This window comes from Pseudomonas sp. GW822-FHT07A10 (assembly GCF_058798795.1).
Genome location: NZ_JBXAKV010000018.1, coordinates 1 through 112,263, shown reverse-complemented (window position 1 = coordinate 112,263; position 112,263 = coordinate 1). Strand labels below are relative to the sequence as shown.

The 112,263-nt window shown below is 59.5% G+C and carries 113 protein-coding genes and 1 riboswitch; of the genes, 28 read left to right on the top strand and 85 right to left on the bottom strand.

Going from position 1 to position 112,263, the window contains the following annotated elements; all coding sequences use genetic code 11:
• Window positions 1-202: 202 nt before the first annotated feature.
• Both AC1RL4_RS25420 and AC1RL4_RS25415 read left to right on the top strand, forming a co-directional pair.
• A complete protein-coding gene (locus AC1RL4_RS25420) occupies window positions 203-685 on the top strand; it encodes a hypothetical protein (RefSeq protein ID WP_007936111.1) in 483 nt (160 codons plus the stop codon).
• Window positions 686-831: 146 nt separating this feature from the next.
• On the top strand, window positions 832-2,100 hold the full coding sequence (locus tag AC1RL4_RS25415; RefSeq protein WP_028940029.1) for an OmpP1/FadL family transporter: 1,269 nt from the start codon (window positions 832-834) through the stop codon (window positions 2,098-2,100).
• 89 nt (window positions 2,101-2,189) lie between these two features.
• Here AC1RL4_RS25415 and AC1RL4_RS25410 read toward each other — a convergent pair whose 3' ends face one another.
• The 14 genes from AC1RL4_RS25410 to cobO form a co-directional block, all read right to left on the bottom strand.
• Window positions 2,190-2,741, bottom strand: a complete 552-nt coding sequence (locus tag AC1RL4_RS25410) for a glutathione peroxidase (RefSeq protein WP_096479743.1) — start codon at window positions 2,739-2,741, stop codon at window positions 2,190-2,192.
• 71 nt (window positions 2,742-2,812) lie between these two features.
• Window positions 2,813-2,935 (bottom strand): hypothetical protein, encoded by a 123-nt coding sequence (locus tag AC1RL4_RS25405; protein WP_019579648.1) that lies wholly within the window; start codon window positions 2,933-2,935, stop codon window positions 2,813-2,815.
• Window positions 2,932-4,140 (bottom strand): MFS transporter, encoded by a 1,209-nt coding sequence (locus AC1RL4_RS25400; RefSeq protein WP_019579647.1) that lies wholly within the window; start codon window positions 4,138-4,140, stop codon window positions 2,932-2,934. The genes AC1RL4_RS25405 and AC1RL4_RS25400 overlap by 4 nt, the downstream gene beginning before the upstream one ends.
• A gap of 52 nt (window positions 4,141-4,192) precedes the next feature.
• Window positions 4,193-4,597: a MarR family winged helix-turn-helix transcriptional regulator gene (locus AC1RL4_RS25395; RefSeq protein WP_007898923.1), complete on the bottom strand. Its 405-nt coding sequence runs from the start codon at window positions 4,595-4,597 to the stop codon at window positions 4,193-4,195.
• Window positions 4,598-4,825: 228 nt separating this feature from the next.
• On the bottom strand, window positions 4,826-5,557 hold the full coding sequence (locus AC1RL4_RS25390) for an adenosylcobinamide-GDP ribazoletransferase (protein WP_019579646.1): 732 nt from the start codon (window positions 5,555-5,557) through the stop codon (window positions 4,826-4,828).
• Window positions 5,558-5,559: 2 nt separating this feature from the next.
• The gene (cobC, locus tag AC1RL4_RS25385; protein ID WP_019579645.1) at window positions 5,560-6,135 is read right to left on the bottom strand and encodes an alpha-ribazole phosphatase family protein; all 576 of its coding nucleotides are present in this window, start codon (window positions 6,133-6,135) and stop codon (window positions 5,560-5,562) included.
• Window positions 6,132-7,187, bottom strand: a complete 1,056-nt coding sequence (gene cobT, locus AC1RL4_RS25380) for a nicotinate-nucleotide--dimethylbenzimidazole phosphoribosyltransferase (protein WP_230174782.1) — start codon at window positions 7,185-7,187, stop codon at window positions 6,132-6,134. The genes cobC and cobT overlap by 4 nt, the downstream gene beginning before the upstream one ends.
• A complete protein-coding gene (gene cobU / locus AC1RL4_RS25375; RefSeq protein ID WP_096479742.1) occupies window positions 7,184-7,705 on the bottom strand; it encodes a bifunctional adenosylcobinamide kinase/adenosylcobinamide-phosphate guanylyltransferase in 522 nt (173 codons plus the stop codon). The genes cobT and cobU overlap by 4 nt, the downstream gene beginning before the upstream one ends.
• A 42-nt stretch (window positions 7,706-7,747) precedes the next feature.
• Window positions 7,748-9,199 (bottom strand): cobyric acid synthase, encoded by a 1,452-nt coding sequence (locus AC1RL4_RS25370; protein ID WP_230174784.1) that lies wholly within the window; start codon window positions 9,197-9,199, stop codon window positions 7,748-7,750.
• Complete coding sequence (cobD, locus tag AC1RL4_RS25365; protein WP_019579641.1) at window positions 9,196-10,188, bottom strand: threonine-phosphate decarboxylase CobD; 993 nt, start codon at window positions 10,186-10,188, stop codon at window positions 9,196-9,198. The genes AC1RL4_RS25370 and cobD overlap by 4 nt, the downstream gene beginning before the upstream one ends.
• Complete coding sequence (gene cbiB / locus AC1RL4_RS25360; RefSeq protein ID WP_018925130.1) at window positions 10,181-11,089, bottom strand: adenosylcobinamide-phosphate synthase CbiB; 909 nt, start codon at window positions 11,087-11,089, stop codon at window positions 10,181-10,183. Before cbiB ends, cobD begins: the two co-directional genes overlap by 8 nt.
• On the bottom strand, window positions 11,086-11,736 hold the full coding sequence (gene bluB, locus AC1RL4_RS25355; RefSeq protein ID WP_019579639.1) for a 5,6-dimethylbenzimidazole synthase: 651 nt from the start codon (window positions 11,734-11,736) through the stop codon (window positions 11,086-11,088). The genes cbiB and bluB overlap by 4 nt, the downstream gene beginning before the upstream one ends.
• Window positions 11,733-13,058, bottom strand: a complete 1,326-nt coding sequence (locus tag AC1RL4_RS25350) for a cobyrinic acid a,c-diamide synthase CobB (RefSeq protein WP_230174786.1) — start codon at window positions 13,056-13,058, stop codon at window positions 11,733-11,735. The genes bluB and AC1RL4_RS25350 overlap by 4 nt, the downstream gene beginning before the upstream one ends.
• Entirely contained in the window at window positions 13,055-13,666 is a 612-nt protein-coding gene (gene cobO, locus AC1RL4_RS25345) for a cob(I)yrinic acid a,c-diamide adenosyltransferase (RefSeq protein ID WP_007936078.1), read from the bottom strand. Before cobO ends, AC1RL4_RS25350 begins: the two co-directional genes overlap by 4 nt.
• An 81-nt stretch (window positions 13,667-13,747) precedes the next feature.
• A riboswitch (cobalamin riboswitch) is annotated at window positions 13,748-13,981 on the bottom strand.
• A 154-nt stretch (window positions 13,982-14,135) separates the two neighbouring features.
• On the opposite strand from cobO, the gene AC1RL4_RS25340 reads away from it, so the two are divergent.
• Together AC1RL4_RS25340 and AC1RL4_RS25335 are read left to right on the top strand one after the other, a co-directional pair.
• Complete coding sequence (locus tag AC1RL4_RS25340) at window positions 14,136-14,720, top strand: hypothetical protein (RefSeq protein ID WP_019579637.1); 585 nt, start codon at window positions 14,136-14,138, stop codon at window positions 14,718-14,720.
• A 68-nt stretch (window positions 14,721-14,788) separates the two neighbouring features.
• On the top strand, window positions 14,789-16,102 hold the full coding sequence (locus tag AC1RL4_RS25335; RefSeq protein WP_028940024.1) for a PQQ-dependent sugar dehydrogenase: 1,314 nt from the start codon (window positions 14,789-14,791) through the stop codon (window positions 16,100-16,102).
• 128 nt (window positions 16,103-16,230) lie between these two features.
• Here AC1RL4_RS25335 and AC1RL4_RS25330 read toward each other — a convergent pair whose 3' ends face one another.
• From AC1RL4_RS25330 to AC1RL4_RS25310, 5 genes are all read right to left on the bottom strand, one after another.
• On the bottom strand, window positions 16,231-16,767 hold the full coding sequence (locus AC1RL4_RS25330) for a C40 family peptidase (RefSeq protein WP_019579635.1): 537 nt from the start codon (window positions 16,765-16,767) through the stop codon (window positions 16,231-16,233).
• Between the two features lie 166 nt (window positions 16,768-16,933).
• Window positions 16,934-17,569, bottom strand: coding sequence for a C40 family peptidase (locus AC1RL4_RS25325; protein WP_019579634.1), 636 nt, complete (start codon window positions 17,567-17,569; stop codon window positions 16,934-16,936).
• A gap of 214 nt (window positions 17,570-17,783) precedes the next feature.
• A complete protein-coding gene (gene hda / locus AC1RL4_RS25320; RefSeq protein WP_007936072.1) occupies window positions 17,784-18,488 on the bottom strand; it encodes a DnaA regulatory inactivator Hda in 705 nt (234 codons plus the stop codon).
• A gap of 230 nt (window positions 18,489-18,718) precedes the next feature.
• The gene (locus tag AC1RL4_RS25315) at window positions 18,719-19,792 is read right to left on the bottom strand and encodes an AI-2E family transporter (RefSeq protein ID WP_019579633.1); all 1,074 of its coding nucleotides are present in this window, start codon (window positions 19,790-19,792) and stop codon (window positions 18,719-18,721) included.
• A 32-nt stretch (window positions 19,793-19,824) separates the two neighbouring features.
• Window positions 19,825-20,874, bottom strand: coding sequence for a DUF2066 domain-containing protein (locus AC1RL4_RS25310; RefSeq protein WP_230174788.1), 1,050 nt, complete (start codon window positions 20,872-20,874; stop codon window positions 19,825-19,827).
• A 384-nt stretch (window positions 20,875-21,258) separates the two neighbouring features.
• Between AC1RL4_RS25310 and purM the strand changes: the two genes are divergently transcribed.
• The 5 genes from purM to AC1RL4_RS25285 all read left to right on the top strand — a co-directional run bounded on the left by purM (window position 21,259) and on the right by AC1RL4_RS25285 (window position 25,224).
• Window positions 21,259-22,317, top strand: coding sequence for a phosphoribosylformylglycinamidine cyclo-ligase (gene purM, locus AC1RL4_RS25305; RefSeq protein WP_019579631.1), 1,059 nt, complete (start codon window positions 21,259-21,261; stop codon window positions 22,315-22,317).
• Window positions 22,317-22,967, top strand: a complete 651-nt coding sequence (purN, locus tag AC1RL4_RS25300) for a phosphoribosylglycinamide formyltransferase (RefSeq protein ID WP_018925121.1) — start codon at window positions 22,317-22,319, stop codon at window positions 22,965-22,967. The genes purM and purN overlap by 1 nt, the downstream gene beginning before the upstream one ends.
• 8 nt (window positions 22,968-22,975) lie before the next feature.
• Window positions 22,976-23,689 carry a DUF3108 domain-containing protein gene (locus AC1RL4_RS25295; RefSeq protein ID WP_019579630.1) on the top strand — a complete coding sequence of 238 codons (714 nt, stop codon included), beginning with the start codon at window positions 22,976-22,978 and terminating at the stop codon, window positions 23,687-23,689.
• A 196-nt stretch (window positions 23,690-23,885) separates the two neighbouring features.
• Window positions 23,886-24,302 (top strand): OsmC family protein, encoded by a 417-nt coding sequence (locus AC1RL4_RS25290; protein ID WP_007936063.1) that lies wholly within the window; start codon window positions 23,886-23,888, stop codon window positions 24,300-24,302.
• A 61-nt stretch (window positions 24,303-24,363) separates the two neighbouring features.
• Window positions 24,364-25,224, top strand: a complete 861-nt coding sequence (locus tag AC1RL4_RS25285; RefSeq protein WP_019579629.1) for a pirin family protein — start codon at window positions 24,364-24,366, stop codon at window positions 25,222-25,224.
• Window positions 25,225-25,333: 109 nt separating this feature from the next.
• Here AC1RL4_RS25285 and AC1RL4_RS25280 read toward each other — a convergent pair whose 3' ends face one another.
• From AC1RL4_RS25280 to AC1RL4_RS25265, 4 genes are all read right to left on the bottom strand, one after another.
• Window positions 25,334-26,062 (bottom strand): dienelactone hydrolase family protein, encoded by a 729-nt coding sequence (locus AC1RL4_RS25280; RefSeq protein WP_230174789.1) that lies wholly within the window; start codon window positions 26,060-26,062, stop codon window positions 25,334-25,336.
• Between the two features lie 67 nt (window positions 26,063-26,129).
• Window positions 26,130-28,034: a molecular chaperone HtpG gene (htpG, locus tag AC1RL4_RS25275; protein ID WP_026331729.1), complete on the bottom strand. Its 1,905-nt coding sequence runs from the start codon at window positions 28,032-28,034 to the stop codon at window positions 26,130-26,132.
• 81 nt (window positions 28,035-28,115) lie between these two features.
• A complete protein-coding gene (locus tag AC1RL4_RS25270) occupies window positions 28,116-28,568 on the bottom strand; it encodes a PaaI family thioesterase (RefSeq protein WP_019579626.1) in 453 nt (150 codons plus the stop codon).
• Window positions 28,565-29,053 (bottom strand): PaaI family thioesterase, encoded by a 489-nt coding sequence (locus AC1RL4_RS25265; RefSeq protein ID WP_028940021.1) that lies wholly within the window; start codon window positions 29,051-29,053, stop codon window positions 28,565-28,567. The genes AC1RL4_RS25270 and AC1RL4_RS25265 overlap by 4 nt, the downstream gene beginning before the upstream one ends.
• Before the next feature lie 157 nt (window positions 29,054-29,210).
• Between AC1RL4_RS25265 and AC1RL4_RS25260 the strand changes: the two genes are divergently transcribed.
• Window positions 29,211-29,453: a hypothetical protein gene (locus AC1RL4_RS25260; protein ID WP_018925114.1), complete on the top strand. Its 243-nt coding sequence runs from the start codon at window positions 29,211-29,213 to the stop codon at window positions 29,451-29,453.
• Between the two features lie 78 nt (window positions 29,454-29,531).
• On the opposite strand, the gene AC1RL4_RS25255 is transcribed toward AC1RL4_RS25260, so the two are convergent.
• The 12 genes from AC1RL4_RS25255 to sdhC form a co-directional block, all read right to left on the bottom strand.
• The gene (locus AC1RL4_RS25255; protein WP_018925113.1) at window positions 29,532-29,933 is read right to left on the bottom strand and encodes an MAPEG family protein; all 402 of its coding nucleotides are present in this window, start codon (window positions 29,931-29,933) and stop codon (window positions 29,532-29,534) included.
• A complete protein-coding gene (locus AC1RL4_RS25250) occupies window positions 29,933-30,670 on the bottom strand; it encodes a DUF599 domain-containing protein (protein WP_096479735.1) in 738 nt (245 codons plus the stop codon). Before AC1RL4_RS25250 ends, AC1RL4_RS25255 begins: the two co-directional genes overlap by 1 nt.
• Before the next feature lie 166 nt (window positions 30,671-30,836).
• On the bottom strand, window positions 30,837-32,150 hold the full coding sequence (brnQ, locus tag AC1RL4_RS25245; RefSeq protein ID WP_230174793.1) for a branched-chain amino acid transport system II carrier protein: 1,314 nt from the start codon (window positions 32,148-32,150) through the stop codon (window positions 30,837-30,839).
• Between the two features lie 475 nt (window positions 32,151-32,625).
• Complete coding sequence (gene sucD, locus AC1RL4_RS25240) at window positions 32,626-33,507, bottom strand: succinate--CoA ligase subunit alpha (protein WP_007919877.1); 882 nt, start codon at window positions 33,505-33,507, stop codon at window positions 32,626-32,628.
• A complete protein-coding gene (sucC, locus tag AC1RL4_RS25235; RefSeq protein WP_007919879.1) occupies window positions 33,507-34,673 on the bottom strand; it encodes an ADP-forming succinate--CoA ligase subunit beta in 1,167 nt (388 codons plus the stop codon). The genes sucD and sucC overlap by 1 nt, the downstream gene beginning before the upstream one ends.
• Window positions 34,674-34,872: 199 nt before the next feature.
• Window positions 34,873-36,309 carry a dihydrolipoyl dehydrogenase gene (lpdA, locus tag AC1RL4_RS25230; protein ID WP_018925110.1) on the bottom strand — a complete coding sequence of 479 codons (1,437 nt, stop codon included), beginning with the start codon at window positions 36,307-36,309 and terminating at the stop codon, window positions 34,873-34,875.
• A 110-nt stretch (window positions 36,310-36,419) separates the two neighbouring features.
• Window positions 36,420-37,634 carry a 2-oxoglutarate dehydrogenase complex dihydrolipoyllysine-residue succinyltransferase gene (gene odhB, locus AC1RL4_RS25225; RefSeq protein WP_018925109.1) on the bottom strand — a complete coding sequence of 405 codons (1,215 nt, stop codon included), beginning with the start codon at window positions 37,632-37,634 and terminating at the stop codon, window positions 36,420-36,422.
• Between the two features lie 42 nt (window positions 37,635-37,676).
• Complete coding sequence (locus AC1RL4_RS25220; RefSeq protein WP_018925108.1) at window positions 37,677-40,508, bottom strand: 2-oxoglutarate dehydrogenase E1 component; 2,832 nt, start codon at window positions 40,506-40,508, stop codon at window positions 37,677-37,679.
• 262 nt (window positions 40,509-40,770) lie between these two features.
• Window positions 40,771-41,475, bottom strand: a complete 705-nt coding sequence (locus AC1RL4_RS25215; protein ID WP_007936040.1) for a succinate dehydrogenase iron-sulfur subunit — start codon at window positions 41,473-41,475, stop codon at window positions 40,771-40,773.
• An 11-nt stretch (window positions 41,476-41,486) separates the two neighbouring features.
• On the bottom strand, window positions 41,487-43,259 hold the full coding sequence (gene sdhA, locus AC1RL4_RS25210; RefSeq protein ID WP_019579623.1) for a succinate dehydrogenase flavoprotein subunit: 1,773 nt from the start codon (window positions 43,257-43,259) through the stop codon (window positions 41,487-41,489).
• A gap of 3 nt (window positions 43,260-43,262) precedes the next feature.
• Complete coding sequence (sdhD, locus tag AC1RL4_RS25205; protein ID WP_003210573.1) at window positions 43,263-43,631, bottom strand: succinate dehydrogenase, hydrophobic membrane anchor protein; 369 nt, start codon at window positions 43,629-43,631, stop codon at window positions 43,263-43,265.
• Window positions 43,625-43,999 (bottom strand): succinate dehydrogenase, cytochrome b556 subunit, encoded by a 375-nt coding sequence (gene sdhC / locus AC1RL4_RS25200; protein WP_015096190.1) that lies wholly within the window; start codon window positions 43,997-43,999, stop codon window positions 43,625-43,627. Before sdhC ends, sdhD begins: the two co-directional genes overlap by 7 nt.
• A gap of 363 nt (window positions 44,000-44,362) precedes the next feature.
• Between sdhC and gltA the strand changes: the two genes are divergently transcribed.
• The gene (gltA, locus tag AC1RL4_RS25195) at window positions 44,363-45,652 is read left to right on the top strand and encodes a citrate synthase (RefSeq protein WP_018925105.1); all 1,290 of its coding nucleotides are present in this window, start codon (window positions 44,363-44,365) and stop codon (window positions 45,650-45,652) included.
• A 625-nt stretch (window positions 45,653-46,277) separates the two neighbouring features.
• On the opposite strand, the gene AC1RL4_RS25190 is transcribed toward gltA, so the two are convergent.
• The 3 genes from AC1RL4_RS25190 to AC1RL4_RS25180 form a co-directional block, all read right to left on the bottom strand.
• Window positions 46,278-47,936 (bottom strand): cation acetate symporter, encoded by a 1,659-nt coding sequence (locus AC1RL4_RS25190; RefSeq protein ID WP_096479732.1) that lies wholly within the window; start codon window positions 47,934-47,936, stop codon window positions 46,278-46,280.
• Window positions 47,933-48,244 (bottom strand): DUF485 domain-containing protein, encoded by a 312-nt coding sequence (locus AC1RL4_RS25185; RefSeq protein WP_007939152.1) that lies wholly within the window; start codon window positions 48,242-48,244, stop codon window positions 47,933-47,935. Before AC1RL4_RS25185 ends, AC1RL4_RS25190 begins: the two co-directional genes overlap by 4 nt.
• Before the next feature lie 196 nt (window positions 48,245-48,440).
• Entirely contained in the window at window positions 48,441-49,292 is an 852-nt protein-coding gene (locus AC1RL4_RS25180) for a glycine betaine ABC transporter substrate-binding protein (protein ID WP_018925103.1), read from the bottom strand.
• Window positions 49,293-49,577: 285 nt separating this feature from the next.
• On the opposite strand from AC1RL4_RS25180, the gene AC1RL4_RS25175 reads away from it, so the two are divergent.
• Complete coding sequence (locus AC1RL4_RS25175) at window positions 49,578-51,173, top strand: glycoside hydrolase family 17 protein (RefSeq protein WP_096479731.1); 1,596 nt, start codon at window positions 49,578-49,580, stop codon at window positions 51,171-51,173.
• Between the two features lie 94 nt (window positions 51,174-51,267).
• Here AC1RL4_RS25175 and AC1RL4_RS25170 read toward each other — a convergent pair whose 3' ends face one another.
• Window positions 51,268-51,624, bottom strand: coding sequence for a hypothetical protein (locus tag AC1RL4_RS25170; RefSeq protein WP_019579618.1), 357 nt, complete (start codon window positions 51,622-51,624; stop codon window positions 51,268-51,270).
• 221 nt (window positions 51,625-51,845) lie between these two features.
• Here AC1RL4_RS25170 and AC1RL4_RS25165 point away from each other — a divergent pair, with 221 nt between their 5' ends.
• Window positions 51,846-53,144: a serine protein kinase PrkA gene (locus AC1RL4_RS25165; RefSeq protein ID WP_019579617.1), complete on the top strand. Its 1,299-nt coding sequence runs from the start codon at window positions 51,846-51,848 to the stop codon at window positions 53,142-53,144.
• Window positions 53,137-53,925, top strand: coding sequence for an MlaA family lipoprotein (locus AC1RL4_RS25160; RefSeq protein WP_018925098.1), 789 nt, complete (start codon window positions 53,137-53,139; stop codon window positions 53,923-53,925). Before AC1RL4_RS25165 ends, AC1RL4_RS25160 begins: the two co-directional genes overlap by 8 nt.
• Window positions 53,926-54,010: 85 nt before the next feature.
• Here the strand turns inward: AC1RL4_RS25160 and AC1RL4_RS25155 are convergent, their stop codons facing one another.
• The gene (locus tag AC1RL4_RS25155) at window positions 54,011-54,925 is read right to left on the bottom strand and encodes a DUF808 domain-containing protein (RefSeq protein ID WP_230174795.1); all 915 of its coding nucleotides are present in this window, start codon (window positions 54,923-54,925) and stop codon (window positions 54,011-54,013) included.
• Between the two features lie 134 nt (window positions 54,926-55,059).
• Between AC1RL4_RS25155 and AC1RL4_RS25150 the strand changes: the two genes are divergently transcribed.
• Window positions 55,060-55,665 (top strand): TetR/AcrR family transcriptional regulator, encoded by a 606-nt coding sequence (locus tag AC1RL4_RS25150; protein ID WP_007939160.1) that lies wholly within the window; start codon window positions 55,060-55,062, stop codon window positions 55,663-55,665.
• Between the two features lie 71 nt (window positions 55,666-55,736).
• Here the strand turns inward: AC1RL4_RS25150 and AC1RL4_RS25145 are convergent, their stop codons facing one another.
• The 3 genes from AC1RL4_RS25145 to kynU form a co-directional block, all read right to left on the bottom strand.
• The gene (locus AC1RL4_RS25145; RefSeq protein ID WP_019579615.1) at window positions 55,737-57,146 is read right to left on the bottom strand and encodes an amino acid permease; all 1,410 of its coding nucleotides are present in this window, start codon (window positions 57,144-57,146) and stop codon (window positions 55,737-55,739) included.
• Window positions 57,147-57,220: 74 nt separating this feature from the next.
• Window positions 57,221-58,534, bottom strand: coding sequence for an OprD family porin (locus AC1RL4_RS25140; RefSeq protein ID WP_230174797.1), 1,314 nt, complete (start codon window positions 58,532-58,534; stop codon window positions 57,221-57,223).
• A 106-nt stretch (window positions 58,535-58,640) separates the two neighbouring features.
• Window positions 58,641-59,891, bottom strand: coding sequence for a kynureninase (gene kynU, locus AC1RL4_RS25135; protein WP_230174799.1), 1,251 nt, complete (start codon window positions 59,889-59,891; stop codon window positions 58,641-58,643).
• Between the two features lie 210 nt (window positions 59,892-60,101).
• Here kynU and AC1RL4_RS25130 point away from each other — a divergent pair, with 210 nt between their 5' ends.
• Window positions 60,102-60,575, top strand: a complete 474-nt coding sequence (locus AC1RL4_RS25130; protein ID WP_007939165.1) for an Lrp/AsnC family transcriptional regulator — start codon at window positions 60,102-60,104, stop codon at window positions 60,573-60,575.
• Between the two features lie 13 nt (window positions 60,576-60,588).
• Here the strand turns inward: AC1RL4_RS25130 and AC1RL4_RS25125 are convergent, their stop codons facing one another.
• From AC1RL4_RS25125 to AC1RL4_RS25105, 5 genes are all read right to left on the bottom strand, one after another.
• A complete protein-coding gene (locus AC1RL4_RS25125) occupies window positions 60,589-61,602 on the bottom strand; it encodes an AraC family transcriptional regulator (RefSeq protein WP_230174800.1) in 1,014 nt (337 codons plus the stop codon).
• Between the two features lie 22 nt (window positions 61,603-61,624).
• On the bottom strand, window positions 61,625-63,028 hold the full coding sequence (locus AC1RL4_RS25120; protein WP_019579611.1) for an amino acid permease: 1,404 nt from the start codon (window positions 63,026-63,028) through the stop codon (window positions 61,625-61,627).
• Window positions 63,029-63,126: 98 nt separating this feature from the next.
• The gene (gene kynA, locus AC1RL4_RS25115; RefSeq protein ID WP_230174802.1) at window positions 63,127-63,981 is read right to left on the bottom strand and encodes a tryptophan 2,3-dioxygenase; all 855 of its coding nucleotides are present in this window, start codon (window positions 63,979-63,981) and stop codon (window positions 63,127-63,129) included.
• Window positions 63,978-64,643, bottom strand: coding sequence for an arylformamidase (gene kynB, locus AC1RL4_RS25110; RefSeq protein WP_096479728.1), 666 nt, complete (start codon window positions 64,641-64,643; stop codon window positions 63,978-63,980). Before kynB ends, kynA begins: the two co-directional genes overlap by 4 nt.
• A gap of 223 nt (window positions 64,644-64,866) precedes the next feature.
• The gene (locus AC1RL4_RS25105; protein WP_007939170.1) at window positions 64,867-65,307 is read right to left on the bottom strand and encodes a GlcG/HbpS family heme-binding protein; all 441 of its coding nucleotides are present in this window, start codon (window positions 65,305-65,307) and stop codon (window positions 64,867-64,869) included.
• Window positions 65,308-65,573: 266 nt separating this feature from the next.
• Here AC1RL4_RS25105 and gcl point away from each other — a divergent pair, with 266 nt between their 5' ends.
• The 6 genes from gcl (at window position 65,574) to AC1RL4_RS25075 (ending at window position 73,366) form a co-directional block, all read left to right on the top strand.
• Window positions 65,574-67,349, top strand: a complete 1,776-nt coding sequence (gene gcl / locus AC1RL4_RS25100) for a glyoxylate carboligase (protein ID WP_230174804.1) — start codon at window positions 65,574-65,576, stop codon at window positions 67,347-67,349.
• 135 nt (window positions 67,350-67,484) lie between these two features.
• Window positions 67,485-68,267 (top strand): hydroxypyruvate isomerase, encoded by a 783-nt coding sequence (gene hyi, locus AC1RL4_RS25095; RefSeq protein WP_019579607.1) that lies wholly within the window; start codon window positions 67,485-67,487, stop codon window positions 68,265-68,267.
• 203 nt (window positions 68,268-68,470) lie between these two features.
• Complete coding sequence (locus AC1RL4_RS25090) at window positions 68,471-69,361, top strand: 2-hydroxy-3-oxopropionate reductase (RefSeq protein ID WP_019579606.1); 891 nt, start codon at window positions 68,471-68,473, stop codon at window positions 69,359-69,361.
• A 216-nt stretch (window positions 69,362-69,577) separates the two neighbouring features.
• Complete coding sequence (locus tag AC1RL4_RS25085; RefSeq protein WP_230174806.1) at window positions 69,578-70,858, top strand: glycerate kinase type-2 family protein; 1,281 nt, start codon at window positions 69,578-69,580, stop codon at window positions 70,856-70,858.
• The gene (gene pyk, locus AC1RL4_RS25080) at window positions 70,848-72,263 is read left to right on the top strand and encodes a pyruvate kinase (protein WP_230174808.1); all 1,416 of its coding nucleotides are present in this window, start codon (window positions 70,848-70,850) and stop codon (window positions 72,261-72,263) included. The genes AC1RL4_RS25085 and pyk overlap by 11 nt, the downstream gene beginning before the upstream one ends.
• A 218-nt stretch (window positions 72,264-72,481) precedes the next feature.
• The gene (locus tag AC1RL4_RS25075) at window positions 72,482-73,366 is read left to right on the top strand and encodes an urea transporter (protein ID WP_230174810.1); all 885 of its coding nucleotides are present in this window, start codon (window positions 72,482-72,484) and stop codon (window positions 73,364-73,366) included.
• Window positions 73,367-73,408: 42 nt separating this feature from the next.
• Here the strand turns inward: AC1RL4_RS25075 and AC1RL4_RS25070 are convergent, their stop codons facing one another.
• The gene (locus AC1RL4_RS25070; protein ID WP_096479726.1) at window positions 73,409-74,224 is read right to left on the bottom strand and encodes an alpha/beta hydrolase; all 816 of its coding nucleotides are present in this window, start codon (window positions 74,222-74,224) and stop codon (window positions 73,409-73,411) included.
• 61 nt (window positions 74,225-74,285) lie between these two features.
• Window positions 74,286-76,859 carry an autotransporter family protein gene (locus tag AC1RL4_RS25065; RefSeq protein WP_230174812.1) on the bottom strand — a complete coding sequence of 858 codons (2,574 nt, stop codon included), beginning with the start codon at window positions 76,857-76,859 and terminating at the stop codon, window positions 74,286-74,288.
• Between the two features lie 217 nt (window positions 76,860-77,076).
• Here AC1RL4_RS25065 and AC1RL4_RS25060 point away from each other — a divergent pair, with 217 nt between their 5' ends.
• Window positions 77,077-77,901, top strand: a complete 825-nt coding sequence (locus AC1RL4_RS25060; protein WP_230174814.1) for an ion transporter — start codon at window positions 77,077-77,079, stop codon at window positions 77,899-77,901.
• A 106-nt stretch (window positions 77,902-78,007) separates the two neighbouring features.
• A complete protein-coding gene (locus AC1RL4_RS25055) occupies window positions 78,008-79,006 on the top strand; it encodes a sulfate ABC transporter substrate-binding protein (protein ID WP_493120389.1) in 999 nt (332 codons plus the stop codon).
• Between the two features lie 57 nt (window positions 79,007-79,063).
• Here the strand turns inward: AC1RL4_RS25055 and AC1RL4_RS25050 are convergent, their stop codons facing one another.
• The gene (locus tag AC1RL4_RS25050) at window positions 79,064-79,696 is read right to left on the bottom strand and encodes a hypothetical protein (protein ID WP_019579598.1); all 633 of its coding nucleotides are present in this window, start codon (window positions 79,694-79,696) and stop codon (window positions 79,064-79,066) included.
• Between the two features lie 235 nt (window positions 79,697-79,931).
• Here AC1RL4_RS25050 and AC1RL4_RS25045 point away from each other — a divergent pair, with 235 nt between their 5' ends.
• Window positions 79,932-81,137, top strand: a complete 1,206-nt coding sequence (locus AC1RL4_RS25045; RefSeq protein ID WP_026331725.1) for an MFS transporter — start codon at window positions 79,932-79,934, stop codon at window positions 81,135-81,137.
• A gap of 60 nt (window positions 81,138-81,197) precedes the next feature.
• On the opposite strand, the gene AC1RL4_RS25040 is transcribed toward AC1RL4_RS25045, so the two are convergent.
• The 12 genes from AC1RL4_RS25040 to ccmA form a co-directional block, all read right to left on the bottom strand.
• Window positions 81,198-81,602 carry a type II toxin-antitoxin system HicB family antitoxin gene (locus AC1RL4_RS25040; protein WP_008014960.1) on the bottom strand — a complete coding sequence of 135 codons (405 nt, stop codon included), beginning with the start codon at window positions 81,600-81,602 and terminating at the stop codon, window positions 81,198-81,200.
• A complete protein-coding gene (locus AC1RL4_RS25035; RefSeq protein WP_019579596.1) occupies window positions 81,602-81,814 on the bottom strand; it encodes a type II toxin-antitoxin system HicA family toxin in 213 nt (70 codons plus the stop codon). The genes AC1RL4_RS25040 and AC1RL4_RS25035 overlap by 1 nt, the downstream gene beginning before the upstream one ends.
• 354 nt (window positions 81,815-82,168) lie before the next feature.
• Window positions 82,169-82,567, bottom strand: a complete 399-nt coding sequence (locus tag AC1RL4_RS25030; RefSeq protein WP_019579595.1) for a hypothetical protein — start codon at window positions 82,565-82,567, stop codon at window positions 82,169-82,171.
• Between the two features lie 14 nt (window positions 82,568-82,581).
• Complete coding sequence (gene ccmI / locus AC1RL4_RS25025) at window positions 82,582-83,790, bottom strand: c-type cytochrome biogenesis protein CcmI (RefSeq protein ID WP_019579594.1); 1,209 nt, start codon at window positions 83,788-83,790, stop codon at window positions 82,582-82,584.
• Window positions 83,783-84,256 (bottom strand): cytochrome c-type biogenesis protein, encoded by a 474-nt coding sequence (locus AC1RL4_RS25020; protein ID WP_018925074.1) that lies wholly within the window; start codon window positions 84,254-84,256, stop codon window positions 83,783-83,785. Before AC1RL4_RS25020 ends, ccmI begins: the two co-directional genes overlap by 8 nt.
• Complete coding sequence (locus AC1RL4_RS25015; RefSeq protein WP_096479723.1) at window positions 84,253-84,789, bottom strand: DsbE family thiol:disulfide interchange protein; 537 nt, start codon at window positions 84,787-84,789, stop codon at window positions 84,253-84,255. Before AC1RL4_RS25015 ends, AC1RL4_RS25020 begins: the two co-directional genes overlap by 4 nt.
• The gene (locus tag AC1RL4_RS25010) at window positions 84,786-86,789 is read right to left on the bottom strand and encodes a heme lyase CcmF/NrfE family subunit (protein ID WP_019579592.1); all 2,004 of its coding nucleotides are present in this window, start codon (window positions 86,787-86,789) and stop codon (window positions 84,786-84,788) included. Before AC1RL4_RS25010 ends, AC1RL4_RS25015 begins: the two co-directional genes overlap by 4 nt.
• A gap of 3 nt (window positions 86,790-86,792) precedes the next feature.
• On the bottom strand, window positions 86,793-87,248 hold the full coding sequence (ccmE, locus tag AC1RL4_RS25005; protein ID WP_008026817.1) for a cytochrome c maturation protein CcmE: 456 nt from the start codon (window positions 87,246-87,248) through the stop codon (window positions 86,793-86,795).
• Window positions 87,245-87,421, bottom strand: a complete 177-nt coding sequence (ccmD, locus tag AC1RL4_RS25000) for a heme exporter protein CcmD (RefSeq protein ID WP_007939192.1) — start codon at window positions 87,419-87,421, stop codon at window positions 87,245-87,247. Before ccmD ends, ccmE begins: the two co-directional genes overlap by 4 nt.
• The gene (locus AC1RL4_RS24995; RefSeq protein ID WP_028940003.1) at window positions 87,418-88,173 is read right to left on the bottom strand and encodes a heme ABC transporter permease; all 756 of its coding nucleotides are present in this window, start codon (window positions 88,171-88,173) and stop codon (window positions 87,418-87,420) included. The genes ccmD and AC1RL4_RS24995 overlap by 4 nt, the downstream gene beginning before the upstream one ends.
• A gap of 80 nt (window positions 88,174-88,253) precedes the next feature.
• Window positions 88,254-88,922 carry a heme exporter protein CcmB gene (gene ccmB, locus AC1RL4_RS24990; protein ID WP_007939195.1) on the bottom strand — a complete coding sequence of 223 codons (669 nt, stop codon included), beginning with the start codon at window positions 88,920-88,922 and terminating at the stop codon, window positions 88,254-88,256.
• Window positions 88,919-89,554, bottom strand: coding sequence for a cytochrome c biogenesis heme-transporting ATPase CcmA (ccmA, locus tag AC1RL4_RS24985; RefSeq protein ID WP_230174818.1), 636 nt, complete (start codon window positions 89,552-89,554; stop codon window positions 88,919-88,921). Before ccmA ends, ccmB begins: the two co-directional genes overlap by 4 nt.
• A gap of 197 nt (window positions 89,555-89,751) precedes the next feature.
• On the opposite strand from ccmA, the gene fliK reads away from it, so the two are divergent.
• Together fliK and AC1RL4_RS24975 are read left to right on the top strand one after the other, a co-directional pair.
• The gene (gene fliK, locus AC1RL4_RS24980) at window positions 89,752-91,326 is read left to right on the top strand and encodes a flagellar hook-length control protein FliK (RefSeq protein ID WP_230174820.1); all 1,575 of its coding nucleotides are present in this window, start codon (window positions 89,752-89,754) and stop codon (window positions 91,324-91,326) included.
• The gene (locus tag AC1RL4_RS24975) at window positions 91,323-91,652 is read left to right on the top strand and encodes an EscU/YscU/HrcU family type III secretion system export apparatus switch protein (protein WP_018925069.1); all 330 of its coding nucleotides are present in this window, start codon (window positions 91,323-91,325) and stop codon (window positions 91,650-91,652) included. The genes fliK and AC1RL4_RS24975 overlap by 4 nt, the downstream gene beginning before the upstream one ends.
• Window positions 91,653-91,769: 117 nt before the next feature.
• On the opposite strand, the gene AC1RL4_RS24970 is transcribed toward AC1RL4_RS24975, so the two are convergent.
• From AC1RL4_RS24970 to flhA, 14 genes are all read right to left on the bottom strand, one after another.
• A complete protein-coding gene (locus AC1RL4_RS24970) occupies window positions 91,770-92,162 on the bottom strand; it encodes a DUF2802 domain-containing protein (RefSeq protein ID WP_019579590.1) in 393 nt (130 codons plus the stop codon).
• The gene (locus tag AC1RL4_RS24965; protein ID WP_007938663.1) at window positions 92,163-92,648 is read right to left on the bottom strand and encodes a chemotaxis protein CheW; all 486 of its coding nucleotides are present in this window, start codon (window positions 92,646-92,648) and stop codon (window positions 92,163-92,165) included.
• Window positions 92,649-92,722: 74 nt separating this feature from the next.
• Window positions 92,723-93,589: a CheW domain-containing protein gene (locus AC1RL4_RS24960; protein WP_019579589.1), complete on the bottom strand. Its 867-nt coding sequence runs from the start codon at window positions 93,587-93,589 to the stop codon at window positions 92,723-92,725.
• 30 nt (window positions 93,590-93,619) lie between these two features.
• The gene (locus tag AC1RL4_RS24955) at window positions 93,620-94,408 is read right to left on the bottom strand and encodes a ParA family protein (protein WP_018925066.1); all 789 of its coding nucleotides are present in this window, start codon (window positions 94,406-94,408) and stop codon (window positions 93,620-93,622) included.
• A 43-nt stretch (window positions 94,409-94,451) separates the two neighbouring features.
• Window positions 94,452-95,348 carry a flagellar motor protein MotD gene (gene motD / locus AC1RL4_RS24950; RefSeq protein ID WP_370695253.1) on the bottom strand — a complete coding sequence of 299 codons (897 nt, stop codon included), beginning with the start codon at window positions 95,346-95,348 and terminating at the stop codon, window positions 94,452-94,454.
• Between the two features lie 12 nt (window positions 95,349-95,360).
• On the bottom strand, window positions 95,361-96,101 hold the full coding sequence (locus AC1RL4_RS24945) for a flagellar motor protein (protein WP_007938659.1): 741 nt from the start codon (window positions 96,099-96,101) through the stop codon (window positions 95,361-95,363).
• Window positions 96,101-97,237: a protein-glutamate methylesterase/protein-glutamine glutaminase gene (locus AC1RL4_RS24940; RefSeq protein WP_230174822.1), complete on the bottom strand. Its 1,137-nt coding sequence runs from the start codon at window positions 97,235-97,237 to the stop codon at window positions 96,101-96,103. The genes AC1RL4_RS24945 and AC1RL4_RS24940 overlap by 1 nt, the downstream gene beginning before the upstream one ends.
• A 49-nt stretch (window positions 97,238-97,286) precedes the next feature.
• On the bottom strand, window positions 97,287-99,560 hold the full coding sequence (locus AC1RL4_RS24935; RefSeq protein WP_028939997.1) for a chemotaxis protein CheW: 2,274 nt from the start codon (window positions 99,558-99,560) through the stop codon (window positions 97,287-97,289).
• Window positions 99,561-99,597: 37 nt separating this feature from the next.
• Window positions 99,598-100,386, bottom strand: a complete 789-nt coding sequence (locus tag AC1RL4_RS24930) for a protein phosphatase CheZ (protein ID WP_028939996.1) — start codon at window positions 100,384-100,386, stop codon at window positions 99,598-99,600.
• Between the two features lie 21 nt (window positions 100,387-100,407).
• Window positions 100,408-100,779, bottom strand: coding sequence for a chemotaxis response regulator CheY (locus AC1RL4_RS24925; protein WP_003183998.1), 372 nt, complete (start codon window positions 100,777-100,779; stop codon window positions 100,408-100,410).
• A gap of 167 nt (window positions 100,780-100,946) precedes the next feature.
• Window positions 100,947-101,687 carry an RNA polymerase sigma factor FliA gene (fliA, locus tag AC1RL4_RS24920; RefSeq protein ID WP_007894214.1) on the bottom strand — a complete coding sequence of 247 codons (741 nt, stop codon included), beginning with the start codon at window positions 101,685-101,687 and terminating at the stop codon, window positions 100,947-100,949.
• Entirely contained in the window at window positions 101,684-102,514 is an 831-nt protein-coding gene (fleN, locus tag AC1RL4_RS24915; RefSeq protein WP_003222917.1) for a flagellar synthesis regulator FleN, read from the bottom strand. The genes fliA and fleN overlap by 4 nt, the downstream gene beginning before the upstream one ends.
• Window positions 102,515-102,630: 116 nt before the next feature.
• Complete coding sequence (flhF, locus tag AC1RL4_RS24910; protein WP_019579585.1) at window positions 102,631-103,956, bottom strand: flagellar biosynthesis GTPase FlhF; 1,326 nt, start codon at window positions 103,954-103,956, stop codon at window positions 102,631-102,633.
• An 11-nt stretch (window positions 103,957-103,967) separates the two neighbouring features.
• Window positions 103,968-106,097, bottom strand: coding sequence for a flagellar biosynthesis protein FlhA (gene flhA, locus AC1RL4_RS24905; protein ID WP_007938653.1), 2,130 nt, complete (start codon window positions 106,095-106,097; stop codon window positions 103,968-103,970).
• A gap of 234 nt (window positions 106,098-106,331) precedes the next feature.
• Here flhA and AC1RL4_RS24900 point away from each other — a divergent pair, with 234 nt between their 5' ends.
• On the top strand, window positions 106,332-106,628 hold the full coding sequence (locus AC1RL4_RS24900) for a hypothetical protein (protein ID WP_157755460.1): 297 nt from the start codon (window positions 106,332-106,334) through the stop codon (window positions 106,626-106,628).
• A gap of 47 nt (window positions 106,629-106,675) precedes the next feature.
• Here the strand turns inward: AC1RL4_RS24900 and flhB are convergent, their stop codons facing one another.
• Genes flhB through fliL form a run of 8 tightly spaced genes read right to left on the bottom strand, consistent with a single transcriptional unit; the run spans window position 106,676 to window position 112,073 of the window.
• Entirely contained in the window at window positions 106,676-107,815 is a 1,140-nt protein-coding gene (gene flhB, locus AC1RL4_RS24895; RefSeq protein WP_019579583.1) for a flagellar biosynthesis protein FlhB, read from the bottom strand.
• A 3-nt stretch (window positions 107,816-107,818) separates the two neighbouring features.
• Window positions 107,819-108,601, bottom strand: a complete 783-nt coding sequence (gene fliR, locus AC1RL4_RS24890) for a flagellar biosynthetic protein FliR (protein WP_019579582.1) — start codon at window positions 108,599-108,601, stop codon at window positions 107,819-107,821.
• 3 nt (window positions 108,602-108,604) lie between these two features.
• Complete coding sequence (fliQ, locus tag AC1RL4_RS24885; protein ID WP_007938648.1) at window positions 108,605-108,874, bottom strand: flagellar biosynthesis protein FliQ; 270 nt, start codon at window positions 108,872-108,874, stop codon at window positions 108,605-108,607.
• Window positions 108,871-109,629, bottom strand: coding sequence for a flagellar type III secretion system pore protein FliP (gene fliP, locus AC1RL4_RS24880; protein WP_007938646.1), 759 nt, complete (start codon window positions 109,627-109,629; stop codon window positions 108,871-108,873). The genes fliQ and fliP overlap by 4 nt, the downstream gene beginning before the upstream one ends.
• On the bottom strand, window positions 109,629-110,078 hold the full coding sequence (gene fliO / locus AC1RL4_RS24875) for a flagellar biosynthetic protein FliO (protein WP_019579581.1): 450 nt from the start codon (window positions 110,076-110,078) through the stop codon (window positions 109,629-109,631). The genes fliP and fliO overlap by 1 nt, the downstream gene beginning before the upstream one ends.
• A complete protein-coding gene (fliN, locus tag AC1RL4_RS24870) occupies window positions 110,079-110,537 on the bottom strand; it encodes a flagellar motor switch protein FliN (RefSeq protein ID WP_096479716.1) in 459 nt (152 codons plus the stop codon).
• 57 nt (window positions 110,538-110,594) lie between these two features.
• Window positions 110,595-111,563 carry a flagellar motor switch protein FliM gene (fliM, locus tag AC1RL4_RS24865; protein WP_007938639.1) on the bottom strand — a complete coding sequence of 323 codons (969 nt, stop codon included), beginning with the start codon at window positions 111,561-111,563 and terminating at the stop codon, window positions 110,595-110,597.
• A 9-nt stretch (window positions 111,564-111,572) separates the two neighbouring features.
• Window positions 111,573-112,073 carry a flagellar basal body-associated protein FliL gene (gene fliL, locus AC1RL4_RS24860; protein WP_019579579.1) on the bottom strand — a complete coding sequence of 167 codons (501 nt, stop codon included), beginning with the start codon at window positions 112,071-112,073 and terminating at the stop codon, window positions 111,573-111,575.
• Window positions 112,074-112,263 lie beyond the last annotated feature (190 nt).

Genomic DNA, 112,263 nt, shown 5'->3' with positions numbered 1-112,263 from the left:
TAGTCCCTATTGCCTAAGCACCAACCGATATAACGGTTATAACTCGAAGCCGGAAATATTTTAAAAACAGTCCTTTACAGCAAAATAATGACACTACACTTCAACTCAAGCGGCTTGATCCGCTTCCGGCGAGCCTGATTCGATCCACAGCTGCCAAGGCCCCCTTCAGGTATCGCCGACCACTTGATGTTTCGAGGGCGTTATGGGTATCGCTGCCAGCGAACTGTGCCGTTATGTGATCCGTCCGACATTAATCTACCTCGGACGCCATAGCGCGACTGCCGAATCCCTGCTGCTGGGCATCGCCGCCAGTCAGTCAGCCCTTGGTTCAGCCCTGCATGACCGCCGTGGACACGGCTTGTACCGAATCGCCGAACCCCGCCACCAGGCCCTCTGGGATCACTACCTGGCCCTGGACCCGGAGCGGGCGAGCCTGGTTCGCGGCCTGGCCAGCCAGCATGCTTTTCTCAGCGGACCGCACCTGGAATTGACCGTCAACCTGCGTTACGCCACAGCCATCGCCTGGCTGCTGGTAGAAGAACAGAACACTCCCCTCCCCGCCTCCGATGACCTGCTGGGAATGGCCCGAATTTGGCGCCAGACCTTCCAGCCCCAAGGTCGTTTGCGAGACTTCACCTACGCCTGGCAAACCTGTGTTTCATCGTTGAATCAGGTCGCCTGCTGATCCACCCATTTCCGAAGATCGCCCAACATGTCGCGATTTTGGTCGGATTGTCCTACAAAACCGCTCTAAATCAAGCGATACAGGCTATGGCGCCCGGACGAAAATGTTGGTAATTTTCGCTCCGGTGATCACCAGGAGTTCTAATAATGAAAAAAGTAATGCTCAAAACCACCCTTAGCCTCGCCGTTGCCTTGGCATCCACCCAGATCTTCGCCAGTGGCTTTGCCCTCAACGAACAAAGCATCAGCGGGATGGGGACAGGTTTTGCCGGGCGATCTTCTTCTGCCGACGACGCATCCACTGTTTTTGGTAACCCTGCCGGCATGTCTCGCCTCAAGCGCGAACAAGTGACCGGTGGTGTTGCATTTATCGACGCGCACGCTGACATCAGTGATGCCAGCTCCCGCCCGAATGGTGGTACCAACAAAGGTGACATGGTCCCTTTCATGGGCGTGCCCATGGGCTACTACGTAAAGCCACTCGATGACCAGTGGGCAGTCGGTTTCGGCGTCTATGCTCCATTCGGTCTGGTGACCGACTACGAGAACGGCTTCGCCGGCCGTTACTTCGGCAGTAAAAGCGAAGTCAAAATCGTGACTCTCCAGCCAACCATCAGCTACGCCTTCAACGACAAGGTGTCGATCGGTTTCGGTCCGACCATCAACCGCATTGACGGCACCCTGGAATCGAACCTGTCGCTAAACCCGCGCGCAGCGGACGGTAACGTCAAGATCAAAGGTGACGACACCGCGCTGGGGTATAACATCGGCATCTTGGTACAAGCGACCGACAGCACTCGCGTTGGCCTGACCTACCACTCGAAAGTGAAGTACAAGCTCGAAGGTGACACCAAGGTCAACTACAGCCTCCTCGGGGCTCTGGGTCAGAACCCTAACCAGAAGTACGATGCATCCCTGGACATAACGACTCCTGAATCGGTTGATATCTCGCTCACTCATCAACTGGATGACAAGTGGACCCTCTACGCGGGCAGCACCTGGACTCGCTGGAGCCGCCTGAAAGAAATCTCCGTTGAGAACAGTGGCGTTCCTGCTGCCCTGAACGGCCGTTTTGGTACCATCACCGAAGAACAGAACTGGCATGACACCTGGGCTCACGCCATCGGTGCTTCGTACCAGTTGAACAAACAATGGGTTCTGCGTACCGGTCTGTCCGTCGACCAGGCACCAACCAACAACGAAAACCGCTCCCCGCGCATTCCAACTGGTGATCGCAAGATTTTCAGCATTGGTGCAGGCTGGAGCCCGACCGACGATCTGACCATCGATGTAGCGTACTCGTACCTGCGCGAAGAGTCGGTCAAGGTCAACAACAGCAACGGCCGCCAGAGCTACAACGCCAAGTATGAAAACTGGGCGAACGGTTTCGGTGTAGGCGCGACCTACCGTTTCTGATCATTCACGGCGAACCTGAACCCCTCGCCGCCTGAATTGAAAAAGCCCCGCACTCTTGTACAGAGGCGGGGCTTTTTAGTGCGCGTCGATCAGGGCTTCGAGGCCAGGGCTTTCTCCACCGCCTCGATGAACTCGGGATTGTCGGGCTTGGTCAGGCTGGAGAAATTGGCGATCACGTTGCCTTGGCGATCGACCACGTATTTGTAGAAATTCCACTTCGGCGAACTGCTTTGCTCGGCAAGGACCTTGAACAAATGCGTGGCGTCATCGCCGCGGACTTTCTGCGGTTCGGTCATGGTGAAGGTCACGCCGTAGTTCACGTAACAGACCTTGGCAGTCTCTGCGCCATCCTTGGCCTCTTGCCTGAAGTCATTGGATGGAACACCGACCACCTCAAGCCCTTGATCCTTGTAGCGCTGATACAGCGCCTCAAGACCTTTGAACTGCGGGGCGAAGCCACAGAAGCTTGCGGTATTGACCACCACCAACGGTTTGCCGGCGAAGCGCTGGCACAAATCGATGGATTCCTTGGCGCGCAGCTTCGGCAATGAGCCTTGCAACAGCTCCGGGCATTCTGCTGCCTGAGCCAGCCCGGAAAAAACCATCATCAACGCAGGAACTGCAAGCCAGCGCATCGGCATGTCGGTGCATCCTTGAACAATCGTCAGAACGCGAAACTACTCGCCTTCGCCGCTCGCTAGCAAGCAGCTCGCTAGCAAGCCCCCATGCCCAGCTGCATCAATGCCAGCCCACCCCGATGCCAGCCCCACCAAACCAGGGCCAGCAGCAATACGCCGACGGCGATGGCTGCCATCCGCGGCCAAAGACTGTTCATGCGGCACTCACTTGGGTTTGCAGGCGCGCCACCGGCTGCTCGCGCACTGGCCAGTTCAGGGCTGCGGCCATCAGACTCAAGAGAATCGCCACCTGCCAGATCAAGTCGTAGCTCCCGGTTCGGTCATACACCACCCCACCCAACCAGCCGCCGAGGAACGAGCCCAGCTGGTGGAACAGGAAAACAATCCCACCCAGCATGGACAGATTTCGGACACCGAACAAGGTTGCCACCGTGCCGTTGGTCAAGGGCACCGTCGACAACCAGAGAAAGCCCATGGCCATGCCGAACAAATAGGCCGTGACCTGAGTGACCGGCGCCCAGAGGAACAGCGCAATCACCACCGCCCGCAACAGATACAAACCGGTGAGCAAACGCGGCTTGGACATCCGCCCTCCAAGCCAGCCGGCGGTATAGGTACCGAAGATATTGAACAGCCCGATCAGCGCCAATACCGTGGTGCCGACGGAGGCTGGCAGGTGTTGATCCACCAGGTACGCTGGCAGGTGCACACCGATGAACACCACTTGAAAACCGCAGACAAAAAAGCCGAACGCCAACAACCAGAACCCTGAATGGGAGCAGGCTTCGTGTAGCGCTTCAGAGAGGGTTTGCTCATGCCCGAGCACCGGCAACGGCTTGTCTTTAAGCATGCTCACCAGCGGCACGATCAGCGCCACCAGCAGCCCCAGCACCAGCAATGCCGCAGACCAGCCCAGCCAGCCGATCAGCCCCAGTGTGCCGGGCAACATGGCGAATTGACCAAAGGAACCGGCAGCACTGGCGATCCCCATGCCCATGCTGCGTTTTTCCGGTGGTACGGCACGGCCGACCACGCCGAGGATCACCGAGAACGAGGTGCCGGACAGGCCGATACCGATCAACAACCCGGCGCTCAAGGACAAAGTCACCGCCGAATCGGACAACCCCATGAACATCAGGCCCAGGGCGTACAGAACACCACCGATCAACACCACCTTTGCGGCGCCAAAGCGGTCGGCCAATGCGCCGGTGAATGGCTGCGCCAGGCCCCAGATCAGGTTCTGCAGGGCAATGGCGAAGGCAAACACTTCGCGGCCCCAGCCGAATTCGGCACTCATCGGCGCCAGAAACAACCCGAAGCCGTGTCGCACCCCCAGAGACAACGCCAGAATCAGCGCACTGCCCAACAGCACCCAACCGCACGTACGCCACATCGATGTCATTGTTGTTCTCCGGTAGCGGGTATATACCCGCTTAAGATCGAAAAAACTGGCCTCAAGCCAGTTCGTCCAGCAGTTTCAGCAAGGTTTCACGCTTCTCGGCACCCAGACGGTCGATCAACCGCTGTTGCGCCGCTTCCCAGGCCGGCAAGGCCGCTGCCAGACGTTCGCGCCCTGTCTCGGTGAGCAGGACGATGCGATTGCGCATGTCTTCGCCCTCGACCAGCGTCACCAGACCTTCACCTTCCAGCACCCGTAGATTGCGCCCCAGGGTGCTGCGATCCAGGCCCATGGCCTCGGCCAGTGTCGAGATGCTCGGCTGATCCAGACGCTGCAGGTTGCACAGCAGAGAATACTGGGCAACGTTGATCCCGAAGCCGTCGAGCGCGCCGTCGTAATGCCTGCTGACGCCACGAGCGGCGCGACGCAGGTTAGTGCACAAACATTGAGAAGGAAGCATGGTGCGTGTATATACCCGCGGTTAAATGAAAGCAAATATTTCGACGCATTTCACCTGTAGCAGCTGGCGAAGCCTGCGTTCGGCTGCGCAGCAGTCGTAAAATCAGAACTTGCGGTGCATCAGGCAGACCGCCTCAGCCGAACTCGCGACTGCTTCGCAGCCGAACGCAGCCTCGCGAGCTCGGCAGCTGCTACAAAGAGTGTGCTAAAGCCTCGCCTCTACGAAAATTCAGAGCAGTGCCAATCCCACCAGCAACGCCACTTCCAGCAACTCCAGCAACGCTCCGGCAGTGTCGCCAGTCGTCCCGCCCAATCGCCGCATCATGACTTGCCGCAACCAGACAAACACCACCGCTGCCAGCGCAAGCGCCCACACACCGCTGAGGCCCGCGATCAACACACAGGCCACCGCACCGATCACCAACACCTGTTTCCCGGCCAAACGCGGCAGATGATCGGCCAGCGCCTGCCCCAATCCACCGCGACGCACGTAAGGTGTGGTCAGGAATAATCCCAACAGCGCGCTGCGAGCAATCAGTGGAACGATGATCAACACCACGCTGTGCTGCTGCTCGATCAACGCCAGCAACGCAGCGAACTTGAGCAGCAACACCAGCACCAGCGTCACCACCGCGATCGGCCCACTGCGCGGGTCTTTCATGATCGTGAGAGTGCGCTCACGGTCGCCATAACCGCCGAGCCACGCATCGGCGCTATCGGCCAGGCCATCCAAGTGCAACGCGCCACTGAGCAACACCCACACGGTCAGCAGCAACGCCGCGTGAAGCAACACTGGCGCACCCTGCAACAGCCCGTTCAACGCCCACAGAATGGCACCGAACAGCACGCCGACCAGCGGATAAAACAGCAGCGACCGGCCCAACTCCTCGGGCGTCGGCATGCCCGGCAGGCGAATCGGCAGGCTGCTCAGAAATTGCAGGGCGATCCAGAACGGCAACATGATCAGATCGCTTCCCTTAACAAGGCGCCGGATTCAACCGTCAACGAGAACAACGCGCCATGGCCAACCTCAACGTTGAGCAGCTGCTCACGCGGCAATCCGCGCGCTTGCGCCAGCAACAATCGCATGACGCCGCCATGGCTGACCAGCAGGACCCGCTCACCCGCATAGGCCGCGTGCAACCGCTCAATGGCCGCCAACACCCGCGTCGAAAAGTCGGCAACCGGCTCACCATCAGGCGGCGTAAACGAATAGGGATCGGCCCAGAACAAGCCCAATGCCTCGGCACTGGTTTCCATCAGTGCCGCGGCGCTCTGCCCTTCCCAGGCGCCGAAGTGCAGCTCTTGCAGATCCTTTTCCAGCTGCACCGGCAACCCCAGTTGCGCCCCAAGCTCTTCAGCAAAGCGTGCGCAACGCTGCAACGGCGAGCTGACCAAGCGATCCCAAGGGCCCTGCTCGACCACCGCAGCGCGCATCTGCTCCCAGCCCTTGCCGGTCAGCGCGTCATCGAGACTGCCGCGCAGGCCGCCACCGAGTTCGGTTTCGCCATGACGCAACAGGTCCAGGTGCAAGGTCATGCCGGGCGATCCGCCACTGCGGCTTCGGCGAATGTTGCCATCTGCCCGTGCAGGTCGCAGGCCAGGCGCAGCAATGGCACGGCCAACGCTGCACCACTGCCCTCGCCCAACCGCAGACCGAGGTCCAGCAACGGTTCGGCGTTCAGGGTTTCCAGCACGTGGCGATGACCTGGCTCGGCACCACGATGACCGAACAGCAACCACTCACGACAGGCCGGATTCAGACGCACCGCCACCAGCGCGGCGACGCTGCAAATAAACCCGTCGACCAACACCGCGACACCTTCCTGAGCACAAGCCAGGTACGCGCCGACCAGCGCAGCGATTTCGAAACCGCCGAGGTTGAACAAGGTTTGCAGCGCATCGTCACGCTGAGCACCATGCAACGCCAAGGCGCGCTCGATAACCAGGGCTTTGTGGCTGACACCCGCCGCGTTCAATCCGGTGCCCGGCCCGACCAGGTGCACCACCGGGCAATCGAGCAAAGCACAAGCCAAGGCGCTGGCCGCCGTGGTGTTGCCGATGCCCATTTCGCCACCGATGAACAACTGCGCGCCTGCTGCGATGGCGCGCTGCACACTGTCGCGACCGGCCTGCAAAGCCAGTTCACCCTGGGCCTGAGTCATCGCCGGGCCCTGGACGAAATTCGCCGTGCCCGGGCCGATGTTCAGGTGACGCACACCCGGCAGATTCAACGACGGCGTAACGGTGCCGAGGTCGACCACTTCAAGGGACGCCCCCAACTGCCGCGCCAACACGCTGATCGCCGCACCGCCGCTGACGAAGTTGTGCAGCATCTGCCCGGTGACTTCCTGCGGAAACGCCGACACCCCTTCGGCGACCACGCCATGGTCACCGGCGAAAATCGCGATCCACAGCTGATCGAGGGTCGGCTTGACCTGCCCCTGCAACCCGGCCAGTTGCACCGCCACCGCTTCGAGCTGGCCGAGGGAACCGGCGGGCTTGGTCAATTGCTGCTGACGTGCCTGCGCCAGTTCGACCACTTGCGTATCGATTGGCTTGCACGGGTTCAGCCACCAGGTGTGAGTCATAACGCAGTTCCTTTCAAAGTCAGGGGCAGGCCGGCGACGGTCAGGACGACACGTTGGCAGCGCTCGGCCAAGGCTTGATGCAGCCAACCGGCTTCATCGACATAGCGGCGAGTCAATTCGCCCAGCGGGACGACACCCATTCCGGTCTCGTTGCTGACAAAAATGATTTCACCCGGCAACGACGCCAGGCAGTCCAGCAGGGCTTCGCGCTCGGCCGACAGTCGCTCGGCGTCGTCGAGCATCAGCAGATTGGTCAGCCACAGCGTCAGGCAATCCACCAGCAGGCAACGATCGGCATTGGCGCTTTCGCGCAGTACGCGGGCCAGCTCCAGCGGTTCCTCGATCAACGCCCATTCGGCCGGACGACGGGCACGGTGATGGGCCACCCGCTCGTTCATTTCACCGTCCAGGGGTTGGCTGGTGGCGATGTAAGTGACGTGGAGCTGACTGTCAGTCGCCAGCTTTTCAGCCAGACGACTTTTGCCGGAGCGGGCGCCGCCGAGGATCAGTTGCAGCATGGTTCATTCCTTAAAATCTTCGATGAGGCCAGTGCAGCCACCTCAAAAACCGCAGAGCTCACGCAACAGCGAGGTATCCAGATGCTTCTCCACCAGATCCGCCAACCGCTCGATATCGCGCTCGCGCAACCCGTGGTAATCCACCTCCTGCACCTCCTGCAAACCAGCCCAGCGCAATAGTGCACTGCACGCCGCCGGTGATTCGAACAGGCCATGCAGGTACGTACCGAAAATCTGCCCATCGGCACTTTGCGCACCATCGCAGCGACCATCGTCCAGCTGCACGGCAGCGTTTTCCAGCGCCGACCCGGTGGTCACGCCGGCATGAATTTCATAGCCGCTGACCTGCGCATCTTCCAGAGCCAGACGCCCACGCACGTTGCGCAACTGCTTCTCTGCTTCGAGCTGCGTTTCGAACGCCAGCAAACCCAAACCGGCACTGGAACCCGGCGCGCCTTCAAGGCCCAGCGGGTCATGCACCTGCTCGCCGAGCATTTGCAGGCCGCCGCAGATTCCCAGCACTTTGCCGCCGTAGCGCAAGTGCCGCGCGATCGCCGAGTCCCAGCCATTGCTCCGCAGGTACGCGAGGTCGCTGCGCACGCTTTTCGAGCCAGGGAGAATTATCAGGTCGGCCGATGGAATCGCCTGGCCGGGGCCGATGAATTGCAGGTCCACTTGCGGATGCAGGCGCAGTGGATCGAAATCGGTGTGGTTGCTGATGCGCGGCAGTACCGGCACCACCACGTTGAGCACTTGATCGGCCTTGTCGGCTTGACGCTGATCGAGGCCGTCCTCGGCCTCAAGGTGCAGGTCCATCACATAAGGCAACACGCCGATCACTGGTTTGCCGGTGCGCGCTTCCAGCCAGTCCAGCCCCGGTTGCAGCAAGGCGATGTCGCCGCGAAACCGGTTGATGATGAAGCCTTTGACCCGCGCCTGTTCGCTCGGCGACAGCAGCTCCAGCGTACCGACCAAATGCGCGAAAACTCCGCCGCGATTGATGTCGGCAATCAGCACCACCGGGCAGTCCACCGCCTCGGCAAACCCCATGTTGGCGATGTCGCCGGCGCGCAGGTTGATCTCGGCCGGCGAGCCCGCCCCTTCAACCATCACCAGCGAATACGCCGCGCTCAGCCGTTCATGGGAGGCCAGCACCGCCTGCATGGCGATGGCTTTGTAGTCGTGATAGGCCACGGCATTCATGGTGGTGACGGCGCGACCATGGATGATCACTTGGGCGCCGGTATCACTGTTGGGTTTAAGCAGCACCGGGTTCATGTCGGTGTGCGGTTCAAGGTTTGAAGCCTGGGCCTGCACCGCCTGAGCGCGACCGATCTCGCCACCGTCGGCGGTCACCGCACTGTTGAGGGCCATGTTCTGCGGCTTGAACGGCACCACCCTCACGCCTTGGCGCGTGACCCAGCGACACAGTGCCGTCACCAGTGTGCTTTTACCGGCGTCGGATGTGGTGCCTTGCACCATCAACGTTGTCATGGGTTTTCCTTGGCATAGATTTGCAGGGCTTGTTCGAGGCGCGACCAGTCCGCTTCATCCGCAGGTAAACCAAAACGCAGGCTGCTGTTGTGGGTGAACAACCGCAGCAGAATGCCGCGCCGGGCCATGAATTCATGCAGCGCTTCGGCGCGCTCGGTGATCAACCACTGGAACAACGCGCAACCGCCCTGTGGCTTGAAACCATACTGCTCAAGCAGCAACGCCAGACGCTCGCCAGCTTCGTCAGTGCGAATGCGCTGTCGGGTGTGCCCGTGCGTATCCGTCAGGCAAGCCTGGCCCAGTACGCGGGTCGGCCCACTGACCGCCCAGGGCCCGACCTGCTCGGCCAACAGTTTGAGCAACTTGCGCTCGGCCAGCACAAACCCTAGCCGCACACCGGCCAGGCCGAAAAACTTGCCGAAGGAACGCAGCACGATCAAGCCGATCTGGTTGGTGAACGGTGCCAGACTCAAATGCGGTGTGTTGTCCATGAACGCCTCGTCCACCACCAGCCAGCCACCGCGCTGGGCCAGCCGCGCATGCCAATCCAGCAGGCGGGCCGGGGTCAGGCTCAGGCCTGTGGGATTGTTCGGATTGACCACCACCAGCACGTCGAGGTTGTCGAGAAAGAAATCGACTTCCGACTCCAGGACTTCACGCACGACATAACCGTTGCGACGCCAGGCTTCGGCGTGCTCGGCGTAACACGGTGACAGCACACCGACCTTGCCGGCCCGGCGCAAACGCGGCAGCAACTGAATCGCCATTTGCGAACCGGCCACTGGCAACACCTGGGCCGCACCGTAATAGTCACAGGCGGCTTGCTCCAGACCGTCATCGGTTTCCGGCAGACGTGCCCAGGCCCGCAGCGGGATGTCCGGGACCGGGAATGGCCAGGGCGCAAGTCCACTGGACAGGTCGAGCCAATCGGCTTCGGCGATACCGTATTCAAGTGCTGCCTTGCGCAACCGGCCACCGTGTTCAAGCATAGAATTCAGCCCCCACGCAGAGAATCAGCAGCCATAACCATACCCCGCGCTGGACCAATTGCCAGCCACGGTCGATGGAATCGGCATCCGCCGGCACGCCTTCGCCCAACTGCGGACGCTGATGCAGTTCGCCGTGATAAATCGCCGCTCCGCCCAACTCGACACCCAACGCACCGGCACCAGCCGCCATCACCGGCCCGGCATTCGGGCTATCCCAGGTCGGCCCCTGGGTGCGCCAGCATTTCAGCGCCAGTCGGGTTTTGCCCAACAGTGCGTAGGTCAACGCCACCAGGCGTGCAGGAATGTAGTTGAGGACATCGTCGATCTTTGCTGCAGCCCAGCCGAAACGCTCGAAGCGCTCATTGCGATAACCCCACATCGCATCCAGGGTGTTGCTCAGACGATAGAGCACCACACCGGGCGCACCCGCCACAGCAAACCAGAACAGCGCGGCGAACACTGCATCGCTGCCGTTCTCCAACACCGATTCGGTGGCGGCGCGGGCGACTTCGGTTTTGTCCAGTTCGCTGGTCTGGCGGCTGACCAGATAACCGACACGTGTGCGCGCCTCAACCAGATCATCGCTGCGCAGGGCCTTGGCCACCGGCTCGACATGCTCGCCGAGGCTGCGCATGCCAAGCGCGCAATAGAGCGCGAGAATCTCGACGATCCAGCCAACGTAAGGTGCCCAGGACAGCGCGGTGACCAGCAAGGTCAGCGGCACGACCGCCATCACCCAAGCCGTCACCCCGTGACTGCGCCAGCCGCGGCCAGCGGAGTTGAAACGTTGTTCGATGCGATCGGCAAAACGACCGAACGCCACCAGCGGATGCCAGCGCTTGGGTTCACCCAGCAGCGCATCCAGCGCGACCGCGGCGACACTCAACAACGCCACACTCATTGACTCACTCCCCAATAATTTTCATACAGCAACTCGTTGAGCGGACGCGCTTGCGCCCAGCCTTCGAGTACCAGCATCGGCGCTGGATAGAATTCCTTGACCGGCCCCAGGCAAAGAACAGCCAAGGGCTTGGCCCCGACCGGTAAACCCAGTAAGTCTGCCAGGGCTTGCGGATCGAACAGCGACACCCAGCCCATGCCCAGGCCTTCGGCGCGGGACGCCAGCCAAAGGTTCTGGATGGCACAGGACAGCGAGGCCATGTCCATTTCCGGCAACGTACGACGGCCGAAGATATACCGCTCGCGATCGTCCATCAGCGCGGCGACCAGCACTTCGGCGCAGTCTTGGATGCCTTCGACCTTGAGCTTCATGAATTCGTCGGAGCGCTCGCCGAGGGCTTCGGCGGTGCGGACGCGTTCTTCCTCCACCAGTTGCTGGATCTTGCCGCGCAGCGCTCGGTCGCTGATGCGGATGAACCGCCAGGGCTGCATCAGGCCGACGCTCGGCGCCTGGTGCGCGGCTTCGAGCAGGCGCCTCAGTAACTCGGGCTCGACTGTACCGCCACTGAAGTGGCGCATGTCACGGCGTTCGCCGATGGCTCGGTAGACCGCATCGCGCTCGGCTTCGGAAAAGGCGTTTTCTGTCATGGCCTGCTCGCGATGGCGGCTTCACGATCGGGCGCCAACAACGCAGCAATCGCCGCCGGGTTGGACGGAAAATAAAAGTGCACATAAGAGGCCGTCATCCGCCCCTCACGATAAACCGCCTCCGCCCCTCGCCCGCCATTGGGGCTCAGGCCACGCGCAATCGGCTCAAGCTCGGTGCTGGTCAGCGAGTGGTGATAAGTGTGTCCACGCAGCAAACCTTCAGGCAGTTCCACCGCCTGCAAAGCCAACGCCGCCAAACGCTTCTGCATCACCGCATCACCGGCCAGCAAGCCAACCAGTTCAGCGCGAGTACCCTCGACATCGGTCAACGAGTCCAGCAGGTACAACATGCCGCCACACTCGGCCAGCAACGGTTTGCCCGCCGCGTGGTGATCGCGAATGGCGGTCAGCATTGGCGTGTTTTGTGACAACGCCACATGGTGCAATTCAGGGTAACCGCCCGGCAGATAAAGGCTGTCTGCCGCCGGCAACTCGCGGTCGCGGATCGGCGAGAAGAAAGACAACTCGGCGCCCATGGCCCGCAGCAGATCCAGGCTCGCGCCGTAGGTAAACGCGAAGGCTTCGTCCCGGGCCACGGCAATCCGCACACCGGCCAGCAACGGTTCGGCGGCGATCACTTCAGGTGCGGCGAATTCCACGGCCGGCGGCAACGCCACATCGCAACTGCTGGCCAGCGAGGCGGCGGCTGCATCGAGGCGCAGATCGAGATCATTCAATTCGCTGGCCTGTACCAGACCGAGGTGCCGACTCGGCAATTCGATGCCGGTCTCCCGGGACAACGCGCCGTACCAACGCAAGCCTTCTGTCAGACTGCCTTCGAGCAATTGCGCATGACGCAGGGTGCCAACCCGGTTGGCCAACACACCGGCAAACGGCAAATCCGGCTGATAGCGCGCAAGCCCCAGGGCCAGTGCGCCAAAGGTCTGCGCCATCGCGGTGCCGTCAATCACGCCGAGCACCGGCACACCAAAATGCCGCGCCAGGTCGGCACTGGACGGTGTACCGTCGAACAGCCCCATGACGCCTTCGATGAGGATCAGATCGGCTTCGCCAGCGGCTTCCCACAACAGGCGACGACTTTCCTGCTCGCCGACCATCCACATGTCCAGTTGATAAACCGGCGCACCGCTGGCGCGCTCGAGAATCATCGGGTCGAGAAAGTCCGGGCCGCATTTGAACACGCGCACCTTGCGCCCCTGATTGCGATGCAAACGGGCGAGCGCGGCGGTGACGGTGGTCTTGCCCTGACCGGAGGCCGGCGCGGCAATCAGTACCGCCGGGCATTGACGTGGTTGATTCACAACTCGACGCCTTTTTGCGCTTTGATCCCGGCCTGGAAAGCGTGCTTGATCATGCCCATTTCGGTGACGGTGTCAGCCAGTTCGATCATCTCCGGTTTGGCGCCACGGCCAGTGACCACCACATGCTGCATCGGCGGACGGGCCTGCAAGTCGCTGAGCACCTGATCGAGATCGAGGTAGCCGTGCTTGAGGGCGATGTTCAATTCATCGAGTACCACCAGGCCAATCGACGGATCGCTCAACAGTTCGCGGGACACCGCCCACGCAGCTTCGGCGGCGGCGATGTCACGCTGGCGGTCCTGGGTTTCCCAGGTGAAGCCCTCGCCCATCACATGAAAACGCACCTGCTCCGGAAAGCGCCGGAAGAACAATTCCTCGCCGGTGCTGCTGCGCCCCTTGATGAACTGCACCACGCCGCATTGCATGCCGTGGCCCATGGAGCGCGCCAGCATGCCGAACGCCGAACTGCTTTTGCCTTTACCGTTGCCGCTCAGCACCAGCAGCAGGCCGCATTCATTCGGCGAATTGGCGATGCGTTCGTCGATCACGGCTTTTTTGCGCAGCATGCGCGCCAGATGGCGTTCGTCACGATCAGGGGTATCAGTCATGGGGGAGCTCTCCGTTGAGGCTGGATAACGGCGGGCAGGCACAAGAATAGACGGCAAGAAGCCTGGCATCGCCCACCGTGATGCCGCTGAATGGATCAGGCCGGTCTCCGGGCTCATGAGCGGCGCGGGGCCAACTGCGCGCCTTCCCATGTCGACAGTCGACACAGTGGCTCAAGGCACAGTCTTCACTCATTTACCGTTGCGGGGGCAGCGCCGGGATCGTGATCATTCTTCGCTGGAAGAAATCCACTCACCGGCTTCCCTGTTTCACTCTGTCGACCAAGGCCACAGAGCACCTGAAACAAGCCGCGAAGGTTAGAGGGTTGGGGGTGGAGCGTCAATTAAAGACGGGACGCCTTCCGGCGAATAACTGCCGCCGATCAATTATCTGACGCCAATCTTGTGCCACACTGCCAGCAGTGATATCAAAGAGCCACAACCTCATAACACAATAACAAGGGTGAGCCACATGCAAGGCATGATCATCAGCAATCCGAAGCTGGAATTCCTGCGCCCGGTGCTGGAACGCTGGTTTGACTGTATCGACCGCTACAACGCCGTGCGCGGAGATAACGATACGCCTTACTGGTACGACGAAAACGCCAACCTCGGCCTGCTCTCTGCCGCAGCCTGGATGGCGGAAATGGTCACGCTGCAGCAAACACCGTCGCGCAAACAGACCGAAGAAGGCGAACGCAACGCCCGCGCCGATCTGTTTATCGCTACCAGCGAAGAACGCGCTTACCTGCAGGCCACCCAGCGCTGGCCACGGGTCAATAGCTTGAACCTGACCCAGGCACTGGCGGACATCACCAGCGACGCGAAGCGCATCAGCTACGCCAGCGACCTGAAACTCGGCTGCCTGTTTGTCGCCCCACAAAAAGCCCAGCACAGCGCTACCCCAGAAGAACTCCAGGACATGCTCGACGACCTGCAAAAGGAACACACCTGCGCCGTGGCCTGGTATTTCCCTTACGCCTACCGCAAATTGCGCAATGAAGCCGGAAACTACCATCCGGGGATCGCCGTGCTGTTCAAGGAGGCCCGCGGCTGACCGGTTGAACCATCGGGTGTTTACGCTTCTCTATGATTACGTCAATGCATTCATAGGGAAGATCAGTAATGCGCAAACCCCAGCTCATTTTCATCATCGCGCTCGCCGGGGGGCTCGCCGCCTGTGGTGAAACCTCCAGCCTGCAAGTCTCGGACGGCACCGGACCGTCGCCCAAGCTGCCGGAACCGAACAAAACCCTGATCCCGACGGTGAACATCGCCCCGGCGATCGGCTGGCCTCAGGGTAAAAAACCCGTCGCCGCCGCAGGCACTCAAGTAGTAGCGTTTGCCGAAGGCCTCGAACACCCACGCTGGCTCTACGTGCTGCCCAACGGCGACGTACTGGTGGCCGAAACCAACGCGCCGTCCAAATCCGATGACAGCAATGGCATTCGCGGCTGGATCATGGGCAAAGTCATGGGCCGCGCCGGAGCCGGCGTCCCCAGCCCGAACCGCATCACTCTGCTGCGGGACAAGGACCACGACGGCGTCGCCGAAACCCGCACGGTGTTCCTGGAAAACCTCAACTCGCCTTTCGGCATGACCCTGGTTGGCAAAGACCTGTATGTCGCCGACACCGACCGCTTGCTGCGTTTTCACTATGAAAACGGCGAGACAGCAATCAAGTCACAGCCAATCAAAGTGGTCGATTTGCCGGGCGGAACGCGAAATCACCACTGGACCAAAAATGTCATCGCCAGCAAGGACGGCAGCAAGCTGTACGTCACCGTGGGTTCGAACAGCAACGTCGGCGAAAACGGCATGGATCAGGAGGAAGGTCGCGCGGCGATCTGGGAAGTGGATCGCGCCACCGGCAACCATCGAATCTTCGCCTCGGGGATTCGTAACCCGAACGGCCTGGCCTGGGAGCCGCAAAGCGGTGCTCTGTGGACCGCAGTCAACGAGCGTGACGAAATCGGCAGCGACCTGGTGCCGGACTACATCACGTCAGTGAAGGACGGCGGGTTCTATGGCTGGCCTTACAGCTATTACGGGCAACATGTCGATGTTCGCGTCGAGCCACAAAACCCTGATCTGGTCGCCAAGGCCATTGCACCGGACTACGCAGTGGGGCCCCATACCGCATCGCTGGGCCTGACATTCGCCGAAGGCAGCAAGTTGCCCGCTCCGTTCACCCAAGGCGCCTTCATCGGCCAGCATGGCTCGTGGAACCGCAAACCGCACAGCGGCTACAAAGTGATTTTCGTGCCGTTCAGCGCCGGCAAACCGAGCGGGCAGCCGCTGGATGTGCTTACCGGCTTCCTCAACGACGAGGGAAAAGCCATGGGTCGGCCGGTGGGCGTGGTGATCGATCAGCAGGGCGGCTTGCTGGTGGCGGATGATGTGGGGAACAAGGTGTGGCGCGTTTCCGCGGCCAAGTAAAGTCTGTCCGTAGGAGCGAGGCTTGCCCGCGAAAGCGGTGTGTCAGTCGACATCAATGTTGACTGTGCTGCCGCCTTCGCGGGCAAGCCTCGCTCCTACAACTCCGCCAGAGCGATCATGACAAACCCCTAGGGATTATGTGCCAAGTGTTCAGGTTGCAAGACGCGCTTGGCGCTCAGATAAGCCTTCTGCCAATAAGCCTTGGACAAGCTGTCCAGTTTCACCGTGCCGCCCGTGGCCGGTGCATGGACGAAGCGCCCTTCGCCGACATAGATCCCGGCATGGCTGACCTGAGAGCCACCATTGGTGGCGAAGAAAATCAGGTCGCCGGTTTGCAGGCCTTCCTTGCCGACGTTCGGAGCCTGCATGCCGATCATTTCGCGTGTGGACCGCGGCAAGGAAATGCCTGCGACATCACGATAGACGTAACCGATCAAACCGCTGCAATCGAACCCGGAATCCGGCGTGTTGCCACCCCAACGATAAGGCGTCCCCACCAGACCGAGCGCGCGAAACAGCACGTCTTCTGCCGCAGGGGAAAAGGCTTGGGGAGAACCGAAAACAATCGGTGCGCGAACCACCGGCGCAGGAGGCGGTGTGCGGCTGGCGCAGGCGCTGAGCAGCGCTGCGAAGAACATGAGTGCGAGGCGGGCCGACATCGTCATAAACAGAACATCCTGATCTGGCTGCGGCTTTTTTCTGCCACAAAGACAGAAAAGAAAACCGCCTGCGCAGAACGCAGGCGGTTTGCCATCAATAATAGATCAGGATTCTAGCGGCTACGCGGCAAACTTCAAGTAAGACTTTAAGTTCGCCTTGTAAACTGTCCGCTTATTTGCGCGCAGTGACGATAGGCGCTGCAGCCGGCGCCATTGCGAGTGCACGCTTGGCTTCGATGAAGGTCTTGCTCCAGTAGCTGTCGCCCAGGCTATCGACCCGGACACCACCGCTTTTGCGGCTGCTGGAGTGGATGAACTGGTTGTCACCCACATAGATCCCGGCGTGACTGACACGACCGCGACGGCCATTGGTGGCGAAGAACAGCAGATCACCCGGCTTGAGGGCGCTGCGAGCCACCAGCGGAGCGTCAACGTTGATCATTTCGCGAGTGGAGCGCGGCAGGTTCATGCCAGCCTCTTCACGAAACAGATAACCGATGAAACCGCTGCAGTCGAAGCCTGCCTCGGAGGTGCCGCCGAAACGGTAACGGGTACCGATCAGGGACATGCCACGCTCGAGGATGCTGTCAGCCAGAACCGGAAGCTGGTACGACTTGCCGCCGGCGAAGTCTGCCAGTTCTTTATTGGTTGCCAGCTCTTCCTGGAAAAGAACGGAAGAAGACTGTGCGGTAACTGAATTTGAAACCTGATGCTGTGGCTCTTGCTGGGACACTGGAGAGTGAGCAGCGCAACCGAACAACAGGGTGACGAGTGCGAGAGGCACGAGGGGTGCGAAGCGATTTAGCATGGGCACGACCGTGGCTGATAGTTGTAAAGAAGCCGAGACTATGCCCGCTATCGATCTCATTTGCAAATTCAATCGATCTTTATGTGACTTATCGGTTTCTCGTTTCCATCTAAGCGCTTAAGCCCGTTCTAGACGTTAGCGCAGCCTGCGACCCTGCAGGAAAGCGGATTTTCTGGCGCCTTAAATATGCCGAAACCCCCGAAAAACCTGGCTTTTACCAGCCCAACGTCTCTTTCAGGAACGGGATTGTCAGCTTGCGCTGAGCTTGAAGGGAGGCCTGATCGAGGCGTTCAAGCAGCTCGAAAAGCGCACTCATGCTGCGAGTACCGCGAGTCAAAATAAAATGCCCGACTTCGTCAGTCAGGTGCAGGCCACGACGGGAAGCGCGCAACTGCAAGGCACGCAACTTGTCTTCGTCAGAGAGTGGACGCATCTGGAAGATGAGTGCCAGTGTCAGCCGCGACTTGAGGTCCGCCAGCTTCACCGGTAGTTCGCGCGGGGATGTCGAGGCAGCGATCAGCAGACGTCGACCGCTGTCACGCAGACGATTGAACAGATGGAACAACGCCTCTTCCCAATCCGCCTTGCCGGCGACCGCCTGCAAATCGTCCAGGCAAACCAGTTCGTATTGTTCGAGGTTGTCGAGGATTTCGATGCCACGGTCCATCAACTCGGCCAGCGGCAGATACACCGCCGGTTCACCCATCTGCTCGAAACGCAGGCAAGCCGCCTGCAACAAATGCGTGCGCCCTACCCCGTGCTTGCCCCAGAGGTAAATCAGGCTTTCCGTCCAGCCGGCGTCGGCTTCGCACAGCCGCTCGACATAGCCGAGTGCAGCGGCATTGGCGCCTGGGTAGTAATTGATAAAGGTGGCGTCATCACGCAGACGCACACCTAGGGGCAGCTGAATCGGTTTCATGCTGACTGAACAGTTCCAAAGGAACCGTTAGTGGCCTCTGTGTAAAGTTTGCGAAGTTTATACCCGTGAAGCTGACGGCACAATGCGACAGACCACAAGCAAAATCAAAGGTTTGCGTTAACATGCTGGTTTTATGACAGTTTCTTTGGCGGTGCATGTGACAGCCGCGCGAGGGATACGGGCAAACCCGGCGTGAAACCGGGCTGCCCGCGACGAGCGATCAAGAAGCCTTACAGCTCAGGGTCATCGACGCCGCCATATATATCCGAATCTTTATACAAATCATGCACATGGCGCACCAGGACCATGATCACCGCCGCCACCGGCAATGCCAGCAGCACACCGGTAAAACCGAACAGCTCGCCGCCGGCCAGAATCGCAAAGATCACCGCCACCGGGTGCAGGCCGATCCGGTCACCCACCAGCAACGGCGTCAGAACCATGCCTTCCAGCGCCTGGCCGACCATGAACACCGCAACGATACCGATCATGGGATACAGATCGCCACCGAACTGGAACAGGCCGGCAATCAACGCCGCGCCAATTCCGATGACAAACCCCATGTACGGCACGATCGCCGCCAGGCCGGCAATCAGACCGATCAACAACCCCAGTTCCAGCCCGACGATCATCAAGCCAGCGGCGTAGATCACACCCAGCGCCAGCATCACCAGCAACTGCCCGCGCACAAACGCCCCAAGCACTTCATGGCATTCCCCAGCCAGGGACATGACACGCTCTTCACGATCACGCGGCAGCAAACTGCGGATCTTGGCCATCATCAGGTCCCAGTCGCGCAGAAGATAAAAACTCACCACCGGGATCAGCACCAGATTGGCCAGCCAGCCGATCAGCGCAAGGCCTGAAGCCGTCGCCTGACTCAGCACCACGCCGACAATGTCGGTGGTCTGGCCCATGTGCTCGCTGATCGCCGCCTTGAGCTTATCGAACTTCCAGAAGCCCTCTGACAAACCCAACTTCGATTGCGCCCACGGCAACGCGGTGTGCTGCAACCAGTCGAGCATCTGCGGCGCCAGTTCATACAAGCGAAACAGCTGCTTGGCGAGCATCGGCACCAACACCAACAACAGCGTGGTGAGGATCAACGTGAACAACGCAAACACTGCCACCACGCCCCAGGTCCGCGACAGACCGAACGTCTCCAGCCGATCCACCAGCGGATCGAACAGATAGGCCAGCAACAGCGCCACCAGAAACGGCGTCAGGATCGGATGCAACAGGTAAACAAACGCGCAAAGCAGGGCCACCCCACCGAGCCAGAACCAACGCCGCGTATCGGCCATGTACCACTCCTGCTTCTATATAAAGAAAAAACTCACCAACGGAAATGCAACTGCGGCGTCGGGGCAGGCGCTGGCGCTGCGGCCGGCGCCGAACCCGCAGTCACGGGTTGAACAGGTGCCGGCGCCTGACTGGCCGGAACTTCCTGCAATTGCGCCAGGGACAACTGAGCTCGCAGCTGATCGGCGCTGCCGTTGACGCGATAAAGCACGCGGTCGCCATCGACACTTTGCAGACGCGCGCCAAAAGGCTCCAACAAACGCCCAAGCGTCGCATAACGCTCCAGATTCATGCCCTGCACTTCCAACAATTGCTCGCCCGATGCACCTGGCTTGGCGACGAAACGCGACGCCAGACGCTCGCTGACCGCCAGCATCACCGCATCGGCCACGGCGGCGGTATCGGCGCCCTGCACGCTACCGGCCTCTTTCTGATCGCCCAGCCACAGTCGCCACTTGGCTTGCCATTGTCCCCCTTCTTCACGGGCATGCACCGCCAGCAAGGCATCGGCATTGTAACGATCGGAGGCACTGCGCAGTGGCGCAGGGTCGGCACCTTCCAGATTCGGTGCCGTGGCGACGATCTGTTCATTCAGGTCAGCCAGCGGCAAACGTAGCGGCAGGCCACGGTGCTGAGCCGCCCGACGCAAAGGCGCAGCACTGGCCTGACCATCGCCGACCAGGCTCGAACCTTCGGTGGAATCGTTCAACCACCAGCCGAGGATCGACGGCCGATTGGCCCCCCACACGGCCAGCCCGGCACGACGCAAGGCCTGCTCGGTGGTGGCCGGATCGAAATCGACTTTCAGCACTTGCGGCGGCCCGGCGTCGTAGCCGAACTGACTGATGATCTGCTGAGGGTCTTTGCGCACGGCCGCAAGGCCTGGGCTTTGCGCCGCCTTGGGATCGCCGGTCAAGCGCAACACCAGCGTTTCCAGCGCCTGCTGAGTCGCCTGGTCGCGCTCCTCCGGTGTCTGGCCGGTGACCGGTTGGCGCACTTGATAGAGGCCTTTGACGGTTTCGGCATGGCTGGCCAGGCTGACCACGGATAAACAGCCCACGAACAAGAATTTAAGAAAACGCATGAAAGATTCCTGACGACAAGAGCGGCTGGAACAGACCGCATGAAGACGATTGAGCCAGGGCTGTGACCACAGGCCCAAGCAAAACATTCACACGATCACGGTAAGTTTTCGCACTGTCATAACGATAGACGGTTAACGTCGTACCTTATACAGCCATGTGGGACGCCGCCAACACGGGCAATATCAGTTTTTTTAACGCGATATGCCCCTGCCCGTCGGCACGAGGATGGCCGCTGCCCCTCAAGCCTGATAAAATCGCGCGCCTTCGCAGACCGGCTACAGCCGGGTGGTGTCGAAATAGCGCGTGAGGCAATTGCCTCATCAATTTCGACAGGCCCGCTGAACTCGGTCGTTACCCCTGAATCCCCCCTAAAGGCCTGGATCATGAGCAAGCAACCCTCCCTGAGCTACAAGGACGCCGGTGTAGACATCGACGCCGGTGAAGCATTGGTCGAACGCATCAAGAGCGTCGCCAAGCGCACTGCGCGCCCGGAAGTCATGGGCGGCCTGGGCGGTTTCGGCGCCCTCTGCGAAATCCCGGCCGGTTACAAACAACCGGTGCTGGTATCGGGCACTGACGGCGTCGGCACCAAGCTGCGCCTGGCGCTGAACCTGAACAAGCACGACAGCATCGGCATCGACCTGGTGGCCATGTGCGTGAACGACCTGGTGGTCTGCGGCGCTGAGCCGCTGTTCTTCCTCGACTACTACGCCACTGGCAAACTGAACGTCGACACCGCTGCTCAGGTTGTAACCGGCATCGGCGCCGGCTGTGAACTGTCCGGCTGCTCCCTGGTCGGCGGCGAAACCGCTGAAATGCCTGGCATGTATGAAGGTGAAGACTACGACCTGGCCGGCTTCTGCGTCGGCGTCGTGGAAAAATCCGAAATCATCGACGGTTCGAAAGTCGCTGCCGGCGATGCCCTGCTCGCCCTGCCGTCTTCCGGCCCGCACTCCAACGGCTACTCGCTGATCCGCAAGATCATCGAAGTGTCGGGTTCCGACATCGAGAATATCCAGCTCGACGGCAAACCGCTGACCGACCTGCTGATGGCTCCGACCCGTATCTACGTGAAGCCGCTGCTCAAGCTGATCAAGGACACCGGCGCCGTCAAAGCCATGGCCCACATCACCGGTGGCGGCCTGCTGGACAACATCCCGCGCGTGCTGCCAAAAGGCGCTCAAGCGGTGGTTGACGTCGCGAGCTGGACCCGCCCGGCGGTGTTCGACTGGCTGCAAGAGAAAGGCAACGTCGACGAAACAGAAATGCACCGCGTGCTGAACTGCGGCGTCGGCATGGTCATCTGCGTTAGCCAGGAGCACGTTGAAACCGCGCTGAACGTCCTGCGTGAAGCTGGCGAGCAGCCATGGGTCATCGGTCAGATCGCCACCGCTGCCGAAGGCGCGGCTCAGGTCGAACTGAAGAACCTCAAGGCTCATTAATGTCCCAGACCTGTGATGTGGTGGTGCTGCTGTCCGGCACCGGCAGTAACTTGCAGGCCTTGATCGACAGCACGCGGACCGGCGACAGCCCGGCCCGCATTGCTGCGGTGATTTCCAACCGCGCCGACGCCTACGGCCTGCAACGCGCCAGGGACGCGGGTATCGACACCCGCACCCTGGATCACAAGGCTTTCGAGGGCCGCGAGGCCTTCGATGCCGCGCTGATCGAACTGATCGACGCCTTCAACCCCAAACTCGTGGTACTGGCCGGCTTCATGCGCATTCTCAGCGCTGACTTCGTGCGCCATTACCAGGGTCGCCTGCTCAATATCCATCCCTCGCTGCTGCCCAAATACAAAGGGTTACACACTCATCAGCGCGCGCTGGAGGCCGGCGATACGGAACACGGCTGCTCCGTGCACTTCGTCACCGAGGAACTCGATGGCGGACCACTGGTCGTACAGGCAGTAATACCGGTAGAGTTGCACGATTCGCCGCAGAGTCTGGCGCAGCGAGTCCACACCCAGGAACACCTGATCTACCCGATGGCCGTACGCTGGTTTGCCGAAGGCCGTTTATCACTCGGCGAACAAGGTGCTTTACTGGACGGACAGTTACTCGCGGCCAGCGGCCACTTGATTCGAACCTAGGAGATTTTATGCGTCGTGCCCTGCTCTTCGCTTGCGCTCTGCTCGCCCTGCCGTTTGCGCAGGCCGCAGACCTTCAACCCTTCTCCGCCAGCTACACCGCCGATTGGAAACAGCTGCCCATGAGCGGTACCGCCGAGCGCAGCCTGACCAAGCAAGCCAATGGCGCCTGGAAGCTCAGCTTCAAGGCCTCGATGATGATCGCCAGCCTGACTGAAGAAAGCACCCTGACCCTGGACAAGGACACGCTGCTGCCGCAGTCCTACCACTTCGAACGCGGTGGCCTGGGCAAAGCCAAGAAGGCTGATCTGGATTTCGACTGGACCAACAAGATGGTCACCGGCACCGATCGCGGTGACGCCGTCAAGCTCCCGCTCAACCGCGGCATGGTCGACAAGTCCACCTATCAACTGGCGCTGCAGCATGACGTGGCCGCCGGCAAGAAAAGCATGAGCTATCAGGTCGTCGATGCCGGCGAAGTCGATACCTATGACTTCCGCGTGCTGGGTTCGGAGAAAGTCGACACCAAGGCTGGCCAGATCGATGCGATCAAGGTCGAGCGCGTGCGCGATCCGACACAAAGCAAGCGCATCACCGTGCTGTGGTTCGCCAAGGATTGGGATTACCTGCTGGTCCGTCTGCAACAGGTCGAAACCGACGGCAAGGAGTACAACATCATGCTCCTCGACGGTACGGTCAACGGCAAGACGGTCAAAGGCAGCTGATCCGGACCGACATGAAAGCCCCGCAAACGCGGGGCTTTTTTTCGTCTGGCGTTAAGCGGGGGGACAGGACAATGACAACTTTGAGCTGTGGCCAAATCGTCCGGCAAGAAATAGGAACGCGAACGTGAAGGAATGCTCTATAAATTCAGGGTCTTTTTTGATCGAATGACTTTTCCTGATCCCTGCGAGGTTTCCCATGACTGTTACCGTCAATACTGTCTCCGCCGAAGGTTTTCGTCACAGCGTCCAGATCGATGACCATGAACTGTTTGCCGATGTCCCCAAGTCCAGTGGTGGTGAAGGCACCGCACCTGAGCCCCATGACTATTTCGACGCGGCCCTCGGCGCCTGCAAGGCCCTGACCCTGAAACTGTATGCGAAGAAGAAGGGCATTCCACTGACCGGCGTCGGGGTCGAGGTCAAGCGCGACAACAGTGAAGAGCAGAAAGGCAAATATGCCCTGCACGTCAAACTCACGCTCAAGGGCGTACTCACCGATGCCCAGCGCGACGAGCTGCACCGCGTGGCCGACCGCTGCCCGGTACACAAGCTGATGACCACCTCTGAAGTCAGTATCGAGACTCATCTGTCCGAAGGCGCCTTTAGCCAATAGCGGCAACGGCTGCGCAAGCGGGTTATGCTCCCTGCGTCACCCGCTCAGCCTGGAATGCACCATGAACACTCCGCTCGTGATCCGCCCCCGCGCCGAAGATGTCGAGGGCCAGCCGATCCTTCGCCCTTTGCCGTCAGCCAAATGCCGCAACGTCGGGCCCTTCGTGTTTTTCGACCACATGCTCGAAACCCGTTATCCACCGGGCAAAGGCATGAACATCCGTCAGCATCCGCACATCGGGCTGTCCACCCTCACCTACCTGTTTGAAGGGCAAATCCAGCACAAGGACAGCCTCGGTTCCGATCAGGTGGTGAATGCCGGCGATGTCAGCTGGATGACCGCCGGCAGTGCGATTGCCCACGTCGAACGCACGCCCGAAGCATTGAAGAACAGTGGCGGTACGATGCACGGCTTACAGATCTGGCTGGCTTCGCCCAAGGACCGTGAGCACGGTCCAGGACACTACAGCCACCATCCAGCAGCCACGCTGCCCGTCAGCGAAAACCTTGGCGTGAAGATACGAATGATCGCCGGGAAGGGCTTTTGCCTTGAATCACCGGTCCCGGTGCTTTCGCCTACGCTGTATGCCGAATTGAACCTGCAAACGGCGACCACGCTGCTGATTCCCACCGAGCATGAAGAACGGGCGTTGTATGTGTTAAGTGGCGAGGCGCAGCTTGATGGCGAGTTGCTGGAGCCCTACACGCTAGTGGTGCTGCCGGCCGGGGAAGAGATGACGCTGTTCGCCGAGAGTGACTGCCATGCCGTGCTGTTTGGCGGAGCGCCACTGGACGGGCCACGACGGATCAACTGGAACTTCGTGGCCAGTGACCCGGCATTGATTGATGAAGCACGTCGGCGCTGGGCGGCCGGGGATTGGCCGACGGTGCCGGGGGAAAGTGAGCGGATTGAGTTGCCGTAGCGCGTAAACATCAAAAGATCGCAGCCTTCGGCAGCTCCTACAGAGGTACGCGCCCCCTGTAGGAGCTGTCGAGTGAAACGAGGCTGCGATCTTTTGATCTGAGGGGCAATCAGCCCTTGAACACTTCATCCAGCAAGTTATGCATCGACGTGAACGCGCGAGCCGCTGTTTTCGCGTCATACATCATCATACCCGGCACGTTGGCGTGCGGGTCGGTGAACGAATGCACCGCGCCGCCATAGCTTAGCAATTGCCAATCCACACCGGCGGCATTCATCTCAGCTTCAAACGCTGGCAGCTGCTCTTTCGGCACCAATGGATCGGCAGCGCCATGCAGCACCAGCACCGAACCCTTGATGTTTTTCGCATCGTTCACGTTCGGCGTATCCAGCGTGCCGTGGAATGACACCGCAGCCTTCACCGGAGCACCACTACGCGCCAGTTCCAGCGCGCAGCAACCACCGAAGCAGAAACCAAAAGTCGCCAGTTTCGAGGTATCAACCGCCGCCTCGCCCTGCCCTTGCAGTTGTTCGAAAGCTGCCTGCATGCGTTTGCGCAGCAAGGCGCGATCATTCTTCAGCGGCATCATCGCCGCTCCTGCCTCGTCGCCGTTCTGCGGACGAACCGATTGCCCGTACAGATCCGCGATCAGCACCACATAACCCTTGGATGCCACCGATTTGGCAATCTCCTCGGCGCCAAAGCTGACGCCCATCCAGTTCGGCGCCATCAACAGACCCGGACGCGGGCCTTTATGGTCGGCATCGAAGGCCAGACGGCTTTCATACGATTGGCCGTCGATCTGATAGGCGACGGATCGAACAGTGATTTGGCTCATGACTGACTCCCAGTAAAAAAGCACCAGAATGAAAAAACCCGCCGAAGCGGGTTTTTATACAACGTGGTTAAACCGACAGTTCAACCAGCAGCTTGTTCAGACGACGCACATAAGCGGCCGGGTCTTTCAAGCTGTCGCCGGCCGCCAGGGCCGCCTGATCGAACAGAATGTGCGACAGGTCGCCGAAGCGTTCGTCGCTCTGCTCGTTGTCGAGTTTCTCGATCAACGGGTGAGCCGGGTTGAATTCGAAGATCGGTTTCGAATCCGGAACCTTCTGACCGCTGGCTTCCAGGATCTGACGCATTTGCAGGCCCAGGTCCTGCTCGCCGATGGCCAGAATCGCCGGGGAATCGGTCAGGCGATGGGAAACCCGCACTTCAGCAACGGACTCACCCAAAGCGGTCTTGAGACGCTCAACCAGGCCTTCTTTGGACTTGGCGACTTCTTCCGCGGCTTTCTTGTCTTCTTCCGAATCCAGGTTGCCGAGGTCCAGGTCACCGCGTGCCACGTCGACAAAGCTCTTGCCGTCGAAGTCGCTGAGGTAGCTCATCAGCCACTCGTCGATACGGTCGGTCAGCAGCAGCACTTCGATGCCTTTCTTGCGGAAGACTTCCAGGTGCGGGCTGTTTTTGACTTGCGCGTAGGTTTCGCCGGTCAGGTAGTAGATCTTGTCCTGACCTTCCTTGGCACGGGCCAGGTAGTCGGCCAGACCTACAACCTGCTCGCCGTCGTCGCCCTGAGTGGACGCGAAACGCAGTAGACCGGCAATTTTTTCTTTATTGGCGAAGTCTTCTGCCGGGCCTTCTTTCATGACCTGACCGAAGTTCTTCCAGAAACCTTTGTATTGCTCAGGCTCGTTCTTCGCCAGTTTTTCCAGCATGTCCAGAACGCGCTTGGTCAGCGCCGACTTCATGGAGTCGATGATCGGGTCTTTCTGCAGGATTTCCCGCGACACGTTCAGCGACAGGTCGTTGGAATCGACCACGCCTTTGATGAAGCGCAGGTACAGCGGCAGGAACGACTCGGCCTGATCCATGACGAACACGCGCTGCACGTACAGCTTCAGGCCTTTCGGCGCTTCACGCTGGTACAGGTCGAACGGAGCACGGGTCGGCACATAAAGCAGCGAGGTGTACTCGAGCTTGCCTTCGACCTTGTTGTGGCTCCAGCTCAGCGGATTCTCGAAATCGTGAGCAACGTGCTTGTAGAACTCCTGGTATTCCTCGTCCTTCACTTCAGTGCGAGGGCGAGTCCACAGGGCGCTGGCGCGGTTGACGGTTTCCCACTCAACGGCAGGCTTCTCTTCGCCTTCGGCGGCTGCCACTTCTTTCGGCAACTCGATCGGCAGAGCGATGTGGTCGGAGTACTTCTTGATGATGTTGCGCAGACGCCAGCCATCGGCGAACTCGTCTTCACCGGATTTCAGGTGCAGAACGATACGGGTGCCGCGATCAGCTTTCTCGACGGTGGCGATTTCAAATTCGCCTTCGCCCTTGGACGACCAGTGCACACCTTCGCTGGCAGCGAGGCCGGCACGGCGGCTGAATACGTCAACTTTATCGGCGACGATGAACGCCGAGTAGAAACCGACACCGAACTGACCGATCAGGTGCGAGTCTTTTTTCTGATCGCCAGACAGGTGCTTCATGAAATCGGCGGTGCCGGACTTGGCGATGGTGCCCAGGTGAGTGACCGCATCTTCACGGCTCATGCCGATGCCGTTGTCTTCGAGGGTGACGGTTTTAGCGTCCTTGTCGAAGCTCACACGGATTTTCAGTTCAGCGCCGCCTTCCAGCAATTCAGGCTTGGCCAGCGCTTCAAAACGTAATTTATCGACAGCGTCAGAGGCGTTCGAGATCAATTCGCGAAGGAAGATTTCCTTGTTGGAATACAGCGAATGGATCATGAGGTGCAGCAGCTGCTTCACCTCGGTCTGGAAGCCCAGGGTTTCCTTTTGAGTTTCCACACTCATGGTCATCAAACTCCAATCAGATGGCAGTGGCCGCGACCTTGAGGGTCGGCGGCGGGTTGTCCTCAGAGTTGGGGGCTGAGATCAGGATTTCAAGGGCTCTTCGATTTTGAAGTGGGCCCGGGCCGTGGCAATGGGCTCGGCTTCAGTGCTTTGCCAGGCGGTAATCGCCACGTTTGCGACCCGCCGCCCCTGGCGACAAACCTGGCATCGGGCCCAGGTATCGCGAAACTGCCCCGCGCGCAGGTAGTCGAGGGAGAAGTCGATAATCTTCGGCACACCGGGCGAGCCGGTGAAAATCAACAAATGCAGCGCCGCCGAGAGTTCCATGAACCCGGCAATCACCCCACCATGAATCGCTGGCAGTAAAGGGTTACCAATGTTGTCCTTGTTGGCCGGCAGACGAAACAGCAGCTCATCTCCTACCCGCGAACATTCGACGCCGATCAGCTCGGCGTAAGGAATCAGCTGCAGCAGCGCGGCGTAGTCCCCCTGAGCATGGGCCTGTTGAAGCTGTTCCTTGAACGTGTCGGTCATTTCGCAACTCCAACAATGGCACCAGCAATGACACCGCCAAAGTTTTTGGTACCTTTGATGCCCTTACCCATGCGCATGAAGGTGCCCACCACGTGGGCGATGGGCTGTTCGGGGTCGTCCTGATAGGCAAAACCGCGCGCAAAAATCACATCGGTAGTCACTCGGTAGCATTGGGCGAAGCCGTAAACGTCCTTGTGTGGCTCGGCGGCATGCATGTAGTCGATGCGCAGATCGAGCGTCGGGCAGACTTCGAACTCAGGCAGCACGCAGAGGGTGGCCATGCCGCAGGCGGTGTCCATCAGCGAGGTCAGCGCACCGCCATGAATCACCCCCGTTTGCGGGTTGCCGACGATCTGCGGGCTATACGGCAGAATCACCGTCAGCCCTTCGCTGCTGGCGCTGTGAAGGCGCATGCCGAGTACCTGACAATGGCGCAACGCCGACAGGAATCGCGTCGCACGCTCAAAAACGGGGTTTTCGGCCATTTGATAAAACTCTTCTTAGTGTCCGGACAAAGTAGCAGGCTAGCGGGCAAAAGTTCCGTTGCAAAACAAACATATATATCTGTGTGAATTGAGGAACTTAACCCTGATAACGGTGCTCGAAAGGCCAGTAGATATTTTCCATCAGGAGAAACACCCCATGCGTAAGACTTTAGCTATTGCCTTGATGTTGACCGCTTCCCTCGGTCTCGCCGCCTGCGGTAAAAAACCCGAGGACAAAGCTCAAGATGCCACCAAACAAACCGAGCAAGTTCAGGAAAAAATGAGCGAAGCTCAGGATAAAGTGAACGAAGCAGCAAAAGAAAACGCTGAAGCTGCCAAAGCTCAGACCGAATCGAACGCAGCCGCTCCGGCAGCGCCTACAGAAGCACCTAAAAACTAAAACAGTTTTTAGCGTGATAAAAGAAAACCCGCCATGTGCGGGTTTTCTTTTATCTGAAATTTTGCTCGAAACGCGTCCTTAGAGCAAAACAGTCCTAAAAGTCGGACTAATCATCAGCAACAACGAACACACTAATCCGACGAACCACACCAGACTTCGCTGCCAGGCCAGATCAGCCCAATAACACAGTAGATAGATAACGCGCGCGATCACGAAGGCGATCGCCAGCGCATCGATCAGCCATCCCGCCGTTTGCGTGGTGTGCGCCATCAACACCCCGACCGCAAACAAAATGAACGCCTCGAAACTGTTCTGGTGGGCCGCCAATGCGCGGGCGCCGAAACCTGTGAGTTGCGCCTGTTGTTGACGCGGCAAGTGATTGTTGTAACCGCCCTGCTCTTTCATCGCCTTGGCCACCGGCATGCGCGCCACGAAAATCAACAAGGCACTGATAAACACACACCAGAATGGAATACTCATCAAGCCGCCTCTTTGTTCAGCTCAGACAATGGTGCCTCTGTAGGTGTATAGACCATCACGTCAAGAACGTCGGAGTGAAACTCGCGGCGATACAATACCAACACGACACCGGCGCTCATCAACATGAACAACCAGGGGCTGACAAACCACGCCAGCATGCTCATGCCGAAGTAATAGGAACGCAGACCGAAGTTGAACTGGTTGGCCGCCAGGGAGATGACACGGGCGGCTCGGGAAGCAAAGGCGTTACGCTCTTGTTCGGACACATGCCGCTCACCGATCATCGGTGCCGAACCCACGAGAATGGCCGCAAAGTTGTACTGACGCATGCACCAGCTGAACGTAAAGAACGCATAGACGAACACCAGCGCCAGGCACAACAACTTGATCTCCGACATGCCTTGGGAAGCCTGTTGCACCATCGGGATATCCGCCAGCAAAGACACGGCTCTTTCGGACGCCCCCAACACCGTGAGAATACCGGCCAGGATAATCAACGTGCTGGAAGCGAAGAATGAGGCGTTGCGCTCCAGGTTACCGATCACGCTGGCATCGGCGATGCGGTTGTCGCGTAACAGCATGCGGCGCATCCAGTCTTCGCGGTACAGGTGCAGAACACTGGCCAGGCATGCGGTGTCGCGGCCCTTCCATGTGGCGTAACGGGTGTAGCCCCCCCAGCAGACGACAAACCAGAGCGCGGCGAGGATGTGGATCAGATTGGCGTGGATGAACGACATGCAGTTCCTTGTGATGTGTAGACGATGATGAAACCTGCGGATAGTGCTTCGACGTTAACCCAAGGAAAAAGACACTGCATCACGCGCATAAAAATGCCCCGTATCGATTGATACGGGGCATTTCCATTTGTAGCTCAAGCCCGCTTGTGGCGGGCCATGAAGCGACTTAAGCCAGCGCTTCTTCGCGCTTGCCCAACAGACGGTCGCAAACCACGGCAACCGCCAGGGTCATGACCGACGGCACCAGCCAAGCCAGGCCCTGCTCGCTCAGCGGCAGGTGAGCCAGTTGAGCCGGCATCCAGTCGGCCAGACCGGCGCCCTTGAGCGCGTCGATCATGCCGAAAATGAACGACACCAGCATCACCGGACCGACGATGCGGCCCTGCTCATGCCAGAAGTCCTTGCAGAAGCTCAGGGCCACCAGGGCGATGCACGGCGGGTAGATGGCGGTCAGTACCGGAATCGAGAACGCAATCAGCTTGGTGAGGCCCAGGTTGGACACCAGCAGGGAGAACGCGGCCAGGATAATCACCAGCGTCTTGTAGGACAGTGGCAGCACACGGCTGAAGTATTCGGCACAGGCGCAGGTCAGACCGACCGCAGTCACCAGGCAGGCCAGGGAGATCAGCACCGCGAGGAAACCGCTGCCGAGCGAACCGAAGGTGTGCTGCACGTAGGCGTGCAATACCGCCGCGCCGTTGGTGGCACCGGCGGCCACTTCATGGCTGCCCGAGCCGAGACGGAACAGGCTGACGTAAACCAGCGCCAGACCTACACCGGCAATCAGCCCGGCAATGATCGCGTAACGGGTGATCAACGCCGGCGATTCCACGCCACGGGAGCGGATCGCATTGACGATGACAATGCCGAATACCAGCGCGCCCAGGGTATCCATGGTCAGGTAACCATTGATGAAGCCCTGGGAGAACGGTGCCGCCACATATTCAGGGGTAGCCACGCCAATGTTACCGGCCGGCAACGCGAACGCTGCGATGCCGAGAACGGCCAGGGCGATGATCTTCAGCGGTGCGAGGAACCGTCCTACGGTGTCCAGCAGACGGCCCGGATAGAGCGAGATGAAGAACACCAGCAAGAAGTACACCGAGCTATAGAGAAACAGCGCCAGCGGGCTCTCGCCGGTCAGCGGCGCCAGACCCACTTCGAACGACACGGTCGCGGTGCGTGGTGTCGCGAACAACGGGCCGACAGCGAGGTAGCACGCGGCTGCCAGCAGGCCACCGGCGATTTTACCGATCGGGCTGCTCAAGGCATCCATTGCACCACCGACCTTGGCCAGGGCGACCACGGTGATCACCGGCAGACCGACTGCAGTGATCAGAAAACCCAGCGCCGCCATCCAGACATTAGGCCCGGACTGCAAACCGACGATAGGCGGGAAGATGATGTTGCCAGCCCCGACGAACAGGGCAAATGTCATGAAGCCCAGTGCCAGGATGTCCTGGCCTTTCAACACTTTCATTAAGGAAATACCACACTACTGAATCGGAATTTAGAGAGGGATTTCCCTTATGGGTGAGGGAAATGCTGTCGATCCGTATAGGACTGACCCGTTTAGCGCGCCGCAGCCTTGTGGGCCGCAAACGCAAAAATGGCGGCTAGCCTACCGAATTTGCCCGCCAAACGCACTATTACAGGGCGAACTATCCGATACGCGACATTTCAGTGTCGTGTTTACATATCTAATTTTCACAACCGCCCTGTGGCGAGGGAGCTTGTCAGATCGCCGCACCGTCCCGCTCGGCTGCGCAGCAGACGCAAACAGACAAACACAAACTGCCTGATGTAACGCGAGTGCAGGTTTTGGGGCCGCTTCGCAACCCAGCGGAGCAAGCTCCCTCGCCACAAGAAGCGCTGCGAATATCTCAAACCCCGGAAATGACAAAGGCCACCCGAAGGTGGCCTTTGTTTGGTGGAGCGTCAGTTAAGCGCGAGGCTTACTTGACGGCCCAACCGGTCAGCTCGGCCAGGGCCTTGCCGATGTCTGCCAGCGAACGCACGGTTTTAACGCCTGCGTCTTGCAGAGCAGCGAATTTCTCGTCTGCAGTGCCTTTGCCGCCAGAGATGATTGCGCCAGCATGGCCCATGCGCTTGCCCGGAGGAGCAGTCACACCAGCGATGTAGGAAACAACCGGCTTGGTCACGTGTGCCTTGATGTAGGCAGCCGCTTCTTCTTCAGCCGAACCGCCGATCTCGCCGATCATCACGATCGCTTCGGTCTTCGGGTCTTCCTGGAACAGCTTCAGGATGTCGATGAAGTTCGAACCCGGGATCGGGTCACCACCGATGCCGACGCAAGTCGACTGACCGAAACCGGCGTCAGTAGTTTGCTTGACAGCTTCGTAGGTCAGGGTGCCGGAACGGGAAACGATACCGACCTTGCCTGGCAAGTGAATGTGACCTGGCATGATGCCGATCTTGCATTCGCCTGGAGTGATCACGCCTGGGCAGTTAGGACCGATCAGGACTACGCCCAGCTCGTCGCACTTGACCTTGGCATCCAGCATATCCAGGGTAGGAATGCCTTCAGTGATGCAAACGATCAGCTTGATACCGCCGAAGGCTGCTTCCAGGATGGAGTCCTTGCAGAAAGGAGCTGGAACGTAGATCACGCTGGCGGTGGCGCCAGTGGCAGCTACAGCGTCTTTCACGGTGTTGAACACTGGCAGGCCCAGGTGCTCGGTGCCGCCTTTGCCTGGAGTTACGCCGCCAACCATCTTGGTGCCGTATTCGATGGCTTGCTGGGTGTGGAAACTACCTTGCGAACCGGTAATACCCTGGCAGATAACTTTGGTGTCTTTATTGATCAGGACGCTCATTATTTGCCCTCCGCAGCTTTGACAACTTGTTGAGCAGCGTCGGTCAGGCTGGTAGCAGCGATGATGTTCAAACCGCTTTCTGCCAGTACTTTAGCGCCCAGCTCAGCGTTGTTGCCTTCGAGGCGAACAACAACCGGGATTTTCACGCCGACTTCTTTCACAGCGCCGATGATGCCTTCGGCAATCATGTCGCAACGAACGATGCCGCCGAAGATGTTGACCAATACTGCAGCGACGTTAGTGTCGGACAGGATGATCTTGAACGCTTCGGTTACGCGCTCTTTGGTAGCACCGCCGCCAACGTCGAGGAAGTTGGCTGGTTTGCCGCCATGCAGGTTGACGATATCCATGGTACCCATGGCCAGGCCAGCACCGTTGACCATGCAACCGATGTTGCCTTCCAGTGCTACGTAGTTCAGTTCGAACTTGGCAGCGTGCGCTTCGCGCGGATCGTCTTGCGACGGATCGTGGAAAGTCTTCAGCTTAGGCTGACGGTACATGGCGTTGGCGTCGATGTTGATCTTGGCATCGAGGCAATGCAGATCGCCGTCAGCCTTGATCACCAGCGGGTTCACTTCCAGCAGAGCCAGGTCGTGATCCTTGAACAGCTTGGCCAGACCTACGAAGATCTTGGCGAACTGAGCAACTTGCTTGCCTTCCAGACCCAGCTGGAATGCCAGCTCGCGACCCTGGAATGGCTGAGCGCCAACCAGTGGATCGATAGTGGCTTTCAGAATTTTTTCTGGAGTGTCGTGAGCGATTTTCTCGATGTCCACGCCACCTTCGGTGGAAGCCATGAACACGATGCGACGGCTCGAACGGTCAACGACAGCGCCCAGGTACAGCTCTTTAGCGATATCAGTGCACGATTCAACCAGGATCTTGGTGACTGGCTGACCATTGGCGTCAGTCTGGTAAGTCACCAGACGCTTGCCCAGCCACTGCTGTGCGAATGCTTTAGCGTCTTCTTTGCTGCGAACCAGCTTTACGCCGCCCGCTTTACCGCGACCACCGGCGTGAACCTGGGCTTTGACAACCCATTCGCTGCCGCCGATTTTGTCGCAAGCTTCTGCTGCTGCTTCCGGGGTGTCTACCGCGTAACCGGTGGATACTGGCAGGCCGTACTCAGCGAACAGCTGCTTACCCTGATACTCGTGAAGATTCATGCTTATTACCGTCTTCGTTAGGTACTGCGCATTCGGTGCTGCACTCATTCAAGTGCCGCACCACCTGTGACTGCTGCTTGCGTAACCTTTCCGGGTACCCGGTGCAGCTACGCAAGACTGCGTCCAGCGGACATTCCGCGGTGAGTCTTGCTCGCAAGGCTCACGACGGGCCGTACCGCCGTGGTTTCTTATTATCCGCTTAGCGTTTCTTGCGGTTGGCGATGTGGATGGCGCCGCCATTCACTGCCAACGCTGCTTCGTGCAAGGCTTCAGACAGGGTCGGATGGGAGAAAACCATCATGCCCAGGTCTTCAGCGCTGGTGCCGAATTCCATGCCGATCGCGCCCTGCTGAACCAGTTCTGCGGCGCTCGGGCCAATCACGTGGACGCCCAATACGCGGTCAGTCTTGGCATCAGCGATGACCTTGACGAAACCACCGGTATCGTTGGCGGCCATGGCACGGCCAGAGGCTGCGAACGGGAAGGTGCCGACGTTAACTTCTACGCCTTCAGCTTTCAAGGCCTGCTCGGTTTTACCGACCCACGCGATTTCCGGGTGAGTATAAATAACCGAAGGGATCAGGTCATAGTTCATCTGGGCTTTGTGGCCCTTGATGCGCTCGACAACCATGATGCCCTCTTCCGAGGCTTTGTGAGCCAGCATCATGCCGCGAACCACGTCACCGATGGCGTAAACGCCCGGTACAGTGGTGGCGCAGTGATCGTCAACGTGCACGAAACCGCGCTCGTCGAGGGTCACGCCGCAATCAGCAGCCAGCAGATCAGTGGTCACCGGACGGCGACCAACGGCTACGATCAGCTTGTCGAAAGTGATGTTCTGTTCGCCGTTGGCATCGGTGTAGTTCACAACGACTTCGTCGCCGTTCACTTTGGAACCGGTCACGCGAGCGCCCAGCTTGATGTCCAGACCCTGTTTGGTCAGGGTTTTCAGCGCTTCCTTGGAAACAGCGGTGTCCGCTGCCATCAGGAAGGTATCCAGTGCTTCGAGAACGGTGACTTCAGCGCCCAGACGGGACCATACCGAACCCAGTTCCAGACCGATAACACCAGCGCCGATTACACCCAGGCGTTTTGGTACGGATTGGAATTCCAGAGCGCCAGTCGAATCGACGATCACATTCTGGTCGACCGGAGCCGGTGGAATGTCGATCGGACGCGAGCCCGGAGCCAGGATGACGTTTTCGGCTTCGATGACTTCAACCGAACCGTCAGGCTTGGTGACTTCGACTTTCTTGCCAGCCAGCAGTTTGCCGTGGCCCTGGATCGAAGTGACGCCGTTAGCCTTGAACAGCGTTGCAACGCCGGAGGTCAGGCCTTTGACGATGTTGGCTTTACGGCCGACCATTGCTGGCACGTCCATGGTCACGCCAGCGTGGTTGATACCGTGGATCGCGAAGCCGTCTTGCGCTTCGTGAAACTTCCAGGAGCTGTCCAGCAGCGCCTTGGATGGAATGCAGCCGACGTTCAGGCAAGTACCGCCGAGGGCCAGTTTGCCTTCCTTGTCGGTGTATTTCTCGATGCAGGCAGTGGTGAGGCCCAGTTGCGCTGCTTTAATGGCAGCCACGTAGCCGCCAGGGCCCGCACCAATCACTACCACGTCGAATTTCTGAGTCATGTGTCATTCCTTCTCGAATCAAACCGGACGGCCCCTTTTGAGGACCGTCGTGGGACGAAGCTGGTCATTACAGAAGGGCCGTCCATCATTGAACGGCCCGTGCAACGAAATCAGATATCCAGCAGCAAACGAGCCGGGTCTTCCAGCAGGTTCTTGATGGTCACCAGGAAGGTCACAGCTTCTTTGCCATCGATCAGACGGTGATCGTAGGACAGCGCCAGGTACATCATCGGACGGATAACTACCTGACCGTTGATCGCCATAGGGCGCTGGATGATGTTGTGCATACCCAGAATCGCAGCCTGCGGCGGGTTGACGATCGGAGTCGACATCATCGAACCGAAAGTACCGCCGTTGGTGATGGTGAACGTGCCGCCGGTCATTTCTTCCATCGACAGTTTGCCGTCACGGGCTTTCTTGCCGAAGGTAGCGATGCCGCCTTCGATTTCAGCCAGGCTCATCAGTTCGGCGTTACGCAGAACCGGTACAACCAGACCGCGGTCGCTGGAAACAGCCACACCAACGTCGGCGTAGCCGTGGTAAACGATGTCGGCACCGTCGATCGACGCGTTGACAGCCGGGAAGCGTTTCAGCGCTTCGGTAGCCGCTTTCACGAAGAACGACATGAAGCCCAGGCGTACGCCGTTGTGGGACTTCTCGAACAGGTCCTTGTACTTCGAACGCAGGGCCATGACTTCGGTCATGTCGACTTCGTTGAAAGTGGTCAGCATGGCCATGTTCGATTGAGCTTCAACCAGACGCTCGGCAACCTTGGCACGCAGACGGGTCATCGGAACGCGTTTTTCTACGCGGTCGCCAGCAGCGAATACCGGAGCCGAAGCAGCCGGTGCAGCAGCCTTGGCAGGTGCAGCAGCCGGAGCGGCTTTCTTGGCGGCAACAGCTGCTACCACGTCTTCCTTGGTCACACGACCGCCTTTGCCAGTACCGGCAACGGAAGCGATGTTGATGCCGTTTTCTTCAGCCAGCTTGCGAGCAGCCGGTGCAGCAACAGGATCGTCTTCGCCCGCTTCGGCAGGAGCAGCGGCAGCAGCGGCAGGTGCAGCAGCGGCTGGAGCGGCAGCAGCACCGCCCTCACCGATGGAGCCCAGAACTTCGTCGGACAGAACGGTGTCGCCTTCGTTCTTGACGATCGCGCCCAGCACGCCATCAGCGGTGGCCAGAACTTCCAGTACGACTTTGTCGGTTTCGATGTCGACGATCAGTTCGTCACGCTTGACGGCGTCGCCCGGTTTTTTGTGCCAGGTGGCAACGGTGCCATCGGCAACCGATTCCGGGAAAGTGGGGGCTTTGATTTCGATAGCCATTATCTGTGGGTCCTTAAATTCGGTTTCAGGTGCGCGAAGGCGTTAAACAGTGAAAGCATCTTGCAGCAGTTGTTCCTGCTGCTCGGCGTGCATCGAAGCGTAACCGCAAGCAGGTGCGGCAGACGCCTCACGACCAGCGTATTCCAGGACCAGGCCTTGTTTATGGTTGGTCAGGCTGCGACGCATGTGATGCTGGCTGCTGTACCAGGCGCCCTGGTTCATCGGCTCTTCCTGGCACCAAACCACGTTTTCGAGGTTGGTGTAAGGGGCGAGCGCCTCCATCAGGTCGTCCTCAGGGAACGGATACAGCTGCTCGATACGCACGATGGCGATGTCTTCACGACCTTCGGCACGGCGTTTTTCCAGCAGGTCATAGTAGACCTTGCCGCTGCACAGGATCATGCGAGTGACCTTTTTCGGATCAAGCGCATCGATTTCCGGGATCACGGTCTGGAACGAACCTTCGGCCAGATCTTCCAGAGTCGAGATGGCCAGCTTGTGGCGCAGCAACGACTTCGGAGTCAGGACTACCAATGGTTTGCGCAGCGGGCGAATCACCTGACGACGCAGCAAGTGGTAGATCTGGGCCGGCGTAGTCGGCACGGCTACCTGAATGTTGTGCTCGGCGCACAGCTGCAGGTAACGCTCCAGACGAGCCGAGGAGTGCTCAGGACCCTGACCTTCATAACCGTGCGGCAACAGCATGGTCAGACCGCAGAGACGGCCCCACTTGTGCTCGCCACTGGTGATGAACTGGTCGATAACCACTTGGGCACCGTTGGCGAAGTCGCCGAACTGGGCTTCCCAGATAACCAGAGCGTTTGGCTCGGTGGTCGAATAACCGTATTCGAACGCCAGAACCGCTTCTTCGGACAGGAACGAATCGTACAGGTCGAAACGTGGCTGACCCTTGTACAGGTTTTGCAGCGGGATATAGGTACCCGCGTCTTTCTGGTTGTGCAAGACAGCGTGACGGTGCGAGAACGTACCGCGACCAATGTCCTGACCCGTCATGCGAATCGGGTGACCTTCGAACGCCAGGGTCGCGTACGCCATGGTTTCGGCGTAACCCCAGTTGATCGGCAGGCCGCCGGCTTGCATCTTCTGACGGTCTTCGTAGATTTTCGAGACCTGGCGCTGAACCACGAAGCCTTCCGGAATTTCCAGCAGCTTGGCGGACAGTTCCTGCAAGGTTTTCAGATCGAAGCGAGTGTCGTGACGCGCGGTCCAGGCGTGGCCCAGATACGGACGCCAGTCCACGAACAACTCTTTGTTCGGCTCTTTGACCAGGCTTTTTACTACGTGCAGACCGTTGTCCAGCGCATTGCGGTATTCGTCGACTTTCGCCTGAACACGCTCAGCGTCCAGCACCCCACTCTGGGTCAGACGATCGGCATACAGCTCACGGGTGGTGCGCTGCTTGGTGATCTGCTGATACATCAGAGGCTGGGTACCGCTTGGCTCGTCAGCCTCGTTGTGGCCGCGACGACGGTAGCAGACCAGATCGATCACCACGTCACGCTTGAACTGCATGCGGTAGTCGATGGCCAACTGGGTCACGAACAACACGGCTTCCGGATCATCACCATTCACATGGAGGATCGGCGCCTGGATCATCTTCGCAACGTCGGTCGCGTACTCGGTGGAGCGCGAGTCCAGCGGGTTGCTGATGGTGAAGCCGACCTGGTTGTTGATCACGATGTGCACGGTGCCGCCGGTCTTGAAACCGCGGGTCTGCGACATCTGGAAGGTTTCCATGACCACGCCCTGACCGGCGAATGCCGCGTCACCGTGGATGGAGATCGGCAGAACCTTTTCACCGGTAGGATCGTTACGACGATCCTGACGGGCACGGACCGAACCCTCGACCACTGGAGAAACGATTTCCAGGTGAGACGGGTTGAAAGCCATGGCCAGGTGAACTTCACCGCCGGTGGTCATGACGTTGGACGAGAAGCCCTGGTGATATTTAACGTCACCGGAACCCAGCTCGACCTTCTTCTTGCCTTCGAACTCGTCGAACAACTCGCGCGGGTTCTTGCCAAAGGTGTTCACCAGCACGTTCAGACGACCACGGTGGGCCATGCCGATGACGATTTCCTTGGTGCCGTAGGAACCGGAACGCTGGATCAGTTCATCGAGCATCGGAATCAGGCTCTCGCCGCCTTCCAGGCCGAAACGCTTGGTACCCGGGTACTTGGTGCCAAGGTATTTTTCAAGACCCTCGCCGGCAGTGACGCGCTCGAGCAGGTGACTCTTGATGTCGGCGGAGTACGTCGGACGGCCGCGCACGCTTTCCAGACGCTGCTGGAACCACTGGCGCTGCTCGGAATCGGTGATGTGCGTAAATTCAGCGCCGATGGTGCGGCAATATGTCTGCTGCAACGCTTCGTGAATTTCGCGTAGGCTCGCCTCCTCTTTGCCGATGAACAGGTCGCCGGCACGGAAGGTCGTATCAAGATCGGCATTGGTCAAGCCGTAATGATTGATTGACAGGTCTGCAGGTGCAGGACGCTGCCACAGCCCCAGCGGGTCAAGCTGGGCTGCCTGGTGGCCACGCATACGGTAGGCCTGGATCAATCGCAGCACTTCAACTTGCTTCTTCTCGTGCTCACTGCTCACGCTGCCGGCGGAAACCGGTTGGGCGCGGCGCTGGTTCTTTGCCAGCAAGACGAAATGATCGCGAATTGTGGAGTGCGAAACATCGGTGGCAGTGTTGCCATCAGCAGGCAACTTCTGGAAGTAGGTGCGCCACTCTTCTGGCACAGCGTTAGGGTCGTGCAGGTAGAGCTCGTAGAGCTCTTCCACATAGGCAGCGTTACTACCGGAAAGGTAGGCGCTGTTCCACATGCGCTGCATCACGCTTTCTTGCATGCTTGGTCACCCTCGGTTAGGGGAACACCACCGGCGTCGACACCGAGCAAACTTGCAGAAGTCCGAATGCAGCGACTAAAACAAGCCACTTAGGATCACGCTGATAGTCCGGGTACCAGCCCGGATGCCCCTGCTTGTCTCATTTCTTCAAAATAAGAGCCGCAGCCTTATGGGCTGCTGCTCAGGTTAAAACTACGGCGCCGGTTGAAGCCTGCGCCGCAGCATCTACGGGTACAGCGGTTCTACGGGTACAGCAGCTGAATCACACGCCGCTTTGCAGCAGCATGTTACGGATGTGACCGATGGCCTTAGTCGGGTTCAGGCCTTTCGGACAAACGTTGACGCAGTTCATGATGCCCCGGCAGCGGAATACGCTGAACGGGTCATCCAGCGAAGCCAGACGCTCGGACGTCTTGGTGTCGCGGCTGTCTGCCAGGAAGCGGTACGCTTGCAGCAGGGCAGCCGGGCCCAGGAACTTGTCCGGGTTCCACCAGAAGGACGGGCACGAAGTCGAGCAGCAAGCGCACAGGATGCACTCGTACAGACCGTCGAGCTTTTCACGCTCTTCCGGGGACTGCAGACGCTCGATGGCCGGAGCCGGCGTGTCGTTCTGCAGGTATGGCTTAACCTTTTCGTATTGCTTGTAGAAGATGCTCATATCGACGACCAGGTCACGGATAACCGGCAAACCTGGCAGAGGACGAACGATCAGCTTGTTACCTTTTACGACGGCAGACAGCGGCGTGATGCACGCCAGACCGTTTTTGCCGTTGATGTTCATGCCGTCGGAACCGCAAACACCTTCACGGCAAGAGCGACGATAGGAGAAACCTTCGTCCTGCTCTTTGATCAGGGCCAGCACGTCCAGCACCATCAGGTCTTTACCACCGGTATCAACCTGGAATTCCTGCATGAACGGCGCAGCGTCCTGATCAGGGTTGTAACGATAAACACTGACTTTCAACATGGCGGCCACCCTTAATAAGTCCGAATCTTAGGTTCAAAAGTCGGAACAGTCTTCGGCGAGAAGTTCACTGCACGCTTGGCAACGCGCTTCTCACCCGGGAAGTACAGGGTGTGGCACAGCCAGTTTTCGTCGTCACGGTCTTCAAAGTCTTCACGGGCGTGAGCACCGCGGGACTCTTTACGTACTTCTGCAGCGATGGCGGTAGCTTCGGCCACTTCCAGCAGGTTCTGCAGCTCCAGCGCTTCGATACGCGCGGTGTTGAACGCCTGGCTCTTGTCGTTGATCTTGACGTTGGCGATACGGCCACGCAGATCAGCCAGTTGAGCAATACCCTTCTGCATGTATTCGCCGGTACGGAATACACCGAAGTAGTTCTGCATGCAGTTTTGCAGCTCGCGACGCAGGGTTGCCACGTCTTCACCATCGGTACGCTCGTTCAGAGCGGACAGACGCGACAGGGCCGCATTGATGTCGGCGTCGGTGGCGTCGTCGTATTCGATACCGTCGGTCAGCGCTTTTTCCAGGTGCAGACCGGCCGCACGACCGAAGACCACCAGGTCGAGCAACGAGTTGCCGCCCAGACGGTTGGCACCGTGAACCGATACGCAAGCCACTTCACCAACCGCGAACAGGCCCGGAATGATGGTGTCTTTGCCTTCGGCGTCCTGAGTGATCGCCTGGCCATGAATGTTGGTGGCAACGCCGCCCATCATATAGTGGCAAGTCGGAACAACCGGAACCGGAGCGACGACCGGGTCAACGTGCGCAAAAGTCTTGGACAGTTCGCAGATGCCTGGCAGACGGCTGTGCAGCACTTCCTCGCCCAGGTGGTCGAGCTTGAGCATTACGTGGTCGCCATTCGGACCGCAACCGTTGCCGGCGATGATTTCCTTAACCATCGAACGGGCAACCACGTCACGACCGGCAAGGTCTTTGGCGTTCGGAGCATAACGCTCCATGAAACGCTCGCCGTGCTTGTTGATCAGGTAACCACCTTCACCACGGCAACCTTCGGTTACCAGTACACCGGCGCCGGCGATGCCGGTCGGGTGGAACTGCCACATTTCGATGTCTTGTACCGGTACGCCGGCACGCAGCGCCATGCCAACGCCGTCACCGGTGTTGATCAGGGCGTTGGTGGTCGAAGCGTAGATACGACCTGCACCGCCGGTGGCCAGTACGGTGGCCTTGGCACGGATGTAGGTGGTTTCACCGGTTTCGATGCAGATCGCAATCACACCGACGAACTCGCCTTGACCGTTCTTTACCAGATCGACAGCGTAGTACTCGTTCAGGAACACGGTACCGGCTTTCAGGTTGCCCTGATAAAGGGTGTGCAACAGCGCGTGACCGGTGCGGTCGGAAGCGGCGCAAGTACGGGCAGCCTGCCCGCCTTTACCGTAATCCTTCGACTGACCGCCGAACGGACGCTGGTAGATACGACCTTGCTCGGTACGCGAGAACGGCATACCCATGTGGTCCAGCTCGTAAACGGCAGCCGGGCCTTCCTGACACATGTATTCGATAGCGTCCTGGTCACCGATGTAGTCGGAACCCTTGACGGTATCGTACATGTGCCAGCGCCAGTCATCGTTCGGGTCGGCAGACGCAATGGCGCAAGTGATGCCGCCCTGGGCCGATACGGTGTGCGAACGAGTCGGGAAAACCTTGGTGATCACGGCAGTCTTGTGACCGCCTTGTGCCAGTTGCAGCGCAGCGCGCATGCCAGCACCGCCGCCACCAATAATGATGGCGTCGAAAGAAATCGTTGGAATGTTAGCCATGGATCAGATACCCCAGAGAATCTGCACACCCCAGACGAAGTAAGCGAACATCGCAACGCCGCATACTGCCTGGAAAAGGAAACGTACTGCAGTCGCGGACTTACCCAGCGCCATCGGCGTCAGGTAGTCGGTCGCGATGGTCCACATGCCGACCCAGGCGTGAGCGCCCAGGGCCACAAGGGCCAGCAGACTGAAGATACGCATCCCGTTGTGGGCGAACAGGCCATGCCATTGGGCGTAGCCAATGCCAGGATTCGCAGCGAGGTATCCGATCAGGAAAATGAAATAAGCCGCGAGAACAACCGCAGACACACGTTGCGCCATCCAGTCATAGAGGCCCGAACGCGAAAGGTTCGTAACGCTGGTTACCATATCCAAACTCCTGCCAGAACGATCAACACCACGGAAACGGCGATGATAATTTTCGAGCCCAGGCGGCCGCCTTCCAGCGTCTCACCGATGCCCATGTCCATGATCAAGTGGCGCACACCGGCTACCAGGTGATACAGAAGAGCGGACAGGAGGCCCCATGCTACGAACTTGGCCAGCGGGCTGGTCAAGCATGCCTTCACCTCGGCAAAACCTTCCTCGGAACCCAGAGACTTGCCCAATGCATAAAGCATGAAGCCAAGGCCCAGGAAGAGGATGATGCCGGAAACACGGTGAAGAAACGACGTAACGCCGGTGATGGGGAGTTTGATGGTCCTTAGGTCTAGGTTTACAGGTCGTTGGCTTTTCACGGCTTTTTTTTCACACTGAAGAGCCCCTAACAATCAGGGCAAAGTTGTTGGGGAGTGCACTGGTCAGGTAACCACCACCCAGGGATGCGACCCCCAATAAAGCAGGCCCAAAAGCCCCTGGCGGTCGGTGGCCGAGTATAGACAGTTAGGCTACTAATGACAACGCGTTCACCTTCCCCTAATAGCGGATTGCACAAGTGACATAAAAGGCGTAAACGGCAGGCAATTTCGAGAAAAAAGTGCGGTTAAAGCCTTCTGGAGCAAGACTTTAGGCAAATTGACATTCGAATTTATCTCACTATAGTGGTGCGGGCCCTGCGTGGGGGGTCTGTCTGATGATTTCAAGCATAAATAGGAGGCCACATGGCTGACAAAAAAGCGCAGTTGATCATCGAGGGCGCAGCCCCCGTCGAGCTGCCCATTTTAACCGGCACCGTTGGTCCCGATGTTATCGACGTTCGGGGCCTGACGGCCACGGGCCGTTTCACCTTTGACCCTGGTTTCATGTCGACCGCCTCCTGCGAGTCGAAGATCACCTACATCGACGGCGACAACGGTATTCTGCTGCACCGCGGCTACCCGATCGAACAGCTGGCTGAAAAGTCGGACTACCTGGAAACCTGCTACCTGCTGCTCAACGGCGAGCTGCCGACCGCAGAACAGAAAGCCCAGTTCGTCGGCACCGTGAAGAACCACACCATGGTCCACGAGCAGTTGAAGACCTTCTTCAACGGCTTCCGTCGCGACGCCCACCCGATGGCCGTCATGTGCGGTGTAGTTGGCGCCCTCTCGGCGTTCTACCACGACTCCCTCGACATCAATAACCCGCAGCATCGCGAAATCTCCGCGATCCGCCTGGTTGCCAAGATGCCGACCCTGGCTGCAATGGTTTACAAGTACTCCATGGGCCAACCCATGATGTACCCGCGCAACGACCTGTCGTACGCGGAAAACTTCCTGCACATGATGTTCAACACCCCGTGCGAGATCAAACCGATCAGCCCGGTACTCGCCAAGGCCATGGACCGGATCTTCATCCTCCATGCCGACCACGAGCAGAACGCATCGACCTCCACCGTACGCCTGGCAGGTTCCTCGGGCGCCAACCCGTTCGCCTGTATCGCCGCCGGTATCGCTGCACTGTGGGGTCCTGCCCACGGCGGGGCGAACGAAGCCGTGTTGACCATGCTCGATGAAATTGGCGATGTCTCGAACATCGACAAGTACATCGCCAAAGCCAAGGACAAGAACGATCCGTTCAAACTGATGGGCTTCGGTCACCGGGTTTACAAAAACCGCGACCCACGCGCTACCGTCATGAAGCAGACCTGCGACGAAGTATTGAAGGAACTGGGCATCACCAACGATCCGCAACTCGAACTGGCCATGCGCCTGGAAGAGATCGCCCTGACCGACCCGTACTTCATCGAACGCTCGCTGTACCCGAACGTCGACTTCTACTCGGGGATCATCCTCAAGGCGATCGGCATTCCAACCAGTATGTTCACCGTGATCTTCGCCCTGGCGCGGACCGTCGGCTGGATCTCCCACTGGAAAGAAATGCTCTCCAGCCCGTACAAGATTGGCCGTCCGCGCCAGCTGTACACCGGCTACGAGTCGCGTGACATCACCCCGCTTGAAGACCGCAAATAAGACCTGTCTTGCGATAATGTCTTAAGTTGCACCGAGAACGGCCTCTATGTAGATAGAGGCCGTTTTTGTTTGTGCTCTTTGGTTGTGTGCATATCCGTTTCTTCGGTAACGGCGGCTTATGGTTTCGCTCTTACAGCGAGTCACTTTCGAAAAGCGCGAAAGTAACCAAAGCGCTCTTGCTCCTTTCGTTCGGTGCCTCGCCTTGGCTCGGCATGCCCTCGCTCCGGTCCTGCTCCGTGGGCCCGCCGCCATCGGCCATCCATGGCCGGGGGCGGCTAACCCGGCATCCATGCCGGGTTGCCCACTGCGCAGAACCTCCACTCGGCCTCTCGAGGGGGCGTGCACCTCAAAAGCAAAGCGAGGCGGCCTACCGGCCGACCTAGCTTCAAATGAACGCGTTCCCCCGTAGGAGTTGCCGAAGGCTGCGATCTTTTGATCTTGATCTGGCTTTTGATCTCACTCTGCCCGCCCCTTTTTCAAAGTGACTCGCTGTAAGAGCGAAACCGCCAGCCGGCGTTACCGCAGAAACAGATATGTACACACAAAGGGCGATAACCGCCCAATAAAAATGCCCCGATCTCTCGACCGGGGCATTCGTGTCAGCGCAGCTTATATATAAGAAGCCTTAGTGCGAAACCGCCCCACTCGCCCCCAACCCGGTCTGCGAACGGACAAACTGCGGGAAGAACAGCGCCCGCTCATTGTCAGCCGCAGTAGATTTGTCAGTGATCGAGAAGAACCAGATCCCGATAAAGGCAATGATCATCGAGAACAGCGCCGGGTATTCATACGGGAAGATCGCCTTCTCGTGACCCATGATCTGCACCCAGATGGTTGGCCCCAGCACCATCAAGCCAACCGCACTGACCAGCCCCAACCAACCGCCGATCATCGCACCGCGAGTCGTCAGTTTCTTCCAGTACATGGAAAGCAGCAGCACCGGGAAGTTGCAGCTCGCCGCGATGGAGAACGCCAGGCCCACCATGAACGCGATGTTCTGCTTCTCGAACAGAATGCCCAGGCCAATCGCCAGCACCGCCAAAGCGATGGTGGTGATTTTCGAGACGCGGATTTCATCCCTCTCGTTGGCCTTGCCCTTCTTGATCACGCTGGCATACAGGTCATGGGACACTGCCGAGGCACCGGCCAGGGTCAGGCCAGCCACCACCGCCAGAATGGTCGCAAACGCCACCGCCGAGATGAAGCCCAGGAACACACTGCCACCCACCGCGTTGGCCAAATGCACCGCCGCCATGTTGTTGCCGCCCAACAGCGCGCCTGCCGCATCTTTAAAGGCCGGGTTGGTGCTGACCAGCAGGATCGCGCCGAAGCCGATGATGAAGGTCAGGATGTAGAAGTAGCCAATGAAGCCGGTTGCATACAGCACACTTTTACGTGCTTCTTTCGCGTCGCTCACGGTGAAGAAGCGCATCAGAATGTGCGGCAGGCCAGCGGTACCGAACATCAGTGCCAGGCCGAGGGAGAACGCCGAGATCGGGTCTTTCACCAGGCCGCCCGGGCTCATGATTGCTTCACCTTTGGCGTGAACCTTGATCGCCTCGGAGAACAGCGTGTTGAAGTCGAAGTTGACGTGTTTCATCACCATCAGCGCCATGAACGAGGCACCGGACAACAACAGCACCGCCTTGATGATCTGCACCCAAGTGGTCGCCAGCATGCCGCCGAACAGCACGTACAGGCACATCAGGATACCGACCAGGATCACCGCAACGTGGTAGTCCAGGCCGAACAGCAGCTGAATCAGCTTGCCGGCACCGACCATTTGCGCGATCAGGTAGAACGCCACCACCACCAGCGAACCGCACGCCGACAGCGAGCGGATCTGGGTTTGCCCCAAGCGATAGGACGCCACGTCGGCAAAGGTGTACTTGCCCAGGTTACGCAGGCGTTCGGCGATCAGGAACAGAATGATCGGCCAACCCACCAGGAAGCCGATCGAATAGATCAGGCCGTCGTAGCCGGAGGTGAACACCAGGGCGGAAATACCCAGGAAGGATGCCGCGGACATGTAGTCACCGGCAATTGCCAGACCGTTCTGGAAACCGGTGATCTTGCCACCCGCCGCATAGTAGTCGGCGGCCGACTTGTTGCGCTTGGACGCCCAATAGGTGATGCACAAGGTTGCCCCGACGAACACCACGAACATCATGATCGCGGATACGTTGAGCGGTTGTTTCTGCACTGCACCCGTCAGGGCCTCAGCCGCCCAGGCGCCCGGTGCAAAGGCTGCGATGCTCAAGAGAGCGATTAGACGCCGGATCATTGCTGAGCCTCCTTGAGAATCGCATTGTTCAAGTCGTCGAATTCGCCGTTGGCGCGTCGTACGTAGATGCCAGTCAGGACAAAGGCCGAAACAATCAGCCCGACACCGATCGGAATGCCCCAGGTTATCGAAGACTCGGGGCTGATCTTTGCGCCCAGAATATGCGGCCCGTAAGCGATCAAAAGGATGAATCCGGAGTACAGCCCAAGCATGATCGCTGAAAGAATCCAGGCGAATCGTTCCCTCTTGCTAACCAGCTCCTTGAAGCGCGGGCTGTTTTGAATCGAGAGGTAAATGCTGTCGTTCATTGTTTTTATCCTCGCAGCACAGATTTTAGTTGGAACGTTATCCACTCTATGCGGCTGCCGGAGAGGTTCCAGACGACCTTAGTATTAGAACGACATGACGGCTTCTCCCCCGCCGAATTCCCACAGAAAGCAAAAAGCCCCTTGGCATTTAAGCCAAGGGGCCTTGGGAGGTGCTGACCAGACGCTTCAGCTCAAATCATTTGGTCCATTCGGCAACGCGATCCGGGTGTTTAGCCACCCAGTCTTTCGCTGCGGCTTCAGGCTTGGCACCGTCCTGAATCGCCAACATGACCTGGCCGATTTCGTCTTTCGACGCCCACTGGAAGTTCTTCAGGAACTTCGCGACTTCAGGCGCTTTGGTTGCCAGTTCTTTACTGCCGATGCTGTTCACGGTTTCAGCTGCGCCGTAAACGCCTTTCGGGTCTTCCAGGAAGCGCAGTTTCCACTTGGCGAACATCCAGTGCGGCACCCAACCGGTGACGGCAATGGATTCGTTTTTCTTCTCGGCACGGGTCAGCTCGGCAATCATGCCGGCGCCGGAACTGGCCTTGAGGGTGTAATTGTCCAGACCGTAATCCTTGATGGCCTGATCGGTCTTGAGCATCACACCTGAACCGGCGTCGATGCCGACGATACGGCCCTTGAAGCTCTCGTCGGTTTTCAGGTCCGCAATCGACTTGGCCTTGACGTACTCCGGCACGATCAGACCGATTTTCGCATCCTTGAAGTTCGGGCCGTAGTCGACGACCTGATCCTTGTTCTTCGCCCAGTATTCGCCGTGAGTCACAGGCAGCCACGCCGACAGCATGGCGTCGAGTTTGCCGGTGGCCACACCTTGCCACATGATCCCGGTGGCAACCGCTTGCAGTTTCACGTCATAACCGAGTTTCTGTTTGATCACTTCAGCAGCCACGTTGGTCGTGGCGACGCTGTCCGACCAGCCGTCCACATAACCGATCGTTACTGCCTTGCCTTCAGCGCTGGCTACGGTAGAACTGATTGCCAGCACCAAAGCGGCACCTGCGCCCAAGAGTCGTCGCATCTTCATCGTTACTTCCCCGAAAGTGCTGCACTCGACGGATGCCGAGTCGCTCAACGTATTTTTATGGTGCACAGCGCCCCCATCACGCCGACCGCAAACTCGCTCGATTATCAGTGGAGTACTGACGTGTCGATCATCAACCTGACGCCAACAGTGACCTGCTCTGCCAGCGACCTCAAGGCATCGAGAAACGACATCAGAAGGCCATTAATCGCGACCGCTAAAAATGCATAGGCCATCCCGCCTGAACTTTGCATGTCAAAACCAAGCAGCCCACCAAGCGTAGGCCAAATGCAGGTAACATGCCCGGCTTTGCTCCCAGACGGCCTGAACATGCCCGCGACATCACGCTTTCCTTTTTTGGCTTATCTTTTTGCTTGCCTGCTGGGGCTGTTTGCCCTCGGCGGCTTCTGGTACGGCCTCGGCAAACCGGTGATCCTGCCGGACGTGGCCAGCGCAACGCACAAGCTGCAATGCGCCTCCTACACCCCGTTCGACAAGGACCAATCGCCATTCGACGTGCCGTTCAAACTGCGCCCCGAGCGCATGGACGCCGACCTCGCCCTGTTGGCGACCCGATTCGAATGCATCCGCACCTATTCCATGACCGGCCTCGAAGCCCTGCCCGACCTGGCGCGCAAGCACGGCCTGAAGCTGATGATCGGCGCCTGGGTCAACAGCAACCCGGTGGACACCGCCAAGGAAGTCGACCTGCTGATCGCCTCGGCCAATGCCAACCCGGATGTGGTGACCTCGGTCATCGTCGGCAACGAAGCCCTGCTGCGCAAGGAAGTCACCGGCGCGCAACTGGCAACGCTGATCAATAAAGTCAAAAGCCGGATCAAGCAACCAGTGACCTACGCCGACGTCTGGGAGTTCTGGCTCAAACACCCGGAAGTCGCCCCGGCAGTGGATTTCCTGACCATCCATTTATTGCCGTACTGGGAAGACGATCCGTCGAACATCGACGCCGCGCTGCAACATGTGGCTGAAGTGCGCCAGGTGTTCGGCAACAAGTTCGCGCCCAAGGACGTGATGATTGGCGAAACCGGTTGGCCGAGCGAAGGTCGTCAGCGCGAAACGGCGCTGCCGAGCCGGGTCAATGAAGCCAAGTTCATTCGCAGCTTTGTGATCATGGCCGAGCAGCAAGGCTGGCATTACAACCTGATCGAAGCGTTCGACCAGCCCTGGAAACGTGCCAGCGAAGGTGCGGTGGGCGGTTATTGGGGACTGTTCGATGCCGATCGCCAGGACAAGGGCGTGCTCGCCGGGCCGGTCTCGAACGTGCCGTACTGGTCGCAATGGCTGGCGGTGGGTGGCTTGATCTTCATCGGCACGCTGATCCTCGGCGGTCGGGTTCGCAGCACCCGCGCAGCGTTGGTGCTGCCACTGCTCGGTGCCCTGGCGGCCTGCTCGATTGGCGCCTGGGGCGACCTGGCCCGCGTCACCACCCGTTTTGCCAGTGAATGGTTGTGGGTAGCGTTGCTGACGGGGTTGAACCTGTTGGTGCTGGCCCATGCCGCGCTGACCTTGAGCGCCCGCACCGGTTGGCGTGGGTGCGCCTTCAATGCACTCGAACGTCGAGCCGGCTGGTGGCTGGCCGCGACAGGTTTTGCCGCGGCGGTGATGATGCTGGAACTGGTGTTCGACCCGCGTTATCGCAGCTTCCCGAGTGTCGCCTTCATCCTGCCGGCACTGGTGTACCTGTGCCGGCCGGTGAGCGTGCCTCGTCGGGAAATCGCCGTGCTGACCTTCATCATCGGCGCCGGCATTGCGCCGCAGCTGTTTCGTGAAGGTCTGCAGAATCAGCAGGCTTGGGGCTGGGCGCTGGTGAGTGTGTTGATGGTCGCGGCGTTGTGGCGCAGCTTGCGGGTTCGCAAAGGGTAATCAACACAGCAAGATCAAAAGATCGCAGCCTGCGGCGGCTCCCACAGGGAAACGTATATCCCCGTGTAGGAGCCGCCGCAGGCTGCGATCTTTTTTATGCCCGAACCAGACGCAAAGCAGCAATCACCACCGCAAACACCGCCAACGTGGTGGTGTACAACGCCAGCGCCGGAAACCCGAGCACCAGCGCCAATACCGCCAACCACCACCCTGCCCGCCCTGGCAGCACAAAACCGGTCACGGCTGCCGCCACTGCCGCCCAGCCCAACACCTTGAAATGAATCATCAAACCCAGGTTCGAACGCACCTGGCATTCCCAGCGACTGGCCTCGTCAACGCAGATGCCGACCCATTGAGCATCCTCCATGAAGCCATAACGCGCGCCATAACTGGCGGCCAGCCACAATGGCAGAAGAACGAGCAGCAGAATCACAGGCAGACGGCGGGACATGAAGCACTCCAATAAACGAAATCGGCCGCCAGCTTAATCCCCCGCCCTTGGTAAGCAAATAACATCAATTAACTGTTCATGAAATAACTGCAAAGTGTATCGTCCCGCTACCGTTGCTCCGAAATCAGGCCTGTTTACGGCCGATGCATGGCACTTTGGCCCAAATCCGATGGTCATAGCCTGCGAACTTCATCTGGCACCTTCCTCTAAGGGATCTAGTCATGCTCCGTTCCTTGCGCTTCGCCGCCCTGTTTGGCGGCTTGCTTTTAAGTGCGTCCGTACTGGCGGCCGATATTGACGCCGCCAGTTATGGCTACCCCCTGACCAACCCGTTCGAGGCGACCATCGCCACGACACCGCCCGACTTGCGCCCGGAATTGCCGCTGGATGAAGACATCAATCAGTCGGACCGCAGTGTCACGATGCGCCCGGAGCGTGAGTTCAATCTGCCGGACAACTTCTGGCCGGTGAAAAAACTCACCTATCGCATCGCCACGCAGGATCATGCCGCACCGTTGATCTTCCTGATCTCCGGCACCGGTGCACGCTATGACAGCACCCTCAACGAATACCTGAAAAAGCTCTATTACAAGGCCGGCTATCACGTGGTGCAGCTGTCGTCGCCCACCAGCTTCGACTTCATGAGCGCCGCCTCGCGCTTCGCCACCCCGGGCGTGACCAAGGAAGATGCCGAAGACATGTACCGGGTGATGCAGGCTGTGCGGGCGCAAAACCCGAAACTGCCGGTCACCGATTATTTCCTGACCGGTTATAGCCTCGGCGCCCTGGATGCGGCTTTTGTTGCACACCTGGACGAAACCCGTCGCAGCTTCAACTTCAAGAAAGTCTTGCTGCTCAACCCGCCGGTCAACCTTTACACCTCGGTCACCAACCTGGACAAGCTGGTACAGACCGAGGTCAAGGGCATCAACAACACCACCACTTTCTATGAGCTGGTGCTGGGGAAACTGACCCGTTACTTCCAGCAAAAGGGCTACATCGACCTCAACGATGCCCTGCTCTACGACTTCCAGCAGTCCAAGCAACACCTGAGCAACGAGCAGATGGCGATGCTGATCGGCACTTCGTTCCGTTTCTCGGCGGCGGACATCGCCTTTACCTCGGACCTGATCAACCGTCGCGGCCTGATCACACCACCGAAATTCCCGATCACCGAAGGCACAACCCTCACGCCGTTCCTTAAACGCGCGCTGCAGTGCGACTTCGACTGCTACATCACCGAGCAGGTTATCCCGATGTGGCGCGCCCGCACCGACGGTGGCAGCCTGCTGCAACTGATCGATCAGGTCAGCCTGTATGCACTGAAGGACTACCTGCACGACAGCCCGAAAATCGCCGTCATGCACAACGCCGACGACGTGATCCTCGGCCCTGGCGACCTGGGCTTTCTGCGCCGCACCTTTGGCGACCGCTTGACTGTTTATCCATTGGGCGGCCATTGCGGCAACCTCAACTATCGCGTCAACAGCGACGCCATGCTGGAGTTTTTCCGTGGCTAAATACCTCCTGCTGATCGCAGCGTTACTCTGTGCAGGCGTCGCCAATGCCGACAACAGCAAAGCCAACGCCCCAGTGGTGATCGATAAAGACGGCTTCAAGGAACCGCTGAGCAAACTCAAATTCAACCCGGGGCTGGACCAGCGAGAGTTCGAACGCTCATCGCTCAACGCACTGAACGTCTATGACCCGCTGGAAGAGTGGAACCGCCGCGTCTACCACTTCAACTACCGGTTCGACGAATGGGTGTTCCTGCCCGTGGTCAACGGCTATCGCTACGTCACCCCAAGTTTCCTGCGCACCGGCGTCAGCAACTTCTTCAACAACCTCGGTGATGTGCCGAACCTGGTGAACAGCCTGCTGCAATTCAAGGGGCAGCGCTCGCTGGACACCACCGCTCGCCTGCTGCTCAACACCACCATCGGTGTCGCCGGCCTGTGGGATCCGGCCACCGCCATGGGCCTGCCGCGCCGCAATGAAGACTTCGGCCAGACCCTGGGCTTCTACGGCGTACCGGGCGGCGCCTACCTGGTGCTACCGATCCTCGGCCCGTCGAACCTGCGTGACACCGCAGGCCTGGCGGTCGACTACACCGGCGAATCGGCGATCAATTTCCTGAACGTGTCCGAAGTCAGTTCCAACCACCCGGAAATCTGGGTACTGCGCGGCATCGACAAGCGCTATCAGAACGGCTTCCGCTACGGGCAGATGAACACACCGTTCGAGTATGAAAAAGTGCGTTACGTGTATACCGAGGCGCGCAAGCTGCAGATCGCCGAGTAACTTCGTCGGCAACAAAAAAGGCCATTCGATTTGCGTCGAATGGCCTTTTTCATGCGCGGCGTATCAAACACCAGCTCCCAGAGTTTCAGGCTTTCACCATTTTCCAGAGCTTGCCTACCGCCATCACCCCCGCCAACACCGCCGCGCCCGCGACAATCCCGGCCACCGCATTGAGCAACGTCGGCACGATAAACCCGGCCCCACCAGACGCTGCGGTGACACTCTCGATCCAGTGATGAACCACCGGCACGCCATGGGTCAGAATCCCGCCGCCAACCAAAAACATCGCCGCGGTGCCGATCACCGACAGGCTTTTCATCATGTACGGCGCTGCACGCAGAATCCCGCCGCCGATGCTTTTGGCCATTTGCCCAGGCTTCTGGGTCAGCCATAGACCGAGGTCATCGAGTTTGACAATGCCGGCCACCAGGCCATAGACGCCGATAGTCATGACGACGGCGATGCCCGAGAGCACGATCACTTGCTGGGTCAGCGAAGCGTCAGCCACAGTGCCCAAGGTGATGGCGATGATTTCCGCCGACAAAATGAAGTCGGTACGAATCGCCCCTTTGATCTTGTCCTTCTCGAACGCCACCAGATCGACTGCCGGATTGGCCACGGCCTCGACCAACTCTGCGTGTTCAGCCTGATCTTCGGCTTTGCTGTGCAGGAATTTGTGGGCGAGTTTTTCGAAGCCTTCGAAGCACAGGTAAGCGCCACCGACCATCAGCAACGGTGTGACCAGCCACGGAATGAACGCACTGATGGCCAATGCCGACGGCACCAGGATCAGCTTGTTGAGAAACGAGCCCTTGGCGACTGCCCATACCACCGGGATTTCCCGTTCGGCACGCACGCCGGAAACCTGCTGGGCGTTGAGCGCCAGATCGTCGCCCAGTACACCGGCGGTCTTCTTCGCGGCCATTTTGGTCATCAACGCTACATCGTCCAGTACGGTGGCGATGTCGTCGATCAGCACCAGCAAACTGCTTCCTGCCATGAATCGGGTTTCCTTCTTGAATGAATGGTGCGCAGCATAACGCGACCCGAGGCCACACGGGGCATTCTTGAGCGTCGCGCGAGGCCGGTGCTACCATGCGCAACCGCCAGAACAGGCAAGGAACCCCTTGGTTTATGAGCACTATCCGCGAGCGCAACAAAGAACTGATCCTGCGTGCCGCCAGTGAAGAATTTGCCGACAAGGGCTTCGCTGCGACCAAAACCAGTGACATCGCGGCCAAGGCCGGGCTGCCCAAGCCTAACGTCTATTACTACTTCAAATCCAAGGAAAACCTCTACCGCGAGGTCCTGGAAAGCATCATCGAGCCCATCCTGCAAGCCTCGACGCCGTTCAACGCCGACGGCGTGCCCAGCGAGGTGCTCAGTGGCTACATCCGCTCGAAAATCCGCATCTCCCGCGACCTGCCCTTCGCCTCCAAGGTGTTCGCCAGCGAAATCATGCACGGCGCCCCGCATTTGAGCCCCGACCTGGTCGAGCAGCTCAACGGCCAGGCCAGGCACAACATCGACTGCATCCAGACCTGGATCGACCGCGGCCAGATCGCCCCGATCGACCCCAACCACCTGATGTTCAGCATTTGGGCCGCGACCCAGACCTACGCCGATTTCGACTGGCAGATTTCTGCAGTGACCGGCAAGGCCAAGCTGGATGAGGCTGATTATGAGGCGGCGGCACAGACGATTATCCGGTTGGTGCTCAAGGGGTGTGAGCCGGACTGATAGCGGCCCAGGATCAATGCCGACTCGGCAGTCCATGAAAACTGCCGGTCGGGATTGCATGTTTGCGCCCTCTAAACCTTCGGCAGCGGATTCAACGCCACGGCTGCCCTGGGTTTTCTGAAGAAGATCCAGTAGACAATCGTGAGGATCAGCAGGAAAGGCACACCGAATACCAAGGTCATTTTGAAGGCATCGGTGAAGTAGGTGGTGATCATCACCGCGCCCATCAGCAGCAGCCCCAACAGCGTGGTGTACGGGAACAGGCGCATGCGGAAGGACAGTTTCCGTTCACCGTTGCGCTCGTGGTAGCGACGGAAACAGTAGTGGGTCAGGAAGATCATGAACCAGGTGAAGATCGCGCCGAACATCGAGATCGCCATCATCAAGGTGAAGGAGCTTTCCGGGTACAGCACATTGAGCAACGTTGCCAGGGCAATGCCGGAACTCGACAGCAACAAGGCATTCAGCGGGATTCCGGTCTTGCTCAACACCCCCATGGACTTGGGTGCATAACCACCGCGGGACAGGCTGAACATCATGCGGGTGGTGATGTAGAGCTGACTGTTCATCGCCGACAACGCTGCAATCAGGATCACGAAGTTCATCACGCCGGTTGCGCCGGGAATGCCGATGGTCTGCATGACGGTGACGAATGGGCTCTGCGCTTGACCGGCCTGGACCCACGGCACAATCGCCAGCATCAGGGCCAGGGTCAGCAGGTAGAACACCACCAGCCGCACGATGGTCGCGCGAAAGGCCTTCTTCACCGCCCGCTCCGGGTCCTGCGCCTCGCCGGCGGCCACTGCGATCATTTCCACGCTCAGATAGCTGAAGATCGAGACGATCACCGCAATCCACATGCCTTGCAGACCATTGGGAAAGAAGCCGCCGTGGGCGGTGTAATTGTGCACGCCGTAATCCGCGTTGCCGGAACCGAACACCACATACACCGCGAGGATGATGAAGCCGACAATCGCACCGATCTTGATGGTCGAGAACCAGTACTCGAAGGTGCCGAAGGTTTTCACGCTGATGGCGTTGAGCACGATCAGCATGCTCGAGAACGAAACAATCCAGATCCATTCCGGTACATTGGCGAACCAATACTTCATGTACATCGCCACCGCCGTCACTTCCGTGCCCACTGCCAGCACAATCGCCGCCCAATAGGCATAGCGCACCAGGAACCCGGCCAATGGGCTGACATAGAATTCGGCATAGGCGCCGAACGAGCCGGAGGTCGAATGGGCCACCGTCATTTCCGCCAGACAGCCCATCAACAGCAGCGTGATGATCGCGCCAATCGCATAGCTGAGCAGCACGCTCGGCCCGGCATAACCAATGGCGTAGGCACTGCCCATGAACAGCCCGGTGCCAATCGCACCGCCAATGGCGATCATGCTCATCTGACCCGAGGTGAGCTGGCGCCTGAGGCCCTGCTCACGCTTGGAGATGTTTTCAAAACCGGCGTTATCGGTCATTTTTCTTTCCTCTGAATATTGTCTTTCTTGAAGAGAGCAAATCGTTTGGGTTGCCGGTGGAGATCAGCCACGGATCAGAAAATATTCAGCGGATACTCGATGATCACCCGGACTTCGTTGTTGTCGGTGGTGTCCGCCCGGGCCACCTGGGCGGTGGAACGTATACTGGCCTGGCGCACACGTATCGACAGGTCCTTGGCCTTGCCCTCCTGCACCACGTAGCGCGCTTCAATGTCACGCTCCCAGCGCTTGCCGTCACTGCCGTAACGTCCATAGGCACCATTGGGGCCGCCGTCGTAGTGGCTATCGTCGATATGGTCACCGCTCACATAGCGCGACATGAAGCTCAGGCCCGGCACGCCAAAGGGCGCCATGTCCAGGTCATAACGCAGCTGCCAGGAACGCTCATTAGGCGCGTTGAAGTCGAGGATCTGTACCGAGTTGGCAAGGAATATCGAGGTGCCCGGCTGCTGATCGAAGCCGAGATAATCGAACGGTTCATCGCCATCGACCCGTTGGTAGGCCAGGGTCAAGCGGTGCGCACCCACCTTGTAAGCGGCGGCCAGCGACCAGGTGGTGTTGTCGATCTTGCCGGCCAGGCGCTGGCCATAGTCGTTGGTGCGATAGAGGTTGAAATCCAGATTCAGCGACTGGTTTTCGCTCAGGGCATAGCTGTAGTTGGCGTTGGCGTAGTACTGCCGCCAGATATCAGCGAACTGCGAACCGTACAGGCTGACGCTCAATTGATCGCTCAGGGCATAGCTGCCGCCCAGATAATCGACGCTGCGGGTTTCCACCCCGGCATACAGCGCCTTGAGGGCGCCATCGTCGTTGGTCGACGCACTGTCATTGCCCGAGGTGAAGTGCCCGGCATCGAGTTGCAGTCCTTTCAACTCGCTGCTGGTCAGCTGGAAACCATTGGCGTAGGTGGTGAACAGGCGCGCCGAACCGGTGCCGAACACCGGGTTGAGCGGTGTCAGGTTGCCGTACTTGAGTTCGGTCTTCGAGATCCGCGCCTTGAGCGCGCCACCCGCTTCGGAATACTCATCCTCGGCGCGTCCATCGGAATCGACCGGCAACAAACCGGTGCCGGTACGCCCCCTGCCGCTGTCGAGCTTGAGCCCCAACTGCGCGTAGGCGTCGACTCCGAAACCCACTGTGCCCTGGGTATAGCCGGAACGGTAATCGAGCATAAGTCCGTGGGCCCACTCCTCCCGATAGTTCTGGCCGCCCGGGTTGTTGAGGTTGTTGCGGTAGAAATAGAAATTGCGATGGGTCAGGGTCAGGCTGCTGTCTTCAACGAATCCATTGTCGGGTGCGGCATGGGCCACTTGGCCGAGACAGCTGGTAATGGCGAGCGGCAAGGCGGGCCAAAGGGACAATTTCATTCTGCGTGTTCCTTATTATTGTGTTTTCACAGAAGTGCTTATCGGAGGCGACCGAAGCCCTGCTGCCGGGAAATTCGCGGCAGCAAGACAAAGGCGTCGGGGGGTATCAGGTGACGCTGTGGCGGATCTGGAATTGCTCTTGCGACCAGGTTTTCTGATCAAGTATTTCGCCGAGGATCTGCACCGCATCCCAGACCTCGGTGAAGCTGGTGTACAGCGGGGTGAAGCCGAACCGCATGATCCGCGGCTCGCGGTAATCGCCGATCACGCCACGGGCGATCAAGGCCTGGATCACCGCATAACCCTGGGGATGTTCGAAGCTGACATGGCTGCCACGTTTGGCGTGTTCGCGTGGAGTGACCAGGGTCAGCTCATGAGCGGCGCAGCGCTGCTCGACCAACTGGATGAACAGGTCCGTCAGCGCCAGGGACTTGCTGCGCAGGCTGGCCATGTCGGTCTGGGCGAAGACATCCAGACCACACTCGATCATCGCCAATGAAGTGATGGGCTGGGTGCCGCACAAATAGCGGGCGATTCCGCTGCTCGGCTGGTAATGCGACTCCATGGCGAACTGCCGCGAATGACCAAACCAGCCGGACAGCGGTTGCGCCACCAGATCGCACAACTCAGGGGAAACCCAGACGAAAGCTTGCGAGCCCGGACCGCCATTGAGGTACTTGTAGGTGCAACCGATGGCGTAGTCGGCGCGCGCCTGATGCAGGTCGACCGGCACCGCCCCGGCGGAATGCGCCAGGTCCCAGATGGCCAGCGCGCCACATTCATGGGTCAGCGCGGTCAGGGCCTGCATGTCGTGCATGTAGCCAGTCTTGTAGTTGACGTGGGTGAGCATGACCACCGCGGTGTCCTGGTCAATCGCTTGCGCCAGCTTTTGCGGGCTGTCGACCAGACGCAGGCTGTAGCCCTGCTGCAGCATGTCCGCCAGACCTTCGGCGATATACAGGTCAGTCGGGAAGTTGCTGGTCTCGCTGACGATCACCCGCCGCGTCGGCGCCCGCGTGGCCTGCACACGCAGGGCGGCGCTGAGCACCTTGAACAGGTTGATCGAGGTGGTGTCGGTCACCACCACTTCGCCGTCACCGGCGCCAATCAGCCCCGCCAGTCGATTGCCCAGACGTTCAGGTAAATCGCGCCAGCCAGCGCTGTTCCAACTGCGGATCAGGCCATTGCCCCATTCATCGGCGATCACTGCCTGAGCACGCGCCAGCGCTGCGACCGGGCGCGCGCCCAGGGAGTTGCCGTCGAGATAGATCACGCCTTCAGGAAGCGCAAACTGCTGACGCAGAGGGGCCAGAGCGTCCTGCGCATCAAGCGCCAGACAATCGTTTCTTGTAGTCATTGGGTGTCCTGCTTTTTTGAAAGAAGTGCCGTCCGGGCAAATCGCGGTAGTCGGGTGTGAGTGTCGTGTTTCAGGCGTTATTTGCGCCTTCACGGTGAGGAAATAATGAACGAAGCTTTAGAGAATTTTCGTGCAAAGTAAGCGGCCATCTAGTATTTATCTCGTAGAAAATTCGAATCCAACGCCAAATATCGAGGATTTATTCTAACCATGACTCTCGACCCGACAGACCTGCGGATCCTGCATCTCTTGCAACGTGACGGCCGTATCAGCAACCACGAAATGGCAGAGAAGGTCGCACTGTCGCCGTCGGCCTGCTTGCGCCGTTTACGCTTGCTGGAAAGTGAAGGAATCATCACCGGCTATCGCGCGATGCTGAACGCAGAGAAGCTGGGAGTCGAACTGGAAGCCATCGTCCATGTGTCATTGCGACAGGACGTCGAGGACTGGCACGAGACCTTCATCAAGAAGGTCCAGTTGTGGCCGGAAGTGGTCACCGCCTACGTGATTACCGGGGCGAGCAATTATGTTCTGCGGGTCCAGGCACGCAACGTCAAACACTTCTCCGACTTCATCGTCAACCAACTGAACCGCACGGCGGGGGTGACTGATATCCGCTCGGAAATCGTGTTGCAGAAAATCAAGGAGCGGGAGACGTTGCTTGATTTGGTGGTGCGTAAGTGAGCCGCCGGGATATTCAGACCCCGCGCATGCGCCGGGCTTCGTTACGCTGCAAGGTCATGCTGGGGGACTCGTCGAACAACTTGCGGTATTCGGCGGAAAAACGTCCCAGATGCGTAAAGCCCCAGCCCATGGCAATCGCAGAAATATTGCGCGCCGAGCCGTGTTCGAGGATTTCCTGGCGCACAGCGTTCAACCGATACTTTTTCAGGTAGACCATCGGCGACAGGGCGAAGTACTTCTTGAACGCCTCGCACAGCTTGAAACGCGAGACCCCGGCCGCGACCTCGATATCCTCCAGGTGCAAGGCTTCGCGAGCATTGTCGTGAATGTATTGCTTGGCCCTGATCAGGTAGTGCGGCAGTTTCACGCCGAGCACGTTGCGCAATTCTTCGGAGTAGTTGTTCGGCTGGGCGAGGATCAAGCCTTTGATCAATGAGCTTTCGATGTCCCGAGTGAAGACCACCTGTTCGTACAGTTCATTGCTGCGTTCCAGCTCCGCGATGAAATAACGCGCCATGCGCCACCACGAGGCCGACGCGCCGTCCACCGCATCCATCACCGGCTCGAAACGCAGCGGCGTATCCAGCGGTCGCTGCAGCATGCCCTCCAACGACTCGCTCATGGCGACGCGGGTGATCACCACCTGAACTTTGCGGCAGTCGCCGGAGATCGCCAGCATCTGGTTCTCGTTCGGGGAAATGATCACCCCTTGATCGCGGTTGGATTTCGACACGCTGCCGTTCTTGCTCAGCTCCTGCTCGCCCACCAAAGGCAAACTCAGGCTGTAACTGCTGAAGTGCTCGGCGTCTTCGATATCGATGGTGACATCGGTGCCGTATGAGAGCGTGCCCAGGGTCGTGGCCATCGACTTGAACACATTGGCGCTGTGATGAAAGCGGATCCGCTCGGGCGTCGAAGTCTGCAGGCGGTGCGGCCCGCAGATACCAGACATCCAGCTCCTTGCACCCTCGAGGTCATAGTGATCGATACGGATGTCGCGAAACTGCGGATCAGCGTTGCTACTCATCACGGCGCACCCACGGCAAAGGCTATTGAACTATCGGCAAGGCCCGATCCTTGGCCATACGCATCCGGTAAAAACCGAAGATGATCAACACCCACACCGGTATGGCGAAGACTGAAGCGCGTATCCCTGGAATCATCAACATGACGCAGACGATCATGGCCATGAAGGCCAGGCACAGGTAATTGCTGTAAGGGAACCAGAACGCCTTGAAGCCCGGCACGATACCTCGCTGGCCCATGATTTTGCGAAACTTCAGGTGCGTCAGGCTGATCATCGCCCAGTTGATCATCAGCGATGCGACCACCAGTGCAAAGAGCAACTCAAGCGCTTCATGCGGGGCGAGGTAGTTAACCAGCACGGACAGCATGGTGATCAACGCAGATACACCCAGCGCCAGTAGAGGCACGCCCTGCTTGTTCAGTTTCATCAGCGCCTTGGGTGCGTCGCCCTGTTCGGCCAGGCCATAGAGCATGCGGCTGTTGCAGTAGACGCCACTGTTATAGACAGAGAGCGCTGCGGTGAGCACCACGAAATTGAGGATGTGCGCTGCGGTGTCGCTGCCGATCAAGGAGAAGATCTGCACGAACGGGCTGCCGCTATAGGCATCGCCCGAAGCGCCCAGTGTCTGCAGCAGTTGATCCCACGGATACAGCGACAGCAACACGGTGAGTGCGCCGACGTAGAAGATCAGCACGCGATAAACCACCTGGTTGATCGCCTTGGGAATCACCTTACCCGGCTCGCTGGCTTCAGCGGCGGTGATACCGACCAGTTCCAGACCGCCGAAGGAGAACATGATGAACGCCATGGACATCAGCAATCCGGTGGTGCCGTTGGGAAAGAAGCCGCCGTGACTCCACAGATTGCTGACCGAGGCCTGCGGGCCGCCTGTTCCGCTGAACAACATGTAGCAGCCCAGGACAATCATGCCAATGATCGCGACGACCTTGATGATTGCGAACCAGAACTCCATCTCGCCGAAGACTTTGACGTTCATCATATTGATCAAATTGACCAGGACGAAGAACACCGCCGCGCTGACCCAGGAGGGGACTTCCGGCCACCAGAACTGCACGTACTTGCCGACAGCCGTCAACTCGGCCATGCCCACCAGCACATACAACACCCAGTAGTTCCAGCCGGACAGAAAGCCGGCATAGCCGCCCCAGTATTTGTGGGCGAAATGACTGAAGGAGCCGGCCACCGGTTCCTCGACAATCATCTCGCCCAGCTGGCGCATGATCAGAAAGGCGATGAAGCCAGCAATCGCATAGCCGAGGATCATCGACGGCCCGGCCGATTTGAGGACTCCGGCAGAGCCGAGAAACAACCCGGTACCTATCGCTCCACCCAATGCGATCAGCTGAATATGACGATTTTTCAGCCCTCGCTTGAGTTCGCCTTGCCTCAAGATTTCATCCGCCATCTGGTTACCTTCTAATTGTTATGGTCAGGCATGGTTTGAATGCGTCAATTTACTCAATTGCCGCTCGGTTTAAGCATTCAGACATCATTCTCGGTAAATTAAAGCGTTGAGCGCACTCGCCACAACTCCGGGAACAGCACGGTATCGAGCATCTTGCGCAGATAACCGACACCTTCAGTGCCACCGGTCCCTGGTTGAAAGCCGATGATCCGCTCGACCGTGGTCACATGCCGGAAGCGCCATTGACGGAACGAGTCCTCAAGGTCGATGAGTTTCTCCGCCAGCTGATAGAGATCCCAATAACGCGAAGGGTCGGTGTAGACCACGCGCCAGGCGGCTTCGACCGACGCATCATGCGCCGTCGGACTGCTCGGATCGCGCTCGAAACGCTGTGGGTCGATGGTCAAGCCTGCGCTGGCCATCAAGCGAATCGCCTCGTCATACAGCGACGGTGTGGCGATCGCCTTTTCAAGCGCCTGCAACAGTTCCGGCCGATGCGCGTGGGGGCGCAACAGGGTCGCGCTTTTGTTGCCCAGAATGAATTCGATCTCGCGGTACTGGAACGACTGGAAGCCCGATGACTGCCCCAGAAACGGCCGTATCGCGTGGTACTCGGTGGGTGTCATGGTGGCCAGCACCGTCCAGGCATGCACCAGTTGATCAAAAATCCGCGAGACCCGCGCCAGCATCTTGAACGCGGGCGGCAATTCTCCCTGTCGAATGTGTTCACGAGCGGCTTTGAGCTCGTGCAACATCAGCTTCATCCACAGCTCTGACGTCTGATGCTGGATGATGAACAGCATCTCGTTATGGTCCGGAGATAACGGGTGCTGTGCGCTGAGAATGCGCCCCAGATCCAGATAGTCGCCGTAGCTCATGGAGTCGGAAAAATTTAGCTCGGCGTTATGCCATTCTTCCGTCTGGTTTGCAGGTGAATAGGGGCATTGGCTCATTGAGTTGGCTCCTCAAGTTGCGGTTTATTCAGTGGACGCAAAATTGCCCTGACCGGACTGGCGTCCAGATGGGCAAAACGCAGCGGCAGCGCGATCAATTCATAGTCCCCTTCCGGGACGTCATCGAGCACGATGCCCTCGAGGATGGCCATGCCATGTCGGGCTACGGCATTGTGCGAATCCATGGTTTTGGATTGCTGAGGGTCCAGCGATGGCGTATCGATACCGATCAAGCGCACACCGAGGTTCGCCAGCAGGTCGACGGTTTCTTTGGCGACGGCGGTGAAATCCGGATCCCAGACGCTCAATGGCGCTTGTCCCCAGGTGCGCAGCAGCACCCGTTCAGGCAGGTCTTGCAAGCGACCTTCAAGCTGCTCGGGGTGTACCAGCCGGCCGCTATTCAGGCAATGCAACACACGGCAAGGCCCCATATAGACATCGAGTGACACATCGCCAATGGCCGCGCCATCAGCGCTGTAATGCAGCGGCGCGTCGACATGGGCCCCCGTGTGAGGCGACAGGGTGATTCGCCCGACATTTACCGGACACTCGGGTCCGAACGTCCAAACGCGCTCTTCCTGGAAAGGTGTATCACCCGGCCAGGTAGGTGTAGCGGTGCTCAGAGGCGGGCTGATATCCCACCACGACAGTGTTGTTTTCATTGTAAAGCTCTCGGCCTGTTCCGAGAGAATGATACGAGTGATACCTATGAATTTTCTTGCGAAAATATTCGGCAACAGCCAAATGTTTCGCACAAAATTCTAAAAAAACGGAATTTACCGGATGGAAATTTCAACGGAGAAAGCAGGCAGCTAAAAAGCTGTTTTCGTCCGCAAGACGCTTTCGCGAGCCAGCCCGCGAAAGCGCTAAATCAGGCGCCGAAGATCAACCAGCCACCCCCGCATCCGCCTTCAACCCCTGCCCCTCGATCGCGCGGATCGCACATTGCTCATCGACATCTGACAGATCCCCGCTGATGCCCACCGCTCCCAACACAGTCCCGTCCTGATCCCGAACCAACACGCCGCCGGGTACCGGGACGACGCTGCCCTGCCCCAGGCTATTCAGCGCGGCGAAGAAGGCCGGGCGTTGTTGGGCGTCCTGTGCCAGCAGGCGTGAGCCCTTGCCCAGGGCAATCGCGCCCCAGGCCTTGCCGATGGCGATCTGCGGACGCAGCAGGCTGGCGCCGTCTTCCCGTTGCAGCGTTATCAGGTGCCCGCCGGCATCCAATACTGCAACGGTCAATGGCGCGGCAGAGATCGCCCGCCCCGCGGTGATGGCCTGATCGGCCAGGTTGACTGCGACTTTCAAGGTTAAAGCGCTCATGGTGCCGTCCTCATTTTGTTATAGGGAAAGCCGTTGGATTGCTTTGTGTTGCGCAATCCGATGCAACAAATAGAACACAATGAATTATTTTTTTGTATACAATAATTTTCGAAAAGCGCGACATGCGACGAAAAGCCACAGTTATTTGGGCTTCCGACGAATGAAACAGCCGCTTGAGAAAATGGATTGACCTGCGCCGTCCGCCGTGAATACACTCTGCGCAAAGCCACTTGTATACAATTACAAAACGTAAGAGGCACAAAACCATGAGCAAAATGAGAGCAATCGAAGCCGCCGTTCTGGTGATGCGCCGCGAAGGGGTCGATACCGCTTTTGGCATCCCGGGCGCCGCGATCAACCCGCTGTACTCCGCCTTGCAGAAGGTCGGTGGCATCGATCACGTCCTCGCTCGCCACGTTGAAGGCGCCTCGCACATGGCCGAGGGTTACACCCGCACCAAGGCCGGCAACATCGGCGTGTGCATCGGCACATCGGGGCCTGCCGGTACCGACATGGTCACCGGGCTCTACAGCGCTTCGGCCGACTCGATCCCGATCCTGTGCATCACCGGGCAAGCACCGCGGGCCCGTATGCACAAGGAAGACTTCCAGGCCGTCGACATCACCAGCATAGTCAAGCCGGTCACCAAGTGGGCGACCACGGTTCTGGAGCCGGGCCAGGTGCCTTATGCCTTCCAGAAAGCCTTCTATGAGATGCGCTCCGGCCGCCCCGGCCCGGTGCTGATCGACCTGCCGTTCGACGTGCAGATGGCCGAAATCGAATTCGACATCGAGGCCTACCAGCCGCTGCCATTGGCCAAGCCGAGCGCGACCCGCGTGCAGGTGGAAAAAGCCCTGGCCATGCTCGACCAGGCTGAACGCCCATTGCTGGTGGCCGGTGGCGGCATCATCAATGCCGACGCCAGCGACTTGCTGGTGGAGTTCGCCGAGCTGACCGGTATTCCGGTGATTCCGACCCTGATGGGCTGGGGCACTATCCCGGACGATCACCCGCTGATGGTCGGCATGGTCGGTCTGCAAACCTCGCACCGTTATGGCAATGCCACGATGCTGAAGTCCGACGTTGTGCTGGGTGTCGGTAACCGCTGGGCCAACCGTCACACCGGTTCGGTCGACGTTTACACCGAAGGCCGCAAATTCATTCACGTCGACATCGAACCGACCCAGATCGGCCGCGTGTTCACCCCGGACCTGGGCATCGTGTCCGACGCCGCTGCCGCATTGACCGTGTTCATCGAAGTCGCTCGCGAGTGGCAAGCCGCTGGCAAGCTGAAAAACCGCAGCGCCTGGCTGCAAGACTGTCAGCAGCGCAAAGCCAGCCTGCAGCGCAAGACTCACTTCGACAACGTGCCGGTCAAGCCGCAGCGCGTTTACGAAGAGATGAACCAGGTGTTCGGCAAGGACACCTGCTACGTCAGCACCATCGGTCTGTCGCAGATTGCCGGCGCGCAGTTCCTGCACGTCTACAAACCGCGTCACTGGATCAACTGCGGCCAGGCCGGACCGTTGGGCTGGACCATTCCGGCCGCGCTCGGCGTGGTCAAGGCCGATCCGACCCGCAAGGTGGTGGCGCTCTCGGGCGACTACGACTTCCAGTTCATGATCGAAGAACTGGCGGTGGGCGCGCAGTTCAAGCTGCCGTACATCCACGTCGTGGTGAACAACTCGTACCTGGGGCTGATCCGTCAGGCGCAGCGCGGTTTCGACATGGACTACTGCGTGCAGCTGTCCTTCGACAACCTCAACGCTCCAGAGCTCAACGGCTACGGTGTCGACCATGTCGCGGTCGCCGAAGGCCTGGGTTGCAAGGCCCTGAGGGTATTCGAACCCGGCCAGATCCAGCCTGCCCTGCGCAAGGCTCAAGAGATGATCGAAGAGTTCAAGGTGCCGGTGATCGTCGAGATCATTCTGGAGCGCGTGACCAACATTTCCATGGGCACCGAGATCAACGCCGTCAACGAATTCGAAGACCTGGCGCTGGTCGGCAACGATGCGCCAACGGCGATTTCGTTGCTCGATTAACTGCTGATCGTTCCCCTGTGGGAGCCGGCTTGCTGGCGATGGCGATGTGTCAATCACATCAATGTCGATTGATACACCGCCATCGCCAGCAAGCCGGCTCCCACAGGAGGCCTCACACATATACGGGAGATCACCATGCCGCGTTTCGCAGCCAACCTGTCCATGCTGTTCACCGAGCAGGATTTTCTTGCCCGTTTCGACGCTGCCGCCAAGGCCGGCTTCAGTGGTGTCGAATACCTGTTCCCCTATGACTTCAGCTCTGCCGAAATCAAGGCCAGGCTCGATGCCAACGGTCTGACCCAGGTGCTATTCAACCTGCCAGCCGGTGACTGGGCCAAGGGCGAACGCGGTATCGCGTGCCTGCCGGATCGGGTCGAAGAGTTCCGCGCCGGTGTCGATCTGGCCATCGCTTACGCCCAAGTGCTGGGCAACACCCAGGTCAACTGCCTGGCCGGCATTCGCCCACAAGGCGTCGACGAAGCCACCGTGGAAAAAACCTTCGTCGCCAACCTCAAGTACGCGGCCGACAAGCTGCAAGCGGCGGGCATCAAACTGGTGATGGAAGCGATCAACACCCGCGACATTCCGGGCTTCTACCTGAACAACACGGCGCAAGCCCTGTCGATTCGCGAACAGGTCGGCAGCGCCAACCTGTTCCTGCAATACGACATCTATCACATGCAAATCATGGAGGGCGACCTGGCCCGCACCATGGCCGCGCGCCTGGACGAGATCAATCACATCCAGTTGGCCGACAACCCGGGGCGCAACGAGCCAGGCACCGGTGAAATCAACTACCGCTTCCTGTTCGAACACCTGGACCGCATCGGTTATCAGGGCTGGGTCGGTTGTGAATACAAGCCGCTGACCACGACTGAAGCGGGTCTGGGCTGGTTGAAAACCCATAACGCAATCTGACGTGTGGCGAGGGGGCTTGTCGGAACGCCGCACCGCCCCGTTCGGCTGCGAAGCAGTCGTAAAACCGGCACACGCGCTCTACCTGATTCACTGCGCAAACAGTTTTGGGGCCGCTTCGCGACCCAACGGGGGCAAGCCCCCTCGCCACAAAGAGCTCATCGGTCCAGAGCCGGGAGCCACACAAAAAACAAGAGGATTTTCTCATGGCTAAAATCGGATTTATCGGCACCGGCATCATGGGCCACCCAATGGCGTTGAACCTGCAGAAAGCCGGTCACAGCCTGTTCCTGTCGGCGCACCACGACCCTGCGCCTGCCGATCTGGTGGCCGCTGGCGCCGTCGCCCTGGCGAACCCGAAAGAAGTCGCCCAGGAAGCCGAATTCATCATCGTCATGGTTCCCGATACCCCGCAGGTCGATGACGTGCTGTTCCGCGCCGACGGTGTGGCGGCGGGCGTCGGCAAGGGCAAAGTCGTGATCGACATGAGCTCGATCTCGCCGACGGCCACCAAAACCTTCGCCGCCAAAATCAACGAAAAAGGCGCGCAATACCTCGACGCCCCGGTTTCCGGCGGTGAAGTCGGCGCCAAGGCTGCGACCCTGAGCATCATGGTCGGTGGTGAAGCCGATGCCTTCGAACGCGCCCTGCCGCTGTTCCAGGCCATGGGCAAGAACATCACCCTGGTCGGTGGCAACGGCGATGGGCAAACCGCGAAAGTGGCGAACCAGATCATCGTCGCGCTGAACATCCAGGCCGTGGCCGAAGCGCTGTTGTTCGCCTCGAAAAACGGTGCCGACCCAGCGAAAGTGCGTGAAGCGCTGATGGGTGGTTTCGCCTCGTCGAAGATCCTGGAAGTTCACGGCGAGCGCATGATCAAGGGCACCTTCGACCCGGGCTTCCGCATCAGCCTGCACCAGAAGGACCTGAACCTGGCCCTGGCCGGTGCGCGCGAGCTAAACATCAACCTGCCGAACACCGCCAATACCCAACAGGTGTTCAGCACCTGCGCGGCCATCGGTGGCAGCAACTGGGATCACTCGGCGCTGATCAAGGGCCTGGAACACATGGCGAATTTCTCGATTCGCGATAAATAACGCCCTGCGCAAAAACCTGTGGGCGCGGGCCTGTGGCGAGGGGGCTTGCCCCCGTTTGAGTGCGTAGCGCTCACAAAATCTTTGGTGTATCAGAGATTTTGGGGCTGCTTCGCAACCCAACGGGGCGGTGCGGCGTTCCGACAAGCCCCCTCACCACAGGCCGCTCCCACAGGGAACCGAGTCGCCCTCCAATAACAAGAATTCCGGGAGCCCGCCATGTCGGTCGATCCGCAACAATTGCTGCGCGAGCTGTTTGCCACAGCCATCGACGCGGCCCATCCGCAGCACGTCCTCGAAGCCCATTTGCCAACCGACCGCAGCGGTCGGGTGATCGTCATCGGCGCCGGTAAAGCCGCCGCAGCCATGGCCCAGGTGGTCGAACGCTGCTGGCAGGGTGAAGTGTCTGGCCTGGTGGTGACCCGCTACGGCCACGGTGCCCCGTGCGAAAAAATCGAAGTGGTCGAAGCCGCGCACCCGGTGCCGGATGCTGCCGGTCTGGCCGTCGCGAAACGGGTTCTGGAACTGGTCAGCAACCTGAGCGAAGACGACCGCGTGATCTTCCTGCTCTCTGGCGGTGGCTCTGCCCTGCTCGCCTTGCCCGCCGCCGGCATCACCCTCGCCGACAAGCAATCGATCAACAAAGCGCTGCTCAAATCCGGCGCGACCATCGGCGAGATGAACTGCGTGCGCAAGCACCTCTCGGCGATCAAGGGTGGGCGTCTGGGCAAAGCCTGCTGGCCCGCCACGGTTTACACCTATGCGATTTCCGATGTGCCAGGCGATCTCGCCACCGTCATCGCCTCCGGCCCCACCGTGGCCGACCCGAGCACCTCGGCTGAAGCGTTGGCGATCCTCAAGCGTTATGCCATCGAAGTCCCGGCCTCGGTGCGCAACTGGCTGCAAAGTCCCGAGTCGGAGACGGTCAAACCCGGCGATCCGAGCCTGGCCCGCAGTCATTTCCAATTGATCGCCCGCCCACAGCAGTCACTGGAAGCGGCGGCGGTGAAAGCCCGTCAGGCTGGTTTCAGCCCATTGATTCTCGGCGACCTGGAAGGTGAATCCCGGGAAGTGGCGAAGGTCCACGCCGGCATTGCGCGGCAGATCGTCCAGCACGGCCAGCCGCTGGCGGCGCCGTGCGTGATTCTGTCCGGCGGCGAAACCACCGTCACCGTGCGCGGCAATGGCCGTGGCGGGCGCAACGCCGAATTCCTGTTGAGCCTGACCGACAGCCTCAAAGGCCTGCCCGGCGTCTACGCCCTGGCGGGTGACACCGACGGCATCGACGGCTCCGAAGACAATGCCGGCGCGATCATGACTCCGGACAGCTATGCCCGCGCCGCCGCTCTCGGTTTGAGCGCCAGCGATGAGCTGGACAATAACAATGGCTATGGCTACTTCGCGGCGCTCGATGCACTGATCGTCACCGAGCCAACCCGCACCAACGTCAACGACTTCCGCGCGATTCTGATTCTCGAGAGCCCTAAACATGACGCCTGACAAGAAGGTCAAAATCCTCGCCACCCTCGGCCCGGCCACCGACGGGATCGACGATATCCGTGAATTGGTGCGCGCCGGGGTCAATATCTTTCGCCTGAACTTCAGCCACGGCGATCACGCCGACCACGCGCAGCGCTATCAGTGGATTCGTGAAGTCGAGCGCCAGCTGAATTATCCGCTGGGGATTCTGATGGACCTGCAAGGCCCGAAACTGCGGGTCGGCAAATTCGCCCAGGGCAAAGTGCAGCTATATCGCGGCCAGGCGCTGCGCCTGGATCTGGATGCGACGCCGGGGGACGAGCGCCGGGTCAATCTGCCCCACCCGGAAATCATCGCCGCGCTGGAGCCCGGCATGGACCTGCTGCTGGATGACGGTAAGTTGCGCCTGCGGGTGGTGACCAAGTACGTCGACGCCATCGACACCACGGTGCTCAATGGTGGCGAACTGTCGGATCGCAAAGGCGTCAACGTGCCGCAAGCGGTGCTCGACCTGAGCCCGCTGACCGCCAAGGACCGCCGTGATTTGAGCTTCGGTTTGGAGCTGGGGGTCGACTGGGTCGCGCTGTCGTTCGTGCAACGCCCGGAAGACATCCGCGAAGCCCGCGCGCTGATCGGCGACAAAGCGTTCTTGATGGCCAAGATCGAGAAGCCATCGGCCGTGACTCAGCTGCGGGAAATCGCTGAATTGAGCGATGCGATCATGGTCGCTCGCGGTGATCTGGGCGTGGAAGTGCCGGCCGAAAGCGTGCCGCAGATTCAGAAAAACATCATCGGCACCTGCCGCCAACTCGGCAAACCGGTGGTGGTGGCGACGCAGATGCTGGAGTCGATGCGCTTCTCCCCGGCCCCGACCCGCGCCGAAGTCACCGACGTCGCCAATGCGGTGGCCGAAGGCGCGGACGCGGTGATGCTGTCGGCGGAAACCGCGTCTGGCGAGTACCCGCTGGAAGCCGTGCAGATGATGAGCAAGATCATCCGCCAGGTGGAAAACGGCCCGGATTATCAGACCCAACTGGACGTGAGCCGGCCAAAAGCCGAGGCCACGGTGTCGGACGCCATCAGCTGCGCGATCCGCCGTATCAGCAACGTGCTGCCGGTGGCGGTGCTGGTGAACTACAGCGAGTCCGGCACCTCGAGCCTGCGGGCGGCGCGGGAGCGGCCGACGGTGCCGATCCTCAACCTGACGCCGAACCTGCAAACCGCCCGGCGATTGACGGTGGCGTGGGGCGTGCACTCGGTGGTCAACGATCGGCTGCGGCAGGTGGATGAAGTGTGCTCGACGGCGCTGGAAATCGCTCAGGCACAGGGGATGGCTCAGCGCGGGGATACGTTGCTGATTACCGCGGGCGTGCCCTTTGGGCAGCCGGGGTCAACCAATTCGTTGCGCATCGAGACATTGATCTAAAGAGCTCCCCCTGTAAGAGCTACCCCGGTAAGAACTACCCCTGTGGCGAGGGAGCTTGCTCCCGCTCGGCTGCGAAGCAGTCGTCGCTTTGGCATGACGGTTTCAACAGAAAGACCGCATTGCTGATTTCAGGGCTGCTCCGCAGCCCAGCGGGAGCAAGCTCCCTCGCCACAGATTTGTGCAAGACCCTGGATTTTCCTCTGCCCTAGACCCCACCCATGCCTGCCAGCCACTTCAACACCCACTGCCCCGACTGGGCGACCGCCCTGCTTAACGGCTTCAGTCAGATCTTTCTCCAGCGCCATCCGCTGTGCGGGCTGTTGTGTCTGTTAGCGATTCTTTTCACCGCGCCCGCTCTGCTCGGCGGTGCGCTGCTCGGCGGTGTCGCCGGGTTGCTTACCGCGCAACGTCGCGGGTATGCCAAGACGGATCGTCAGGCCGGGCTGTTCAGTTACAACGGTATTTTGCTCGGCCTGCTGCTGAGCCTGTATTTCCCATGGTCAGCGCTTTTGCTACCGCTGATCATCGCCTGCGGCGGCCTGAGTGCCATGCTCACTCAGCAATGGCTCAAAGGTGCCCGCGATCATCAATGTCTACCGGCCTATACCGCACCCTTCGTTGGGTTGAGCTGGTTATTGCTCGGCTTTGCCGCACCACAGCAACCCACTCCGCTGATCGAACTGAACACCCTCAACCTGCTCGCCGCCGAATTGAAAGGCCTGGGGCAAGTCATGTTTCTCGGCCATCCCCTGGCCGGCGCGCTGATTGCCGCCGGATTACTGATCGCCGATCGCCGCGCCTTTGTGTGGGCGCTGCTGGGCTCCGCTGCCGGACTCGGATTTGCCCTTCTGCATGGCGAAACTTCAAATGCCTTGCAGGGTTTGAGCGGTTACAACGCGGTACTCGCCGCCCTCGCCTTCAGCCCGCAACGCCGCCAACCTTGGCTGCCGCTGCTCGGCATTCTGCTCGCGGTATTGCTCACGCCGGGGTTCGCCGCACTGGGCCTGGCAACGCTGACCGCGCCGTTCATTCTTGCCTGCTGGCTGATTCGCGCAGGCATTCGGGTGTTGCGTCAGGCCGCTGTCGACGCATTGCGCTATTGATCGCTGAATCAATGGGGGCGCCTGAAAGGGCTGAAATTACATTCAGCGCAATGGGTCAGTCTCACAAGCCAATGGCCGATCCGACCGCGAGCCCCAACTTTCATCGTATCCCTGATCGTGGGTAGCGAGTGTTTCGACGACTTCCAGGCATTTGCCCTGAAGCTTCGTGGTGTAGACCTGGAACATTTGAGGTGGCACGACCTTGTCATTCAAACCAACGAAATGACGTTGCGGGAGCGCACGCAACTTGTCGCGAAACTGCAGAGGTGTCACCGGCTTCGAGAATGGCGCGAGCTGCATCAGCTCTGCCCACTTTACCGGGTCGAGATTCCCGGCAATTGTTTGCACTTGAGTGACGTCGTTACGAGTCCCCGCAAGGACCAAGGCAATCGCGGCGCCGCCCGAATATCCGACCAGTTCGAACTGCTCCACTGCAAAGCGGCTTTTCAGAACATCGAGTGCCGCATTCATCGTGGTTATGACGGATGAACTGAAACGACCGGAAGTCCATAAATCAGTGTTGCAACCCGGTGATGTCACGAACTGACAAGGGCGCGCCAGATAGGCGCTGGGCCCCCGATCTCCAACGGCCAATCTCGCCATCAAGGACACACGAGGGGTCGGGTCGATACTCGGTTGAGACCGTGTCGCCCATGCCCGACCATCGCCTTCAATGTAAACACGCAGATGCTTGTAGCCCCCTGGTGCCGGTAGTAAGGCCATGAGTGTGTAAGGTGCACTATCGAGCGTGCCAGGAGTAAGCGAAGAGCCTTGGCTTACCGCCTGCAAGTCGACTTTACCCGCGCACCCGCCGAGCCCGAGGACCGCGAAGCCGATGGCGGCCAGAACTTTAAACATGGATTGAACCTGTTGATCAGACGCAACGATCCGCCAGCGCGAACCGTTGCGATCCAGTCGATCAAAAAGCGTAACGCGCTTCGACGGTAAAGGTATCGGCGTTAAAACCGGTCTTCGCTTGATAGCTATAGTTGGTCCCCAGGGTTAGAGCATCAACTTGATACTTCACCCCTATGCGCCCTTCATAACTATCACGCACCGGACTGGCTCCCGCGACAATGAAAGGCGAGCCACCCAAGGTGAAACTGGTGGTCTGATTGATCTGGTCACCGATGAAGTCATGGTAAGCCATCACGCTCGCTTCAGGTGTAAGGGTGCCATTGAGCAATGGCACGTCAGCGGCCATTCGCAACCCGGCGCCCAACTCGCCAATTTCGAAGCGCTGGGCATTGGAGTGCAAGGCGGCCGATGAGCCATGCTCATTAAAGCTGTCCAGCTGAATATTGGTGTAGCGTGCGGCAACACGCGGTTCGACAATCAGTTGGTCAGTGAGTTTGAAGGTATAACCGCTCAAGGCACTCAGTGCCCATGCGTCACTGTTGTAGCTGGCTTTGGCCGCGCTGTCGGCAATGTAACGTTTGCTGTCGTTGTCATTGCGCCCATAACTGAGGCTGCCATCGACAAACCAGTTGCGCAGATCCCAGCTACCGTACAGCGTCAATGCCTGGCCCTGTACATCGGTTTTATTGCCAGTATCGGAGGTGACGTTGGTGTTCAGATACGAATAGGCCAGACCCACGGTGGAGTTGGCATTCAGCTTGCCATCCGCCCCGACAGCAATACCGCTGCTGTTGGCCGAATAACCGGCGACTGCATCACGGCTGTCCTGATCCTGATTGCTGCTCAATCCCTGAACCCACACGCCGGTATCTGCCAGTGAATCCCCTGATGAGAGCCCCGAGCGCAGACCGGACACGCGGTTGCTGACCGCTCCATTCATCATCGCCTGACCCGATACTGCCGCATTGACCGCGCCGCCGCTGACTTCCGGTGCCAGTTGCTCACCAAGCTTTGCCAGCGCCTCTTGGGAAGAGGCGTTGGCAAAGGCTTTGAAGACCGCATCATTACTGTTCAATTGTCCCAGCGGGCCATTCTTGAAGCGATTGAGGATCTGGCGAGTGCTGCGGGAGGTGCCAATGTTCCCCTGCTCTTCATCCACCTGACTGTCACTTTTCAGTGTGACCAGCGCGTTGACGGTCTGGGCATCGGTTGTATAGCTGGCGACATTCAACAACGAGGACGAACTGGTAACGCTCAACCCGTTATTCTGCAGGCTGCTGGCCTTGACCAGCGTGTATTGAGTACCGGCAGCGGTCGGCGTGAAATCACCTGGTTTGGCATTCAACGTCACTTTGGAGGACTGAGCGAAGGTCGCCTTGCCGTCCACCGTCAAATAAGGCGTATCGGGCGTGACGCGATCCGAAAGCAACATATCGATGCCACTGTTGGCTCCAACGTTCAGGTCACCGGTAATTACGACCCCCTGATTTTGCAAATTCAGAGAGCCTGACGTCACAGAAACCGTACTGCCAATTTTACTACCGGTGTAATTGGCTTGACCTGCAACATTCACCCCATTGAGATTGAGCAGATCGCCCTTGATCGCACCGCCGGTCCAGTTCAGTTGCGCCAACCCTGCGCCATCGATGGCCGCCGCATGATTGCTGCGAATTTCGCCACCTTGCTGGTTGATCTCAAACGCTGATACCTGGTCCGCATCGACCCGGATCGCAACACCGTCCGCAGTGATATTGCCGGAGTTGATAATGCCCCGAGCGCCAGACACAGCATTCTGCGTGAAAGTGGCACCGCCGAGCTTGATGCCAACGGCGTCTTCACCCGATGCCTCAATAGTCCCGGTGTTGAGCAAATAATCGACTGAACCATCCAAAAACCCGATAGCCTCGGCGTTCTTGCCGACGCTCATGATCGAGCCGCTGTTCTCGATCCTCAACGCGCTGGTTTGGGTCTCGACATGAAAAGCGGAGGCGTTCTGACCCGTGGCACGAATCGTTCCTGAGTTGAGAAGCTTGCCGGCGATGCTCACGGGTTGCCCGGAATGGGAATCCAGAATCAGCCCCACGGCATAGTTGCCCTGCACGTCGACAACACCGCTGTTGATCAGATCGCCGCCAATAGTGGTCCCATGGAGATAGATACCCTCAGGCGAACCATAGATATTGGCTCCCGATGACTGGGTTATGGAGACAGTCCCGGCGTTGATGACATTGCCGGTGATAGTGGTATTAGCGATCTCGATTCCCTCAGCGCTATTCACGTTGGAAAGAGAAAGCTTGCCGGCATTGATGAAGTCACCCTGAATGTTGCTGCCGCTGGTGTTGAGGAAACTGACATCCAGTCCGATCCCGGTCACCGTCGCGCCTTGAGCGTCGAAAGTGAAGTCGCCCCGGTTAATGAGTGAGCCCGCGACAGTGTTCTGGAAGAACGTGACACCTTTGTTGTCCGTATTGCTCTGGCGGGTCCGTTGCCCGGTGAGAGTCAGCGTTTCATTAAGGGTTTGCCCCGTCCAGTCCTTGAAACCCTGGCTCAGATCGTACTCGCTGGCAAACGCCTGAACGGTCGAAGCGCTGACAACCATTGCCAACACGCTTTTCTTGAAATATTTGCTATCCATATCGCTTCCGTGAGGTTCTGAGACCAATCGCCTGAATCCGGGCCGCACATCAAGACAAAGGTTCTTGTTCTGTGGGAAGTCGATATATCGACGAGATAGTCAATTTCTTAAGCCATGAACGAGCAAAACCGGCTGAACATGGCGTACCCAGCGTCCAGCTTGCGCAATCCTCGCCAATCACCCAGGCTTCTCTCATTTTCGGCTTGGGCACGACCTTATGGAAAACAACAACGACTGGCGCCATCGCCTCTACGTCTTGATTTTCCAGAGCGACACAGTGGCCGGACGGCGCTTCGACAGCACGCTGTTGCTGATCATCCTCGCCAGCCTGGTGATCGTGGTTCTGGACAGTATCGACAGCGTTCACCAGAACTACGCCGACGTGCTGGCGTACATCGAGTGGGGCTTCACCGTCATTTTCATCATCGAATACGGCCTGCGCCTGTATTGCTCACCCAAGCCGCTGCGCTACGCGTTCAGCTTCTATGGGTTGGTGGATTTGCTGGCGATCGTGCCGGGTATTCTCGCGCTGTATTACAGCGATGCGCAGTACCTGCTGATCATCCGGATCATACGAATGCTGCGGATTTTCCGCGTGCTCAAGCTCAGCCCGTATCTGAAACAAGCCAACTATTTGATGTCGGCGTTGCGCGGCAGCAAGCAGAAGATCGTGGTGTTTCTGCTCAGCGTCAGCACACTGGTGACGGTATTCGGCACCTTGATGTACGTGATCGAAGGCCCGGAGCACGGCTTCACCAGCATTCCCAAAGGGATCTATTGGGCTATCGTGACGCTGACCACCGTGGGTTTTGGCGACATCGTGCCCAAGACGCCGCTGGGCCAGGTGATTTCATCCCTGGTGATGATCACCGGTTATTCGATCATCGCCGTGCCGACGGGGATCTTCACCGCGGAACTGGCCAACGCCATGCGTGGTGAACAACTGCAACACGACTGCCCGACCTGCAAGAAAAGCAGCCATGAACACAGCGCGGCGTTCTGCTCCCGTTGTGGCAATGCGTTGTTCAAGAAAATGGAATAAGCAAAGTTTTTTTTAATCTTTAAGCGACTATGCGAGCCCGGCTATAGTCGCTGGCAAATTGCCAATAATCTCCATCGAACACGTTTGATAAAACAAGGAATGCGCAGTGAAAAAAATCTTTGGCGCCTCACTTCTGGCCGCTGGCCTGGCCTTGAGCAGCATGGCTCAGGCCGCACCGACCCTGCTTAACGTTTCCTACGACGTGATGCGAGATTTCTACAAGGACTACAACGCTGCCTTCCAGAAACACTGGCAAGCCGAACACAACGAAAACATCACGCTGCAGATGTCCTTCGGCGGCTCCAGCAAACAGGCGCGCTCGGTGATCGATGGCCTGCCGGCTGACGTCATCACCATGAACATGGCCACCGACATCAACGCCCTGGCGGACAACGGCAAACTGGTCCCGGACAACTGGGTCACGCGCCTGCCGAACAACAGCGCGCCATTCACTTCGGCCACCGTGTTCATCGTGCGCAAAGGCAACCCGAAAGCCCTGAAAGACTGGCCGGATCTGCTCAAGGACGGTGTGCAGGTAATCGTCCCTAACCCGAAAACCTCGGGCAACGGCCGCTACACCTACCTCTCGGCCTGGGGCTATGTGCTGAAAAACGGCGGTGACGAAAACAAGGCAAAAGCCTTCGTCGGCAAACTGTTCAAACAAGCGCCGGTGCTGGATACCGGTGGCCGCGCCGCCACGACTACTTTCATGACCAACCAGATCGGCGACGTGCTGGTGACCTTCGAAAACGAAGCGGAAATGATTGCTCGCGAGTTTGGTCGTGATCAGTTCGAAGTGATTTACCCAAGTGTTTCCGCCGAAGCCGAGCCGCCGGTGTCGGTGGTCGACAAAACCGTCGACAAGAAAGGCACTCGCGCGGTTGCCGAGGAATATCTGAAATACCTGTGGTCGCCGGAAGGTCAGGAAATTGCGGCTGCCAACTACCTGCGTCCGCGTGACCCGGCGGTGTTGGCGAAATACACCGATCGCTTCCCGAAAGTGGATTTCCTGTCGGTGGAGAAGACCTTTGGTGACTGGCGCACCGTGCAGAAGACTTACTTCAATGATGGTGGGGTTTTCGACCAGATTTACAACGGCCAATAACCACTGCGTTCAATGAAATAGGCGACCTGTGAAGGTCGCCTTTTTTGTGGGATACCGTTACATCGGCGGTGTCACACCGTCCTTGCCGGCCGAAATGGATTGAGCGGTCAGTGTCCCGTCGGCACTCTGGGTCACAAACGTCACGATCTTCACGCCCACCTTCAGCAAGCGGCGATCCCCCGGCACCAGATTGACGATTGGCACATCCTCCGGCACCAGAATCGTCTGTTGGCCGCCCTTGTAATTGACTGTCAAAACCCGGCCGTTGCTGACCACCAGATCGCCTACGCTGCCATTGGTCATGCTGCTGCCCTTGACCAGATCAAAAGGCCGATGACCGTCGCCGCTGCCGGCCAGTTCCGGCGGGAAGACGTGGACTTCCAGCGCCTTGAGCGTGCCATCCTCCTGCGGCACGGCAGCCGAGCCGATGTAGCTGCCGGGCTTGATGTCTTCGATATTGGCCAGGGTGACGGCGCGGATTTTGGTGTCCTTGGTCAGGTTGATCAGCACGTTTTCGCCGCTGTTGGCATGGACCTTCATGACGTCGGCGCTGATGCCGGTGATCTCGCCGCGCACGCCAATGCGCATTCCCGGCGGCACATCGGCAGCCTGAGCGAAACCTGCCGTGAACAAGCTGATCAAGGTAACAACGCAAGCGCCGCGAATCAGGTGACGGAACATCGCATTCATATCGAAGTACCTTCCGGTTTATGGAGCGCTGGAGAACATAAGCACGCTATCGAAGAGGATGTAAGTGAATGTATCATCGGATCCCACTATTCGGATGCATGGTTCATCGGCAGACAGCGCATACCGGCGTCACTCATTCCGCAAAGGAATGATTACTATCAATCCAAACCCTCTTCCGCCGCTCTAGCCAGCCGATTAGCCTCCGCGCATTCTTTCTTGTTCAGCGAGCCACGTTATGAATCCAGCGACTCAGGCGCCCCACGGTGCCGCGACAATGACCCGGGGCATGGTGCTGCTTTTCGCCTTCTGCTGCGGCGCGATCGTTGCCAACATCTACTACGCCCAGCCGATCATCGGCCTGATCGCGCCGGACATCGGCCTGACCGACACCATGGCCAGCCTGATCGTTTCGCTGACGCAGATTGGTTACGCGCTGGGTCTGTTCTTCCTGGTACCGCTGGGTGATCTGCTGGAGAACCGTCGCTTGATGATCATCACCACCGTGGTGGCGATTGCCAGTTTGCTGGGCGCGGCGTTCACCGATCAACCGAACGTTTTCCTGTTGATTTCGTTGCTGGTGGGTTTCAGCTCGGTGTCGGTACAGATCCTGATTCCGCTGGCCGCCCACCTGACGCCGGAAGCGTCGCGCGGCCGCGTGGTTGGCGGGATCATGGGCGGTCTGCTGTTGGGGATTCTGCTGGCCCGGCCGGTGTCCAGCGTAGTGGCCGACCACTTCGGATGGCGTGCGATGTTCGTCATCGCTGCGGTGTTGATGGCAGCGATCAGCATCGTCCTGGCCCTGACGGTGCCCAAGCGTCAGCCTGATCACAGTGCCTCTTATGGCCAGTTACTGGGCTCGCTCTGGACGCTGCTGCGCCAGCAACCGGTGTTGCGTCAACGGGCCTTTTACCAAGCCTGCATGTTCGCCACGTTCAGCCTGTTCTGGACTGCCGTGCCGCTGGAACTGGCGCGCAATCATGGCTTGTCGCAAACCCAGATCGCGATCTTCGCCCTGGTCGGAGCCATCGGCGCGATTGCCGCACCCATCGCTGGTCGACTGGCCGATGCCGGCCACACCCGCCTCGCCTCGCTGCTGGCGATGCTGTTCGCCAGCCTGAGCTTCCTGCCGGCCTTCATCCACCCGGCCTACAGCGTCATCGGCCTGGCCGTGACCGGCGTGGTACTGGATTTCTGTGTGCAGATGAACATGGTCCTCGGCCAGCGCGCGGTCTACACCCTCGACGCCAAGAGCCGCGGCCGTCTGAATGCGCTGTACATGACCAGCATCTTCATCGGCGGCGCGTTCGGCTCATCGGTGGCCAGTGCGGTGTACGAACACGGTGGCTGGTTGTGGATCGTGATTGTCGGCAGCGTGTTTCCGTTGCTGGCGTTGTTGCGTTTTTTGAGTGCTTCAGAGAAGCCGGCACTGGTAGCGGCTTAAAAACCTAAAAGCTTCGCGGGCGATCCGACTTGCCCGCGAAGGTGATGTAACTGCCCCCCCTCAATGCCGAACCAGCTTCTCCATCGCCGCATCCGCAAGAAAGGAGGAGCGACTTTTGACGTTGTGCTCTCGCACATAACGATCAATGCGCTGAATCACGTAGCCAGGCAGCGTTACGTTGACCTTCTCGGTCTTGCCCAGATACGGCGAGATGTCCAGCTCCAGCATCCCCCAACCCATGTCGGCAAATTCCGGATTCTCGCGATGCGCGGCCGCAGAGGTCGGCATCGGAATTGACTCCCCGTCCGCCATGATCTCCTGCAGCATGATGTGGGCAATCTCGACTGCCGCGTTGTAAGCATCTTCAAACGTATCCCCGGCCGTTACGGCACCAGGAATATCGGGGATCTGAATACCGATGGCGGTGTTCTCGTCGCCCCACTCGATACAGATTGGGTATTGCATTATGGATCTCCTGCCAAACTGGCTCCCGGGCAATAAAGCCCGGCTCGCCTCCTGATGCTTTTGACCGTCCCGATCGGTAAATCCTTCTTCGGATGAGGGACGGGTATCGTGTAAGGGTTGTAACGGTGAGTGAAGATGTGATGACTGCCGGTGACCCGGTCCAGTGTCCAGCCCGCCTCCATCAGTTCCTTGATCAATAACCTGCTCTGCACCACCAACCTCCTTGCGCCGGCCCAACAAAAATAACCCTAGGGTTATTTTTACTCAAGCACAAAAATCCGAATCACGACGCTCGGTTGTTTTACAGGGTGTTGATTTGATCGGGTTGTACCCCCACTCCCTTGAGAGATTTTCTGATGTGGCTCGCTCTCAGAACACTTTCAAGTTCCTGGCACTGCAGTTGAATCGCTCAACCAGAATCAAAAGATCGCAGGCTTCGCCAGCTCCTACATTAACCGCGTACACGCGCGATCATCGTCGTACACGATTCTGTAGGAGCTGGCGAAGCCTGCGATCTTTTCAAATGCCAAAAAGCAAAACGGCGATCCTCAGATCGCCGTTTCCATTCACTGCCCGAATTGTCTGCCCAGCCCACCCGGTACACCGTGGATATCCGTCTCTTCCCACGGCCCGTTAGGGCTGATCGAGCGGCTCCAGCCGTTGTCCCAGCGATAGTAGGTGCGCTGGCGGTAGAAGGTGTTGGTTTGATTGTCGAGGACGTAAACGCCGAGTTTCGCATCCCAATGGCTATTACCCCCCGGTGGCGGGGCGAAGCTGGCGGAGGTGCGTTGCACCGGCTTCGATGGTTTGCTCGGCGTGACCGGTTTGCTCGGCGTGGTCGGTTTGGTGCTCGGCTGCGAGGGCGGGATTGGCGGCAGCCGTTCGGGTTCGTACTCCTGGACCGCACACGCGCTTAGCCCCAAAACCATCATGCTGAGGAGAGTGATACGAGCGAAGGCGGTCATGGCGGCGTTTCCTGTTATTTATCCGGGCTGTCGATGGTCAGTTTTTGTGGCGCGGTGGTGCTGGTGGCCAAAGGTTGGCTACGACCGATCCATTCGCCGGCAGTCGGTTGGCCGGCGCGGGAGATGCGCGCAACCAGTTGGACTTCGGGGAAGTTCGACAGTTTCAACTGGGGCATCATTGCATCCGCATCGCCCAGCTCGACGGTCGCTGGCAGGTCGGCAACGGTCAGACGCTTGGCCGCCAATGGTGCGGGCGGGCCTGCGGTGGCGCGGGCGAAGATGAACACGCTGTCGCCGGGCTGGACCCTGGCTTTCAAGTCGGGCGCCAGATCGACACGCACCTTGAGCAGTGCTGCAACCTTCACTGCCGGAGCCTGAACCTGAGCCACCTTGCCACCGCTGGCTTCAAGCTTCTCGGCGGCCTTGGCGATGCCGCCTTGCAGCGCGACACGGGACTGGTCATCCGGCGGCAGTTGCACCAACAGGCGATTCCAGTAGTCGATGGCTTCCTGGTAACGCTCGCCTTCGAAGGCCGCGATGCCCAGCAGACCGAGGCTGGTGACCTCCTTCGGATCGGCTTTCAGTGCTTCGTCAGTCAGGGCCTGGACCTTGTCCGACCACTTCTTGCCATCGGCGAAGTATTGGGCCTGAGCCCACTGCCCGAGCAGTTCCGGCTGGCGACCGGCCAGGTTCACGGTGCGTTCGAAGATCTTCGCCGCATCGCCAGGGCGGTCCTGAGCCATGTAAGTGCGGCCGAGGAAGTACAGGCCTTCGGCCGAATCCGGTTGGGCCGCAACCGCACGCTCCAGGCGACGGGTCATGTCTTCCATCGACTGCGGCGCCTGGGCGAACTCGCGGGTCAGCTCGACTTTGTCGCTGGCACCGAAATGCAGGTACAGCCCAAGGCCCAGCACGGGCACCAGAATTGCCGCCAGCAATGGCAATGGCTTGCCCAGGCGCGACACTCGCGGTGCCTCGACGCCTTCAGTGTCGGCAAGCAGTTCACGGGCGGCTTCGGCGCGGCCGGCATTCATTTGTTCGGCGTTGAGTACGCCTTCTTCTTGCTGAGTCTGCAACTCAGCCACGCGCTCCTGATACAGCGCGACGTTAAGCGCCGTACGATCCTCTTCAAGCTGGGCGCGACGACCGCGCAGAACGGGGATCAGCAAAAAACTCAGGGCTACCAGAAGCAGCAGGCCTGCAGCGAGCCAGAAATCAATCATGCTTGGTTTTATCCAACAGGTGGTCGAGGCGCTCGCGCTCATCAAAAGAAAGCGTGTCCGGGCTGTCAGCGCGTTGCACGCGACGACGGCGGACGATCACGGCGATGATCACAAAACCGCCCAGCAGCAGGCCAGCCGGGCCGAACCAGAGCAATGCGGTCTTGGCATTCAGAGCAGGTTTATAGCGGACGAAATCACCGTAGCGGTCGACCATGAAGTCGATGATCTGCTGATTGTCCTTGCCCTCGCCGAGCATGCGGAAAATCTCTTTACGCAGGTCGGCGGCGATCGGTGCGTTGGAGTCGGCAATGTCCTGATTCTGGCACTTGGGGCAACGCAGCTCTTTGGTCAGCTCGCGAAAACGCTCGCGATCGCCCTCTTTGGCGAACTCATAGGTATCGATGGCGGCGTGGGCCACGCCAGCCATGCTCAACCCCAGAACGGCGGCGGCAATCCAGCGCTTCATGGCTTGGCCTCGTCGACCAGCGCCTGATACTTGGCCGCCAGTTTTTCGCGCCAGACCTGTTCGTCGATCACCCCGACGAACTTGTCGCGGATGATGCCCTTGGCGTCGATGAAGAAGGTTTCCGGCGCGCCATACACGCCGAGGTTCAGGCCCAGGGTGCCTTCATCGTCACGGACGTCCAGTTGATACGGGTTGTGGAACTCGGCCAGCCACTTCAAGGCGTCTGCATTGGTGTCCTTGTAGTTGATGCCGTAGATCACCACGCCCTTCTCGGCCAGTTTGTTCAACACCGGGTGCTCGACCCGGCAGGAAATGCACCAGGTGCCCCAGACGTTGACCAGCGCCGGTTTACCCATAATGTCCGCTTTGGTCAGGGTTTTGTCGCCCTGCACCGAGAGCAGGGAAAACTCCGGGAACGGCTTGCCGATCATCGCCGAGGGCAACTCGGCCGGGTTCAGGTACAGCCCCCGATACAGAAAAACAGCAACCACCAGAAAAATCGCCAGCGGCAACAGCATCAACCAACGTCTCATGCGGTGGCTCCCGTCATGCCGAGCGCTTCACGCACGCGGCTTTTTACCTTGACTCGATAACGGCGATCCAGCGCCGCCAACAACCCACCCAAACCGGTGAGAAGCCCACCGAACCAGATCCAGCGCACGAACGGTTTGACGTGCACGCGAACCGCCCAGGCGCCCTCGCCCAACGGCTCGCCCAGTGCGACGTACAGGTCACGGGTGAAACCGGCGTCGATCCCGGCCTCGGTCATCATCGAGTTCTGCACCGTGTACAGGCGTTTTTCCGGGTGCAGCACGCTGACTTCCTTACCGTCGCGGATCACCCGTACGGTGCCCTTGTCGGAGGTGAAGTTCGGGCCTTCGAAGTGCTTGGCGCCTTCGAACACAAACTGGTAACCGGCCAGGCTCATGGACTCACCCGGTGCCAGGCGCAGATCACGCTCGGCGCTGTTCTGGCTCGACAACACGACACCCAGCGCGCACACGGCAATGCCCAAATGCGCGAGTTGCATGCCCCAATAACTGCGGGTCAGGGTCGGCAGTCCTTTGATCAGGCCTTTGTGGCGAGTCTTGTCGAAAATGTCCCGCACCCCGGCCAGCAACACCCAGGCAGCCAACATGAAAGTTGCCAGCACCGCCCAGTTGAAATCGCCGTAAGCAACGCCCGCCACGACGGCCAGCGCGGTGCTGCCGAGTAATACCGGGGTCAGCATGCTCACCAGCCATTTGACCGGGGTGTCTTTCCAGCGCACCACCACGCCGACCGCCATCACTATCATCAGGATCGCCATCAACGGAATGAACAGCGCGTTGAAGTACGGCGGGCCGACCGACAGCTTGGCACCGGTCATCGCGTCAAGGATCAGCGGATACAGGGTGCCCAGCAGAATCATCGAAGCAGCCACCACCAGCACCAGGTTGTTGCCCAGCAGCAGGGTTTCCCGGGACCAGAGGTTGAAGCCGACATGGCTCTTGACCACCGGCGCGCGCAGGGCGAACAGCGTCAACGAACCGCCGACCACAAACAGCAGGAAGACCAGAATGAACACACCACGCTCAGGGTCGGAGGCAAAGGCGTGAACCGAGGTCAGCACGCCGGAACGCACCAGGAAGGTCCCGAGCAGGCTCAACGAGAATGCGGCGATGGCCAACAGCACGGTCCAGCTCTTGAACACGCCACGTTTTTCCGTGACCGCCAACGAGTGAATCAGCGCCGTGCCCACCAGCCAAGGCATGAAGGACGCGTTTTCCACCGGGTCCCAGAACCACCAGCCGCCCCAGCCGAGTTCGTAGTAGGCCCACCAGGAACCCAACGTGATACCGATGCCAAGGAAGGCCCAGGCGACGATGGTCCACGGACGGGACCAGCGCGCCCACGCCGCATCGAGACGACCGCCCAACAGCGCGGCGATGGCGAAGGCGAAGGCCACGGAGAAACCGACATACCCCATGTACAGCATCGGCGGATGAACAATCAGGCCGATGTCTTGCAGCAGAGGATTAAGATCGCGCCCGTCCGCCGGCATCTGCGGCAAGATCCGGGCGAAAGGGTTAGACGTCAGGATCAGGAACAGCAGGAAACCCGTGCTGATCATGCCCATCACCGCCAGCACCCGGGCCAGCATCACTTGCGGCAACTGTCGGGAGAACACCGACACCGCGAAGGTCCAGCCGCCGAGAATCAACGCCCACAGCAGCAACGAACCTTCGTGAGCGCCCCACACGGCGCTGAACTTGTAGTACCACGGCAGCGCGCTGTTGGAGTTGCTGGCCACGTAGGCGACGGAGAAGTCGTCCGCCATGAACGCATAGGTCAGGCAACCGAAGGCGAACAGCAAAAACGCGAACTGCCCCCACGCGGCCGGCTGGGCCAGGCTCATCCACAAACGGTCGCCGCGCCAGGCACCGAGCAACGGCACCACGGCCTGCACCAACGCAAAACACAACGCCAGGATCATGGCCAGATGGCCGAGTTCGGGGATGAATAGCCCCGAGCTGTAAAGTGCGGAAGTCATCCGTTAGCCCTCCTTGGCTGGCGTAGGTGCCGATTGACCACTGTCTTTCAACGCCTTGGTCACTTCCGGCGGCATGTACTTCTCGTCGTGCTTGGCCAGCACTTCGTCGGCCACCACCACGCCATCAGCGTTGAGCTTGCCGAGGGCAACGATGCCCTGCCCTTCGCGGAACAGGTCCGGGAGGATGCCGCGATAGCTGATGGTCACGGATTTGTTGAAGTCGGTGACGATGAATTTCACGTCCAGGGAATCGCCGGAACGTTGCAGCGAGCCTTTTTCGACCATTCCGCCCGCACGGATGCGCGTGTCTTGCGGCGCTTCGCCATTGGCGATCTGGGTCGGGGTGTAAAACAGATTGATGTTCTGCTGCAGGGCGCTCAGGGCCAGGCCGACGGCAGCGCCGACACCGACCAGGATCGCGAGAATGATGATAAGACGCTTTTTACGCAGCGGATTCACTGGCCGTTCTCCCGGCGCAAACGACGCGCCTCTTGTTGCAGATACCGCTTGCGGGCCAGGATCGGCGCCGCCACGTTGAGGGCCAGCACCGCCAGGCAAATGCCATAGGCTGACCAGACATACAAGCCGTGATGGCCCATGGCGAGAAAGTCGCCGAATGAAGCGAAACTCATCGAGCGGCCTCCAGACTGTTCTGCACTTCGGATTTCACCCAGCTCGCCCGGGCTTCGCGCTTGAGCACTTCAAGGCGCATGCGCAGCAACAGCACCGCGCCGAAGAAACAGTAGAAACCCAACACCGTCAGCAGCAGTGGCAGCCACATCTCGGCGGGCATCGCCGGTTTTTCGGTGAGGGTGAACGTCGCGCCCTGGTGCAGGGTGTTCCACCACTCCACCGAGTATTTGATGATCGGGATGTTGATCACACCGACAATCGCCAGCACCGCGCAGGCCTTGGCCGCGCTGTCACGATTGCTGATGGCGTTGCCCAGCGCAATAAGACCGAAGTACAGAAACAGCAGAATCAACATGGACGTAAGTCGCGCATCCCAGACCCACCACGAACCCCAGGTCGGTTTGCCCCAGATCGCCCCGGTGACCAGCGCTACGGCGGTCATCCAGGCACCGATCGGGGCCGCGCATTGCAGGGCGACATCGGCCAGTTTCATTTTCCACACCAGCCCGACAACGCCGCACACAGCCAGCATCACGTAGATCGACTGCGCCAGCATGGCGGCGGGAACATGGATATAGATAATTCGAAAGCTATTGCCTTGCTGGTAGTCCGGTGGCGCGAAGGCCAGGCCCCAGACCACGCCGACGCTAATCAGCAGCAACGCCGCGACGCTCAGCCAGGGCAGCATTTTGCCGCTGATGCCGTAAAACCATTTGGGCGAGCCGAGCTTATGAAACCAGGTCCAGTTCATTGCTGTTTCCATCACGGTTGCTGTTCGTTATCACGAAACAGCCAAAGGGTCTTTACTGGTTAAATTTTAACCAGACCTCATTATTCGCCGACACTGATCTTCAGGCCAGCAGCTATTGCAAAAGGTGCCAGGGTTATCGCCAGGGCGGTCAGGCTACCAAGCCACAAGAGATAACCGGTCGCCGGCATGCCCTGCAATGCCGCCTGCAAGGCGCCACTGCCGAGAATCAACACCGGGATATACAGCGGCAGAATCAGCAGCGCCAGCAACAGGCCACCACGCTTCAATCCTACCGTCAGCGCCGCGCCCACCGCACCGAGCAGGCTCAACACCGGTGTACCGAGCAATAAAGAAAGCAGCAACACCGGCAGACAAGCGGCAGGCAAACCGAGCATCAGCGCCAGCAATGGCGCGAGCAAAACCAGTGCCAGGCCGGAAAAGGCCCAGTGTGCCAGCACCTTGGCCAGCACCAGAAGAGGCAGGGGGTGCGACGAAAGGACCCACTGTTCAAGGGATCCGTCTTCGAAATCACTGCGGAAGAGCCCGTCCAGCGAGAGCAAGACCGATAAAAGCGCCGCCACCCAGACCAGCCCCGGAGACAAGGTTTGCAACAATTGAGTCTCGGGACCAACCGCCAGCGGGAACAAGGAGACGACGATGGCGAAAAATACCAACGGGTTCGCCAATTCGGCGGGACGGCGGAACAGCAAACGAGCCTCACGGGCGACCAACAGGCCGAAAACACTCATACGGCCCAATTCCCCAAATCAATGTCGCGATAACCGGCCGGCATCCGGCTCAGCGTGTGGTGAGTGGTCAGCACCACCATGCCGCCGCGCTCGCAGTGCGCGGCCAGGTGTTCTTCGAGTTGCGCCACGCCTTGTTTGTCGAGCGCGGTGAATGGCTCGTCGAGGATCCACAGCGGCGGGCTGTCCAGGTACAACCGCGCCAACGCCACACGACGTTGCTGGCCGGCAGACAGGGTGTGACAGGGAACATCCTCGAAACCGCGCAGCCCCACCGCCGCCAGTGCTTGCCAGATCGCCTCATGGGAGGCCGGTTGATGCAAGGCACAGAGCCAGCTGAGGTTTTCTTCGGGGGTCAGCAGGTCCTTGATGCCGGCGGCATGGCCGATCCACAGCAGGTTGTGCGCCAGTTCGCTGCGTTGTTCGCTCAGTGGCTGGCCGTTGAGCAACACTTGACCGGCGGTCGGGTGCATCAAGCCACAAAGCAGACGTAACAGGCTGGTCTTGCCACTGCCGTTGGGGCCGCTGATCTGTAACATTTCGCCACTGGCCAGTCGCAATTCGAGATTTTCGAAGAGCAGCCGAAGGTCTCGCTCACAGGCAAGGGCAACGGTTTGCAGGACAGGACTGGTCAAGGGTTCACGGGCCTTATGCGGTTCAAGTCGGCTCTGGCGCGGCCGTTAAAGAGATGCAGCATAGATGCTATGACGGCTTGTTCTAGAGAGCTGCGTCAATCAATTGCAATGTTTTCGCCACTCAGCGAAAGACGGGCGGCATTATACATGGCGTTCCCTACTCTCAAGAGTGCAATTTCCTCAGGTTGTGTCCGCGTATGACAGGCGAAATGAACATCCTCCCGCTCCCGCCAACCACCCCGGCGACTTCGCGTCCATTGGTGATCAGCGGCGAGTTGCTCAAGCTGCTGACGCCGATGGAGGGCTTGATCACGGCCGGGCAGACTGCCAAGGCTGAAGTGCTGTCGCTCAAGCAGGCAGATCAGACCTTTCAACTGTTGCTCAAGGTCACCCTCGACAGCGGCCGCCAGACCACGGTCCAGGCCACCAGCACTCAGCCGTTGCCCCAAGGCACCAGCCTGTCGATCACCCAGCCGTCGGCGGGCAATCTGGCGGTCACGGTGCAACAGGCCATCGCCTCCAGCGTCGCCACCCTCACCCGTATCGACACCGCGCAACTGCCGGTCGGCACCCTGCTGCAAGGCAAAGTGCTGACCTCTCAGGTGATGCCGCAGGTGCCGGGCCAGCCGACGGTGTTTCGCTCGATGGTGAGCCTGCTCAACACCGCACTGAGCGGCAGCACACTGAGCATCGACAGCCCGACACCGCTGCGCATCGGCACCTTGCTGAGTGCCTTGGTGCAGGACACCCAGACACTCAAATTCGTGCCGCTGAGCAGCCGTCAGGAACAGTTGGCGGTAACGCAACAATTGGTCAGCCAGCAAAGCCGCCAAGGTTCTCTGGATGGCTTGATCAAACTCCTGCAAAACCTGCCGCCCTCGGATCAGACCTCCAGCGACCTGCGCGCGGCCGTGGACAAACTGCTCGCCGGCCTGCCGGACGTTCAACAACTGAGTACGCCCAAAGGCCTGGCCCAGGCACTGGCCAACAGTGGCCTGTTCCTCGAAGCCAAATTGCTGACCGGACAAAACCCGACGCTGGCGCCAGACATGAAAGGCGACCTGCTCAAGCTGATCGCCCAACTGACGCCGGGCTTGCCGGCCAACACCAATCTCACCGCAATCATTGCCGCCAACACCCTGGCCCAGGCCATGCCGAGTTTCGTGCGCAATGCCCTGGGCATGCTCGGGCAAGTCAGCGCCAAACCGTCACCGACCAGTTTTCCGCTGCCCGAGCGCCTGCTGCAAAGCGCGGAAGGCGAAGATGATCTCGAGCACCTGCTGCGCCTGGCGGCTGCGGCGGTTTCACGTTTACAAAGTCATCAGCTGTCGAGCCTTGAGCAGACTGGCGTCACCAGTGACGGGCGGTTGATGAGCACCTGGCAACTGGAAATCCCCATGCGCAATCTGCAGGACATCGTGCCGTTGCAGGTCAAATTCCAGCGCGAAGAAGCCCCCGAAAAAGAACAACCGCGCGAACGTCGCGACGAACGCGAACCAAAACAACAATTGTGGCGAGTCGATCTGGCGTTCGACATGGAGCCGTTAGGGCCGTTGCAGATTCAGGCCCAACTGATCAAAGGCAGCCTCTCCAGTCAGCTGTGGGCCGAACGGCCTTACACCGCGAGCCTGATCGAAAGCAATCTGGCCGCGCTGCGCGAACGCTTGCTGGCGTCAGGCCTGAACGTCGGCGATCTGGATTGCCACCTCGGCACACCGCCACAAGGCCCTCAAACCCGTCTCGAACAACGCTGGGTCGACGAAACCGCATGAACGAATCCACCGCACCGCGCCAGGCCATCGCCCTCAAGTACGACGGCAGCCACGCCCCTACCCTTACGGCCAAAGGTGACGAAGAACTGGCTGAAGAAATTCTGCGGATTGCCCGTGACTACGAAGTGCCGATTTACGAGAACGCCGAGTTGGTAAAACTGCTGGCGCGGATGGAATTGGGCGAGAGTATTCCCGAGGAGTTGTACCGCACGATTGCCGAGATCATTGCGTTTGCCTGGAATCTGAAAGGCAAGTTTCCGGCGGGGCATGATCCGCATGCGGTGACGGTGGAGAAGGATGTCACCGAGCGCGGGGATGATTATTGAATCTTTGTTGAATGTAAGAAGATCGCAGCCTCGTTTCACTCGACAGCTCCTACAGGGCGTACACCATCCCAATGTAGGAGCTGTCGAGTGAAACGAGGCTGCGATCTTTTGCTCTTTTCAGTTTCTGTGCAACTTGCTCATCAACTCCGCCTCAGCCTGGGTCAAGCCGCAAGACTGAGTCAGCTCATCGACGCTGGCCCCCATCCCCACCAGGCGCGCGGCCTGGGCGAATGAAAGGCTCGATGGATCACGCTGTTCCAACTGCGCCAGTTTGTCCGGCAACGGTCCGACCACCGCGCGCAGTTCGTGCAGGTCTTCACCCATGCGCACGTTGCCGCTTTGGTAGTCTTCGACGCGTTTGGCCAGATCCTTGATGCGCTGATCGCGCAGCGCATCGCCCTGGGCCTGTTGTGCGGCGATCTGCCTTTGAGCGCGGATGTACGCCAGGAACATCGCCAGCGTGCCTGCCCACAAAAGGAACAGGACAATCACAGCCACCTCAAGAATCAATCAGATACTCTCCAGTTCCGACCATTCTTCTTCGCTCATCATCTTGTCCAGTTCGACCAGGATCAGCAATTCGTTGTTCTTGTTGCACACGCCTTGAATGAACTTGGCGGACTCCTCGTTACCGACGTTCGGTGCGGTCTCGATTTCCGACTGACGCAGATAAACCACTTCAGCCACGCTATCGACCATGATCCCGACCACTTGCTTGTCGGCTTCGATGATGACGATGCGGGTGTTGTCACTGACGTCGACCGTACCCAGGCCGAAACGCTGGCGGGTGTCGATCACGGTGACCACGTTGCCGCGCAGGTTGATGATACCCAGCACGTAGCTCGGGGCACCCGGTACCGGAGCGATTTCGGTGTAGCGCAGGACTTCCTGAACGCGCATCACGTTGATGCCGTAGGTTTCATTGTCCAGCTTGAAGGTGACCCATTGCAGGATCGGATCTTCGGAACCTTTTGCCGCCGTCGCCTTGTCATTCATACCCTGACCCCTCGAAAAACCGCCCTAGCGGTGTGTATTCAGTGCACCGGCACTTGAATGCCGATGCGTGTTTTTTATGTCGGTTTGTGGTTCGGCTTACTGCCGCCCATGTGCTTCGCCCCGCCGCTGGCGATCAATTCGGCCAGTGCGGCGACATCGAGCAAGGCGCACATGTGTTCAATCACCGTGCCGGCGAGCCATGGTCGCTGCCCCCGGTGACTTCTCCATTTGATTTCATTCGGGTCCAGGCGCAACGAGCGGCTGACCTGATGCACCGCCAGCCCCCACTCATAGCCCTGGACCGAAATAACGTATTGCAGGCCCTGGCGGAAATCATCGCGGTAGCGGTCCGGCATGACCCAGCGTGCGGTATCCAGCACTTTCAGGTTGCCGGCCTGGCTTGGCAGGATCCCGAGGAACCATTCCGGCTGACCGAACAACGGCGTCAGCTCGTGGCCGGCCAGGGAATAAATCGAGCCCAGGCACACCAGCGGCACCGCCAGGGTCAACCCGGCGACATCGAACAACAGGCATTCGAACGGCTCGGCCGCCCAGGCCGGACGATCGTCGTTTTCCACCGGAGGCGGCGTGTTGCTCGGCGGCAGATGAACTTCCACCACCGGCGGCACCAACGCTTGCAGTAGCGGTGCAATGGTCGAGACAGGTGCCAGAATCGGTGCCGGTGCGTCGATCACAGCTACCGGCGTTTTCACCACTGGCGCGACGACAGGAGCTGCGGCCACTGCGGGTGTCTGTGCATCCCGGGCCTGTTCTTCGAGCACCGCCGCCTGGAACTCGTCCAGCGCAGCCTCAGTCTCGACAACCTCGGGCAGCACCTGGACTTCTGGCAGCAACTCTTCGGTCGCGTCCTGCAGCAAGCCATCCAGATAAGACTGAAGGGCCAATTGCGGGCGCGAGGTGATCTTCACCGGCCGGGTCATGCGAATACCATCGTAGGAATCAGGCTCATCTCAAGCCACCTGCGGAACAAGTTGCTGGGCGAGCAGATGCTTGAGCAGTGCGCGGTAGGCGAGAACGCCGCGACTCTTGCCATCGAATTGCGAAGGCGTCAGCCCTGCCCGGCTCGCGTCACGCAAGCGGGTGTCGATCGGGATGTAGCCTTGCCAGATTTCTTCCGGGTACTTGTCGCGCAACACGCGCAGAGTGCCAAGCGAAGCCTGGGTACGGCGGTCGAACAGGGTCGGCACGATGTTGAACGGCAACGCCAGTTTGCGCGAGCGGTTGATCATCGCCAGCGTGTTGACCATGCGTTCCAGGCCTTTGACCGCCAAGTGCTCGGTCTGCACCGGAATCACCAACTGCTGGCTGGCCGCCAAGGCATTGACCATCAGCACGCCGAGCAACGGCGGGCTGTCGATCACGGCGTAATCGAAGTCTTGCCACAACTGCGCCAGACTCTTGGCGATCACCAGGCCCAAACCGCTCTGGCCCGGCGACTGGCGCTCAAGGGTGGCCAGCGCGGTGCTCGACGGCAACAGGGAAATGCGTTCGTCACTGGTGGGCATCAACAGCTGACCGGGCAAGCCTTGCGGCACGTTGCCCTTGTGCAGAAACAGGTCGTAGCTGCTGTGCTCCAGGCTGTCGGGGTCGTAACCGAAGTAGCTGGTCATGGAGCCGTGGGGGTCGAGATCGACCACAACCACGCGCTTGCCCGCCTCCGCCAGTAAACCGGCTAAAGCAATGGAGGAAGTGGTTTTACCGACACCACCCTTTTGATTGGCAACTGCCCAGACTCTCATTCGGATTGTTCCTCCCGGTCGAAAAGGCCAACCGAGAAATAGCTCAACGTATTAATGCGGGTGACGGAGAATTGACGGCACTCTCGCGTCCCGGCGACTTGACCGGGGTCGGTGCAGTTTGTGTGCCAGCCCGCTTCAATGCGGCATCCGGTTGTGCATGAGCCGTTCCGGTACCGGTGAGGCTACGGCGTACATCAAGATTGCGTGACACCACCAGCACCACCCGACGGTTGCGCGCACGGCCTTCTGCGGTGGCGTTGTTGGCCACTGGCTGGAATTCGCCATAACCCACCGATGCCAAGCGACCAGGGTTCACGCCCTGCATCGCCAGCATCCGCACGATGCTCGCCGAACGGGCCGAGGACAGCTCCCAGTTGGTCGGGTATTGCGCGGTGCGGATCGGCTGATCGTCGGTGAAGCCTTCGACGTGGATCGGGTTGTCGAATGGCCGCAGGATCGCGGCGACCTTGTCGATAATGTTGAACGCAATGTCGCTGGGCATGGCGTCGCCGCTGCCGAACAACAGGCTGGAGTTGAGTTCGATCTCAACCCACAACTCGTTGCCGCGCACGGTCATCTGATTGGAACTGATCAAGTCGCCGAACGCCGCGCTGATGTCATCGGCGATGCTTTTGAGTGGATCATTGGCGGCCTGGGCGATGCCGGCGTCGATCTGTTCGCTGTCCTTGACCAATGGCTTGGCCGGGGTCACGGTCTTCGGTCGTTCTTCGCCGATGGGAATCGGCTTGAGGGCGCGGTCAGAGTCGGTAAACACTCCGATCAACGCCTCGGAAATGATCTTGTACTTGCCTTCGTTGATCGAAGAGATCGAGTACATCACCACGAAGAACGCGAACAGTAAGGTAATGAAGTCGGCGTAGGACACCAGCCAGCGTTCGTGATTGACGTGTTCTTCAGGTTGCCGACGACGAGCCATAATCCATTTCCCCCATCAATCCATGAAGCCCTGAAGCTTCAACTCAATAGAGCGAGGGTTTTCACCTTCGGCGATCGACAGGATCCCTTCCAGCAACATTTCGCGATAGCGCGACTGCCGCAACGCGATGGACTTGAGCTTGGCGGCAATTGGCAGCAGCACCAGGTTGGCACTGGCCACGCCGTAGATGGTGGCGACGAAGGCGACGGCGATGCCGCTACCCAGTTGCGATGGATCGGCCAGGTTGCCCATGACGTGGATCAGACCCATCACCGCACCGATGATACCGATGGTCGGCGCGTAGCCGCCCATGCTTTCAAAGACTTTGGCGGCTTCGATGTCGCGGCTTTCCTGGGTGTAGAAGTCCACTTCCAGAATGCTGCGGATCGCTTCCGGCTCGGCGCCGTCCACCAGCAGTTGCAGGCCTTTGCGCGAGTAGCTGTCGGGTTCGGCGTCGGCCACCCCTTCCAGCCCGAGCAAACCTTCCTTGCGAGCGGTCAGGCTCCAGTTCACTACGCGGTCAATGCCGCCGGCCAGGTCCACGCGAGGGGGAAACAGAATCCAGGCAAGAATCTGCATGGCACGCTTGAAGGCACTCATCGGCGATTGCAGCAGCGCGGCACCGATGGTGCCACCGAGGACGATCAACGCTGCCGGGCCGTTGGCCAGCGCGCCAAGGTGACCGCCTTCAAGGTAGTTGCCGCCGATGATGGCGACGAACGCCATGATGATCCCGATAAGGCTGAGCACATCCATCAGATGCAAGCCTCAACCAGGTGCCGACCGATGTCGTCGAGGCTGTACACCGCATCCGCGAGTTCGGCTTTGACGATGGCCATCGGCATGCCGTAGATCACACAACTAGCTTCATCCTGGGCCCAGATCGCACTGCCGCCCTGCTTGAGCAGACGCGCGCCTTCGCGACCGTCGGCGCCCATGCCGGTCAGTACCACCGCCAGAACTTTGTCGCCGTAGGACTTGGCCGCGGAACCGAAGGTAATGTCCACGCACGGCTTGTAGTTCAGGCGTTCGTCGCCCGGCAGGATTTTCACCGCGCCACGGCCATCGATCATCATCTGCTTGCCACCCGGTGCCAGCAGCGCCAGGCCCGGACGCAGGATGTCGCCATCCTCGGCTTCCTTGACACTGATGCGGCACAGCTTGTCCAGGCGCTCGGCGAAGGCCTTGGTGAAGGCGGCCGGCATGTGCTGGATCAACACGATGGGTGCCGGGAAGTTGGCCGGCAACTGTGTCAGAACCCGTTGCAGCGCAACCGGGCCGCCGGTGGAGGTACCGATGGCGACCAATTTGTAGGCTTTGCGTTTCGGCGCAGGCGATGACGGAGCCGCTGCATGGGGGCGCGCCGCAATCGGTGCCGGTGCCGGACGCGCAGGCGCGCTGCTGCCGTAGCTGCCGACGCTCGAAGGCGCAGGAGCAGGCGTCGGGGCCGGCGCGGCGACCGGCGCCGGCGGAGTGTAGGCACTGACACGACGGTTACTGCGCGAGATGCTGAGAATCTTCTCGCACAGCAGTTGCTTGACCTTCTCCGGGTTGCGGGAGATGTCTTCGAAATTCTTCGGCAGGAAGTCCACTGCGCCGGCATCCAGCGCATCGAGGGTGACCCGGGCGCCTTCGTGGGTCAGCGAGGAGAACATCAACACCGGGGTCGGGCAGCGCTGCATGATGTGCCGCACCGCCGTGATGCCATCCATCATCGGCATCTCGTAGTCCATGGTGATCACGTCTGGCTTGAGGGCCAGGGCCTGATCGATCGCCTCTTTTCCGTTGGTCGCCGTACCGACGACCTGGATGTTTGAATCCGCTGCAAGAATTTCCGAGACGCGGCGGCGGAAAAACCCCGAATCGTCCACCACCAGGACTTTGACTGCCATAAACACTCCGTTAGACGGGGCGAGGCTCTGGCGCCCCGCTCCCCCAGAATCAAATACGCCGTGCGGCGTAACGCTTGAGCATGCTCGGGACATCGAGAATCAGAGCAATGCGGCCGTCACCGGTGATGGTGGCGCCGGACATGCCCGGGGTTCCCTGGAGCATTTTGCCCAATGGCTTGATGACCACTTCTTCCTGGCCCACCAACTGATCGACGACGAAGCCGATCCGTTGAGTGCCCACCGAAAGGATCACCACATGGCCCTCGCGCTGCTCTTCGTGAGCGGCGGAGCTGACCAGCCAGCGCTTGAGGTAGAACAAGGGCAGCGCCTTGTCCCGCACGATCACCACTTCCTGGCCGTCCACCACGTTGGTGCGCGACAGGTCGAGGTGGAAGATCTCGTTGACGTTCACCAGCGGGAACGCGAACGCCTGGTTGCCGAGCATGACCATCAGCGTCGGCATGATCGCCAGGGTCAACGGGACCTTGATGACGATCTTCGAGCCTTTGCCCTTGGTCGAGTAGATATTGATGGTGCCGTTGAGCTGGGCGATCTTGGTTTTCACCACGTCCATGCCCACGCCACGACCGGACACGTCGGAGATCTCGGTCTTGGTCGAGAAGCCCGGCGCGAAGATCAGGTTGAAGCAATCGGACTCGCTGAGACGGTCCGCCGCATCCTTGTCCATCAACCCTTTTTTCACGGCGATGCCGCGCAAAACGTCAGCGTCCATGCCCTTGCCGTCATCGGAGATGGACAGCAGGATGTGGTCGCCTTCCTGTTCTGCGGACAGGATCACTTTGCCGCTGCGAGGCTTGCCCATCGCTTCGCGATCAGCCGGCTCTTCGATACCGTGGTCGACCGAGTTGCGCACCAAGTGGACCAACGGGTCGGCCAGGGCCTCGACGAGGTTCTTGTCGAGGTCGGTTTCTTCGCCGACCAGTTCCAGGTTGATCTCTTTCTTGAGCTGGCGAGCCAGGTCGCGAACCAGACGCGGGAAGCGCCCGAAGACTTTCTTGATCGGTTGCATCCGGGTCTTCATGACCGCGGTTTGCAGGTCGGCCGTGACCACGTCGAGGTTCGACACGGCCTTGGACATGGCTTCGTCGCCGCTGTTGAGGCCCAGACGGACCAAGCGGTTACGCACCAGTACCAGCTCGCCGACCATGTTCATGATTTCGTCGAGACGCGCGGTGTCGACCCGCACGGTGGTCTCGGCTTCGCTGGTTGGCTTTTCCGCGGGCGGCGCGGCCGGGGCACGAGCAGGAGCCGGCGCTGCGGCGGCAGCAGGCTTCGGTGCTTCTGCTTTGGGCTCGGGGGCTTTTGGCTCGGGTGCTTTGGCCACAGGTGCTGGCGCCTTGGCAACCGGAGTCGCTACCGAAGCAACAGCAGAAGCAGTGCCCACTTCAGTGAACTTGCCCTTGCCATGCAATTCGTCGAGCAGCGATTCGAATTCATGATCGGAGATCAGATCGCTACCGGCCGCAGCGGCGGTTGGCGCAGCCGGGGCTGGCGCCGAAGCGATTGCCGATTCCAGCGCATCGACCGCAAAGTTGCCTTTGCCATGCAACTGGTCGAGCAGTGCTTCGAACTCGTCGTCGGTGATGTCGGAGCTGTCGCCGGCGGCTTTCGGAGCAGCCGGTGCAGCAGGCGCTGCGGCCACTGCATCGGCGGCGAACTGGCCTTTGCCGTGCAGTTGATCGAGCAACGACTCGAACTCGGCATCGGTGATTTCGTCACTGGCGGCTGCATCGGCGGCAGGCTGCGAAGCAGGCTGCGCAGCCGCTACGGGCGCCTCGGCCTGGGCCTTGACGGCGTTCAGCGAGTCCAGCAGTTGTTCGAATTCGTTATCGGTAATGTCGCCCGATTCGCTTTCAGCGACCGGTGCTTCAACCACTTCAGCGACGGGCGCCGGTGTGGCTTCATCAGCCGTTTGCGGCTCGGCCAGGCGGGCCAGCGCCGCGAGTAATTCAGGCGTGGCAGCCGTGATCGGGCTGCGTTCGCGGACTTCGCTGAACATGCTGTTCACCGCGTCCAGCGCTTCGAGAACCACGTCCATCAGTTCCGAGTCGACGCGACGCTCACCCTTGCGCAGGATGTCGAACACGTTCTCGGCGATGTGACAGCACTCCACCAGCTCGTTGAGCTGGAGGAAGCCGGCGCCCCCTTTTACAGTGTGAAAACCGCGAAAAATTGCATTGAGCAAGTCCGCATCATCAGGTCGGCTTTCCAGCTCGACCAGCTGCTCGGACAGTTGCTCTAGAATCTCGCCGGCCTCAACCAGGAAATCCTGAAGGATCTCTTCATCGGCGCCGAAGCTCATTAAGGGGGTGCTCCTACAGGTCTAAAAACCCAAAAAACTAAAATCCAAGACTGGATAGCAAATCGTCCACATCGTCCTGACCGGACACAACGTCTTCTCTTTTATCGGCATGAATCTGCGGACCTTCACCCTGAGAGAGATGTTTTTGTGGATCTTTTTCAGCCAGCATCGCTTCACGGTCATGTTCGATACCCGCAAAGCGGTCTACCTGACTGGCCATGAGTACGAGCTTGAGCAGGTTGCTTTCAACTTCGGTGACCAATTGGGTCACACGCTTGATCACCTGACCGGTGAGGTCCTGGTAATCCTGGGCCAGCAGAATGTCGTTCAGGTTGCTCGACACCGTGCGGTTGTCCTCACTGCTGCGTGTCAGGAAACCGTCGACCCGCCGGGCCAGCTCGCGGAACTCTTCAGCCCCGACTTCGCGACGCATGAACCGTCCCCAATCCGTGCTCAGCGCCTGGGCTTCATCGCTCAGGCTGTTGATCAGCGGCGTGGCGTTTTCCACCAGGTCCATGGTGCGGTTGGCCGCGGCCTCGGTCAGCTTGACCACATAGGACAGGCGCTCGGTGGCATCCGTGATCTGAGACACTTCCTCGGCTTGCGGCATGTGCGGGTCAATCTGGAAATTGACGATCGCGCTATGCAGCTCGCGGGTGAGCTTGCCCACTTCCTGATACAGGCCGCGGTCACGGGTCTGGTTGAGCTCATGGATCAGTTGCACAGCGTCGCCGAACCTGCCTTTTTCAAGGCTTTCGACCAGTTCGACCGCGTGTTTTTTCAGGGTCGACTCGAAATCGCCCTGTGAAGATTCGTTATGCTCCATAGCTCCCCCGTGCGCAGTACATCAGCCGATGCGTTCGAAAATCTTCTCGATTTTTTCTTTCAACGCCTGGGCTGTGAAGGGTTTGACCACATAGCCGTTAACACCGGCCTGGGCCGCTTCGATGATTTGCTCGCGCTTGGCTTCGGCAGTCACCATCAGCACTGGCAGATGCTTGAGCTTTTCATCGGCGCGCACGTGACGCAGCAGATCGATACCGGTCATGCCAGGCATGTTCCAGTCCGTTACCAGAAAGTCGATGCTTCCGCTGTTGAGAACCGGAATGGCAGTGGTGCCATCGTCAGCCTCGACCGTGTTGGTGAACCCAAGGTCACGCAACAGGTTTTTTATGATCCGCCGCATCGTTGAGAAGTCATCAACGATGAGGATTTTCATGTTCTTGTCCAATTCGACCTCCAAGCAGTCTTAAACGCGCCCAGCACCTGGACGCGCCATTTCAATCAATCCGGCAAAGCACTCAATGACTGTCTGGAGCACAACAGATCGAGACCGGTACGGTTCAACACCACACCAGCTCCATTCGCAGTGTCCCCACACTGCCTTCAGCGCGCTCGCCACTCCCCCAAACGCCCCCGCAAACGGGCCGCGCACTGGCTGTGTAACTGGCTGACCCGAGATTCACTGACCCCCAGGACCTCACCGATTTCCTTGAGATTCAACTCTTCGTCGTAGTACAGCGCCAACACCAGTCGCTCACGCTCCGGCAAATTGGCAATCGCGTCCGCCAGCGCCGCCTGGAAGCGTTCATCTTCCAGATCGCGTGACGGCTCGAGATGAGCACTCGCGCCATCCTCATGCAGCCCTTCGTGTTCGCCGTCCTGCAACAGATCGTCGAAACTGAATAACCGGCTGCCCAGGGTGTCGTTCAAAATCCCGTAATAATCGTCGAGACTCAATTGGAGTTCGGCCGCAACTTCGTGATCTTTAGCGTCACGGCCGGTTTTAGCTTCAATCGAGCGAATCGCGTCGCTGACCATGCGGGTATTGCGGTGGACCGAACGTGGCGCCCAGTCCCCCTTGCGCACTTCATCGAGCATCGCGCCGCGGATTCGAATACCCGCGTACGTCTCGAAACTCGCGCCTTTGCTGGCGTCGTATTTGGTTGATACTTCAAGCAGGCCGATCATCCCGGCCTGGATCAGGTCTTCGACCTGGACACTGGCCGGCAGACGCGCCAGCAAGTGGTAGGCAATGCGTTTGACCAGTGGCGCGTAACGCTCGATCAGCTCGTACTGCGCGTCACGTGCCGACTTCTTGTAGAGGTTGTAACCGCTGGCTGTCATAGCACGGGTCCTGCCGTTTGTTGCACGAGGCGCTCGACGAAAAATTCCAGGTGCCCACGCGGGTTGGCCGGCAGTGGCCAGGTATCGACTTTCTGCGCAATGGCCTTGAACGCCAGGGCGCACTTGGAACGCGGAAAGGCTTCATACACCGCGCGTTGCTTCTGCACGGCCTTGCGCACGCTTTCGTCGTAAGGCACCGCGCCGACGTATTGTAAGGCGACGTCGAGGAAGCGATCCGTGACCTTGGTCAACTTGGCGAACAGGTTGCGGCCTTCCTGCGGGCTCTGCGCCATGTTGGCCAGGACGCGGAAGCGGTTCATGCCGTAGTCGCGGTTAAGCAGTTTGATCAGCGCGTAGGCGTCAGTGATCGAGGTCGGCTCGTCGCACACCACCAGCAAGACTTCCTGCGCGGCGCGCACGAAGCTGACTACCGAGTCACCAATGCCCGCAGCGGTGTCGATCACCAATACGTCGAGGTTGTCGCCGATGTCGCTGAATGCCTGGATCAGGCCGGCATGCTGGGCCGGGCTCAGATGAACCATGCTCTGGGTGCCGGAGGCGGCCGGGACGATGCGGATACCGCCAGGCCCTTGCAACAGCACGTCGCGCAGCTCACAGCGGCCTTCGATCACGTCGGCCAGCGTGCGTTTGGGTGTCAGTCCCAACAGAACGTCGACGTTCGCCAGCCCCAGATCGGCATCCAGCAGCATGACGCGCCGGCCGAGCTCAGCTAGAGCCAGGGACAAGTTCACTGACACGTTAGTCTTCCCGACGCCACCTTTGCCGCCGGTCACCGCGATCACCTGTACGGGATGCATGCTGCCCATGTTATTTCTTTACCTTGTCTTACTTAGACGGAGGCCACATTACTGGCTGCGCGTTCACCATCGGAACAATGCATGGCAGACCATCGATGTAGGTACAAAAAATGTTCATTAACACCTCAGCCAACCTGCTTGGTCGGGCTGTGGTAAATATCAGCGAACATGTCAGCCATGGCTTCTTCGCTGGGTTCTTCCTGCATTTGTACGCTAACGGCGCGGCTGACCAACTGATGACGACGTGGCAGATGCAAATCATCCGGAATCCGCGGACCATCGGTCAGGTAAGCCACCGGCAACTCATGACTGATCGCCAGGCTCAACACCTCGCCCAGACTTGCCGTTTCATCCAGTTTAGTCAGGATGCAGCCGGCGAGGCCGCAGCGTTTGTAACTGTGATAAGCGGCGGTTAGAACCTGTTTCTGGCTGGTGGTTGCCAAGACCAGATAATTTTTTGATTTGATGCCGCGCCCGGCCAGGCTTTCGAGCTGCATCCGCAGTGCCGGGTCGCTGGCCTGAAGGCCGGCGGTATCGATCAGCACCACGCGTTTGCGCAGCAAGGGCTCCAGCGCCTGCACCAGGGATTGACCCGGGTCGACGTGGGTCACCGACACATTGAGGATCCGGCCCAGCGTCTTGAGCTGTTCCTGGGCACCTATGCGATAGCTGTCCATGCTCACCAGCGCGATGTTCTGCGCGCCGTACTTGAGCACGTAACGGGCCGCGAGCTTGGCCAGTGTGGTGGTCTTGCCCATGCCGGCGGGGCCGACCATGGCAATCACCCCACCCTCTTCCAGCGGCTCGATTTCCGGGGTAGCGATCATCCGCGCCAGGTGCGCGAGCAACATGCGCCAGGCCTGACGCGGCTCTTCAATGTCGGTAATCAGCGCCAGCAGATCGCGCGACAACGGGCCGGACAAGCCGATACGCTGCAGACGACGCCAGAGATTGGCCTGGGCCGGACGGCTGCCTTGCAGCTGATTCCAGGCCAGCGAGCCAAGCTGCACTTCCATCAGTTCACGCAGGCTGTTGAGCTCGAAACGCATCGAATCGAATGCGCGCGGATCGACACCGGTCGCCGCAGCAGGCGCGGGAGCCGGACGCCGAGGCTCGGCCAGCGTCGGTTCGATCAGCGGTTCGGCGGCGGTCAACGGCAGGCCGGCGAACAATTGGCGATTGGTGGTCTTGTCGCTCTCGCCATCGCCGCGCAGGCTCAGTTCGGCCTGGGCGGTGACGATCCGCGACTGGGTCTTGCGCAGCTCATCCTCGAGTTCCATGTTCGGAACACGCGGGGCCAGCGCCGACAATTTGTAATCCAGGGCAGCCGTCAGCTCGACACCGCCGGCGATCCGGCGATTGCCAATGATGGCGGCATCAGCGCCCAGCTCATCACGAACCAGTTTCATGGCCTGACGCATATCGGCGGCGAAAAAACGCTTAACTTGCATAAACCACTACCTCAGCCGTTGGGCCCTACTGTCGCAACGATGGTCACTTGCTTGTTGTCAGGAATTTCCTGGTAAGCCAACACGTGCAAACCCGGCACTGCCAGCCGACCGAATCGCGAGAGCATCGCGCGAACCGGACCGGCCACCAGCAGAATCACCGGCTGACCTTGCATTTCCTGACGCTGCGCCGCATCGATCAACGAACGTTGCAGTTTTTCCGCCATGCTTGGCTCCAGCAGAACGCCCTCTTCCGAGCCTTGTCCTGCCTTCTGAAGACTATTGAGCAATATTTGTTCCAACCTTGGTTCCAAGGTGATCACAGGCAGCTCCGACTCAGTGCCTACAATGCTTTGCACGATTGCACGGGATACGCCGACGCGCACCGCGGCCACCAAAGCGGCGGTATCTTGACTCTTGGCGGCGTTGTTCGCGATAGCTTCGGCGATGCTGCGGATGTCCCGCACCGGCACCTGTTCGGCCAGTAACGCCTGCAAGACTTTGAGCAGCTGCGACAGCGAAACCACCCCCGGCACCAGCTCTTCGGCCAGCTTCGGTGAGCTTTTGGCCAGCAATTGCATGAGTTGCTGGACTTCTTCGTGGCCGATCAGCTCGCTGGAGTGCTTGTACAGAATCTGGTTCAAGTGGGTCGCCACCACCGTACTGGCATCGACCACGGTGTAACCGAGGGATTGCGCCTGGGCACGCTGGCTGATTTCGATCCACACCGCTTCCAGGCCAAAAGCCGGATCTTTGGCGGTGATGCCATTGAGCGTGCCGTAGACCTGACCCGGGTTGATCGCCAGTTCGCGCTCCGGGTAAATCTCCGCTTCAGCCAGGATCACGCCCATCAGGGTCAGGCGATAGGCGCTAGGCGCCAGGTCGAGGTTGTCACGGATATGCACAGTCGGCATCAGGAAGCCCAGGTCCTGGGAGAGTTTTTTACGCACCCCCTTGATCCGCGCCAGCAACTGCCCACCCTGGTTGCGATCCACCAGCGGAATCAGGCGGTAGCCCACTTCCAGGCCAATCATGTCGATCGGCGTCACGTCATCCCAGCCAAGTTCCTTGGTTTCCTGAGCCCGGGCCGGCGACGGCAGCAACTCCTGCTGACGCTTGACCTCTTGCAGGGCCTGAACCTTGACCGCGTTCTGCTTCTTCCAGAACAGGTAAGCGCCACCAGCCGCCAGGGCTGCCATGGACAGAAAGGAGACGTGCGGCATGCCGGGCACCAGGCCCATCACCGCCATCAAGCCTGCGGCCACCGCCAAGGCTTTCGGCGAGGCGAACATCTGACGATTGATTTGCTTGCCCATGTCCTCCGAGCCGGAAGCACGGGTCACCATGATCGCGGCGGCGGTCGACAGCAGCAGTGATGGCAATTGCGCCACCAAACCGTCACCGATGGTCAACAGCGCATAAACCTTGCCGGCATCACCAAAGCTCATGCCGTGCTGGAAAATACCCACCGCCATGCCGCCGATCAGGTTGATGAACAGGATCAGCAGGCCGGCGATGGCGTCACCGCGCACGAATTTGCTGGCACCGTCCATGGAACCGTAGAACTCGGCCTCCTGGGCGACTTCCATCCGGCGCAGTTTCGCCTGGTTTTGATCGATCAGGCCAGCGTTCAAGTCGGCGTCGATCGCCATCTGTTTACCGGGCATGGCGTCAAGGGTGAATCGCGCGCTCACCTCGGAAATACGCCCGGCGCCCTTGGTTACCACGACGAAGTTGATGATCATCAAAATCGCGAAGACCACGATACCGACCACGTAGTTACCGCCGATCACCACCTCACCGAAGGCCTGAATCACCTTACCGGCGGCAGCATGGCCGTCCTGACCGTGGAGCATCACCACCCGCGTGGAGGCCACGTTCAGCGCCAGTCGCAACAACGTCGCCACCAGCAGAATGGTCGGGAACACCGCAAAATCCAGTGGTCGCAAGGCGTACACACAGACCAGCAACACGACGATGGACAGGGCAATGTTGAAGGTGAAAAACACGTCCAGCAGGAACGGCGGCACCGGCAACATCATCATGGCCAGCATGACCAGCAGCAACAGCGGCACGCCCAGATTGCCCCGACTTAAATCGGCAACGTTTGTGCGAGCACTGTTGATTAACTGAGAGCGATCCACCGGTTTTCCCCGTTCCTTTAAAGCAAACTTTTGACGCCTGAAGCAGGCGCAGGGCGGCTACTGCAAGAAGCCTTCCAACTTTTGCCAAGGAGGGAAATAGATAGATTTGTTGAGCCGGGTAGCAGCTGCCGAGCTGCGCGAGGCTGCGCAGCAGTCGCAAATCCTTTGCGAGGACTGCGTCCTCGAACGCAGCCTCGCAAGCTCGGCAGCTGCTACGAACAAGGTGGATCAGAGTTGGGGCATGACATCGCTCAAGTTCACTGCCATGCCATTCGTCCAGAGATCTGCACAACCGTAAGTTTTGATAGTAGCCAAAACGGCTTTATGGGTATTGGATGGTGGTCATCAGCGTTGGTAATACCAAACGCCGGAGCAGCGATCATGCCCAAGAAAGCGGTCAAGTCATTCAATGATGCCAAAGGCTTCGATCTGGTTGCGCCCAAGCAACAGGACGACAGGAAGAAACAGGAGAACAGTATCGCGAAAGAGCCCGGCAATGAAAAAGCCAATAAGCGCCATCAGCGTCCGTAGCCGCTGCCGAAGGCTGCTACCCTTTGATTTCAGAACCGTAGACCCGATCAGGAATCGCGACGCAGATCCGGCGGAATCGGCAAATCGTCCTTCAGCGGATCCGGCCGTTTGCCCTTGCCGGCGCGGTATTGGCGAATCTGATAGACATAAGCCAATACCTGAGCCACTGCCAGATACAGCCCGCCAGGAATCTCCTGATCCAGTTCCGTTGAGTAATAGATCGAACGCGCCAGCGCGGGCGATTCGAGTAACTGCACTTGGTTGGCCACGGCAATTTCACGGATTTTCAAGGCCAGGAAGTCGCTACCCTTGGCGATCAGCATCGGCGCCCCACCCTTCTCCGGATCGTACTTGAGCGCTACGGCGTAGTGGGTCGGGTTGGTGATGACCACGTCGGCGTTGGGGATCGCGGCCATCATTCGCCGCTGCGACATCTCGCGCTGCAACTGACGAATGCGTTGCTTGACCTCCGGTCGCCCTTCCTGATCCTTGTGTTCGTCACGGATTTCCTGCTTGGTCATCAACAGCTTTTTGTGGCTTTCCCAGAGCTGCACCGGCACGTCGACCAACGCGATGATGATCAGCCCGCACGCCATCCACAACGTGCTCCAGCCCACCACTTGCAGACTGTGGATGATCGCCATGTCCAAGGGTTCATGGGCGATGCGCAGCAGATCGTCGATGTCTGACGACAACACCGCCAGCGCCACGAACAACACGATGAAGAACTTCGCCAAGGCCTTAAGCAACTCCACCAGCGCCTTGGCCGAGAACATTCGTTTCAGGCCTGCGCCGGGGTTCATGCGACTGAACTTGGGCGCCATGGAGCCGGCTGCGAACAGCCAACCCCCCAGGGAAATCGGACCAATCAGCGCGGCCAGCAGCAATGTGATCATCACCGGCTGAATCGCGATCAAGGCGATTTTTCCCGAATGCAGCAAAAAAGTGCCCATGGAGCGCTGGTCCAGAATCACTTCCCGCGACAGCGTGAAGTTCATCCGCATCAACTCCATTAAATCCTGGGCCAATGCGCCACCAAAAATCAGCAAGGCGCCGGCGCCGGCCAGCATCACCGCCAGGGTGTTAAGCTCCTTGGAACGCGCAATCTCGCCCTTCTCACGGGAGTCCTTTTTGCGTTTCTCCGTGGGGTCTTCTGTTTTGTCCTGACCGCTTTCGCTCTCAGCCATGACTCAGCGCGCCTGTGCCAGTTCGCGTAACAACTGCAAGGCTTCGGCGGCCAGTGGTTGATACTGATTGAGGATGTCCGCCAGGCCGACCCAAACGATAAACAAGCCGAGCACCAGAGTCAGCGGGAAGCCAATCGAGAAGATGTTCAACTGCGGCGCCGCCCGGGTCATCACACCAAACGCGATGTTGACCACCAGCAGCGCGGTGATCGCCGGCAACACCAGCAACAGCGCCGCACCAAGCACCCAGCCGAGCTTGCCGGCCAGCTCCCAGAAATGACTGACCATCAACCCGCCACCGACTGGCAGCGTGGTGAAGCTTTCGGTGAGGACTTCGAACACCACCAGATGGCCATTCATCGACAGGAACAACAGCGTCACCAGCATGGTGAAAAACTGTCCGATCACCGCCACCGACACGCCGTTCGTAGGGTCGACCATCGAAGCGAAGCCCATGCCCATCTGGATCGCGACAATTTGCCCCGCCACCACGAACGCCTGGAAGAACAGTTGCAAGGAAAAACCCAACACCGCGCCGATGATGATTTGCTCGGCGATCAGCAGCAGCGCGCTCAGGTCCAGCGCGTTGACCGCGGGCATGGGCGGCAGACCCGGCGCGATAACCACAGTGATCGCCAGCGCGAAGTACAAACGCACACGCTTGGGCACCAGCGTCGTGCCGAAAATCGGCATGACCATCAGCAACGAGCCGATGCGAAACAGCGGCAACATGAACGTCGCCACCCAGGTGCTGATCTGGGTATCGGTCAGTTGCAGCAGCGACATGGCTTAACCGATGACCTGAGGAATGCTGTGGTACAGCTGCAGGATGTATTCCATGAAAGTCTGCACCAGCCACGGGCCGGCAACGATCAGCGTCACCAGCATCACCAACAGACGCGGCAGGAAGCTCAGGGTCTGTTCGTTGATCTGGGTGGCCGCCTGGAACATCGCCACCAACAGCCCCACCAACAAGCTCGGGATCACCAGCACAGCGACCATCATGGTGGTCAGCCACAGCGCTTCGCGAAAGATGTCTACGGCAACTTCGGGCGTCATGGTGAAACACCGCCGAAGCTGCTGGCCAACGTGCCGATGATCAACGCCCAGCCATCCACCAGCACGAACAGCATGATTTTGAACGGCAGGGAAATGATCAGTGGCGAGAGCATCATCATACCCATCGCCATCAGCACACTGGCCACCACCAGGTCGATGATCAGGAACGGAATGAAGATCATGAAGCCAATCTGGAACGCGGTTTTCAGTTCCGAGGTCACGAACGCCGGCACCAGAATCGTCAGCGGCGCCTGATCCGGCGTAGCAATATCAGTGCGCTTGGACAGGCGCATGAACAGCTCCAGATCGCTGCTGCGAGTCTGGGCCAGCATGAAGTCCTTGATCGGCACCTGAGCCTTGGCGACTGCATCCTGAGCGGTGAGTTTCTCCGCCAGATACGGCTGCAAGGCATCCTGATTCACCCGATCGAACACCGGCGCCATGATAAACATGGTGAGGAACAGCGCCATGCCGGTAAGGATCTGGTTCGACGGTGTCTGCTGCAACCCCAGGGCCTGACGCAGGATCGAGAAAACGATGATGATCCGGGTGAAACTGGTCATCAGCATGACGAACGCCGGGATGAAACTCAGCGCCGTCATGATCAGCAGGATTTGCAGGCTGACCGAGTATTCCTGAGCGCCATTGGCATTGGTGCCCAGGGTGATCGCCGGGATCGACAACGGATCGGCGGCGAACGCCAGTGGCGCAGCCAGCATCAGGGCCAGCGTCAAGACGATGCGTAACGCACCCATTACTTCTTATCCTTCTGATCCTTGCCAAGCATCTCCAACAGACGCTGGGCAAACTCCGGAGTCGCTTTCTCGGTTGCGCTCGGCACTTGTACCGGCTCCTTGAGCACATGCAACGCGGTGATGGTGCCGGGGCTCAGGCCCAGCAGAATCTGTTCGTTGCCGACCTGTACCAGCATCAAACGGTCACGGGGGCCGAGGGCTCGGGAACCGATCAACTCGATCACTTGCCCCTTGCCGGCCGGCCCGGCCTGCTGAACCCGGCGCAGCAGCCAGGCGAGGAAGAAGATCAACCCCAGCACCAGCAGCAAGCCGAACACCAATTGCGTCAACTGCCCGGCCACACCGCTGCTGACGGCTGGCGCGGCCGCCGCTGTCGCAGCAGTCGTCACCGACTCGGCCGCCAGCACGCTGGATGGCAAGGCCAATAGAACCGCAAGAACCTTGTTCACTCAGCGCAGCTTCTTGATGCGTTCGCTTGGGCTGATCACGTCGGTCAGGCGGATGCCGAACTTTTCGTTGACCACGACCACTTCGCCGTGGGCGATGAGCGTGCCGTTGACCAGCACGTCCAGCGGCTCGCCGGCCAGGCGATCGAGCTCGATCACCGAACCCTGGTTGAGTTGCAGCAGGTTGCGGATGTTGATGTCGGTGCTGCCGACTTCCATGGAAATCGACACCGGGATATCGAGGATCACATCCAGGTTCGGACCATCCAGCGTCACTGGATCGTGGTTCTTCGGCACGCTGCCGAACTCTTCCATCGGCAGACGGCTGGAGCCCGACGTACCGGCATCGGCCGCCAGCAGCGCATCAATATCGGCCTGCCCTGCGTCACCGGTTTCTTCCAGGGCCGCAGCCCATTCGTCGGCCAGTGCCTGGTCGTCCTGGGCGTTCATATCGTCGTTCATCATTTGTCCTCGGCGGGCAACAATTCAGTTAAATGCGTAGGGAGGTACGAGCGCCGGTCAGCGGCGCTCGATCGGCTCGATCACTTGCAACGCGAGGTTGCCCTTGTGCGAGCCCATCTTGACCTTGAAGGCCGGCACGCCGTTGGCGCGCATGATCATTTCTTCCGGCATCTCGACCGGGATCACGTCGCCGGGCTGCATGTGCAGGATGTCGCGAAGGCGCAGCTGGCGGCGGGCAACGGTGGCACCGATCGGTACGTCGACGTCCAGCACGTCCTGGCGCAAGGCGTTGATCCAGCGTTCGTCCTGATCGTCGAGGTCCGACTGGAAGCCGGCATCGAGCATCTCGCGCACCGGCTCGATCATCGAGTACGGCATGGTCACGTGCAGGTCGCCGCCACCGCCATCGAGTTCGATGTGGAACGTCGACACCACAATGGCTTCGCTCGGGCCGACGATGTTGGCCATGGCCGGGTTCACTTCCGAGTTGATGTACTCGAAGTTCACTTCCATGATCGCCTGCCAGGCTTCCTTCAAATCGACGAAAGCCTGCTCCAGCACCATGCGCACCACACGCAGTTCGGTGGGGGTGAATTCACGCCCTTCGATCTTCGCGTGACGGCCGTCGCCGCCGAAGAAGTTGTCCACCAGCTTGAACACCAGTTTGGCGTCGAGGATGAACAGTGCGGTGCCGCGCAGCGGTTTGATCTTGACCAGGTTGAGGCTGGTCGGCACGTACAGCGAGTGCACGTATTCACCGAACTTCATCACCTGCACGCCACCGACGGCAACGTCCGCCGAGCGGCGCAGCATGTTGAACATGCTGATGCGGGTGTAGCGGGCGAAACGCTCGTTGATCATTTCCAGCGTCGGCATGCGTCCACGGACGATGCGATCCTGGCTGGTCAGGTCGTAGCTTTTGACACTGCCGGGTTCGGCAGCGTTATCGGTCTGTACCAGACCATCGTCGACGCCATGCAACAGCGCATCGATCTCATCCTGGGACAGCAGGTCCTGCACGGCCATGTCGTGTTCCTACTGCAGTACGAAATTAGTGAAAAGCAACTGTTCGATCACCACTTTGCCCAGCTCTTTCTGCGCCACTTCCTGGACGCTGGCCGTGGCTTTCTGACGCAACATCTCCTGGCCGACCGGGGTCGCCAGCGTGGCGAAATCCTGACCGGAAAACAGCATGACCAGGTTATTGCGGATCACCGGCATGTGGACTTTGAGCGCCTCCAGATCAGCCTGATTACGCCCCAGCATGGTGATGCTCACCTGCATGTAGCGCTGACGGCCGTTCTGGGTGTAGTTGGCCACGAAGGCTGGAGCCATTGGCTCGAAGATCGCCGGCTGCTTGCCGACCACAGCGGTTTCAGCCGCGGCGGCAGGCTTGCTCTGGGCGCTGTGCATGAAGAACCAGGTCGCTCCCACGGACAAGCCGATCGCCAGTAGCAGGGCCACGACGATCACAATGATCAGCTTGATTTTGCCTTTGGTTGCGGGGTCTTTTACTACTGCTTCGCTCTTCGCCATGCCAATAATCCGTCACTAATCGGGTTTTCACAGTCGCACGGCAAGGCAAGAGCAAGTGTTATGCCAGAAGTGTCTGGGGGATTTGAGGCGCAGACTTAAAGAGATCACAAGAAAGGTAGGAGCGAGGCTTGCCCGCGAAGAACGATAATGCGGTTTAACTGATAAACCGGGTTATCGTTCTTCGCGGGCA

What these genes read in the sequence shown, in the direction of transcription:
- AC1RL4_RS25420 (WP_007936111.1), top strand. Translation starts at nt 203, where the DNA reads ATGGGTATCGCTGCCAGCGAACTGTGCCGTTATGTGATCCGTCCGACA.
- AC1RL4_RS25415 (WP_028940029.1), top strand. Translation starts at nt 832, where the DNA reads ATGAAAAAAGTAATGCTCAAAACCACCCTTAGCCTCGCCGTTGCCTTG.
- AC1RL4_RS25410 (WP_096479743.1), bottom strand. Translation starts at nt 2,741, where the DNA reads ATGCCGATGCGCTGGCTTGCAGTTCCTGCGTTGATGATGGTTTTTTCC.
- AC1RL4_RS25405 (WP_019579648.1), bottom strand. Translation starts at nt 2,935, where the DNA reads ATGAACAGTCTTTGGCCGCGGATGGCAGCCATCGCCGTCGGCGTATTG.
- AC1RL4_RS25400 (WP_019579647.1), bottom strand. Translation starts at nt 4,140, where the DNA reads ATGACATCGATGTGGCGTACGTGCGGTTGGGTGCTGTTGGGCAGTGCG.
- AC1RL4_RS25395 (WP_007898923.1), bottom strand. Translation starts at nt 4,597, where the DNA reads ATGCTTCCTTCTCAATGTTTGTGCACTAACCTGCGTCGCGCCGCTCGT.
- AC1RL4_RS25390 (WP_019579646.1), bottom strand. Translation starts at nt 5,557, where the DNA reads ATGTTGCCGTTCTGGATCGCCCTGCAATTTCTGAGCAGCCTGCCGATT.
- cobC (WP_019579645.1), bottom strand. Translation starts at nt 6,135, where the DNA reads ATGACCTTGCACCTGGACCTGTTGCGTCATGGCGAAACCGAACTCGGT.
- cobT (WP_230174782.1), bottom strand. Translation starts at nt 7,187, where the DNA reads ATGACTCACACCTGGTGGCTGAACCCGTGCAAGCCAATCGATACGCAA.
- cobU (WP_096479742.1), bottom strand. Translation starts at nt 7,705, where the DNA reads ATGCTGCAACTGATCCTCGGCGGCGCCCGCTCCGGCAAAAGTCGTCTG.
- AC1RL4_RS25370 (WP_230174784.1), bottom strand. Translation starts at nt 9,199, where the DNA reads ATGACAACGTTGATGGTGCAAGGCACCACATCCGACGCCGGTAAAAGC.
- cobD (WP_019579641.1), bottom strand. Translation starts at nt 10,188, where the DNA reads ATGCTTGAACACGGTGGCCGGTTGCGCAAGGCAGCACTTGAATACGGT.
- cbiB (WP_018925130.1), bottom strand. Translation starts at nt 11,089, where the DNA reads ATGAGTGTGGCGTTGTTGAGTGTCGCCGCGGTCGCGCTGGATGCGCTG.
- bluB (WP_019579639.1), bottom strand. Translation starts at nt 11,736, where the DNA reads ATGACAGAAAACGCCTTTTCCGAAGCCGAGCGCGATGCGGTCTACCGA.
- cobO (WP_007936078.1), bottom strand. Translation starts at nt 13,666, where the DNA reads ATGACTGATACCCCTGATCGTGACGAACGCCATCTGGCGCGCATGCTG.
- AC1RL4_RS25340 (WP_019579637.1), top strand. Translation starts at nt 14,136, where the DNA reads ATGCAAGGCATGATCATCAGCAATCCGAAGCTGGAATTCCTGCGCCCG.
- AC1RL4_RS25335 (WP_028940024.1), top strand. Translation starts at nt 14,789, where the DNA reads ATGCGCAAACCCCAGCTCATTTTCATCATCGCGCTCGCCGGGGGGCTC.
- AC1RL4_RS25330 (WP_019579635.1), bottom strand. Translation starts at nt 16,767, where the DNA reads ATGACGATGTCGGCCCGCCTCGCACTCATGTTCTTCGCAGCGCTGCTC.
- AC1RL4_RS25325 (WP_019579634.1), bottom strand. Translation starts at nt 17,569, where the DNA reads ATGCTAAATCGCTTCGCACCCCTCGTGCCTCTCGCACTCGTCACCCTG.
- hda (WP_007936072.1), bottom strand. Translation starts at nt 18,488, where the DNA reads ATGAAACCGATTCAGCTGCCCCTAGGTGTGCGTCTGCGTGATGACGCC.
- AC1RL4_RS25315 (WP_019579633.1), bottom strand. Translation starts at nt 19,792, where the DNA reads ATGGCCGATACGCGGCGTTGGTTCTGGCTCGGTGGGGTGGCCCTGCTT.
- AC1RL4_RS25310 (WP_230174788.1), bottom strand. Translation starts at nt 20,874, where the DNA reads ATGCGTTTTCTTAAATTCTTGTTCGTGGGCTGTTTATCCGTGGTCAGC.
- purM (WP_019579631.1), top strand. Translation starts at nt 21,259, where the DNA reads ATGAGCAAGCAACCCTCCCTGAGCTACAAGGACGCCGGTGTAGACATC.
- purN (WP_018925121.1), top strand. Translation starts at nt 22,317, where the DNA reads ATGTCCCAGACCTGTGATGTGGTGGTGCTGCTGTCCGGCACCGGCAGT.
- AC1RL4_RS25295 (WP_019579630.1), top strand. Translation starts at nt 22,976, where the DNA reads ATGCGTCGTGCCCTGCTCTTCGCTTGCGCTCTGCTCGCCCTGCCGTTT.
- AC1RL4_RS25290 (WP_007936063.1), top strand. Translation starts at nt 23,886, where the DNA reads ATGACTGTTACCGTCAATACTGTCTCCGCCGAAGGTTTTCGTCACAGC.
- AC1RL4_RS25285 (WP_019579629.1), top strand. Translation starts at nt 24,364, where the DNA reads ATGAACACTCCGCTCGTGATCCGCCCCCGCGCCGAAGATGTCGAGGGC.
- AC1RL4_RS25280 (WP_230174789.1), bottom strand. Translation starts at nt 26,062, where the DNA reads ATGAGCCAAATCACTGTTCGATCCGTCGCCTATCAGATCGACGGCCAA.
- htpG (WP_026331729.1), bottom strand. Translation starts at nt 28,034, where the DNA reads ATGAGTGTGGAAACTCAAAAGGAAACCCTGGGCTTCCAGACCGAGGTG.
- AC1RL4_RS25270 (WP_019579626.1), bottom strand. Translation starts at nt 28,568, where the DNA reads ATGACCGACACGTTCAAGGAACAGCTTCAACAGGCCCATGCTCAGGGG.
- AC1RL4_RS25265 (WP_028940021.1), bottom strand. Translation starts at nt 29,053, where the DNA reads ATGGCCGAAAACCCCGTTTTTGAGCGTGCGACGCGATTCCTGTCGGCG.
- AC1RL4_RS25260 (WP_018925114.1), top strand. Translation starts at nt 29,211, where the DNA reads ATGCGTAAGACTTTAGCTATTGCCTTGATGTTGACCGCTTCCCTCGGT.
- AC1RL4_RS25255 (WP_018925113.1), bottom strand. Translation starts at nt 29,933, where the DNA reads ATGAGTATTCCATTCTGGTGTGTGTTTATCAGTGCCTTGTTGATTTTC.
- AC1RL4_RS25250 (WP_096479735.1), bottom strand. Translation starts at nt 30,670, where the DNA reads ATGTCGTTCATCCACGCCAATCTGATCCACATCCTCGCCGCGCTCTGG.
- brnQ (WP_230174793.1), bottom strand. Translation starts at nt 32,150, where the DNA reads ATGAAAGTGTTGAAAGGCCAGGACATCCTGGCACTGGGCTTCATGACA.
- sucD (WP_007919877.1), bottom strand. Translation starts at nt 33,507, where the DNA reads ATGAGCGTCCTGATCAATAAAGACACCAAAGTTATCTGCCAGGGTATT.
- sucC (WP_007919879.1), bottom strand. Translation starts at nt 34,673, where the DNA reads ATGAATCTTCACGAGTATCAGGGTAAGCAGCTGTTCGCTGAGTACGGC.
- lpdA (WP_018925110.1), bottom strand. Translation starts at nt 36,309, where the DNA reads ATGACTCAGAAATTCGACGTGGTAGTGATTGGTGCGGGCCCTGGCGGC.
- odhB (WP_018925109.1), bottom strand. Translation starts at nt 37,634, where the DNA reads ATGGCTATCGAAATCAAAGCCCCCACTTTCCCGGAATCGGTTGCCGAT.
- AC1RL4_RS25220 (WP_018925108.1), bottom strand. Translation starts at nt 40,508, where the DNA reads ATGCAAGAAAGCGTGATGCAGCGCATGTGGAACAGCGCCTACCTTTCC.
- AC1RL4_RS25215 (WP_007936040.1), bottom strand. Translation starts at nt 41,475, where the DNA reads ATGTTGAAAGTCAGTGTTTATCGTTACAACCCTGATCAGGACGCTGCG.
- sdhA (WP_019579623.1), bottom strand. Translation starts at nt 43,259, where the DNA reads ATGGCTAACATTCCAACGATTTCTTTCGACGCCATCATTATTGGTGGC.
- sdhD (WP_003210573.1), bottom strand. Translation starts at nt 43,631, where the DNA reads ATGGTAACCAGCGTTACGAACCTTTCGCGTTCGGGCCTCTATGACTGG.
- gltA (WP_018925105.1), top strand. Translation starts at nt 44,363, where the DNA reads ATGGCTGACAAAAAAGCGCAGTTGATCATCGAGGGCGCAGCCCCCGTC.
- AC1RL4_RS25190 (WP_096479732.1), bottom strand. Translation starts at nt 47,936, where the DNA reads ATGATCCGGCGTCTAATCGCTCTCTTGAGCATCGCAGCCTTTGCACCG.
- AC1RL4_RS25185 (WP_007939152.1), bottom strand. Translation starts at nt 48,244, where the DNA reads ATGAACGACAGCATTTACCTCTCGATTCAAAACAGCCCGCGCTTCAAG.
- AC1RL4_RS25180 (WP_018925103.1), bottom strand. Translation starts at nt 49,292, where the DNA reads ATGAAGATGCGACGACTCTTGGGCGCAGGTGCCGCTTTGGTGCTGGCA.
- AC1RL4_RS25175 (WP_096479731.1), top strand. Translation starts at nt 49,578, where the DNA reads ATGCAGGTAACATGCCCGGCTTTGCTCCCAGACGGCCTGAACATGCCC.
- AC1RL4_RS25170 (WP_019579618.1), bottom strand. Translation starts at nt 51,624, where the DNA reads ATGTCCCGCCGTCTGCCTGTGATTCTGCTGCTCGTTCTTCTGCCATTG.
- AC1RL4_RS25165 (WP_019579617.1), top strand. Translation starts at nt 51,846, where the DNA reads ATGCTCCGTTCCTTGCGCTTCGCCGCCCTGTTTGGCGGCTTGCTTTTA.
- AC1RL4_RS25155 (WP_230174795.1), bottom strand. Translation starts at nt 54,925, where the DNA reads ATGGCAGGAAGCAGTTTGCTGGTGCTGATCGACGACATCGCCACCGTA.
- AC1RL4_RS25150 (WP_007939160.1), top strand. Translation starts at nt 55,060, where the DNA reads ATGAGCACTATCCGCGAGCGCAACAAAGAACTGATCCTGCGTGCCGCC.
- AC1RL4_RS25145 (WP_019579615.1), bottom strand. Translation starts at nt 57,146, where the DNA reads ATGACCGATAACGCCGGTTTTGAAAACATCTCCAAGCGTGAGCAGGGC.
- AC1RL4_RS25140 (WP_230174797.1), bottom strand. Translation starts at nt 58,534, where the DNA reads ATGAAATTGTCCCTTTGGCCCGCCTTGCCGCTCGCCATTACCAGCTGT.
- kynU (WP_230174799.1), bottom strand. Translation starts at nt 59,891, where the DNA reads ATGACTACAAGAAACGATTGTCTGGCGCTTGATGCGCAGGACGCTCTG.
- AC1RL4_RS25130 (WP_007939165.1), top strand. Translation starts at nt 60,102, where the DNA reads ATGACTCTCGACCCGACAGACCTGCGGATCCTGCATCTCTTGCAACGT.
- AC1RL4_RS25125 (WP_230174800.1), bottom strand. Translation starts at nt 61,602, where the DNA reads ATGAGTAGCAACGCTGATCCGCAGTTTCGCGACATCCGTATCGATCAC.
- AC1RL4_RS25120 (WP_019579611.1), bottom strand. Translation starts at nt 63,028, where the DNA reads ATGGCGGATGAAATCTTGAGGCAAGGCGAACTCAAGCGAGGGCTGAAA.
- kynA (WP_230174802.1), bottom strand. Translation starts at nt 63,981, where the DNA reads ATGAGCCAATGCCCCTATTCACCTGCAAACCAGACGGAAGAATGGCAT.
- kynB (WP_096479728.1), bottom strand. Translation starts at nt 64,643, where the DNA reads ATGAAAACAACACTGTCGTGGTGGGATATCAGCCCGCCTCTGAGCACC.
- AC1RL4_RS25105 (WP_007939170.1), bottom strand. Translation starts at nt 65,307, where the DNA reads ATGAGCGCTTTAACCTTGAAAGTCGCAGTCAACCTGGCCGATCAGGCC.
- gcl (WP_230174804.1), top strand. Translation starts at nt 65,574, where the DNA reads ATGAGCAAAATGAGAGCAATCGAAGCCGCCGTTCTGGTGATGCGCCGC.
- hyi (WP_019579607.1), top strand. Translation starts at nt 67,485, where the DNA reads ATGCCGCGTTTCGCAGCCAACCTGTCCATGCTGTTCACCGAGCAGGAT.
- AC1RL4_RS25090 (WP_019579606.1), top strand. Translation starts at nt 68,471, where the DNA reads ATGGCTAAAATCGGATTTATCGGCACCGGCATCATGGGCCACCCAATG.
- AC1RL4_RS25085 (WP_230174806.1), top strand. Translation starts at nt 69,578, where the DNA reads ATGTCGGTCGATCCGCAACAATTGCTGCGCGAGCTGTTTGCCACAGCC.
- pyk (WP_230174808.1), top strand. Translation starts at nt 70,848, where the DNA reads ATGACGCCTGACAAGAAGGTCAAAATCCTCGCCACCCTCGGCCCGGCC.
- AC1RL4_RS25075 (WP_230174810.1), top strand. Translation starts at nt 72,482, where the DNA reads ATGCCTGCCAGCCACTTCAACACCCACTGCCCCGACTGGGCGACCGCC.
- AC1RL4_RS25070 (WP_096479726.1), bottom strand. Translation starts at nt 74,224, where the DNA reads ATGTTTAAAGTTCTGGCCGCCATCGGCTTCGCGGTCCTCGGGCTCGGC.
- AC1RL4_RS25065 (WP_230174812.1), bottom strand. Translation starts at nt 76,859, where the DNA reads ATGGATAGCAAATATTTCAAGAAAAGCGTGTTGGCAATGGTTGTCAGC.
- AC1RL4_RS25060 (WP_230174814.1), top strand. Translation starts at nt 77,077, where the DNA reads ATGGAAAACAACAACGACTGGCGCCATCGCCTCTACGTCTTGATTTTC.
- AC1RL4_RS25050 (WP_019579598.1), bottom strand. Translation starts at nt 79,696, where the DNA reads ATGAATGCGATGTTCCGTCACCTGATTCGCGGCGCTTGCGTTGTTACC.
- AC1RL4_RS25045 (WP_026331725.1), top strand. Translation starts at nt 79,932, where the DNA reads ATGAATCCAGCGACTCAGGCGCCCCACGGTGCCGCGACAATGACCCGG.
- AC1RL4_RS25040 (WP_008014960.1), bottom strand. Translation starts at nt 81,602, where the DNA reads ATGCAATACCCAATCTGTATCGAGTGGGGCGACGAGAACACCGCCATC.
- AC1RL4_RS25030 (WP_019579595.1), bottom strand. Translation starts at nt 82,567, where the DNA reads ATGACCGCCTTCGCTCGTATCACTCTCCTCAGCATGATGGTTTTGGGG.
- ccmI (WP_019579594.1), bottom strand. Translation starts at nt 83,790, where the DNA reads ATGATTGATTTCTGGCTCGCTGCAGGCCTGCTGCTTCTGGTAGCCCTG.
- AC1RL4_RS25020 (WP_018925074.1), bottom strand. Translation starts at nt 84,256, where the DNA reads ATGAAGCGCTGGATTGCCGCCGCCGTTCTGGGGTTGAGCATGGCTGGC.
- AC1RL4_RS25015 (WP_096479723.1), bottom strand. Translation starts at nt 84,789, where the DNA reads ATGAGACGTTGGTTGATGCTGTTGCCGCTGGCGATTTTTCTGGTGGTT.
- AC1RL4_RS25010 (WP_019579592.1), bottom strand. Translation starts at nt 86,789, where the DNA reads ATGACTTCCGCACTTTACAGCTCGGGGCTATTCATCCCCGAACTCGGC.
- ccmD (WP_007939192.1), bottom strand. Translation starts at nt 87,421, where the DNA reads ATGAGTTTCGCTTCATTCGGCGACTTTCTCGCCATGGGCCATCACGGC.
- AC1RL4_RS24995 (WP_028940003.1), bottom strand. Translation starts at nt 88,173, where the DNA reads ATGAACTGGACCTGGTTTCATAAGCTCGGCTCGCCCAAATGGTTTTAC.
- ccmB (WP_007939195.1), bottom strand. Translation starts at nt 88,922, where the DNA reads ATGAGTGTTTTCGGCCTGTTGGTCGCCCGTGAGGCTCGTTTGCTGTTC.
- fliK (WP_230174820.1), top strand. Translation starts at nt 89,752, where the DNA reads ATGACAGGCGAAATGAACATCCTCCCGCTCCCGCCAACCACCCCGGCG.
- AC1RL4_RS24975 (WP_018925069.1), top strand. Translation starts at nt 91,323, where the DNA reads ATGAACGAATCCACCGCACCGCGCCAGGCCATCGCCCTCAAGTACGAC.
- AC1RL4_RS24965 (WP_007938663.1), bottom strand. Translation starts at nt 92,648, where the DNA reads ATGAATGACAAGGCGACGGCGGCAAAAGGTTCCGAAGATCCGATCCTG.
- AC1RL4_RS24960 (WP_019579589.1), bottom strand. Translation starts at nt 93,589, where the DNA reads ATGACCCGGCCGGTGAAGATCACCTCGCGCCCGCAATTGGCCCTTCAG.
- AC1RL4_RS24955 (WP_018925066.1), bottom strand. Translation starts at nt 94,408, where the DNA reads ATGAGAGTCTGGGCAGTTGCCAATCAAAAGGGTGGTGTCGGTAAAACC.
- AC1RL4_RS24945 (WP_007938659.1), bottom strand. Translation starts at nt 96,101, where the DNA reads ATGGATGTGCTCAGCCTTATCGGGATCATCATGGCGTTCGTCGCCATC.
- AC1RL4_RS24940 (WP_230174822.1), bottom strand. Translation starts at nt 97,237, where the DNA reads ATGGCAGTCAAAGTCCTGGTGGTGGACGATTCGGGGTTTTTCCGCCGC.
- AC1RL4_RS24935 (WP_028939997.1), bottom strand. Translation starts at nt 99,560, where the DNA reads ATGAGCTTCGGCGCCGATGAAGAGATCCTTCAGGATTTCCTGGTTGAG.
- AC1RL4_RS24930 (WP_028939996.1), bottom strand. Translation starts at nt 100,386, where the DNA reads ATGGAGCATAACGAATCTTCACAGGGCGATTTCGAGTCGACCCTGAAA.
- AC1RL4_RS24925 (WP_003183998.1), bottom strand. Translation starts at nt 100,779, where the DNA reads ATGAAAATCCTCATCGTTGATGACTTCTCAACGATGCGGCGGATCATA.
- fliA (WP_007894214.1), bottom strand. Translation starts at nt 101,687, where the DNA reads ATGACAGCCAGCGGTTACAACCTCTACAAGAAGTCGGCACGTGACGCG.
- fleN (WP_003222917.1), bottom strand. Translation starts at nt 102,514, where the DNA reads ATGGGCAGCATGCATCCCGTACAGGTGATCGCGGTGACCGGCGGCAAA.
- flhF (WP_019579585.1), bottom strand. Translation starts at nt 103,956, where the DNA reads ATGCAAGTTAAGCGTTTTTTCGCCGCCGATATGCGTCAGGCCATGAAA.
- flhB (WP_019579583.1), bottom strand. Translation starts at nt 107,815, where the DNA reads ATGGCTGAGAGCGAAAGCGGTCAGGACAAAACAGAAGACCCCACGGAG.
- fliR (WP_019579582.1), bottom strand. Translation starts at nt 108,601, where the DNA reads ATGTCGCTGCTGCAACTGACCGATACCCAGATCAGCACCTGGGTGGCG.
- fliQ (WP_007938648.1), bottom strand. Translation starts at nt 108,874, where the DNA reads ATGACGCCCGAAGTTGCCGTAGACATCTTTCGCGAAGCGCTGTGGCTG.
- fliP (WP_007938646.1), bottom strand. Translation starts at nt 109,629, where the DNA reads ATGGGTGCGTTACGCATCGTCTTGACGCTGGCCCTGATGCTGGCTGCG.
- fliN (WP_096479716.1), bottom strand. Translation starts at nt 110,537, where the DNA reads ATGAACGACGATATGAACGCCCAGGACGACCAGGCACTGGCCGACGAA.
- fliM (WP_007938639.1), bottom strand. Translation starts at nt 111,563, where the DNA reads ATGGCCGTGCAGGACCTGCTGTCCCAGGATGAGATCGATGCGCTGTTG.
- fliL (WP_019579579.1), bottom strand. Translation starts at nt 112,073, where the DNA reads ATGGCGAAGAGCGAAGCAGTAGTAAAAGACCCCGCAACCAAAGGCAAA.